Below are 113968 nucleotides of genomic sequence, written 5' to 3'. Positions count from 1 at the left end.
GCGCGGCACGTCGGGCGGAGCAAGCGGCGCCGGTTCCTTCAAAACCGCTTTCGTCGCCGGATTTATTTCGCGCTGCGAACCGAACCGGATCGCGGGCTCGCGCGTCTTCTCAATGGTAACGCGAGGCGACTGAAAACGCTCAGGTTTTGCCGGATTGTTTCATGCACTCGAAAGCCAAGAAACAAAACCCGGCGTGATGAAACCTGAATGGCCCAGCGACGAAGACGTTCTGAAACCAGCGCTGGGTAAACCGGCCTCATCGGGAAGCGACAAAGCACTCCAGGCCGAAACGGCCGGACCATCGAGACGACAGGGGACACCGTCATGATCAAGGCTCTTTCCGTGATCGCGATCGCCGCCTTTGCTGCCGCGGCAGTCACCATTCTTCCGGGCTTCGCCCCGCAGGTCGAAGCCAGCGTTCCGCAGGCGCTGGCCAAGGGTGACCGGCTCGACATCCGTCCTCTCGGCACTGCCTGCTCCGAGCAAGCCTGGCCGAACTTCGAGCCGGCTTGTCTCCGCAACGTCCGTTCCGGTCACGCCCCGATCGGTCAGGCGCGGCTGGTGACGGCGGAACGACATTAAGGTTTTGGCGTTATCCCCACGCTAGTTTCGCAAAGCGCTTCCCTCCAAGGGCGCTCTGTACCGAAGACCCCCGAGTTGCCCCCTCGGGGGTCTTTCGATTCCGGCGATCGTCAAGCTTGCTGATGCGCCCAGAGTGGCGCCGAGGCGGCGAACGGAACCGCCGCCTCTACTTGAGCGGCGGCTTTAGCCGCCGTTGCCGTTGTCGCCGTCGTCGGTCTCCGGGATGCGCTCGACCGACACCACCTTCTCGTCGTCGGCGGTGTTGAACACGATCACGCCCTGGGTGGAGCGGCCGGCGACGCGGATGCCTTCGACCGGACAGCGGATCAGCTGGCCGTTGTCGGTGACCAGCATGATCTGGTCGGAATCCTCCACCGGGAACGACGCCACCAGCTTGCCGTTGCGGCCGTTGACCGACATCGCCACGATGCCTTTGCCGCCGCGCCCGGTGGTGCGGTACTCGAACGACGAGGTCCGCTTGCCGTAGCCGTTCTCCGAGATCGTCAGCACGAACTGCTCGGACGCCGACATCTCGGCGTAGCGCTCCTGCGACAGCGCCGCGGACGTATCGCCCTCCTCGGCTTCGGCCTCCGGCATCTCGATCGGCTCGCTCTCCTCGCCGGTCGCGGCGCGGCGGATCGCGCCGGACTGCTTCAGATAGGTCGAGCGTTCCGCCGGCGTCGCCTCGAAGTGGCGCAGGATGCTGAGCGAGATCACCTTGTCGCCGGACGACAGCGCGATGCCGCGCACGCCCATCGAGGTGCGGCCGCTGAACACGCGCACATCGGGCACAGGGAAGCGGATGCACTGGCCACCGGCGGCGGTCAGCAGCACGTCGTCGCGCTCGGTGCAGATCTGGACGTCGACGATCGCCTCGCCGTCGTCGAGCTTCATCGCGATGATGCCGGAGCGGCGGACATCGACGAAGTCCGACAGCTTGTTGCGGCGGACATTGCCGCCGGTGGTGGCGAACATCACGTCGAGTTCGCTCCACGAGGCTTCGTCCTCCGGCAGCGGCATGATCGTGGTGATGCGCTCGCCCTGCTCCAGCGGCAGGATGTTGATCAGCGCCTTGCCGCGGCCGTTCGGCGGCGCCAGCGGCAGCCGCCAGACCTTCTCCTTGTAGACCTGGCCGCGCGACGAGAAGAACAGCACCGGCGTGTGGGTCGAGGCGACGAACAGCCGCGAGACGAAATCCTCCTCGCGGGTCGCCATGCCGGAGCGGCCCTTGCCTCCGCGGCGCTGCGCCCGGTAGGTCGACAGCGGCACCCGCTTGACGTAGCCGGCGTGCGACACGGTCACCACCATGTCCTCGCGCTGGATCAGGTCTTCGTCTTCGACCTCGCCTTCCTGCTCGACGATCACGGTCCGGCGCGGCGTCGCGAATTCGGCCCTGACCTCGCCGAGCTCGTCCTTGACGATCGTCTGCACCCGGGCGCGCGAGCGCAGGATCTCCAGATAGTCGGCGATTTCCACCGCGAGCTTGTCGAGTTCGTCGGAAATTTCTTCGCGTCCCAGCGCGGTCAGGCGCTGCAGTCGCAGATCGAGGATGGCTTTGGCCTGCTCGAACGACAGCCGCGCGGTGCCGTCCGGATTGAGCTTGTGGCGCGGATCGTCGATCAGCGTGATCATCGCCGCGACGTCGGCCGCCGGCCAGTCGCGCGACATCAGGGTCTCGCGCGCCGTGTTCGGATCGGGCGAATGACGGATCACGCGAATGATCTCGTCGATATTCGCCACCGCGATCGCGAGGCCGACCAGGATGTGGGCGCGGTCGCGCGCCTTGTTGAGCAGGAATTTGGTGCGGCGGGTGACGACCTGCTCGCGGAACGCGACGAAGACCTGCAGCAGATCCTTCAGGTTCATCAGCTGCGGCCGGCCGCCTTCCAGCGCCACCATGTTGGCGCCGAAATTGGTCTGCAGCGGCGTGAACTTGTAGAGCTGGTTGAGCACCACTTCCGGCACCGCGTCGCGGCGCAGCTCGATCACCACGCGGAAACCGTCGCGATCGCTCTCGTCGCGCAGATCGCTGATACCTTCGATCTTCTTCTCGCGCACCAGTTCGGCGATGCGCTCGACCATCGTCGCCTTGTTCACCTGGTACGGAATTTCACTGACGATGATCGCTTCGCGGTCCTTGCGAACGGTCTCGATCTCGACCTTGCCGCGCATCACGATCGAGCCGCGGCCGGTCTGATAGGCGGCGCGAATGCCGGCGCGGCCGAGAATGATGCCGCCGGTCGGGAAGTCCGGCCCCGGCACGATCTTGTTGAGATCGTCGATCGTCAGCGCCGGGTCGTCGATCAGCGCGACACAGGCGTCGATCACCTCGCCGAGATTGTGCGGCGGGATGTTGGTCGCCATGCCGACCGCGATGCCGCCGGCTCCGTTGACCAGAAGGTTCGGGAACTTGGCAGGAAGAACCTGCGGCTCCCGTTCCGAATTGTCGTAGTTCGGCTGGAAGTCGACGGTGTCCTTGTCGATGTCGTCGAGCAGCGTCTGCGCGATCTTGGTCAGACGGGATTCGGTGTATCGCATCGCCGCCGGCATATCGCCGTCGACCGAGCCGAAATTGCCCTGACCGTCGATCAGCGGCACCCGCATCGAGAAGTCCTGCGCCATGCGGACCAGCGCGTCGTACACCGACTGGTCGCCGTGCGGGTGATACTTACCGATGACGTCGCCGACGGTGCGGGCCGACTTGCGATACGGCTTGTTCCATTCGAAGCCGTTCTCGTACATGCCGTAGAGGATGCGGCGATGCACCGGCTTCAACCCGTCGCGCGCATCCGGCAGCGCCCGCGCCACGATCACGCTCATCGCGTAATCGAGATAGCTGCGCTTCATCTCGTCGAGAATGGATACGGGGCGAATATCCGAGGGCGCCAGCGGCTCCCCGGGCTTCTCGTCGTCTTTGTCGGACAAGGGTGAATTCCGGTCAGAATCTGATCGGATTCGTATAACGTATTGGGGTGTTGCAAACCACCCTTTCGGGCGCCGTTTCCGAAGGTTTTTCTATTCGTATTCCCAAACACTTACGGGATGTTTCCGGCGCGCTCGAAACGCCGTTCGCCGGGGCGCCGGAATCGGCGACGGCGGCGCGCTCGGAAAGAGCCGATTCGCGCCCTCAATCGGGTCGCGGCACCGCCCCGAAGCGCTCGACCACGATGTCGCGTTTGTTGTCCTCGACCCGCACCGTCATGACGTAGCGGCCGTCGACGAGATCCTTGGCCAGCACCTCGGCGTTGCGATGCAGCCAGCTCACGCCGGCGCCGTCGGCGGCGTCGACCGACAGATCGAGCACGGTACGGGTGGCCGCCAGACGCTGCTCGATCGCCAGCAGAAGGTCATCGACGCCCTCGCCGCTGACAGCCGAGACCAGCAGGCACGGATGATCCTCGGGCCGGCGCGCCGCGATGTTCTTCAGCTCGTCGCGCTGCTCCGGCTCGAACCGGTCGATCTTGTTCCAGACTTCGAGAATACGTCCACTCGCAGCATCGACGCCGAGCTGGCGCAGCACATTGTCGACATCGCTCTGCTGCGCCTCGGCGTCTTCGTGGCTGATGTCGCGGACGTGCAGGATCAGGTCGGCTTCCAGCACCTCTTCCAGCGTCGCGCGGAATGCGGCGACGAGCTGTGTCGGCAGATTGGAGATGAAGCCGACGGTGTCGGACAGCATCGCCTTGCCGCCATGCGGCAACTGGATCGCGCGCAGCGTCGGGTCGAGCGTTGCGAACAGCATGTCGGCGGCCTGGACGTCGGCGCGCGTCAACCGGTTGAACAGCGTCGACTTGCCGGCATTGGTGTAGCCGACCAGCGCCACCACGCGATACGGCACGCGCTGCCGCCCGGCGCGATGCAGCCGGCGCGTCGCCTGCACCTTCTTCAGCTCGGCTTCGAGCTTGGTGATACGCTCGCCGATCAGCCGGCGGTCGGCTTCGATCTGGGTTTCGCCCGGACCGCCCATGAATCCAAAGCCGCCGCGCTGGCGCTCGAGGTGGGTCCAGGATCGCACCAGGCGCGAGCGCTGATAATTGAGATGCGCCAGTTCGACCTGCAGCGTGCCTTCGCGAGTCTTGGCGCGGCGGCCGAAGATCTCCAGGATCAGACCGGTGCGGTCGAGCACCTTGGCGTTCCAGGCCTTCTCCAGGTTGCGCTGCTGGATCGGCGACAGCGCGCAATCCATCACCACGAGGTCTGCGCCGTGCGCAGCGATCAGGCCGACGATGTCCTCGACCTTGCCCTTGCCGAGATAAGTCGCCGGACGGATCTGGCTGATCGGGGTGAGCACCGCCTCGACCACTTCGAGGTCGATGGCGCGGGCGAGGCCCGCGGCTTCGTCGAGGCGCGCGTCATTGTCGCGGACAGCCGTCTCCGCCGCGTCGGGATCGCCCCGGCGCGCACGTAGATACGGACCTACGACGATCACCCGTCCGGTCTCTCCGCCCTGCCCCGATCGCGGACGATCGGAGCCGCTGTCAATGCCACGGGGTTCCAATCAGACCCGCCTCAAGCTGGCGAGTCCTCGCCGCTTTCGAACAACTGGATCGGCGCCCCCGGCATGATCGTCGAGATCGCGTGCTTGTAGACGAGCTGCGAATGACCGTCGCGCCGCAACAAAAGGCAAAAATTATCGAACCAGGTGACAATACCCTGCAACTTCACCCCGTTGACCAGGAAGATCGTCAGGGGAGTCTTCGTCTTGCGTACGTGGTTGAGGAAAGTGTCTTGAAGGTTTTGTGCGCGGTCTGCCGCCATTTTTTATCCCGCAATTGGTTTTGTCTTTTCTTGCCGGTGAGCGCTCTCTGTCGGAGCTTCACCCCGGTTGCCGACTCCTCCGAGATCCCCCTCCAGAAGCCGACGATCCGATTAGAGGGTAGGCATGGCTTTTAAGCAAGCAACTAAAACCCGGACGGCCTACGCCCCGATCCGCAAAGCTCAGGAAAACACCGCAAAACGGTGAAACTGCTCTCTTAGACGTTTGGCCAATGCGCCGGGGTTGCCGTCACCGATCGGCTGTCCGTCGATCGCCACCACCGGCATCACGATCTGACTGGACGCGGTGACGAACGCCTCTGCGGCTGCGGCCGCTTCGGCCGGCGTGAACGGCCGCTCTTCCAGACGCACCTGAAGCGCTTCGAGCGCGTCGATCAGCACGGCACGGGTGATGCCGGCAAGAATGCCGCTGTCTGCCGAGCGGGTCACCACCCGCCCCTCTTTGGTGACGATCCAGGCGTTGCTCGACGCGCCTTCGGTGACGAAGCCGTCGCCGTCGACGTACCAGGCTTCATAGGCGCCCGCCTCGCGCGCCGCCTGCTTGGCGAGCACGTTCGGCAACAGCGCCGTCGACTTGATATCGACCCGCGGCCAGCGGTTTTCCGGCAGCGTGATCACCTTGATGCCGCGGGCGGCGTTGGCCTGCCCTTTGGCCGGATCGATGCTGCGTGCGGTCACCACCACCGCGGGCTTCACCGAGGCGGCCGGAAAGCCGTGATCACGCCGGGCCACGCCGCGGCTGACCTGCAGATAGACGATGCCGTGGTTCACCCGGTTGCGTCGCACCACTTCATGCATCACCACCGACAGCGCGGAAAGCGGCATCGGCTCTCTGATCCGCAATTCGCCGAGCGAGCGCTGCAGCCGCGCCAAGTGTCGCGGCATGTCGATCAGTTTGCCGTCACGCACTTCGGAGACTTCATAGACGCCGTCGGCGAACTGATAGCCGCGGTCCTCGATGTTCACGCTCGCCTCGCGCATGTCGAGATAACGGCCGTTGACATAGGCGATGCGCGACATCGATTGGATCCAGGTCTGAGATGAGAATTGAAGAAAGGCTCAGCCGACGCCGAGCGCCTTGAGCTTGCGGTGCAGCGCCGAGCGCTCCATGCCGACGAACTCGGCGGTGCGCGAGATGTTGCCGGAGAACCGGCTGATCTGCGCGATCAGATAATCGCGCTCGAACGCCTCTCGGGCCTCGCGGAGCGGCAGACCCATGATGTGCTCGCCATTGTTGCCGGTCGGCATCGTCGGCACCATCGAGCCGACATCCTGCGGCAGCATGTCGGCGGTGATCACCGCATCCGGTCCGCCGCCGGCCAGAATCATCAGGCGCTCGACGTTATTGCGGAGCTGGCGGACATTGCCGGGCCAGACATGCGACTGCAGCACCGCCATCGCGTCCTGGCCGATCTGCCGGCGCGGCAGCCCGGTCGCCGCCGAGATCTGCTCCATGAAGTACTCGATCAGTTCCGGAATGTCGTCGCGCCGCTCCGACAGCGGCGGCACCCGGATCGGCACCACCGACAGCCGGTGATACAGGTCTTCGCGGAACCTTCCGGCGACGATCTCTTCTTCGAGGTTGCGCGCGGTCGACGAGATGATGCGGACGTCGACATTGACCCGGGTGGTGCCGCCGCAGCGCTGGAAGGTCTGCTCGACCAGGACGCGGAGAATCTTGTTCTGGGTCTCGCGCGGCATGTCGGCGATTTCATCGATGAACAGCGTGCCGCCGTGCGCTTCTTCCAGCGCGCCCGCCTTGCGCGAATGCTCGCCGTTGGCCTCGACGCCGAACAGCTCGATTTCCATTTTCTCCGGGGTGATCGCCGCGGCATTGATCACCACGAACGGACCCTCGGCGCGCGACGACGAATTGTGCAGCGTCCGCGCCGCGAGCTCCTTGCCGGCGCCGGACGGGCCGACGATCAGGATTCGGCTGTTGGCCTTGGCGGCACGCTCGATCGTCTGACGAAGCTGGTTGATGCAGGCAGAGCGGCCGACCAGGGTCGATGCCGACGGCGCGAGCTGTTTCAATTCACGCACTTCGCGCTTCAGCCGCGAGGTCTCCAGCGCCCGCGTCGCCACCAGAATCAGCCGGTCGGACTTGAACGGCTTCTCGATGAAGTCGTAAGCGCCGCGTTTGATCGCAGCGACCGCGGTTTCGATGTTGCCGTGGCCGGAGATCATCACCACCGGGACGTCGGTGTGATCCTTCTTGATCTGCTCCAGCAATTGCAGACCGTCGAGCTTGCTGCCCTGCAGCCAGATGTCGAGGAAAATCAGGTTCGGCCGCCGGTTGGCGATCTCGGCGAGAGCCGAATCACTGTCGCGCGCGGTGCGGGTGGAAAAGCCTTCGTCCTCGAGAATACCGGCGACGAGATCACGGATGTCCGCTTCATCGTCGACGATCAGAATGTCATTCGCCATGGTCGCGCCTGTCGCTTTAGCTGCCGCTGGCAGCCGCTATCCTTGGTTCGTTGTCGGCCTGCTGTTTTGGTTCACCCGAGCCCGGAGGCGCCGCCGGCTGACCCGACATCGCAAATCGAAGGCGCATCCACGCACCGCGCTGGCCCGGACGGACATGGGATGCGTCATTGAGTTCGATGCCCCCACCGTGGTCGACCAACACCCGTCCGACGATCGCCAGGCCGAGGCCGGTGCCCTTCTCGCGGGTGGTGACGTAGGGTTCGAGCAGCCGCGAGCGGCTTTCTTTGGGCAGACCAATGCCGTTGTCGATGATGTCGATGACGACGTCGTCGCCGTCTCGGGCCGCCACCACTTCGATCTTGCCCTTGCCGAGCTCGTCTTCCGGCACCGCTTCGATCGCCTCGGTGGCGTTCTTGATGATGTTGGTCAGGGCCTGCGAGATCAGGCGGCGGTCGAACCGCGCATGCAGCGGTTCGCCCTTGATTTCGGTATCGATGTCCACATCGGGATGACCGACCCGCATCAGGAACACCACCTGCCGCACCGTATCGCCGACGTCCTCGCCTTCGATCACCGGCTTCGGCATCCGCGCAAACCGTGAGAACTCGTCGACCATCCGCCGGATATCGTCGACCTGGCGGACGATGGTGTCGGTGCATTGCTCGAAGATACTCTTGTCCTCGACGATGACCTTGCCGAACTTTCGCTTGATACGCTCCGCAGAGAGCTGGATCGGCGTCAGCGGATTCTTGATCTCGTGGGCGATCCGGCGGGCGACGTCGCCCCAGGCCGAGGTGCGCTGCGCCGACACCAGTTCGGTGATGTCGTCGAGCGTGATGATGTAGCTGTCGCTGGTGTGGCCGGTCTGTTCGGCGGTGACGCGAACGTTGAGGATCCGTTCGCGGCCGTCGCGGGTGATGGTGATCTGGCCCTGCACCAGACGCTGCGATCCCTCGCGCGCACTCGCCATGATCTCGTCCAGCTCGGGGATGATCTCCGATAAGGGATGTCCGAGCGCCTCGGCCTCGGCGTGACCGATCAGCTTCTCGGCCGAGCGATTGAGAATGCCGATGCTCAGGGAGCCGTCGACGCCGATGATGCCGGCGCTGGCCGACGACAACACCGCCTCGATGAAACGGCGGCGGCTGTCGATCAGCTCGCTGGCGCTGACCAGATCGTCGCGCTGGGTGCGCAACTCCTGAGTCATCTTGTTGAAGGTCATGCCGAGCTGCGACAGGTCGCCCTCGGATTTCGACACCGGCACCTGGACGTGCAGATCGCCGGTCGAGACCAGATGCGCCGCGCCCATCAGGCGCCGGATCGGCGCCACCAGCCAGTTGGCGAAATTCAGCCCGATCAGCACCGCCGACATCAGCACGGTGAGTGCGATCACGGTGAACATCAGAGCGAACGCGACCTGGACGCCGAGCCGCCGCGCCTCGAGTTCGGAATATTCGGCGACGCTGGCCTGAGTCTGGCGCAACTGCGCCACCACGTGCGGATCGAGGAAGCGCGCGACGTACAGGAAGGTGTCTTCGAAACCCTTCAGCCGGATCACCGCGGCGACGTAGTTGGCTTCGATGAACACCGCGATCTGCGGCTCGGTATCGTCGACGTTCTTCAGGAATTCGGGCGCCGGCACGTCGAAGTCGCGGCGGATGCCGTTCTGCGCCGCTTCCAGGATGTTGCGATCCTTGTCGATCAGCATCGCGCCCGGCAGATTACGGGTGGCGGCGTCGTTGGTGAGGAATTCGCGGAACGACTTGCGGTCGAGGTCGAACAGCGCCCGGGCGTGCGAGATGTCGTTGGCCATGCCGAGAATGTCGCCGCGGATCAACTGGCCGTGCTCGTGCAGATAGGCATTGGCGACGATCAGCGAATTCTGGATCACCGCCCGGGTCGGGCCGGAGAACAGCCGGTCGAGGCCGCGGTCGAGCGTGACGTTGGCGACGATCGACACCAGCACCGCCGGCAGAACTGCGATCACCGAGAACAGGCTGACGATCTGAACGTGCAGCCGCGACGCCGCCCGCCCGCGCCTGCGAGCTTGGATCACCTTCCAGACTTCGCGAGCAATGATCGCGAGCAGCAGCAGGATGGTGACGGCATTGATCAGCAGGAAGCTGACTACGACCTCACGGGTCGGGGCGATCGGGGTCAGTCCGGTGAGGACGACAAAGGTCAGGAAGGCCGAGAACAACGCGACGCCGACTGCCATCGGCGCCAGCAGCTTGCGCCAGGTGCGCAGCCGAGGCTCGGCAATCGACGTGTCGTCAACAAGTGGGGCCGACGTCTCTGCGCTGGTCATTCCGGCAATAAGTCAATTGATGCGTTCGGCTGCCGCCGCGCGGGCGGAACCGTGTGATGCATTCGTACAACAATGTTGCTCAATTGCGACAATATCGCGGCGCTTCGCCCGAGCCACCTCGGGCGAGTACGCGGTCCACAGCCGAAAACCTTGTCTCGGCGTCTCAGCCGCCGGTCCGATAGACCTGAATGTCGAGATCGCGGATCTTCTTGCGCAGAGTGTTGCGGTTGAGGCCCAGCAGGTCCGCGGCGCGGATCTGGTTGCCGCGAGTCGCAGCCAGCGCGGCGGTGAGCAGCGGCACCTCGATCTCGCGCAGCACCCGGTGGTAGAGGCCGGGCGGCGGCACGCCGTTCGGGAAGCCCGAAAAGTGCGATGACAGGTACATCTCGACCGCGCCGCCCAGATTGTCGACGGTGTGGGGCGCGCTGCCGCCCGCCACCACCGGCGGCGGCGCCAATTCGCCGTCGATCACCGAGGCGGTGATCACCTCCTGGGGATACAGCGCCGCCAGACGGCGGGCGAGATTTTCCAGTTCGCGGACGTTGCCCGGCCAGCGGTGCTGCTTCATCCGCTCCAATGCGGCGGCATCGAGCTTTTTGGCCGGCAGGCCGTCCTTCTCGGCAAGCGCGAAGAAATGCCGAACCAGATCCGGCAGATCCTCGATGTGCTCGCGCAGCGGCGGCAGCCGCAGCGGCACCACGTTGAGGCGGAAGAACAGGTCTTCCCGGAACAGGCCCTGCTGAATCAGAACCCGCAGATCCTTGTTGGAGGCCGCAACGATCCGGACGTCGGTCTTGATCGGTGTGCGTCCGCCGACGGTGGTGTATTCGCCCTGCTGCAGCACCCGCAGCAACCGGGTCTGCGCTTCCATCGGCATGTCGCCGATTTCGTCGAGAAACAGCGTGCCGCCCTCGGCCTGTTCGAACCGCCCGGAGGCGCGGGTGTTGGCGCCGGTGAAGGCACCGCGCTCGTGACCGAACAATTCCGACTCGATCAGGTCGCGCGGAATCGCCGCCATGTTGACCGCGACGAACGGACCGTTGCGGCGCTTGCCGTAGTCGTGCAGCGCCCGCGAGACCAATTCCTTGCCGGTGCCGGACTCGCCGGTGATCATCACCGTCAGGTCGGTCTGCATCAGCCGCGCCAGCACCCGGTAGATTTCCTGCATCGCCGGCGAACGGCCGACCAGCGGGATCGAGTCGAACTCGCCCTCGTCGTTGGCGCTGGTGATGCGCTCCTTCGGCTCGGCCAGCGCGCGGCCGACGATCGCGATCAGTTCCTTCAGATCGAACGGCTTCGGCAGATATTCGTACGCGCCTTTTTCCGAGGCGCGGATCGCCGTCATGAAGGTGTTCTGCGCGCTCATCACGATGACCGGCAGGTTCGGCCGCAGCTTCTTGATCCGCGGCAACAGATCGAATGCGTTCTCGTCCGGCATCACCACGTCGGTGATCACCAGATCGCCCTCGCCCTGACTGACCCAGCGCCACAGCGTCGCGGCGTTGCCGGTCAGCCGCACTTCGTAGCCGGCGCGCGACAGCGCTTGATTGAGCACCGTGCGGATGGCGGTGTCGTCGTCCGCGACGAGAATACTACCTGCAGGCATTGGGAGTCCTCATCTTGCAGTCTGTGAGGCATCGGACGACGCCGGCGCGTCCTCGCCGTTCGTGGATTGTAGGGCCATGGCGGTGTTGAACATCGGCATCAACACCCGGAAGGTGGTTTTGCGCGGCTGCGATTCACACTCGATGATGCCGCCGTGATCGCCGACGATCTTCGCCACCAGCGCCAGGCCGAGGCCGGAGCCCGACGGCTTGGTGGTGACGAACGGATCGAACAGGTTCGGCAGCAGATCTTCGGGAACGCCGGGACCGTTGTCCCGCACACAGAATTCGAGCGGCAGCGACACCCGCGTCTTCTTGCCCGGCACCGACAGCCGGACGCCGGGGCGGAACGCGGTGGTGAGCTGAATCTCGCCGTCGGAGCCGAGATCGACCACGGCCTCGGCTGCGTTCTTCACCAGGTTCAAGAACACCTGAATCAGTTGATCCTGATTGGCCAGCACCGGCGGCAGCGACGGGTCGTAGTCCTCGACGAATTTGATGTTGCGGGCGAAGCCGGACTGCGCCAGCCGCTTGACGTGATCCAGTACCGAATGAATGTTGACCGGCCCGCGCGCGACCGGCCGATCGTCGCCGAACACTTCCATGCGGTCGACCAGGGTGACGATGCGGTCGGCTTCGTCGCAGATCAGCCGGGTCAGCATCCGGTCTTCGGCGGAAGCCTGCTGCTCGAGCAGTTGCGCAGCGCCGCGAATCCCGGACAGCGGGTTCTTGATCTCGTGCGCCAGCATCGCCGCCAGCGCGATCACCGAGCGCGCGGCGCTGCGGTGCGTGAGCTGGCGATCCATCTTGTCGGCGATGGTGCGCTCCTGAAGCATCACCACGATGTGGCCGGGACGCTCGTTGAGCGGAGCGACGTGAAGGTCGACCTGGCGGTCCGCGCCGATCCGGGGCGTGCCGAGATCGACCTTGTATTCGTTGACCGGCGAATGTCCGATCCGGACCTGCTCGATCAGCGCCAGCAGCGGGCTGCCGAACGGCACCAGGTCGGTCAGCGACTGCCGCCGCAGCAATTGGGCGGAAATCTCGAAGAAAGATTCCGCCGACATGTTGGCATCGACGATCTTGCCGTCGGGACCGACCAGCAGCACCGGATTCGGCAACGCATTGAGGATCGCATCGCTGTCGGTCGGCTGAGCCCGGCGCGGTTCGACGATGGCGTTCATGCGGCGGCCCTCCAGGCGAAATCATCGTAGGCGTCGGCGAGCGCGCGATGCACGCGGGCCGGATTCTCTTCGGTCAGGATCGCAGCGCGCCAATGTTTCAGAATCGCCGGCGGGGCACCGGCGCTGGCGGCGGCGACCTCGAGCGACCAGCCGAGATGCTTGCGCGCGTGACGCAGTCCGATCCTGACGCCGTACAGCGCCAGAATGTCGTCGTAGAGCGTGCGTAAGTAATCGCGCTGCGCCGCGAGCGGCGGCTCCGCCCCGGCCTGACCGGTGGTGAGCTGGCGGCCGACCTGCCCCGGCAGCCAGGGCCGCCCCTGGGCGCCGCGCCCGATCATCACCGCGTCGGCGCCCGACCGCTGCAGCGCTTCAAGCGCGGTGGCGTGACAGGTGATATCGCCGTTGACCACCAGCGGAATCGAGATCGCGTCCCGGACGGCGCGCACCGCGCCCCAATCGGCTTCGCCCTTGTAGAACTGCTGCCGGGTGCGGCCATGCACCGTGACGAGCTGCACTCCGGCGTCCTGCGCACGCCGCGCCAGCTCCGGCGCGTTGCGCGAGCGATCATCCCAGCCGAGCCGCATCTTCAGCGTCACCGGCACCCGGACCGCGCCGATCGTCGCTTCGATCAGCGTCAGCGCGTGATCGAGATCCCGCATCAGGGCCGAGCCGGACAGACCGCCGGTGACGTGCCGCGCCGGGCAGCCCATATTGATGTCGATGATGTCGGCGCCGCCGGCTTCCGCAATCCGGGCCCCCTCCGCCATCCACCGTGCCTCGCAACCGGCGAGCTGGACGACGTGCGGCCCCTGCCCGACCTTGTCGCAGCGCCGCACCGACATCCGCCGACCGGCCACCAGATCCTCGCTGGCGGTCATCTCCGAGACCACCAGTCCAGCGCCGAGTTCCGCGACTTGCCGCCGGAACGGCGCGTCGGTAATGCCTGTCATCGGCGCCAGAAGTACCGGACGGGCCACCGCAATATTGCCAATCCTCAAAGGCGGCGAACCTGATACAGTGGATCCAGTCACGGTTTGCTCATTCTATAGCCAGCGCGGTTGCACGCTCGACTTCGCTCAATGTTTGAGCATCGTAGATCATTGCCTACAGTTTAGCCAATCATATCAGACATGCAAGTGCGTTGCAGCAATTGTCCCCGGGCGGCGGCTGCGATGACGGAATCATGCTGCTTTTCAACCCCGGCATGGTAAGGGCTGTGCGCCGGCGCCACCAGCGCCGGCTGTCCCAATTCCGTATCAATTGATCAGATGTCGAACCCGCTCCGCACTGCTGCTATCATCGTCGCCGCCGGGCGCGGCCTGCGCGCAGGCGCTGGCGGCCCCAAGCAATACCGCACCCTTGCCGGCCGGCCGGTGATCGCCCGGGCGATGGAGCCGTTCTGCACCCATCCCGAGGTGATGGCGGTGCAGCCGGTGACCAATCCCGACGACACCGAGATGTTCAACGCGGCGGTGGCCGGCCTGAATTTCCGTCCTGCGGTCGGCGGCGGCGCGACCCGACAGGGCTCGGTGCGCGCCGGCCTGGAAGCTCTGGCCGAGCTGAAGCCGGACATCGTGCTGATTCACGATGCGGCGCGCTGCTTCGTCACCCCGGGGCTGATCTCCCGCGCGATTGCCGCCGCCGGCGCCACCGGCGCGGCGCTGCCGGTGGTTCCGGTGACCGACACGATCAAGCAGGTCGATGCCGCTGGGGCGGTCGACGCGACGCCGGACCGCGCGACCTTGCGGATCGCCCAGACGCCGCAGGCGTTCCGATTCGACGTCATCCTCGATGCCCACCGCCGCGCTGCCCAGGACGGCCGCGACGAATTCACCGACGACGCCGCCCTCGCCGAATGGGCGGGATTGACGGTGTCGACCTTCGAGGGCGATGCTAACAACATGAAGATGACCACCCCGGAAGATTTCGCGCGCGAGGAAAGCCGGCTGATGGCCGCCCTGGGCGATATCCGCACCGGCACCGGCTACGACGTGCATGCGTTCGGCGAAGGCGACCACGTCTGGCTGTGCGGCCTGAAGGTGCCGCACACCCGCAGTTTCCTGGCGCATTCGGACGGCGACGTCGGCCTGCATGCGCTGGTCGACGCCATCCTCGGCGCGCTGGCGGATGGTGACATCGGCTCGCACTTCCCGCCGACCGACCCGCAGTGGAAGGGCGCGGCTTCCGACAAGTTCCTCAAATACGCGATCGACCGCGTCACCGCGCGTGGCGGCCGCGTCGCCAATCTCGAAGTGACGATGATCTGCGAGAGGCCGAAGATCGGCCCGCTGCGCGACGCGATGCGTCAACGGATCGCCGAGATCACCGGCGTGCCGGTGTCGCGCGTCGCGGTGAAGGCTACCACCAGCGAGAAGCTCGGCTTCACCGGCCGTGAGGAAGGCATCGCGGCGACTGCATCCGCCACCATCCGGCTGCCCTGGGGCGCCGACGGACTGGCCGGCTGACGATGAGCAGCAGCGACGCCCGCGCCCTCGCCCGCTCGTTGCTCGACCTCTGCCGTTCGCGGAAGCTGATGATCGCAACCGCCGAGTCCTGCACCGGCGGTCTGGTCGCCGGCGCACTGACCGACATCCCCGGCTCGTCCGACGTGATCGACCGCGGCTTCGTCACCTATTCCAACGCCGCCAAGCATGATCTGCTCGGCGTGGAGAACGCCACGCTCACCACCTTCGGCGCCGTCAGCAAGGAAACCGCGATCGCGATGGCGGTCGGCGCGCTGGAGAATGCCGACGTCGATCTCGCGGTCTCGATAACGGGGATCGCCGGCCCCGGCGGCGCAACGCCCGGCAAGCCGGTCGGCCTGGTGCATTTCGCCGTCGCGGCGCGCGACGGCCGGATCTCGCACCGCGAGCAGCGTTTTGGCGCGATCGGCCGCAGCAACGTCCGCCAGCGTTCGGTGGTGGAAGCGCTGCGGATGCTGCTGGAACTCGCCCGCGGCCCGAAGCCGCCGACCAAGGCCAAACGCGAAGTGGCAACCGGCGTGCACAAACGCGTCGCCCGCTCCCCCCGCCGCGTCGCCGCCAAGCGCCCGCAGCCGAAGCGGCCGGTGAAGCCGAAGAAGACTTAGCGGCGATGCAATTCGTCAGGCCGGCATGAAGCACGGCGCGGCCCGATCATCGCCGTCACCCTCCGCGAAAGCGGAGGGCCAAGTGTGTGGATATTCAAGTATTCAGCCTCGCCGGCATCGCGAGCGAAGCGAAGCAATCCAGCTCCGTGCATCGAGCTGTATTGCTTCGTCGCTGAGCTCCTCGCAATGACGGCGGACTCCAGTTTCTGGCGATAGCGAAACTAACTACACCCGCGACAGCTTCGGGCCCGTGCCGTAGATCTGGTCGGCACGGGTTTCGAACGCTTCGGCGAAGCGGTGGAACGCGGTGTCGAACATCGCGCCCATCAGCGTGGCGAGCATCCGGCTCTTGAATTCGTAGGCGATGAAGAAGCCGACCTCGCAGGCGCGCTCGGTCTTGGCAGCGAAGGTCCAGCGATTCTCCAGATTGGAGAACGGGCCTTTCAGATATTCGACCAGGATCTTCAGATTGGCGCGGTCGAGGGTGACGCGGCTGGTGAAGGTCTCCTGCACCAGCTTGAACGACACCGTCATGTCGGCGATCACCACCTCGGTGCCGTCCGGCTGCTGATTGCGCTCGCGGATCTTCAGCGCCTTGCACAGCGGCACGAATTGCGGATAGCGCTCGACGTCGGCGACGAGGTCGAACATCTGCTGGGCACTGTGGGGCACTCTGCGCCTGTTGGAAAACTGCGGCATCGTCTCGGACTTCAGGTCTTGGACTGTTAGCGGGCTCGCGCCGCGCGCGCCGCCTTGAGCTTGGCGAAGTCGTCGCCGGCGTGATGCGACGAGCGCGTCATCGGGCTCGCCGACACCATCAGGAAGCCCTTGGCGTAGGCAGTGGTCTGATAGCCGGCGAACTCGGCCGGCGTGACGTAGCGCATCACCGCGTGGTGCTTGCGGGTCGGCTGCAGATACTGGCCGATGGTGAGGAAATCGACCTCCGCCGACCGCAAATCGTCCATCACCTGCAGCACCTCGTGGCGCTCCTCGCCGAGGCCGACCATAATGCCGGACTTGGTGAAGATGCTGGGATCGAGTTCCTTCACCCGCTGCAGCAGCCGGATCGAATGGAAGTAACGCGCGCCCGGCCGCACCGACAAATAGCGCGACGGCACGGTTTCGAGATTGTGGTTGAACACGTCCGGCTTGGCGGCGACCACGACTTCCAGCGCGCCATCCTTGCGCAGGAAATCCGGCGTCAGGATTTCGATCGTCGTGGTCGGGCAAGCTTCGCGCAACGCGCGGATCGTCGCGGCAAAGTGCGCCGCACCGCCGTCGGCCAGATCGTCGCGATCTACCGAGGTGATCACCAGATGCTGCAACCCGAGCTTCCGCGTCGCCTCGGCGACGTAGGCCGGCTCGTTCGGCTCGAGCGCACCGGGCATCCCGGTCTTGACGTTGCAGAACGCGCAGGCCCGGGTGCAGGTGTCGCCCATGATCATGAAGGTGGCGTGCTTCTTGTCCCAGCACTCGCCGATGTTCGGACAGCCGGCCTCCTCGCACACGGTGTGCAGGCCGTTCTCCTTGACGATGCCGCGGGTCTCGCCATAGCCGCGCGTGGTCGGCGCACGCACCCGGATCCAGTCCGGCTTCTTCGGCGACAGCGCGTCGGGCCGCGCCGCCTTCTCCGGATGCCGGGGGCGGACGGGGTTGGCGGACACCGTATCGACGAGAACGACCATGAGCTGCCTGGGTTTGCGCGAGAACCCTACCTAATCCGGCCGCCCCCGTCCCGCAACCCACGCCGCTTGCAGGCCGTTATCCCTTGGAATAATGCTCGAATTGAACGCATTGCGCCCCGCGCCGGCCGCGCCCGAGCGAACCTCTCCGATGACCAAGTCCCGCGTTCCGAACCGCTCTTCGGACGGAACACATCCCGCCCTCGGCCCGCTGCTGGCGCGCCGCTTCTTTGCTCGCAGCGTCCACGAGGTCGCGCCCGAGCTTATCGGCGCGACGCTGCTGTTCCGCGGCGCCGGCGGCGTCATCGTCGAGGTCGAGGCCTATCACCACACAGATCCGGCGGCGCATTCCTATGGCGGGCCGACACCGCGCAACCAGGTGATGTTCGGCCCGCCGGGCTTCGCCTACGTCTATCGCTCCTACGGCATCCATTGGTGCGTCAATGTCGTCTGCGAACCGGAAGGCTCCGCCAGTGCGGTGCTGATCCGCGCGCTCGAGCCGACCCACGGTCTGACGGAAATGCGGGTCCGCCGCGGCCTCGACGACGACCGCAGCCTGTGCTCCGGCCCTGGTAAGCTCGCGCAGGCGCTCGGCATCACCATCGTCCACAACGGTCTGCCGCTCGATGCCGCACCGTTCGCGATCCATCGCCGGATCACCACGCCGGAGATCACCACCGGCCCGCGCATCGGCATCACAAAGGCGGCCGACTATCCGTGGCGCTATGGGATGGCGGGATCTCGGTTCTTGAGCAAGCCGTTTCCGCGATCAATTTGATCGAAGCTGGCCCTCAACAAAACCGGTCATCGCCCGGCTTGTCCGGGCGACCCAGTATTGCAGAGCGCTGCGGCTAAGTAACGGGCGCTCTGGGATACTGGGCCCTCCGCTTTCGCGGAGGGTGACGTTTGTTTGCGGCGCAGCGCTACGGCCTCAGCTTGCCGCCGCCCGCGCCCGCCGCAGATGTTCGGGATACCAGACCGTGAACATCGCGGTGCCGATCAGCACCGCGTAAGAGATCAGCTCGTAGGCGAGTTCGGGCAGTGCGACCTGCTCCATCTTGCCGAATGCCAGCACCGCATTGATGGTGAAAGCCGTCGCCCAGATTCCGGTCATCAGCACGTTGATGCGGATGAATTTCGGATCGTTCCAGACCGCCGGATCGACGTGCTCCCTAGCGTAGTCCAGCGTGAACGGCTTGCCGAGCAGAATCGTCAGCCAGGCACCGGCTGCCAGCGCGCCGTTTGCCAGGACGCCGAGATGGCGCAACGTCCAGGTGTCATGGAAGCCCATTACCGCGATGGTCGCGGCCCCAAAGAATACCACGCCGACCCACAGAATAATGCCGCGATGGAGCTTCAACACCCCCATCACCACGGTCAGCGCCAGTGCGACGCCGATCTCCACCCGCAACAGCGTGTCGCGGGCGATGATCAGGAATGACAACCACGGCGCGAACGAAATCAGCAGCTTGAGAAAGGCGAGCATCGGAACGTTCCCATTGAGGTCGCCGATGCTACACAAAGCGGATCACACGCGTCCTTGGCGCGGATCAACAGCAACGCACTACGTCGCGTCGCCTGTCACCGAAGCATCATCCTTCGGGCTCGCTGCGCGAGCTCTTCAGGATGACGGCTGTGATTTAGACAAGCGCCTACGACGCGTTCTTCAGCCGCAGCAGCGCTTCGAGGATCTTGACCTTGCGGGCGAGCGCGGCCTCGCGCTTCTCGCGTTCTTCCTCGACCACTTCCTCGGCGGCATTGGCGACGAACTTCTCGTTCGCCAGCTTCGCCTCGGCGCGCTTGATGTCGGCTTCGGCCTTGCCGAGCTCCTTCTCGAGCCGCACCTGCTCAGCGGCGAAATCCACCACGCCCTTCAAGGGCAGCGCCGCGACCTCGCCGCGCACCAGGAGCTGCACGGCGCCTTGCGGGGCGGCGTCCGCGAACGAGATCTCGCCGACCCGCGCCAGCCGCTTGATCACGTCGCTCCAGCGGCTCGCCCGCGCATTGGTGTCGGCAGAGGCGCCGGCCAGCACCAGCGGCGTCAGGGTCGACGGCACGATGTTCATCTCGGCGCGCACCGAACGGATCGCGGTGACGAGATCGACCACCCAGCCGATTTCGGCTTCGGCCGCATCGTCGGTGAAATCCGGTGTCTCCGGCTCGGGAATAGACAGCATCGCCGGCCCGGCCATCGGGTCGGTCGCGGCCGAGGCGACCAGCATCGACATCTCTTCGTCAGACATCCCCGTCTTGCGCGACCACGGCGCCAGCGCCAGCAAGCCGTCGCGCGATGCCGTCACCGCCCAAAGCTCTTCGGTGATGAACGGCATGAACGGATGCAGGATCTTCAGGATTTCGTCGCGCGCCCACGCCACCATCGCACGGGTCTCGGTCTTGGCGGCGCCGTCCTCGCCCATCAGCACCGGCTTGGCGAGTTCGAGATACCAATCGCAATACACGTTCCAGACGAAGCGATACGCGGCTTCGGCGGCGTCGTTGAAGCGATAGGATTCGATCGCCTCGGTGACTTCGCGCACCGCCCGCACGGTCTCGTGCGCGATCCAGCGGTTGAGCGTGTCCTTGGCCGCGGTGAAATCGAAATCCTTCGGCGCCGCGCAGCCGTTCATCTCGGCGAAGCGGCAGGCGTTCCAGAGCTTGGTGGCGAAGTTGCGATAGCCTTCGACGCGGGAGGTCGCGAGCTTGATGTCGCGGCCCTGCGCCGCCATCGCGGCCAGCGTGAAACGCAGGGCGTCGGCGCCGTACTGGTCGATCAGGTTGAGCGGATCGATGACGTTGCCCTTCGACTTCGACATCTTGGCGCCCTTCTCGTCGCGAACGAGGGCGTGGATGTAGACGGTCGGGAACGGCACGTCGTCCATGAAGTGCAGGCCCATCATCATCATCCGGGCGACCCAGAAGAAGATGATGTCGAAGCCGGTGACCAGCACGTCGGTTGGGTAGTAGCGATCGAGCTCGGGTGTCTCGTCCGGCCAGCCGAGCGTCGAGAACGGCCACAGTGCCGAGGAGAACCAGGTGTCGAGCACGTCCTCGTCGCGGGTGATGAAGCCCTCGCGCTTGACCGGATCGACCGCCATGTCGTGGGCCTGCGCCGGCGTGATCACTTCCTGCTCGACGTAGTAGCCGAGCGCGTTGCCGACCGCCTCTTCCTCGGTCTCGGCGACGAACACCTTGCCGTCCGGGCCATACCACGCCGGGATCTGGTGACCCCACCAAAGCTGGCGTGAGATGCACCACGGCTGGATGTTCTCCATCCACTCGAAGTAGGTCTTCTCCCAGTTCTTCGGAACGAAGCTGGTCTCGCCCGAGCGCACCGCGGCAATCGCCGGCTGCGCCAGCGTCTTGGCGTCGACGTACCACTGGTCGGTGAGGAACGGCTCGATCACCACGCCGGACCGGTCGCCATGCGGCACCATGTGGACGTTGGGCTCGATCTTCTCCAGGAAGCCGAAATCATCGAGCCGCGCCACGATCATCTTGCGCGCGGCGAAACGGTCGGTACCCTCGATCTCCTCGGCGAATTCGCGGGCGCCTTCCGGCAGGCCTTCGAGATAGGCGCTGTTGTCGGCGACCGAGATCTTGCCCTCGATGTCGAGCACGTTGATCTGCGGCAGATGGTGCCGCTTGCCGACCTCGAAGTCGTTGAAGTCGTGGGCAGGCGTGATCTTCACCGCGCCCGAGCCCTTCTCGGGATCGGAGTACTCGTCGGCCACGATCGGAATCCGACGGCCGACCAGCGGCAGGACGACATGCTTGCCGATCAGATGCGTATAGCGCTCGTCTTCCGGATTCACCGCAACCGCGCTGTCGCCCAGCATGGTTTCTGGACGCGTGGTCGCGACCACGATGAAGGTCGACGGATCGGCCGGATCGAAGGTCTTGCCTTCGATCGGATAGCGCAGATGCCAGAGGCTGCCCTTCACCTCGATCTGCTGGACCTCCAGATCCGAGATCGCGGTCAGCAGCTTCGGATCCCAATTGACCAGCCGCTTGTCCTTGTAGATCAGGCCCTGGCGGTGCAGCTCGACGAACACCTTGGCGACGGCGCGGGACAGCCCCTCGTCCATCGTGAAGCGCTCGCGCGACCAATCGCACGACGCGCCGAGCCGCTTGAGCTGGTTGACGATCACGCCGCCGCTCTCGGCCTTCCATTGCCAGACCCGGTCCAGGAACTTGGCGCGGCCCATGTCGCGGCGGCTCGGCTCCTGGCGCTCCATCAGCTGGCGCTCGACCACCATCTGGGTGGCGATGCCGGCGTGGTCGGTGCCGGGCTGCCACAGCACGTCGCGACCGCGCATCCGCTCGAACCGGCACAGGATGTCCTGCAGCGTGTTGTTGAGCGCATGGCCCATGTGCAACGAGCCGGTGACGTTCGGCGGCGGAATCACGATCGAGTACGGGACGGCGTCGCAGCGATCCGGACGGCCGGCCTTGAAGGCCTCCGCGTCTTCCCAGGCGCGCGAAATGCGGGCCTCGATGTCGGCTGGCTGGTAGGTTTTCTCGATCATGGCGCTGCAATCAAAAAAGGCGCGTCGCCGGGCCGCGAACGCGCTCGTTGGACGACGCTAGAAACCTTCCGGCGCGCCGCAAGTCAACAATGGAGGCCGGTCCATTGGATCAGGCGGAGGCAGCGCCTCCGCCAAACGGGCTCAGCGCCCGCGCGAGACCCGCTCGATTTCCTGGCGGACGATCCGCTCGACCAGCGTCGGCAGATTGTCGTCGAGCCAAGCCTTCAGCATCGGGCGCAGCATCTCCTTGACCAGATCCTCGAGGGTCCGGGCGTTGTTGCTGAGCACAGTGGTGGCGAGCGAATTGAACGCAGATTCCACCGCAGCGGCGGTGGTGCGCGACAGGATCGGTTGCTGCGGCTCCTCGCTCCAGGCGGCGGCGGGCGGTGGCTCGTAGGCCGGTTCGGGCGCGCGCGGCTTAGGCGCCGCTTCGGCAAACTCGATGTCGTCCTCGATCGGTGCCCTCTGAACCGGAGACGGTGGCGGCGGTGGTGGAGTCGGTTCGGGCTCGGGTTCGGGCTCCGGCAGCGCCATTTCGTCGGTCAGTTCGAGCACGTCACCGTCTGGTTGCGAAGGCCGGACTTCTTCCTCGGTGGTGTCGGCGTCGAGGCCAGCCAGCAGCGCATCGATGTCGTCCTGGCTGTTGCTCTCCGCCTCGGCAGGCATCGGCGGAGGTGCCGGCTTCGGGGCGGCGGCGGGCTTGGGCGGCGCGGCTTGCGCCACCGGGCTCGGTGCAGACGGAGGTGGGGTCATGACCGCGGGCTTGCTCGGCGGGGGAGCCGGCTTGGGCGGCTCCGGCTTCGGGGCAACGGCCGCCGGCGCAGGTGCCGGGGTCGCGGGTTTGGCTTCGTCATCGGCAATGATGCGACGGATCGACGCCAGAATCTCCTCCATGGAAGGCTCTTGCGCCTTTGCAGGCTGCGTCATCTCCGACTCCACATCATCACGCCCTTCCCGGCGTTGTAACATCAAAGCTCTACGGGAGAGACCGGTTCCCGATCGGCGTCGCCGGGTTTCGCGTTGGAAGCAGGACTTGTCCCCAGCTTCAACTACGGGACGCTCCGAGGTCCGCCCGACGCACAACGACGTCGAGCACCGCGAAACACGAGCGTGAATCCGACTCGAATCGTCACGACGATCCAAGCAACGGTAGGCAGCCGATTAGTTGTTTGCAAGCAAACGCGCCCGGGCAAAGTCCCGTGCGCGAGCCGCGGCCGCAATCAGCGGCCGTCGGGAGTCCGAACGCCGCCCCAGCTATCGCGCACCTGATGATAGTGCACGCTGGGATCATAGACGTTGGTCTTCAGGCCGAGCACCTGCGGCGACAGCCGGCCGATCGCATTCAGTACGGCATAGGACGCGACCACACGGTCGTGCTGGGCTGTCACCAGCGCGACGCGGGCATTCACCAGCGCCTGCTGCGCGTTCAACACGTCGAGCGTGGTACGCTGGCCGGCGCGGGCTTCTTCGCGGACGCCATTGAGCGCGATCTCCGAGGCCTTCACCTGCGACTGTGCCGACGAGACCTGTGCCTTGGCCGCCTGAAGCTGGCCCCACGCCTGCACCACGCTGGCGCGGGTCTGGTCGCGCACCTGTTCGAGGTTGAGACGCTGCTGCGCCAGAGTTTCCTTCGACTGCCGGATCAGCGCGTATTCGCCGCCGCCCTGGTAGATCGGGATCGAGAGCTGCGCCACACCCGAAGCCAGGAACTGCCGCGGTGATGAGATCGACGGTTCCCACGACTGCTGCGCGCTCGCCTGCAGCGTCAGGGTCGGAAACAGCGCACCTTCGTTGATCTTCACGTTCAGGTAGCTGACGTCGATGCCGTACATCGCGGCGGTGACGTTCGGGTTCTCGACCAGCGCCAGATTGATCGCCTGCGCCAAGGTGCTCGGCAGATAGCGGTCGACCGGCGAGCCCGGCGCCAGATTGCCCGGTTCGTTGCCAATGATGCGGCGGTAGTTCGACCGGGTGGTGGTCAGGGTGGATTCGGCGGCGAGCTGCTGGGTGTTGCCGGCAGCGAGCTGCGCCTGCGACTGCGCCACGTCGGTGCGGGTCACCTCGCCGACGTTGAAGCGGTCGTTGGTCTGCCGCAGCGTCTGCTCGAGAACCCGCACGTTCGACCGCTGCACTTCCAGTGTCGCCGAGTCGCGCAGGTAATCCATGTAGATGGTGGCCGCCGACAGCAGCACCGACTGTTCCAGCACACGCAGGCCTTCGCGTGCCGAGGAAACCTGGCTCTCCGCCGCACGGGTACGGTTCCCAGTCTGATTGCCGTTGAACAGCGTCTGGGACGCGGTCACGCCGACCGAGCGCGGGATTTGCGTGCCGTTGAGATGAAACTGATTGCCGCCCACCGACGAAATCACGTCGGTATATTGATAACCGCCGCTGGCGGTAACGGACACCTTCGGCCGGTAGCCTGACAACGCTTGGGGAACCGATTCGTCCGTGGCGCGCACCGAGGCGCGTTGCGCATTGAGCTGGGGATTGGTCTGGTAGGCGCGGATCAGCGCCCCTTCGATGGTGTCCGCGCGAGCTGCTGTCTGCGACACGCAAGCCAGAACGATGCCGGCAGCCGCAAGGCCGGAAATCCGCTTAAGCCCATCCATTCTGGCAATCCAATCCTGAACTTTTCCCCACACCGGACTCTCCGGGGCCGAACGCCATGCGCATGGCCGAACATTGTCCGGTAAGTCCGTCCTCACCATAAGACACCGGATTGGCCGAAGAAACCCCCCGTCCTCGGACTGCAACGAAACTTCCGAGCTGGGGCATTCGCGCCACAGGTATGATTCCTCGATAGAATTTTCCCGACCGATCAGAATTCAAAGGCCGGTGCGCGCTCCAGTCCGGGCAACACCGGAACCAGCGCGTCGAACAGAACGCGAGCGCCGAAGTCGCCATGGGACCGCGTGACCGTCGTCACCCGCTGCGGCTTGCCCTGGGCGAACGCACCGACCAGCCGACCGCCGAGCTTGAGCTGCTCGTACAGCATGGTCGGCTCGACCTCGGTGGCGCCGCACAACAAAATCGCGTCGAATGGCGCGTTATGCAGATCACCCTTCGCCGCTTCCGCGACACGGACACTGACATGAGGGAGGCCGAGCGCCGGCAGCGTCGAGCGGATGCGCTGCGCCAGCGCCTCATCGTCGATCGTGGTGGTGACCCGGGTCGCCAGCCTGGCCGCCACCGCAGCGATATAGCCGGTCGGGCAGCCGACCACGAGCACGCGGTCGTCGCGCTCGATCTCGGCAGCCTGCAGCAGGCGTGCGGTCATGATCGGGTTGAGGAGGAAATGCTTGCGGCCATCGCTGCCCTCGATCTCCAGATCGAGATCGAGATACACCAGTTCGCGTTTCGATTCGGGAACGAACGCCTCGCGAGGCAGCGCCCGCATCGCATCGATGATTCGCCAATCCGTCACGCTGGCGGGCCGGATTTGGCCGTCGACCATGTTTTGCCGCGCGCGCTCGAATTCCAACATCCTCGATCCCCTGCGTGAAACCCGCGTCATCCATGATGCAACGCCGCCAAAAACGCAACATGCCGCCGCACTCAACAGATTTGGTGCAGAAGGGGCTTCACGCGGCGCAAATCATCCCCTACATAGCCCTCGCCGTCACAACGGCTCGCCGCTGCGTTGCGGCGGAAACGGCCGGTGTCGATCGACCGATTTCTGCTTTCCAACGTTGAACGGCTTTGTTATACGCTGCCTCGCGAAGCCCAGCTTCGCTTGTTCCCTGGTAGCTCAGTGGTAGAGCAACCGGCTGTTAACCGGTTGGTCGCTGGTTCGAATCCGGCCCGGGGAGCCATTTTCACTTCATCGGTCGCAGATCCTGAAAGCCCGCAACCTGTCGCGGGCACAATACACCGTGCCTGCATCGAATCCCCCGGGCGACAGCCCCTCTCGACGGCGAACTGTCACGCCGCTGTGACTCGGCCTCCCCCTGCTCCCGGAACGTTATCGCACCGACATTCGTTGCGTCGGCATCGGACATAATGAGGGAGACGAAAGATGCTGAAGCCGACCACCTTTGCCGCCGCGTTGTTCGCCGGTGCCATCGCCGTGACGACCGCCGCCTCCGCGCAGCAGCCGGCGCACACCCGGGGCCAGCTCTACGATCGCCACCAGGGTTATCAGGAGCGGGGCTATCAGGAGCGCAATTGGCGCGACAGCAACGCGTTCTGGCCGGGTCAAGTCGCCGCCGGCGTGGTCGGCGGTGCGATCGGCGCTGCAGGTGCGATCGCAACCGCGCCGTTCCAGGCCGGCTACCAGGGCGACTACGACATGCGCAGCTACGCCGAGCGCAACGGCTTCGTCTGCCTGCCGGGCACAACATTCCGCGGCGAGGACGGCCGGATGCATCTGTGCCAGTAACGTTGCATTCAGCAACGCGCCTGAATCGAGCCGCCTCCATTTCGGGGGCGGCTTTTTTTCATGGTGTCCGATGCATCCGGAGCGGCCGATCCGGTGCGAATCCGCCGGTCGCTAAAATTGTAGCGATCCGCTCAACCGGGCCCACAACAGTTCTTGACACACTCCGGTTCGGACAGGGGAGCCGGACCATGAGCGAAGCCGAATACGATCTGCTGCTGGACTCGATCGGCGGCGCCGTCGCGGAAAGCGCACAGGACAATGTCGTGCGCGCGAACGCGGTGGCGACGATGCGCCGTGCGGCGAACGACAATTCGGTCGAATGGCCGTTGCTGCCGTTCCCATCGGATTGGTACGCCTCCTGCTGACGCAGGCATTTGCCCGGCCTATCGCCCGTCCGACACGACGGTCTCCGCCAGCGAGTCCAGATGCCGTTCCGCAAGCTCTTCGATCACCAGATCAGGCGCCTCGCGTTCGATCAGCGGCACGATCTGGCGTGACGGCTTGAAGCCCGAACGGGCGACATAGACCACCTCGCCGAAGCTGCGCGACAGATACGCGACCAGACCTTCGCTGAACGAATCGCCGACAAACATCAGCTTGTGCTTGGCCTGCGGGCACAGCGTCCGCCGCATCATGATGTCGTCGCCGACGACCGGCTGGAAAGCCGTGACGGTGTAGGCACATCGATCGGCCGGCGCTGCGATCGGCGTCGTCTCGCGCCTGGTCAATCCCGCCATGCGGGCGAGATCGCCGGCGTGATCCGACGTGACGGAAAACTGTCGCGCCTCGAGATCGATCACCGGCAGATCCGGAAGCGGCAGCGCCGCCATGATCCGGCGATAGCCGAGATAGGCGCCCCACGCGCTCCAATGCGAGTCGTCCTTGTAGTACACTGGCAGCTCCGTCTTGCCCTGCCGCAGCGCGACCCGCAGATCGAGCACAGGCAGACCGCTGGCCTCGGCCACCGCAACGACCTGATCGAACTGCGACGGCGTATCGCGCCGCGACATGTAGGTCGGCATCATCTCCGGATAGATCGTGTGCTTGTCGGGCACGATCACGAACAGATACGGCCGGCCAGCCGCCTCCATCGCGCGCGCCCGGCGCTGCAGCGCCACGCGCGTGTCCTCGAGCTGGAGCGTGCTGAGCGGCCGCTGGTTGCGATACAGCTCGATCGAGTTGTCGCCGGCATAGAACAGCCAGTCGTCCTTGCCGAACACCACCTTGTCCGACGGAGAACGGCCCAGCAGCACGGTGCTGAAGTTGGAATTCAGCCGCAGCAGCAACTTGCGCAGCCCGAAATTGTCGTTGACGTAGGCGTCGAACCGCTGCGGGAAACTGTCCCACTCTGCGAGCGTGCGCGGCCACCCCGGAAGCTGGGTGAGCGTACGGTTCTCGCCGCCGCTGATCTCGGCCTGCTTGAATGCCATCGCGATCAGCGACGCAAACGAGAACGCCATCACCAGGCCGACCAACATTCGGCCATACAGCCGGGCGGTCAAAGGGGTTCGCTGCATCGCTAGAACCGGAAATAGATGAACGGATTGTAGGTGCCCGCCGCGACCTGACCGGCCGCCAACAGGCCGATCGTCAGCAGCACGACCAGACGTGCGCCGAGCATCAGAGCGCTGTCCCGGCCGAGCTGCAAGCTGCCGATCCCGGGATCGAGACGGCCCTCGCGCTGGTTCCGGCGCAGCCTCCAGTCTGAAGTGAGCGGGCTAAACAGCGACGCGCTCGCCAAGCCCCCGAGCACCAGGCAGATCGCCACCAGCGGGTCGATCTCGGACAGGAAGTCGACCGACCAGCCCGCGCCAAAGCCGGCCATCGCCCGCAGATAGGCGATCGCCTGGGTGAGGTCGGCGGCCCGGAAGAACACCCAGGCCAGCGACACCACGGCCAGCGTGTAGGCGTGCTGCACCGGCCGCGGCGTCCGCGCCAGCAGCGCCGCCAGCCCGAGCCGCTCCAGGATCAGGAAAAGACCGTGGATCAGCCCCCAGACCACGAAGGTCCAGTTGGCGCCGTGCCAGAGCCCGCACAACAGGAACACCGTGGCGAGATTGAAATAGATTCGCCACGGCGGCACGCGGTTGCCGCCGAGCGGGATGTACAGATAGTCGCGCAGCCAGTTCGACAGCGAGATGTGCCAGCGCCGCCAGAATTCCTGCATCGAGCGCGCCAGATACGGGTAGTTGAAATTCTCCAGGAAGGTGAACCCGAACAGCCGCGCCAGCCCGATCGCCATGTCCGAATAGGCCGAGAAATCGAGATAGATCTGCAACGTGTAGCAGATCAACCCGAGCCAGGCGGTGCCGGGGCTGAGATCGGCGGCCGGCAGCGCGAAGATCCGGTCGGCGACCTCGCCGAGCGGATTGGCCAACAGCATCTTCTTGCCGAATCCGGCCAGGAATCGCTCGACGCCGGAGGCCGCCAGTTCGAGCGTCACCGGACGGCGACGGAGCTGCTCGGAGATGTCGTGATAGCGGATGATCGGGCCGGCGATCAGTTGCGGAAAGAAAGCGATGTACAGCGCGAAATCGACCGGCCGGCGCTGCGCCCTCGCCACCCCGCGATAGACGTCGATCACATAGGACAGCGCATGGAAGGTGAAGAACGAGATTCCCAGCGGCAGATGTGGCGACACCACCGTGACGGGCGCGATTCCGATCGCCTCGAACATCGCGTTGAGATTCGAGATCAGGAATTCAGAATACTTGAACACCGCCAACAAGCCGATGTTCAGCACCACGGCGGCGGCCACCACCAGCTTGCGCTGGCGCGGCTCCGCCAATGCCTCCAGCGCCAATCCGAGCAGCCAGTTGCCGAAAATCGATCCCAGCATCACCAGCGCGAAGAACCGCTCGCCCCAGGCATAGAAAACCAGGCTGGCGACCAGCAGCACGCTGTTGCGAAGCGGCCGCGGCACGCTCCAATAGACGAGAAGCAGCAGCGGCATGAACAGGAAGAGGAACACCGGCGAACTGAACAGCATCAGGCCGTCGTCCTTGCGCCGCTCCGGCGCCTGCTGTCGCGATCCGGCATCCCCGTCCTGTCCCCTGGTGTCTCCCCTCCTTGCGCGACTGCTTATGAATGTTCAAGGCTGGGCAGGACCGACCGTTCGCGCGCTGCGGCGGTTGCCTATCGCCGTCCGGCCGTATAAGAGTTCGCCGCGTGGGGCCACGTGGCGGAGTGGTTACGCAACGGTCTGCAAAACCGTGTACACCAGTTCAATTCTGGTCGTGGCCTCCACTTTCCAATCAAGCACTTAGTGGACCTTTCTCAGACTCGACCGGAACCCGCGTCGAGGCCATGGCGGCGAGCGCTGAATCGCGACGCTTGCGCCTCACCCGCGCCGTTTGCGCCAGTCGCGCTTCTTCGGCTTCGGCGCCAGGTCGGGCCGCTCGGCCTGGACCTGCTTAAACCGCGCCAGCATCCGGTCGAACGCCCCCAGCAATACGGTCTCGATCTCCGGCCGGTGCTCCAGCCGCGACAGCAGCATCGCGGCCGCTTCGAGGGTCGACAGACCGTCGCGGCGCGGCTCCTTGCGGAGGCGGCCGTAGCGCGAAGGCGCCGAGGGATCGAGAATCACCCGCTGGCATTTCAGCATCCAGGCGTTGCGCCACCACAGCGCCTTGGCCTGGCTCCAGGTGCCGTCGAGCAGTACCACGCCCTCGATGTCGTCGAGGATCATGTCCTGATGCGGCTCGGGCTGGCCCTTGGCATCGACCGCCAGAACGTCCCGCCCCTGCGCCAGCTTGGCGGCGCGGGCGGAGCCGAGATACAGCACGGCCCAGCGCGACGGATCGTGCACGGTGCGGCCGAGCGCCTTGGACAAGCTCGGCCACGACAGCCCGATCCGGACCACGGCATTGTTGAAATGCTGCGCGGTCAGCCGCGCGGTGCCGAGCGCCCGGTCCTGCTCCTGCGGATGCTGCAGGATCAGGAGTTCGATCCGGCTGGCGATCGGCTCGACGGTGTCGCAGATGCACAGCGGCAGCGGCTTGCCACAGCGGGCACACTCGGGCTCCGGCGTGCCGGGCTCGGCGACGCGGGTGGCATGTTCGGTCGTCATCTCGTCTTCACTCCGCCGGCACTGCGGCCGGTGCGCCGCGGCGCCAGCGCCGCTGCCGCACCCGGTCGATCAACAGATAGATCACCGGCGTCGTATACAACGTCAGCACCTGGGATACGAACAGCCCGCCGATGATGGTGATGCCGAGCGGTCGCCGCAGCTCGGTGCCGGGGCCGACCGCGACCACCAGCGGAATCGCCGCAAACAGCGCCGCCAGCGTGGTCATCAGAATCGGCCGGAACCGAACGATGCAGGCCTCGAAGATCGCATCCGCGGAGGACAGCCCGCGGTCGCGCTCCGCCTCCAGCGCAAAGTCCACCATCATGATGCCGTTCTTCTTGACGATGCCGATCAACATGATGATGCCGACGAAGGCGATCACCGACAATTCGGTGCCGGTGACCAGCAGCGCCAGCAGCGCGCCGAGCCCCGCCGAAGGCAGCGTGGAAATGATCGTGAGCGGATGCGCCAGGCTCTCGTAGAGCACGCCGAGCACGATGTACATCGCGATGAATGCCGCAAGGATCAACAGCGGTTGCTTGCTGGAGGTGGCGCGGAAGTCGCCGGCGTTGCCGTCAAACGAGCCGCGAATGCCTTCCGGCATGTGCAATTCATCGACCGCGCGCTGAATGTTCCCGGTCGCCTCTTGCAGCGGGACGTCGGGCAACGTGTTGAACGACACCGTCGTCGATGGCACGCCCTGGGTATGGGCGACCGCCAGCGCCGCCAGCCCGCGCTCGGCGCGCACCACCGCCGACAGCGGCACCTGCTCGCCGCTCGAACTGGCGACGTAGATCCGTTTCAGGTCGATGGGATCGGTCTGGAATTTCGGATCGATTTCCAGCACCACCTGATACTGGTTGCGCTGGGTGTAGATCGTGGCGATCTGCCGCTGCGAGAACGCGTTGTTGAGCGCGTTGTCGATGTCCTGAATCTTGACGCCGAGCCGCGACGCCATGGTGCGGTCGATCGCCAAGGTCAGTTGCAGGCCACCGTCGTCGCGGTCGCTGGTGACGTCGGTGATACCCTCGACGGTCTGCATCCTTTTGGCGACGATCGGCGCCCATTTCTGCAACAGCTCGAGGTCGGGACTGCTCAACGTGTACTGGTAGTTGGATTCGCTGGACCGGCCGCCGCCGCGCAGATCCTGCGCGGCGAACATGAACAGCCTGATGCCGGCGACCTGGCTGAGCTGCCGCCGCAGCCGGTCGATCACCATCTGGGTGGTCACGCCCTCGCGCTCGGCGTTCGGCTTCAGATTGATGAACATCGTGCCGCGATTGGAACCGCCGGCGCCCGGCCCGCCGCCGCCCAGCACCGAGCCGACCCCCGCTACCGCCGGATCGGCCATCACGATGTCGGCGAGCTGCTCCTGCAGCTTGCGCATCGACTGAAACGAAATATCGGCGGAGGCCCGGGTCGAGCCGATCACGAAGCCGGAATCGTCGATCGGGAAATAGCCCTTCGGCACCTTGATATACAGCGTCACCGTCAGCGCGATGGTGGCGATGAAAACCACCACGGTCAGCCACGGCACCCCGAGCACCGCGCGCAGCGTCCAGGCGTAGAAGCCGACGATGCGGCTCAGTGTGCCTTCCACCAGACGATCGAACCATGTCTGCTTCGGCGACGCCTCAGGACGGATGTAGTGCGCGCAGATCATCGGCGTCAGCGTCAGTGACACCACGGTCGACACCGCAATCGCAAAGGTCAGCGTCAGAGAAAACTCGCGCAGCAGCCGGCCGATCAGACCGTCCATGAAGATCAGCGGCGCGAAAGCCGCGACCAGCGACAGGCTGATCGACAGCACCGTGAAGCCGATCTGCCGGGCGCCTTCCAGCGCCGCCGGCAGCGGCGCCATGCCGCGCTCGAGGTTGCGGTACATGTTCTCGATCATCACGATCGCGTCGTCGACGACGAAGCCGACCGCGATCGCCAGCGCCATCAGCGACAGATTATTGATCGAGAACCCGCTGAGCCACATCCCGGCGCAGGTGCCGGCGAGCGCCAGCGGCACCGACACGCCCGCCGCGATCGTCGGCGTCAGCCGGCGAAGGAACAGCAGCACCACCACCATCACCAGCACCGCAGTCGCGAGCAGCGTCCATTGCATGTCGTCGACGCTGGCACGGATCGTGCCGGTGCGGTCGGCCAGCACCGAGATGTCGACGCCCGCGGGAATCCATTGCTTCAGCTCGGGCAGCAGCGCCTTGACCCGGTCGACGGTCTCGATGACGTTGGCGTCGCCCTGCTTGGTGATCTGGATGATCACCGCCGGCTGCTTGTTGTACCAGGCGATGGTGCGGGCGTTTCGCGTCGCGTCGCTCACCGTGGCGACGTCCGACAGCCGCACCGTGCCGTTGCCGTCGCTCTTGATCACGATGCCGCGGAATTCCTCCGCCGTGCGCATCTGTGGATTGGTCGACAGTGTCTCGGTCAGCCGCGGCCCGTCGAACGAGCCGACCGGGCCGACCGGGTTGGCGGCGACGATCGCGGTGCGGACGTCGTCGGTCGAGATGCCGGCATTCGACAGAGCCACCGGGTTCAGCGCGATCCGCACCGCCGGCTGGTCGGCGCCCGACACGGTGACGTCGCCGACCCCCGGCACCTGGGAAATCCGCTGCGCCAGCACGGTGTCGGCAACATCATAGATCGCGCTCGCCGACATCGTCTTGGAGGTCAGCGCCAGGATGTAGACCGGCGCCGCCGCGGAGTTGAACTTGCGGAATTTCGGCAGTGTCGGCAGATCGGTCGGCAGGTCGCGGACCGCGGCGTTGATCGCCGCCTGAACGTCCCGCGCTGCGCTGTCGACGTTGCGGCCGATCGAGAACTGCAACTGGATCCGGGTGTTGCCGAGCGAACTGGTCGAGGTGATCTGGTCGAGCCCGGCGATCTCACCGAGCCGCCGCTCCAGCGGGGCGGCGACGGTCGAAGCCATCACTGCCGGCGCGGCGCCGGGCCGCGACGCCTGCACCATGATCATCGGGAAATCGACATTGGGCAGTGCCGCCACCGGCAGCGCCGCATAAGCGACCATGCCGACCAGAAACAACCCGATCGCCAGCAGCGTGGTGCCGACCGGCCTGCGGATGAACGGGGCGGACATCGACGCCATCAGCGCGTTTCCCCCGCCGACCCGGCCAGCGGCGGCGACGGAGCCGCGGGCGGCACCGGCGGCAGCGCCCGCTCCAGCCTGCGGTTGATGCGATCGAGCGCCAGATAGATCACCGGAGTGGTGTACAACGTCAACAATTGACTGAGCAGCAGCCCGCCGATGATCGAGATGCCGAGCGGAAACCGCAGTTCCGAGCCCGTACCGCTCTCGACCGCCAGCGGCAACGCGCCGAACAGCGCCGCCAGCGTCGTCATCATGATCGGCCGGAACCGCAGCCGGCACGCCTGCACGATCGCCTCGTAGGATGACATCCCCTGCTCCCGCTCGGCATCGAGCGCGAAGTCGATCATCAGGATCGCGTTCTTCTTGACGATACCCATCAGCAGGATGATGCCGATCAGGCCGATCACCGATAGATCCTGGCCGAACAGCATCAGCGCCAGAATGGCGCCGACGCCTGCCGAGGGCAGTGTCGACAGAATGGTGATCGGGTGGATGTAGCTCTCGTAGAGCACGCCCAGCACGATGTAGATCGCAACGATCGCGGCCAGGATCAGCCAGGGCTGGCCGTCGAGCGCTTTCGAGAACTCGGCGGCGTCGCCATAGAACACGCCGACGATGCTGCCGGGCATTCCGATCCGCTTCTCGATCGCCTTGATCTCGTTCACCGCCTCGCCGAGCGAGGCGTCGGGCGCGAGGTTGAAACTCATCGCCACCGACGGAAACTGCGCCTGATGCGAGATCGCCAGCGGCGCGATCGTGCGCTTCAGCTCGGCTACGGCCGAGATCGGCACTTGCGCGCCGGCGTTGCCCGGCACGTAAAGCTTCGACAGCACCGACGGATCCTGCTGATACACAGGCATCGCCTCCAGCACTACGCGATACTGGTTGGCCTGGCCATAGATCGTCGAGATCTGCCGCTGTGCAAAGGCGTCGTTCAGCGTGTCGTTGATCGCCTGTACGCTGACGCCGAGCTGTCCGGCGCGCTCGCGATTGATGTCGAGCGCGGCGCGCAGGCCGCCCTCCTGCGCCTCGGTCGAGACATCGCGGAACAACCGATCGCGGCGCAATTCGCCGAGCAGCCGGTCGGCCCATTGCGACAGCAGGGCGGCGTCGGTCGCGGTCAGCGTGTATTGATACTGGGAGCGGCTGGCCTGGGTCGAAATCTGCACGTCCTGCACGGCCTGGAAGTACACCGTCATGCCGGGAATGCCGGCGACGCGCTGCTTCAGCCGCTCGATCACCTCGCCGACATCGGATTTGCGGTCCCCGCGCGGCTTCAGAGTCAGCACCAAGCGGCCGACATTCGGTGTCGGATTGACCGAGCCGGCTCCGATCACCGACACCACACCGATCACGTCGGGGTCCGCCTCGATCGCCGCAGCCGTCTCGGTTTGCCGGGCTTTCATCTCGGCGAACGACACCGCCGGTCCGGCTTCCGTCACAGCCGTGATCGAAGCGGTGTCCTGCAGCGGCAGGAAGCCCTTCGGCGCTATCACGTACAGCACCAGCGTCGCCGCGATGGTCAGGAAGGTCACCACCAGCGTCGCCCGCTGATGCTTCAGCACCCACAGCAGGCTGCGGTGATAGGCTTCGGCGCCGCGATCGATCCAGCCAGTGATGGTGGCGAGGCCAGGCACCTGGCGTTCCTCGCGGGCGTGCTTGAGCAGCCGAGAGCACATCATCGGCGTCAACGTCAGCGACACGATAGCCGAGGTGACGACCGCGATCGTCAGCGTCAGTGCGAACTCGCGGAACATCCGCCCGACCAGGCCGGACATGAACAGCAGCGGAATGAACACCGCGATCAGCGACAAGGTCAGCGAGATGACCGTGAAGCCGATCTCACTGGCGCCGTTCAGCGCCGCCTGCATCGGGCTTTCGCCGTCTTCCATGTGGCGAACGATGTTCTCGATCATCACGATGGCATCGTCGACGACGAAGCCGGTGCCGATCGTCAGCGCCATCAACGACAGATTGTCGAGGCTGAATCCGGCGAAATACATCACGCCGAAGCTGGTGATCAGCGACAGCGGCAGCGCTACCCCGGCAATGATGGTTGCCCGCATCGAGCGCAGAAACAGCAGCACCACCAGCGTCACCAGGATCACGGCCAGCACCAGCGTGAACTGCACGTCGTTGACCGAGGCGCGGATCGTCTCGGTGCGGTCGCTGACCACCGTGAGCTTGACGCCGGCCGGCACCAGCCGCTGCATCCGCGGAATCTCGGCGCGGATGCCCTTGACCACGTCGATCACGTTGGCGCCCGGCTGACGCTGGATGTCGAGGATCACCGCCGGCGCACCTTGGTACCAGGCACCGGTGCGCTCGTTCTCCAGGCCATCGACGATCTGCGCGACGTCGCCGATCGTCACCGGCGCGCCGTTGCGGTAGGCGACGATGATCGGCCGATAGGCGGCGGCGACCGCGATCTGGTCGTTGGCGGCGATGGTGTAGGCTTGCTGCGCGCCGTCGAGCGAACCCTTCGGCCCCGACACGTTGGCGTTGGCAATCGCTGTGCGCAGATCCTCCATTGAGATGCCGTAGGCGGCGAGCCGGGCGAGATCGGCCTGCACCCGGACGGCCGGCTTCAAGCCGCCGAGCACCGACACCCGGCCGACGCCGCTGATCTGGGCCAACCGCTGCGCCAGCAAAGTGTCGGCGAGATCGCTCATGTTGCGCAGCGACACCGTGGTCGACGTCAGCGCCAGCGTCATCACCGGCGCATCGGCCGGGTTCACTTTGGCGTAGACCGGCGGATACGGCAGGTTCTTCGGCAGGATGCCGGCAGCGGCGTTGATCGCAGCCTGAACGTCCTGGGTGGCACCGTCGATGTCACGGTTGAGGTCGAACTGCAGCGACACCTGGCTGACGCCGAACGACGAGGTCGAGGTCATTGCGGTCAGCGACGGGATCTGGCCGAGCTGGCGCTCGAGCGGCGCGGTGATCAGCGACGCGACGACGTCCGGGCTGGCGCCGGGGAGTTGCGTCGTCACCTGCACGGTCGGGAAGTCGACCTGCGGCAACGCCGACACTGGGAGCGCAATGTAGCCGAGCAGGCCGCCGATCATCAGCGCCACGCCGAGCAGCGAGGTCGCGATCGGACGTCGGATGAACGGCTCGGATACGCCCATGGAAACTCACCTCAGCGTTGCGTACTGACGTCTCGCGCTCCGGCATCCATCGCCGTCGCGCACGGTCACGGCGTCTTGGGCGCCCCCGACGACGGCGCTGCGCCCTGTGCCGGCGCCTGCTGCTGCCCAGCCTCGCCGCGGCGACGCTTACCCTGCCCCTCACCCGCATCTCCGCCGCCGCTTTGCGCGCCGGGCGGGCGCCGGCGCTTCTGCGGGGCGAGGTCGGCGGCGGGAGTCTGGCTGGCGTCGCCGATCGTCACCTTGGCGCCTTCGGCCAGATTGGCGAAGCCGGTGGTGACGACGCGGTCGGCCGGCGTCAGCCCCTCGGCGACCACGGCCTCGCTTTCATTCTGCTGCGTCACCTTCACCGGGCGGGCATGAACGATGTTGTCGTCGCCGATGATGTAGCTGAAGGTGCCGGCCGGACCGCGCTGCACCGCCGACACCGGCACCACGATCGCCTGCTTCAGCGTATCGACCTTGAGCCGCACGTTGACGAACTGGCCCGGCCAGAGCTGCATTCTGGCGTTCGGGAATTCCGCCTTCAGCTTGACCGTGCCGGTGGTCTGGTCGACCTGGTTGTCGATACCCTTCAGCACTCCGGTGTCGATCACGGTGACGCCGTCGTTGCCGAACACGTCGACCGGCAGCGGAGCCTCGGCGGCTGCGGCGTTGACCCGCACGATCTGCTGCTGCGGCAGGCTGAACTGCACGGCGATCGGCTGCAACTGCGTGATCACCACGATGCCGGTGGTGTCGGCGGACTTGACCAGATTGCCCTTGTCGACCTGGCGCAGGCCGGCGCGGCCGGAGATCGGCGCCACCACCTTGGTGTAGCTCAGCGTCGCCGCCGCATTGTCGATCGCCGCCTGATCGGAGCGGACCTGCGCCTCGAGCTGCGCGACGGTCGCCTTCTGGGTGTCGGCTTGTTGTTTGGAGCCGGCATTCGAGGCCGCAAGCTGCTGGTAGCGCGCCAGATCGATCCGGGCGTTGGCGAGTTGCGCCTCGTCCTGCGCCTTCTTGGCGACCGCCTGGTCGTAGGCCGCCTGATAGATCGCCGGGTCGATCTCGGCCAGCACGTCGCCGGCCTTGACGTCCTGACCTTCGGTGAAATTCACCGCGATCAGCTTGCCGTCGACCTGGGCCCGCACCGTGACGGTGGCGAGCGGCTTCACCGAGCCGACGCCGTCGAGATACACCGGCACGTCCGCGACCTTCGGCGTTGCCGCCAGCACCGGCACGGCGAGATCGGGCGGCATCCGCCGCTCGGCCTGCTTGGTCTGCGTCGCCCGCCAGGCGACGACGCCGAGCCCGCCGAGGATCAGCGTGACCAGCAGCAGTGAGACGCTGCGGCGTCGCAGCCGCGCCCCCCAGCCGCTCCGTCCGGTTCCGGCGCCGGACGACTCCTTCGCATCCGGCTTAAAGAGCATCGACCGTTCTTTCCATCTTTGGCTCCCAGCCGCCCCCGAGTGCCTGAAACAGACTGACGATCGCCTGGAAGCGCGCGAGCTGCGTCTGGATCAGACCGTCCTCGGCCTGGAACAGCGTGAGCTGCGTATTCAGCACGGTGACGATGTCACTGGTACCGGCGCGGAGCTGCTGTTCGGCGAGATCGAAGGCGCGCCGCGACGACGCCACCACCTCACGCTGCAACCGCAGCCGCTCGGTGTTCTGCTTGATCGACTCCAGCGCGTTGTCGACATCGGCGAATGCCGACACCACCGTCTTCCGATAGGTCTGCAGCAGCTCTTCCTGCTGCGCCTGCGTGAGATCGAAATTGCCCTGGATGCGACCGCCGTCGAAGATCGGCTGGGTCAGCCCCGCGGCGATGTTCGAGAACGTCGCTTGCGGAGTGAACAGCGAGGCCAGCGCCGCGCTCTGGTATCCGCCTTGGGCGGTAAGCTGAATGGTTGGGAAGAACTGCGCCCGGGCGCTGCCGACATTGGCGGTGGCCGAGGCAAGTTGTGCCTCCTGGCGGCGGATGTCGGGCCGCTGGGTGAGCAGATCCGACGGCAGCCCCGGCGTCACCCGCGGCGAGGCCAGCCGGGTCAGGGAGCCGCCGGCGATCCTCACGCTCTCCGGCGGACGCGCCACCAGCGTCGCCAGCGCGTTGACGTTCTGCGCCAGCGTCAGCCGCAGCGGCGGCAGCGCGGCGCGCTGGTTCGCCAGCACGCTCTCCTGCTGCGCCACATCGAGATCGGTGCCGGTGCCGGCCCGGAGACGCTGCTTGATCGCATCGAGGATGCGGCTGGCGCTCTTGATGTTGCTTTCGGCGGTGCGGATCCGGTCCTGCGCGGCCAGCACCTGGAAGTACGCGTTGGCGACGCCGGCCATCGTCGTCAGCATCACGGTGTCGCGATCGAACCGGGTTGCGGTCGCCGTCTCCTCGGCGGCGAGCGCGGCATCGCGGTTCTTGCCCCAGAAATCGATCTCGTAGGACGCGCTGAGCGACGACGAATAGGTGCTGTAGCGGCGGCCCGCGATCGTGGTATTGGAGATGTTCGAGCCCGAGGTCTTGACCTGGCTGCCATTGCCGGTGCCGCTGAGGCTCGGCAGCAGCGCCGCGCCGGTGATCCGCGCCTGCGCGTCAGCCTGACGGATTCGCGCCACGGCGGCGGCGACGTCGAGATTGACGGTCTGAGCCTCTTCCATCAATTGCGTCAGCTCGGCCGACCGGAAGCCGCGCCACCAATCCAGTGCCGGCGGCTTCTCGACCGCCGTCCGTGACGCGGCCTTGTAGCGATTCGGCAGATCGAGCGCCGGATCAGGCAAATCCTGAGTGAGGATGCAGCCGCCCGAAGCGGCGACCAGCGCCGAAGCCACCACAAATCGGGTCGCGCGGCCAAGGTAGCGAAGTGTGGTGCTCATGCCGGGCGCGATCCATCGTTCGGCGCGGCGTAACGCCGCGCACCCCGCGCCACCAACCGTCCCGGCGCACGATGTTTTTTGCCAGCCACTTGCAACTCTATCACGGAAGATGCTGTCTCGATCCCTCTGGTCATTCTAGCTGGCGGATTTGGTCACGGACAGAGCCGTCAGGGGCACAGTCGGTGACAACTTGTTTCCGGTATGGCGGCGCTGTTGCGGCGTTCGCGGCGATTCCCTCGATTTCATCGGCGTTCCCGCAACTTGACGGCCTCCGCGATTGCGGCAAAGCTTACAAAGATTTCATCTGGTGATACGGACGTCCGAGGAAGATTCCCTGCCCGCCCTTCGAATTTTTTCGCTGCCGGACATGCTGAAACTCTCGCCCCTCGATGCCGTAGCTCGGAGGCCGGTGGGCTAGAGGGGGCTGGAATGCGGGTTGCTATTGTCGGAACGGGGATCGCGGGGAATTCGGCTGCATGGGCGCTGTCGCAGCGCTATCCGGTCACGGTCTATGAGCGCGAACCGCGCGCGGGCGGTCACAGCCATACGGTGACGGTCGATTACGACGGAACGGTGATTCCAGTCGACATCGGCTTCATCGTCTACAACCAGCTCAACTATCCCGATCTCACCGCGATGTTCGCCCATCTCGGGGTCGAGACCGTGGAAAGCTGCATGAGCTTTGCTGTCAGCGCTGACGCCGGCCGATTCGAATGGAAGGGCGGCGGCTCCAACTGGCTCGAGACCGCCGCCGGATTGTTCGCACAGCCGAGCAATCTGCTGTCGCCGTCTTACCTGCGGATGCTGCGGGACATCCTGACCTTCAACGAACAGAGCGTCACCGACTTCAAGTCGGGCGCCCTCGCCGATCTGTCGCTCGGCGACTATTTCAACAGCCGCGGCTTTGCACCGCGGCTGTTGACCGACTATCTGGCGCCAATGGGCGCCGCGATCTGGTCGGCGCCGGCATCGGAAATTCTCGACTTCCCGGCTGAGAATTTCATCGCATTCTTCAACAACCATCGTCTGCTGCATTACGAGCGCCCGATCTGGCGCACCGTGAAGGGCGGCAGCGCGCGTTATGTCGAGAAGCTGACCGGCGCCTTCAGGGACGACATGCGGCTCGGGGCCGAAGTCACTGCGATCGAGCGCTCGGCGAAGGGCGTGATCGTCCGCGACAGCCACGGCGGTCTCGGCGTGTTCGACCACGTCGTGATCGGCGCGCACAGCGATCAGGCACTGGCGATGCTGGCCGATGCCAGCGATGTCGAGCGCGAGATTCTCGGTAGCATCGGCTACGCGCCGAACATCGTGTACCTGCACCGTGATCCACGGCTGATGCCGAAGCGCAAGCGGGCCTGGGCATCGTGGAATTTCCTGCGCTGGCAGCGCCAGGGATCGCCGGTCAACGATGTCGCCGTCACCTATTGGATGAACCGGCTGCAAGGCATCGACGCCGACAAGCCGCTGTTCGTCAGCCTCAACCCGCCGTTCGAGCCGGCACCGGAACTGACCTTCGGCCGCTACGAATGCGAGCATCCGCAATACACCGCCAAGGCGTTCGCCGCGCAGCGCCGCATCGGCGAAATCCAGGGACATCGCAACACCTGGTTCTGCGGCGCCTGGACCGGCTACGGCTTCCACGAGGACGGCCTGCGCTCGGGGCTGGCGGTCGCCGAGCATCTCGGCGCCCCGGTACCGTGGCGTGGTCCACCGTCGGAATTCCGCGAAGCGGCCGAATAGCCATGGCTCGCTTGTCCGCCCCCACCTCCTCGACGATCGGCGCGCCGCCCGCAGCAGCGGCTTCGCTTTATGTCGGCGAGGTGATGCACGCGCGGCTGAAGCCGGTCGGACATCGCTTCCACTACCGCGTGATGTCGCTGCTGATCGATCTCGGACGGCTGGACGAGGCCGACCGGATGTCCCCTCTGTTCGGCGTCAACCGGCGCGCGCTCTACAGCTTCCACGAAACCGATCACGGGCCGCGCGACGGCTCGTCGCTCCGCGCCTACGCTCAGACCAGCGCGGCGGCGCAGGGCGTCGATCTCACCGGCGGCCGGGTGCTGCTGCTGACCTATCCGCGCGTGGCCGGCTACACCTTCAACCCGTTGTCGGTGTATTTCTGCTACGACGCTTCGGGCGCGCTGACGCTGGTGATCTACGAAGTCCGCAACACCTTCGGCGACATCCATCCCTACGCGCTGCCGGTGCGCGCCGGCGAACTCGGCCCCGCCGGGCTGCGGCAGCAGCAGGACAAGCTGTTCTACGTCTCGCCGTTCATCGAGATGGCGATGCGCTATCACTTCCGCATCGTGCCGCCGGGCGACGTCGTCCGCCTGCGAATTCTCGAAACCGATTCCGGCGGCCCGGTGCTCGCCGCTACCTTCGCGGGAGCGCACCGGGCACTGTCGACGAAGACACTCTTGCAGTCGTTCCTGTCGTTGCCGCTGATGACGCTGAAAGTGATCGCTGCGATCCATTGGGAGGCGCTGCGGCTGTGGATCAAGGGCGCCAGGCTCGTTCCGCGTCCCGCCTCGCCGCCGCCGCCGTCCGGCTTTGCAGCCAACCGCCACGATGCTTATAATCCCTAAAGTGTGAGCCCGGCGCTGCCGTCCGTTCCGCTGGGCGCGAACGATGGAACAGGAATGTCCGAGTTAGTTGCGCTGACCCCCGACAACGTCGCTGCCGAAGTGGCCGATCTGCCCCGCGTGGTGCGGATGGCGCTGGCATTCGGCGCGAAGCTCCGGCGCGGGACGCTCGACGTCACCCTCCCCGATGGCCGCCGCTTTCGCCTCGGCGGCGCCGAGCCCGGGCCGGCCGCCGAGATGCGGCTGCATAATTACGCTTTCGCCTCGCGCCTGATCAACGGCGGCGACATCGGCATCGCCGAAGCCTATCTCAACCGCGAATGGGACACGCCCGACCTCACCCAGTTCCTGTATCTGTTCTGCGTCAATCACGAACTGATCCAGGCGATGCTCGGCGACAATCCGCTGATGCGGTTCATGCAGATGGTCCGGCACTGGTTCAACCGCAACACCAGGCGGCAGGCCAAGAAGAACATCTACGCCCATTACGACATCGGCAACGATTTCTACTCGGCCTGGCTCGATCCGAGCATGACCTACTCGTCGGCGCTGTTCGAGGATCACACCCACGATCTGACCGCCGCGCAGATCAACAAATATCAGCGACTGGCCGAGGCGATCGATCTGCGTCCGGGTCATTCCGTTTTGGAGATCGGCTGCGGCTGGGGCGGCTTCGCCGAATACGCCGCCAAGACGTTCGACGTCCGCCTCGTCGGGCTGACGATCAGCCGCGAACAGCGCGACTTCGCGCAGAAACGTATGTTCGAAGCCGGCCTCGCCGACAAGGTCGAGATCAAGCTGCAGGACTACCGCGACGAGCGCGGCCGCTACGACCGGATTGCGTCGATCGAGATGATCGAGGCTGTCGGCGAAGAATTCTGGCCGAAATATTTCTCACAGTTGCGCGACCGCCTGATGCCGGGCGGACTGGTCGGGATCCAGGCGATCACCATCCAGGACCGGTTTTTCCAGGCCTATCGCCGCGAAGTGGATTTCATTCAGCGCTACGTGTTTCCCGGCGGAATGCTGCCATCGCCCGGCGTGCTCAAGTCGCTCGGCGAGACATTCGGTGTGCCCGTCGTGCGCGAACGCGTCTTCGGAGAAGATTATGCCAAGACGCTAGCGACTTGGAGAGACAATTTCCGCGCCGCCTGGCCGAATCTGACGTCGCAGGGATTCGACGAGCGCTTCCGGCGGCTGTGGGAATACTATCTGGCTTACTGCGAGGCGGGATTTCTGTCCGGCAACATCGACGTCCGCCAGGTGGTATTCGCGAAAGCCGGCTGATCCTGCGCCGCTCCAGCCGCAATCGATGCCCAACGACCCAGGCCGTGCTGCCTTGTCTCGCGCCGTCGGGTCTCTTAACTTGAGGGCCCGCAACGTCAGCAGCCGGACAGCATGAGCATCAAGAACGACGTCGTCGACGCCATCGGCAATACGCCCCTGATCAAATTGAAGCGCGCGTCGGAACAGACCGGCTGCACCATTCTCGGCAAGGCCGAGTTCATGAATCCGGGCCAGTCGGTGAAGGATCGCGCGGCGCTGTTCATCATCCAGGACGCGGTGAAGCGCGGTGCGCTGCGTCCCGGCGGCGTGGTGGTCGAGGGTACCGCCGGCAATACCGGCATCGGGCTGGCGCTGGTCGCCAACGCGCTCGGCTTCCGCACCGTGATCGTGATCCCGAATACCCAGAGCCAGGAAAAGAAGGACATGCTGCGGCTGTGCGGCGCCGAGCTGATCGAAGTTCCGGCGGTGCCCTACGCCAATCCCAACAACTACGTGAAGCTGTCCGGCCGCCTCGCCGCTCAGCTCGCCGAGACCGAGCCGAACGGTGCGATCTGGGCCAATCAGTTCGACAACGTCGCCAACCGCCAGGCGCACATCGAGACCACCGCGCCGGAAATCTGGAATCAGACCGACGGCAAGGTCGACGGCTTCGTCGCAGCGGTCGGCTCCGGCGGCACGCTGGCCGGCGTCTCGATCGGCTTGAAGCAGTTCAATCCGAGCGTCCGTGCCGTGCTCGCCGACCCGATGGGCTCGGCGCTGTACAATTACTACAAGCACGGCGCGCTGAAGTCGGAAGGCTCCTCGATCACCGAAGGCATCGGCCAGGGTCGCGTCACCGCCAATCTCGACGGCGCGCAGATCGACGACGCCTACCAGATCCCCGACGATGAAGCGGTACCGCTGATCTACGACCTGCTCGAGCACGAAGGCCTGTGCCTCGGCGGCTCGAGCGGCATCAACGTCGCCGGCGCGATCCGCCTCGCACACGATCTCGGCCCCGGCCACACCATCGTGACCATCCTGTGCGACTACGGCAGCCGCTACCAGTCCAAGCTGTTCAATCCGGACTTCATGCGCAGCAAGAACCTGCCGGTGCCGGCGTGGATGGAGACCAAGAGCACGATCCAGGTGCCGTTCGCGCAGGCGTAGAGCAACCTCGCACGGTCGGCGCGGCCGCGACACAATGCGCGGCTGCGTTAACCCGCCGACAACCGTGCTCTCACGGCACGCAGCGCATTAAACCGAACCTTCACGGCACCGGCCGATCCTTGCGCAAAACAAGGAGCGCGTCGACTTATGTCGGTGTTCAGATCTTTCGGCGCCACGATCGTGGCGGCCATCGCGGTGTTGTTCGTCTCGGATGCACTGTTCGGCGACGACAGTTACCGGTTCGACCGGTCGTTGTACGGCAGCGCGCTCTACGCCCCGCGCCAGGCGCCGAAAGCCGCAGCGACGAGCGACTTCGATCACGCGATGACGCCGGCCGACCGCATCCGGGAGACGTTCAGCCAGTTCACCGTCAGCGGCGCCAAGCGCTATTCGTCACGCGCGACGATCATCCGCTAGAGCGGTTCATCGTTTGATTGAAACGATCCGACCTTTCCGAAGGCACTGAGTCCTCATCCTGAGGAGCCCGGCGAAGCCGGGCGTCTCGAAGGATGGGGCAACGCATTCCCTGCGTCACATGGTTCGAGACGGCGCTACGCGCCTCCTCACCATGAGGTTGTGCGTGTGGCACGCGATGCTGATCAGCTCTGATTCTATAAAGCAGAACTGCTCGAGGGCCTCGGACTCGCTCGCCCGAACTCAGCGCAGAATCTGGCTGAGGAACAGTTTCGTCCGCGCGTGCTGGGGATGGGCGAAGAACTCTTCGGGCTGGTTCGCCTCGATGATCTGCCCTGCGTCCATGAACACGACTCGGTCGGCGACCTCGCGGGCGAAGCCCATCTCGTGCGTCACCACCAGCATGGTCATGCCCTCCTCGGCGAGGTCGACCATGGTGTCGAGCACTTCCTTGACCATCTCCGGATCGAGCGCCGAGGTCGGCTCGTCGAACAGCATCACTTTCGGGTTCATCGACAGCGCCCGCGCGATCGCCACGCGCTGCTGCTGACCTCCGGAAATCTGCCCCGGATACTTGTCGGCCTTGTCGGGAATCCGCACCCGCTCCAGGAACCTCATCGCGGTGGCTTCGGCGTCCTTCTTCGGAATGTTGCGCACCCAGATCGGCGCCAGCGTGCAGTTTTCCAGCACCGTGAGATGCGGAAACAGGTTGAAGCTCTGGAACACCATGCCGACTTCGCGGCGGATGTCGTCGACGTGCTTCAGGCTCGGACCGAGGTCGATGCCGTCGACCACGATCTGACCTTCCTGGAACTCCTCCAGCGCGTTGATGCAGCGGATCAGCGTGGACTTTCCGGAGCCGGATGGCCCGCAGATCACAATGCGCTCGCTGCGCGCGACATCGAGACTGATGTCGCGCAGCACGTGAAACTCGCCGTACCATTTGTTCAGACCAGCGATCCTGACGATCGGGGTGTCAGCCATCAATCGATCCTTTCGTCAGGTCCGCCGGTGGGCGTTGAGGCGGTGTTCGACCGACAGCGAGTAGCGCGACATGCCGAAGCAGAACACGAAGTAGATCAGCCCGGTGAAGGCGAAGCCCGTGAACAGCGTCGTCGGCGTCGACCAGGTCGGATCGGCAAACGCGGCGCGGAGCTGGCCGAGCAGATCGAACAGCGCGACGATCGACACCAGCGAAGTATCCTTGAACAGCGCGATGAAGCTGTTGACGAGGCCCGGAATGACGTGGCGAAGCGCCTGGGGCAGCACGATCAGTCCGGTGGTCTTCCAATACGACAGCCCGAGCGCGCTCGCCGCTTCCGCCTGCCCGCGCGGGATCGCATTCAGGCCGCCACGAATGACTTCGGCATTGTACGCGCCGGCGAACAGCGCGATGCCGATCAGGACGCGCACCAGATTGTCGATGGTGAAATTGCCCGGCAGGAACAGCGGTAGCATATAGGTGGCGAAGAACATCACCGTGATCAGCGGCACGCCGCGCCAGAACTCGATGAAGGCGACCGAGAAGATCCGGATCAACGGGATCGTCGAGCGGCGCCCGAGCGCCAGCGCGATGCCGACCGGCATCGAGGCGACAATGCCGGTCACCGACACTACCAGCGTCACCAGCAGACCGCCCCACATCCGGGTGTCGACGATCGGCAGCCCGCCGCGATCGAGCCGCAGCGCCGCGATCACCACTGCGATGCCGACGAAAGCTCCGACCGTGGTCGCCAGCGCCCGCCAACCATTGCGCACACCGGTCAGCACGAACACCAATGCGGTGGTGGCGATGGCCGTGAGCAGAAGATCGAGCCACACTGGCTGCGACGACGCCTGAATCCACTCGCGCAGTGCCACCAGCGGCCAGCTCAGCCACACCAGCAACGTGCCGAGGCCGAGCAGCACCGGGCCGATCACGCTTCCAATCGGCCCGCCTGTGGCCAGCTTGCGGCCGGCACGGGTGACGCTGTCGGCGAGCCCGCTCGCAAGATCAGCACTCCAGGTCACGCCGAAGCCCTGCACGCCTCCGCCATACAGCAGAAAGAACGCCAGCACCGGAAAGGCGACGAAGAACAGTCCGGCATTCAGCGTCTTGGCAGGTGCCCGCGGAATCAGGAGCGGCAGCAGCAGCAACGCACCGAGCGCGAAGGTCAGGTCGACCCGCCAGCGTTCCGGCGTCGGATAGAAGCCGTAGACGAATTGCGAGAACTTCGCCTGGACGAACGGCCAGCAGGCCCCGACCGGATGCCCCACCGTCTCGGCGAGGCAATCTGTGCGGTTCGCTCCGGTCCAGACCGCATCGATCAGCAGGAACTTCACCGTCGGCACCACGGTGAAATAGAGCAGCAACGCGCCGACGACGGTCAGCAGGATGTTGGTCGGCGAGTTGAACAGCCGCTGCCGCGCCATTCCCACCAGGCCCGACCGATACACCGGGGGCGGCCGCTGCGGCACCATCTCGCCGCGCACGAACACCGGAGTGACGGCCCCGAGCTCGCTCATGCTCCCATGCTCCGGTTGATCCGCCACGCGTACAGGCTCATCAGGGCGCTGGTGACCAGCGAGATCAGCAGATACACCCCCATCGTGATGGCGATCACCTCGATCGCCTGCCCGGTCTGGCTCAGCGTGGTGCCGGCGAACACCGAGAACAGATCTGGATAGCCGATCGCCACCGCCAGCGACGAGTTCTTGGTCAGATTGAGGTACTGATTGGTGAGCGGCGGCAGGATCACCCGCAACGCCTGCGGGATCACGATCAGCCGCAACGTCTGCCCCCGCGACAGGCCGAGCGACGCCCCCGCCTCCATCTGCCCCTTGTGCACCGACAGGATCCCGGCCCGGACGACCTCGGCAATGAACGCGGCCGTATAGGTCGACAGCGCCAGCGTCAGCGCCACGAACTCCGGCGGAAGCCGTGAGCCGCCGGCGAAATTGAAGCCGCGCAGGACCGGCACTTCGAAGGAGAACGGCCTGCCGAAGATCGCCACCGCGACGAGCGGCAGGCCGATCAGCAATCCGATTACCACAGGCCACACCCGCATCGGTTTGCCGGTCGCGAACAGTCGGCGCCGCGCATACAGCGGCAAGGCGATCGCCGCGGTCACCGCGATCAGCACCGCGACCAGGAACCCGTCGAGGCCGGCCTCACCGACCGGTCGCGGCACCACGATGCCACGATTGGACAGAAAGAAGCTGTCAAGCAGCGAGACGCTCTGGCGCGGCGCCGGCAACGTGCCGAGCACTGCCAGATACCAGAACAGGATTTGAAACAGCAGCGGCAGGTTGCGGACGATCTCGACGTAGCCGCCGGCAATCCGCGAGATCAGCCAGTTCGGCGACAGCCGGCCGAGCGCAACCATGAATCCGATCACGGTGGCGATGACAATCCCGACTGCCGACACCAAAAGGGTGTTGACGAGCCCGACCAGGAACACCCGCGTGTAGCTGTCGGACTCCTGATACGGAATCAGCGTCTGACTGACGCCGAACCCCGCGGTCTGCGACATGAACCCGAAGCCGGAGGCGATCCGCTGGTTGGCGAGGTTGTCGCGCGCATTGTCGACGATCTCGTAGCCGATCCAGCACAGCACCGCGACGAACAGCACCTGGGCGATCAGCCCCTTCCAGCCGGAGCGACCACCCAACGCACGCCGCAGTTTCGCGACGAACTGCGGCGGCGGTGGGCGTGCGTCGATCGCCATCGGCGCGGATCTTCAGCCGATCAGCGGATCGGGGGGGCGTACATGATGCCGCCCTTGTTCCACAGCTTGTTGAGGCCGCGCGCGATCTCGAGCTTGGAGCCGGAGCCGACGTTGCGCTCGAACGACTCCCCGTAATTGCCGGTGGCCTTGATGATGCGGGCGACCCAATCCTTGGTCAGGCCGAGCTGTTCGCCGAGGTTGCCGTCGGTGCCGAACACCCGCTTCAGCTCCGGCTTGTCCGACTTGGCCATCTCGTCGACGTTCTTCTGGGTGACACCGAGCTCTTCGGCGTTGATCAGCCCGAACAGCGTCCACTTGACGATATCGAACCACTGATCGTCGCCGTGGCGAACCAGCGGTCCGAGCGGTTCCTTGGAGATCACTTCCGGCAGCACGATGTGATCGGCCGGGGTCGCCAGCTTCAGGCGCTGGGCGTAGAGCTGCGACACGTCGGAGGTGAAGACGTCGCAACGGCCGGTCTCGTAGGCCTTGACCGCCTCGTCGGCATTGGCGAATGCGATCACCTCGTACTTCATGTTGTTGCCCTTGAAATAGTCGGCAACGTTCTGCTCGTTGGTGGTGCCGGTCTGGACGCAGATCGACGCCCCGTTCAATTCCAGCGCCGAATTCACCTTGAGCGCCTTCTTGGCCATGAAGCCCTGACCGTCGTAATAGCTGATGCCGGCGAAATTGACGCCGAGCGAGGTGTCGCGCGACAGCGTCCAGGTGGTATTGCGCGACAGCACGTCGATCTCGCCGGACTGCAGCGCGGTGAAGCGGTCCTTGGCGGACAGCGGGACGAACTTCACCTTGCTCGGATCGTCGAAGATCGCGGCGGCGATCGCACGGCAGACGTCGACGTCGAGGCCGGTCCAATTGCCCTTGTCGTCCGGAGATGAAAATCCAGGCAGCCCCTGGCTGACGCCGCAGGACAGCATGCCGCGATCCTTGACCGTCTTCAGGGTCTGCGCGTCCGCTGACGACACCGAGACGACGGTTGCGGCAGCAAGGGCGACGACGAGCGATACACGTTTCATGGAATGACCTTTCAAGGGATGTCCTGGCCGCTTCAATCGGCTTCGTAGGCGATGCGTTCCGATTGGATCCACCGTTCGATCGCCCGAGGGCCCGCGCGCGGCAGCCGTCATTCCGGCGCCGCGCAGATGGAAACTCTCGCCCGGCATTTGCGAGCCCCTCAGCACGGCGTCCAGACAGACCAGTATGCATCACAGAACGAGTTGCGCGCCGGGTCAAGGGGTTGACGGCCGTCTTCCAGAACCTGCTATTACACCCATTCGTCGAACCAGCCGTCGTGTGCGCCTCGCACGCTGTCACAAACGGCCCAACCACCAGCGAGCCGTCATGGACTCTTCCGATGCCAGCGGGACACCCGCGCCGCTCAGCACGCAGACCCGTCTCGTCACCGCGGGCCGCGACACAGTGGCCCAGCGCGGCTTCGTCAACCCGCCGGTGGTGCACGGTTCGACGGTGCTGTACCCGACCGCAGCCGACCTGCACGCGCATCGCGGCGAGTACTCCTACGGACGACACGGCACACCGACCACCAAGGCGCTGCAACAGGCGCTGATGGCGATCGAAGGCGAACAGTGCGCCGGCGTCGGCATTGCGCCGTCGGGCGTATCGGCGATCTCGACCGCCCTGCTCGCGGTGGTGAAAGCCGGCGACCATGTGCTGGTCTGCGACAATGCTTATCGCCCGACCCGGCTGTTCTGCGACCAGATGCTGAAACGGCTCGGCGTCGAGACCAGCTATTTCGATCCGCTGATCGGCGCAGGCATCGCCGCGCATCTCCGACCGAACACGACGGTGGTGCTGGTCGAAGCGCCCGGCTCGCAGTCGTTCGAAATGCCCGACATCCCGGCGATCGCCGCGGTCGCCAAGCAGCACGGCGCGCTGGTGATCGACGACAACACCTGGGCGACGCCGCTGTACCATCGCTCGCTGGAGCAAGGCGTGGATATCTCGATCCAGGCCGCGACCAAGTATATCGGCGGCCACTCCGACATCATGTTCGGCACCGTCTCGGCCAACGCAGCGGCGTGGCCGAAGGTCTCGGAGGCGATCCGGCTGCTCGGCGTCTGTGCCGGACCGGACGACGTGTTCCTGGCGCTGCGCGGCTTGCGCACTCTCGAGGTGCGGCTCGCCCGTCACTATCAGGCAGGCCTCGAGATGGCCCGCTGGCTCGCCGCCCGTCCGGACGTGCAGCGCGTGCTGCATCCGGCGCTCGACACCGATCCGGGCCACGCGATCTGGAAGCGCGACTTCACCGGCGCATCGGGACTGTTCTCGATCGTGCTGCAGGATGCGCCACAGGCCGCCGTCGACGCGCTGCTCGACAGCGTCAGGCTGTTCGGCATGGGCTATTCGTGGGGCGGATTCGAAAGCCTGGTGATCCCCTTCGACTGCGCGTCATACCGAACCGCGACGACCTGGAACCCGGGCGGCCCGGCGCTGCGGCTACATATCGGGCTGGAATCGACCGACGATCTGAAGGCGGATCTCGACCGCGGCTTCGCGGCGTTCAACGCGGCGCGCTGAAGGCGCTAGCTGTCAACGGCGTCATGGCGAGGAGCGGAGCGACGAAGCAATCCAGGAGCTCAGCACACGGAGCCGCTGGATAGCTTCGCCTTCGGCTCGCAATGACGTTGAGAGTCAGAATTTCGATCGTGCGCGCAGTCTGCGACTAACGCCAACTGCAGCACGCAGATCAGTTCGGCAGGCTCTCGGAGCCGCGGGCGTGCGCCTTGATGATCAGCATGATGTTGCGCACGTAGATGATGGTCGCCATCGCCTGGCCGAGGATGATCACCGGCTCGCGCTTGGCGATGCCGTAGACCAGCGTCATCAGGCCGCCACCCATCGAGAAAAACCAGAACGCCATCGGCACCACGCTCTTGCCGGCGCGCTCGCTGGAGATCCACTGCACCAGGAAGCGCGCAGTGAACAGCAATTGCGCGACCAGCCCGAAGGCGAGCCAGAAATCGAACTTGGCGACGAACACATCGTACAGATAGTCGCCGAGTGCCTGACCGTATTGAATCAGCATCAGTTCACCTCAGTGGCGACCGGTGTCGCTTTCTTGCGGCGGATCAGCCACCACACTCCGGCCAGATCCATCAGCCCGACCCAGAGCCGGTCGAAGAAGCCGTAGTTCGACTTGCCCGACAATCGTGGCCGGTCGGCGACGTCGACATAGACGATGTCGAATCCCTCGCGGCGCACCAGTGCCGGCAGGAACCGATGCAAGCCGTCGAAATACGGCAGCGACAGGAACACGTCGCGCCGGAATGCCTTGAGGCCGCAACCTGAATCCCGGGTGCCGTCGCGGAGGATGCCGTTGCGGACCTTGTTGGCGACGCGCGACTGCAGCCGCTTGAAGCCGGTATCCTTGCGCCCCACCCGCTGGCCGGCGGCCAGACCGACCCGGGCGCCACCCTGCTCCAGCGCGAAAATCATCTCGGGAATGAACGCCGGGTTGTTCTGGCCGTCGCCATCGAGCGTCGCCACGATTGCCCCGCGCGCCGCCCGTACTCCGGTACGCACCGCGGCCGACTGGCCGCACGACGACTCGTGGCGGATCTGGCGCAGATTGGACCGCTCGGCGCGCAGCGCAGCGAGCCGCTGCGGCGTCGCATCGGTCGAGCCGTCGTCGACATAGACGATCTCGTAGGCCCAGCGACCATCCAGCGCGGCAGCGATCTCGGCGATCAGCGGGCCGACGTTGTCGGCCTCGTTGCGCACCGGTACGACGATGGAGACCGCGGGCAGCGGTCCGGACGACATCAAGGTTTCAGGCATGCTTCGGAACAATCCGGGGCCGACGGGAACTCGCGGCCAGGCGCGCCATCGGTGCGCGCCCGCTTCTTATGGGGCCGTCGCCCCGCGGGCAACCCCTTTGAGCCGCTCCCAGGACGGCCCGTCGAGCGGATCGATGCTGCCGTCCGGGCGGATGGTGAAGGCCAGCCGCCGCGCGGCGAACCAGTAGCGCACCGCCATGGCGCCGACGATACCGAGCAGCGCCCCTGCGACGACGTCGCTGGGATGATGCGCCAGCAGCACCAGCCGGGTCGCCAAGATCGTCACCGCATAGACGACCATCACGCCGGTCAGCCGCGGCCACAGTGCCGAAATCGCAAACGCCAGCGCCGCGGCCGTGATGGAGTGGCCGGACGGCAGGCTGGCATAGGCTTCGTCCCAGGCGAACAGGGTGAAGTTGAACGGATCGGCGGCGCCGCCGACGAACGGCCGACCGCGGCCGATCACGCCCTTGAACACCTCGCCGGCCAGCACCGGCACCAGCACGGCCAGCAACACGAACTGCATCCGGGTGCCGACGCCGATCAGCACCGCGCGCGACGCGCCGCGCAGCCGTGGCAGCAGCAGCCACACCGCCACCGCCAACCCCGCCAAAATCCAAAGCACGTAACGCGACTTGCCGAATTCGGTCAGGATCCTGACCGGCCACAGCGACGGCGTGCCGCGCGGCAACATCGCGGAGATCACGACCGCATCGACGGCAAACATCAAGGCCACCGCCACCAGCGACAGCAGCGCCACCAGCAGCAGCGCCTGCCGCGCCGCCCGCCGGGCGGCCGCCGCGCGCCGCGAATGCGACGGCTCGCGCACCAGCCGTTTGAGCGACCAGCCGATCGCGCGCGGCAGCTCCACCAGATAGCCGGGTCTGCCGACGCTGTTCCCGCCGGCCATGCTATTGCGTGCCTTCGGAACGGAAGATCGCGATCGAAACCGGCTTGCCCTGCGAGAAGTTGTAACCGTCGATCCGCGCCGCCACGTTGTAGCGCAGCCCGATCGCCTCGGCGCGGGTAGCGAAGGCGCGCTCGCTGCGCGATTCCACGATCGCGAACCGGCAGGTGCCGCCGAGCAGGAAATCCGCGGCACCGGAGCCGTCGGTCAGCAACGTCCGGGTGTCGGTCATGAACACCAGGCTGGGCTCGTGATAGCCGGCGGCCGCAGCCTTCGGGCCGACGCAGACCACCTTGCGCAGCTCGCGCGCGATCTCCACGCTCGGAAACACCGGGCGCAGCAGCGGAACCACGACGCCAAATACCGCGACGGCGAGAAACAGCGATGCCAACGCGCCATTCAGCAGCGAAGCTTCGGCGCGGTTCTCGTCGAACAGCCGCCAGGCGAACAGACCGAAGATCAGCGAACCGGCCGCGAACGGCCACGCCAGGAACATCGGGTGATGGGTCAAATACACCGACCCGATCACCGCCAGCGGCAGAATGATGGCGGGGATCGCGAACCACCACGCCGACCCGCGCGCCAGCCAGGAGCGCGACAGCACCCGGCGCTCGATCGCCCCTGCGGTCATGATCGCGATCGCCGGATACAGCGGCAGCACGTAATGCGGCAGCTTGGTGATCACCAGCTCGAACACGATCCAGGACGGGATCAGCCAGGCGAGCAGGTATTGCGCGCCCGGCTCCCGCCGCGCCCGCCACACCGCCGGCGCGGCCATCGCCGCCAGCGGCGCGCCGGGCCAGAAAGTTGCCCAGAACAGCAGGAAGTAGAGACCGGGAGGCGCGCCGTGCGATTCCTGCGGACTGGCGATCTTGCTCAGCATGTCGCCGCCGACCGAGTCGGCAAAGAAGGTGTCACCGGCGCGCAGATAGATCGCGATGAACCACGGCAGCACCCACAGCAGCATCCAGGGAACGCCGAGCAGCGGGCGCAACCGCCACAGCCAGGCTGCCGACCGATCCAGGATCGCCAACGGGATCACCGTCAGCGCGATGAACATCAGGATCAGCGGCCCCTTCAGCAGGATGCCCGCCGCCAGCGCGGTCCAGAACACCGCCGGCACGATCCATGACCGCTCCGGCCCGATGTCGCCGCGCTGCCAGCCGAGATAGGCGCGCGCCATCGCGCCCATCGCGGCGGTGACGGTGAACAGCAGGAACGCGTCGGTTTTGGCGAGCCGCGCCTCGACGCCGAGCAGAATACAACTACACAGCATCAAGGCGGCGATCACCGCGCCGCGCCGGCCGACGAAGGCCAGCGCCGCCCAATAGGTCATCAGCACCGCACCGATGGCTCCGGCCAGCGACGGCACCCGGTACAGCCAGATCCGGACCTGCGCCCGCGGAATGCCCAGCTTGCCGGCGGTCTCGACCACTGTGGCCTGCAGCCAATAGATGCCGACCGGCTTCTTGTAGCGAACCTCGTCCTGGTAACGGATGTCGATGAAGTCGCCCGTTTCGACCATCTGTTTGGTCGCCTGGGCGAACCGCGCTTCGTCACGGTCGATCGGCGGGATGTTGAAGAACCCCGGCAGGAAGAACAGCAGCCCGACCACCACCAGAAATACGGTCGCGCGCAGGTGGCTCACGGTCACGAAATCCAGCACCGCGACCAAGCCGCGGCCGGGATCGACGGTGGCTTTGGGTTCGCGCGGCGCGCCGAAACGGGGTCTGGCAGAGGTCTCGATCATCGGCTTCGCATACGATGAAACCGATACAGCGACAACCGGTTAGCCGGGCCCTATTGAATTCTGACGACAACTGTGTCCGCGGCGCCAGCAGCGTCCATCACGGTGAGCCGAACGAACCCCGGACCGGGCGGCGCGATCAGACGTTGCCGTCGTCCGTCGAGCTCGCCGACCGACAGTCCGTTGACCATCACGGTCATCGGCAGCACGCCGCCGGCGACCTTCACCGGCAGCGCGCCGACCGACGCTTCGCTGTCCGCATCGATCCGTGAGCCGTTCAGCGGAAACTGGATCCGCAGCGCCTTGTCGTCGCCGGCCTGCATCAGGTCGCCTGCCGGCCGAAACCGGCGGAGCGGCAGCGGCAGCTTGGCATTGCTGGCGACCAGCGTTCCCCGCGGCGCCTTCGGCAAAGGTGCCCGCAGATGCCCGCTGCGGGCGAACGCGTCGAACAGCACCGGCGCCGCGGCGACGCGGCCGATCATGCCGGGCACCGGGGCACCATCGGGCCGGCCGACCCAGACCCCGATCGTCATCCGGCCATCGAACCCGACCGACCAGGCGTCGCGATAGCCGTACGAGGTGCCGGTCTTGAACGCGATCTGGCTGCGCGCGGCGTTCTCCGGCGGCGGCGTGCCGAGCAGAACGCTGCCGACTTGCCACGCCGCAACCTGATCCATCAGACGCAGACTCTCGCGCTTGTCGTTGTCGGAACTTGCGATTTCGCGCAGCGGCAAGACGCTACCGAGACGCGGCAGCCCGCTGTAGAGCTGCACCAGATCGATCAGCTTCACGCCGACGCCGCCCAGCCCCATCGCCAGCCCGGGCACTTCGTCCTTGGGCAGCACCAGCTCGGTGCCGACCTGTTTCAGCCGCGAGGTCAGGCGGGCCGCTCCGACACGGTCGAGCAATGAGATCGCCGGGACGTTGAGCGACAATTGCAACGCCTTGCGCACCGACACGGTGCCCTGGAACGTCATGTCGAAATTTTCCGGCGCATAGGCGCCGAACCGCACCGGCCGGTCGTCGATCAGGCTCTCCGGATGAACGAAGCCGTCCTCGAAGGCGAGGCCGTAGATGAACGGCTTCAAGGTCGAGCCGGGCGAGCGAACCGCCCGGGTCATGTCGACCTGGCCGGCGCGGCGATCGTCGAAATAATCGGCCGAACCGACATGGGCGAGCACCTCGCCGCTGGCATTGTCGACCGCGACGATGCCGATCGAGATGTCGGGGCCGAGCGCAGCGGCACGGTCGCGCACCAGGGTTTCGAGGGCGCGCTGCAGGCCGGCGTCGAGCGTGAGCCGGATCAGCGGCGCAGCCTTGTCGGCCGCCACCGCCTGATCGGCGGAATGCGGCGCCAGGATCGGCATCGGCTTGCGCTGCCGCAGCACCGGCACCGCCCTTGCCTGCGCCGCATCGTCAGCGCTGACCACGCCGTCCTCGACCATCCGCGCCAGCACCCGGTCACGCGCCTCGCGGGCGACGTCGGGATGGCGGTCGAGCCGGCGATGCTCGGGCGATTGCGGCAGTGCCACCAGCAGCGCCGCTTCGGCCAGCGTCAGCCGCTTCGGCTCCTTGCCGAAATAGGCGATCGACGCAGCGCGGATGCCTTCGAGATTGCCGCCATACGGCGCCAGCGCCAGATACAGATCGAGGATCTGCTGCTTCGACAGCGTCTGCTCGAGCTCGACCGCCCGCACCATCTGCCGCAGCTTGGCGCTGAGCGATCGCTGCCGCCGCGTCTCCATCAGCCGCGCGAGCTGCATGGTGATGGTGGAGCCGCCGGACACGATCCGACCATGGCTGACGAGCTGCAGCGCGGCGCGCCCGACCGCCAGCGGATCGATGCCGTGATGCGACCAGAACCGCTTGTCCTCGTAGGCGAGCAGCAGCTTCAGGTAGCGCGGATCGACTTCGGTCGCGGCATCGACCGGCAGCCGCCAGCGCCCGTCGGCCATCGCGAACGCCCGCAGCAGCTTGCCGTGGCGGTCGACCACCGTCACCGACGTCTGCCGCGCCTCGTCGAGCGGCAGCGGGCCGAGCGAGACGGCGTAGGCGATAAGCCCGCCGACCACCGCAACGACCGCAACCGCCGATACGATAGCGCCCCGCTTGAGCCACGACCATCCTCTCCGCCCGTCATGGCCGGGCTTGTCCCGGCCATCCACGTCTTTCGCCGTCGACGAGTCAGGCGTGGATGCCCGGGACGAGCCCGGGCATGACGATCGTGGTGGTGTGGGTGCCACGCTCATTTCGCCGCCCGCACCTCGATCGTGCCGGTACCGGTGCGACCGTAGCGCGAGGGGTTGTACATGTCCTCCACCACCGCCTGCGGCAGCACGTATTTGCCCGGCGATACCGCGCGCACCACGTAGGCGACGGTGAACACCGACTTGTCGTCGGCCTTACGGTCCATGGCGGCGGTGAAGCGGTCGTCGCGGAACTCGGTGCTCACCGGCTCGGCGCCGTCGGCGATCCAGCCCAACGTGCCGGAGTCGCCCGACGACACCAGATGCGGATTGTCGATCTCGAGACCCGCCGGCAGGTAGTCGGCGATCATGACGTGGCCGTATTCGGGCTTCGGCTCGGTGATCGTCAGCACCACCGCGAAGCGGTCGTTCTGCTTCGCCTTGGTGACGTCAGCCGGCTCGCCGCCGAGCGTGAAGTAATTGCGCTCGATCTTGAAGCCGTTGCTGGCGGCCGGCTCCGGCGTGATCGGCGAACCGCTCACCGTCACCACCGCCTGCACCGGATTATCGCCGGCATTGGCGATCCGGAGCGGCTGCGCCTTCACCTCGTCAGCCTTGTAGCTGCGATACAGCGCGGTCTTCATCGCGTCGCCGTTGAGGTCGAGCGCCATCGTCTCCTTGGCGAGCGCGCGCGCCGCCAGCACCAGCCAGGCGTTCTCCTGGGTCGAGGTGTAGGGCGACAGCCCGCGCGCGGCTTCGACCCGCTGCACCGCCGTGGTGAGCGTCGGTCGCGGTGCGCTGCCTTCGCTGGCGAGCGACACCAGGGCCGCGGCATCGCGCAGCGCGGAGCCGTAGTCGGTCCGGCCGAACACGAGCGACGGCTTCGGATTGAGGCTGTCGGCCGCCGCCGCATAGACCCGTTCGGCCCGGGCGCGGTCACCGACCAGCGCCAGCGCCGCGGCGAGCTGCGCCTTGGCGATCGGGGTGGCCAGCTTGTCGAGCTTGGTGTCGGCCAGATAGCGCAGGTCGCCGATCGGCGCGGCGCCGTTGCGGGCGAGCACATAGAGGCCATAAGCGAGATCGCGGCCGCCGTCTTTCTCCGGCTCATCGGCATTGACCACCGAGTTGCGGATGCGGTCGAGCGCGCTGCGGAACGCGACGTCCGGCACCACGAACCGCTTCTCGCGCGCCCGGGTCAGGAAGTCGGTGACGTAGGCGTCGAGCCAGGCATCGTCGCCACCGGTCGACCACAGGCCGAACGAGCCGTTCGAGCCCTGCCGCGACAGCAGCCGGTCGATCGCGCCCTTGATCCGCTCGTCGGCACTGCCGTCCATCGCCAGATGCGCGCCGGCGGCGAGATCGTTGACGTAGAGCAGCGGCATCGCCCGGCTGGTGATCTGCTCGGAGCAGCCGAACGGATAGCGGTCGAGCGCCTTGAGAATGGTGGCGGCGTCGAGCGCGGTCGATAGGCTGACCGACAGCGACAGCCCGCCGGTGCCCGGCACCAGGTCCGAGAACACGTCCGAGGTCAGCGTCAGGCTCTCGCCCTTGGCGAGCGTGCGGACCGAGCGCCGCGCCAGGGTCTGGTTGGCGGGACGAATGTCGAGCGCATAGTGCCGCGCCAGCGACAGGCCGTTCGGGCCCTGGATCGCGACGTTGAGCGTGGCGGTGCCCGCCCCACCCGCATCCAGCATCAGCTTGGCCGAGCCGCGCTGCTTGGCGGCGAGCTTCAGCGTGGTCGCCGCCTCGCCGCTCAGCTTCACCGGACCGCCGGCGCTGACCTTGATGGTGTAGTCGCCCGCGGCGCCTTCGACGTTGTCGAGATCGAACGCCATGGTGCCGCGGTCGCCGTTGCGTAGGAAACGCGGCAGCGTCGTGGTCAGCACCACCGGGTCACGCACGGTGACGTCGGTGTTGGCGCGGCCGACCTTGGTGGCGGTCCACGCCACCGCCATCACCCGCGCGGTGCCGGCGAATTCGGGGATGTCGAAGTCGATTGTCGCGGTGCCGTCGGCGGCGACGGTGACGATGCCGGAATACAGCGCGAGCGGCTTCTGCGTCGGCGGGCTGCCCTGCAGCTCCGCCGCCGAGGCGTCACCGCCGGAGCGGATCGCACCGACCGCGCCCTGCATGCCGTCGATCAACTGGCCGTAGAGGTCGCGGATCTCGGCGCTGAGCCGGCGCTGACCGAGATAGTAGGCGTCGGGCGCCGGCGGCTTGTAGCCGGTGAGATTGAGGATGCCGACGTCGACCGCGGCGACCACGATCTTGGCGTCTTCGCCGGGCGACAGCCCGCCGAGCTTGACGGGCAGCTTCAGCGTCGTCGACGGCCGCACCAGGGCCGGCGGCGACAGCTCGACCGACAGCGTGCGCGCCGCCTTGTCGATGCCGAACCATTTCAGCCCGATCGCGCGGCCGGGCATCCGCTGCGCGGCGGTGTCGAGCGGCCGCCGCAGCGTGGTGACGACATAGGCGCCCGAGCCCCAATCCTTACCGACCGCAACCTTGACCTGCGAGCTGCCCGGCTTGACCTGCAGCGACTGCGTGGTCAGCAGCCGGTCGCCGAGCACGTTGACGGTCAGAAGACCAGCGGTCCGCGCATTAACCGTCACCGTCATGGTGTCGCCGGAGGCGTATTCCGGCTTGTCGATCGAGGTCTCCAGCAGATCCGGTGTATCGGCCGAACCATCCGAATACCAGCCGACGTCGAACTGCACCGAGGTCAGCGGACCGGCCACATCGGCGGTCTTGACGTCGAGCCGGTAGCGGCCGGGCTCCGGATTGAACTGCAGCCGTGCCGGTTCGCCGGCCTTGATCGACAGGTCGCCATCGGCGACCCGCTTGGTCGACTTCACCGGCTCGTAATCCCAGGACGAGTTCTGCCGGTACCACTGATAATGCGACTCGATCTTGAGCAACTCGTAACGCAGGCCGCTGCGCGCCAGCGAGGCGCCGTCCGGCGCAACGAACGCGACGTCGAACTTGGCGACATCGCCCTCGGGAACGTTGCGGTCGGCGAACAGCGGCTTGACGCCGATCATCGCCGCCGCGGGCGCGACCGGCAGCACCAGCTTGCGCTCGACGGCGCGGCCGCCGGCTTCGGCCATCCGGACGAAGATCTGCGCCTCCTGCGGCCGGGTCGACGACGGCGGCTTCGGCAGGCTCACCTCGAACGTGGCGGCGCCATTGGCGTCGGTCTCGGGCAGGTTTTCCAGCGGGGTGCGCTCGTTGCTGGTGGTCTCCTCGTCGGCGACGCCGAACTGATAGCCGGCATAACCCGGCCGTGCGTCGGCCGGCGCCACCAGCAGGTCGCCTTCGAGCTGCAGCGCCGAGGCCGGCGCGCCGTACAGGAAGCGGCCGTCGACCTTAAGTTCCACAGGAGCATCAGCTTTGATCGCCTTGTCCTTGGTGGAAATGTCGAATTCGATCCGATCGGGAACGTAGTCCTCGACCATGAAGGTGGTTTCGCCGACGCTTCCCCCCTTCGGATCGGTGAACGCGCGGACCCGCCAGGTGCCGGTCGGCACCGCCGAATTCAGCGCGACATCGAGGCTGCGGCCGCCGGCGCCCTGATCGGACAACACGGCGCGGCGGTATTCGACGCCGTCCGGGCGCTCCACCACCAGCGTCATCGGACTGGCGGTCAGCGCCATGCCCTGGCCGTCGCGCAGCAGCGCGGTGAGATGCACCGTCTCGCCGGAGCGGTAGACGCCGCGCTCGGCATAGACGAAGGCGTCCGCCCCGGCCGGCACCGCACGCCCGGCGACGCCGCGGTCGGACAGGTCGAAGGCGTTGGTCTTGAGGCTGAGGAAGGCGTAATCGGCCTTGTCGCGGCTTGCCGTCAGCAGCGCCGGCGACAGCCCACCCTCGCCGCGCGCCAGCCCGGCTTCGAACAGGATGTGGCCGGAGGCGTCGGTCTTGCGGGTCGCCAGCACCTCGTTGTTGCGCGCGATCAGCCGCACCTCGGTATTGGCGAGCGGATCGGTCGAGGCCAGCGAATTGACGAAAACGTGGATGCCGTCGTTGCCGGAGAACGCGGTCAGGCCGAGGTCGGAGACGATGAACCACTGGGTGGCGATCTGACCGTCATCGTCGGAATTGGGGATCGGGCCTTTCGGCGCCGCGGTCATCACATAGACGCCGGGCTGCAGATCGCCGAGCACCTGGTCGACCGGGAACGCGGTGGTGACGTCGGCATTCAGCGCCGCGGCCGCGGTGTCGAGCTCGCCCGACCACACCTTGGCGCCGCGCTCGTTGCCGAGGTCGCCGAGCTGGTAGCGGTTCAGCGTGCGCTGGAAGTCGCTGTCGACCACGGTGTTGATCAGGTTGCGGTCGCCGATCCGGAACACCTGCACCGCCACGGTCGGGGTGTTGACGCTGACCAGCGGAATGCCGCGCTGGCCGGTGCGCGGCAGCACATAGGCGCGGCCGGTGAAGCGGACCAGCGGCTTGCGGTCGCGGACATAGACGTTGAACTCGGCGGACTTCGCCAGCGCCTCCTTCACGGTCGACGGCAGGCCTGCGCGCAGATTGATGTTGTAGCGCTCGCCATGCTTCAGCCCCTCGACGCAGAGCTGGCGGTCCTCGGCGCTGATCGCCGGCTTGTCGGTGCCGGCGAGCGCCACATAGGGCGCAAAATCGGTGCGCTTGGCGAGCTCCTCGGAGAACTGGAAACACACCCGCGGCGACGCCGAATCCGAATCCACCGTGTAGTCGAGCAGCCGGAAGCCGTGGTCGGCGCGCAGCTTCTCGTACTGGCCGCGGATGTCGGCGACCTCGCGCAGATCCAGCGACAGCCGCAAGGCGTCGAGCGCCGGCCGCCACAGGCTGCGATCGGCCATCGCGCGGCCGAGCAGCGCCAGGGCATCGGCCTCCTCGCCCGGCGTCTTGGCGCGCTGATAGGCGATATAGGCCGCCGTCGCGGCGCGTTCGCGCAGGAAGGTCTGTTCGGAACTGGTGGCGCCCTTGATCTGCAGCACGGTCTTGGCCAGCCGCAGCCAATTGTCGCTGTCGGCGGGGTCGATCGAGGCGATCTGGCCCATATATTGGAGGCCGGTGCGGTAGTCGCCGCGCCGGAACGCGGCATCGGCCTCGCCGCGCAGCGCCGCCGCCGGCTTGTTGGTGGCCGCCGCCTCACTCTTGATCTGGGCTTCGAGCTTGATCGCGGCGTCGGCGAGCTCGTCGCGCTGGAACGCCTTGTCGGCCGCCTGCGCGGATGCGAGCCCGAGCGCCAAACCGGCGCAAAGCGAAACCGCACGAACCCAACCGATCATGTCGAACTCCCCTGCCGCGAACGAACGTCGCGTTAGACCCTTGCGCTTCAGACCCACGTCATGCCGTGACGAAGATGACGCCGTGATGGCTGAGGGCGGACGCAACGCCGCATCGCTCGCCATCCATCTTCCGCCCCGCGCCGGCCGCCGGCCCGCCCGAGACTCACATCCTCGCCCGCGCGCGCCCCAATGACAACGCGCCGCATGCGTTGGACGCGACATGGTGGCAAATGGTTCGGGACAGTTGTGGCGGAAGCGGATTTTTTGTATCCGGTGGTGCTATAAAGCCCCCAACGGTCCCATAGCTCAACTGGATAGAGTAGCGGATTTCTACTCCGCGGGTTGCAGGTTCGAATCCTGCTGGGATCGCCAGCCTACATGATCGCCAAACGACAGACTCGATAGTCAAAGGATTCTACACTTCAAGGCGTCGCAGCAACCCTATGAGGCTTGATCTTGCGATAACATCAGATGCTCCGTTGCACGATCCGGTAGATTGATCGCCGCTTCACAACAGAAGCAACGAGAGTTTCTGCAAGGCCTGCTGGTTCGTCAGAGCCAACTCTTCTATCTGCCTCGTCCGTTCAGCGACCTGCTCAACGATCGCGAAGGCCGAGGCCGTAATATCTTCCGTTTCGTCGCGGATCAGCTCGGGTGCAACTGAGCCTTGCTCGTCTTTTTGACGTTCTTCCTGTCCCATTCGGATTTCCCGCTCAAGGGACTTAACGATGGCGAGGGCAGAGATGCCTGCCATGTCCAGCCACTTCTGCTTGTCTTCCAACCCGCAAAACCGCTTCGGATCGCTATCACCCACAGCGAGTACCTCGTGGATCAAGAGCTGACCAACCTCAGCGTTTTTTCGAACCAGCCGGAGCACAGCCTTGCTCAGCGCGGCCTCAGTAAAAGGAGCCGACTTCGCGAACTCAGCCAGCTTCTCAGCCTCCGTTTTCGGCTTACGCACCATCTCCCAATCCCCGCATCTCGAACGGTCGCGCATCGAGTGTGGGGAAACGCTGCACAAGTGGCAAGTGGATGGAATGGCGGACTATCTAGGCTTCTCCCCAACCAATGACCGGGAGACTAGCGTCGTTCGCTCACCTCGCGATTAGCCGGACAGCACATGTTACCTGCCAGCGGCGTTGGCGCATAAGCCGAAGTCAACTCACCGGCACCCGCGGCTTGCGATGATGCCGGACGACCGGTGGCGGTGGCGGTGCGACCGGCTGCAGCGTCACGACGACCGGGTTGGGCTTGTGATCCATCGCGGCGCCGGTGGCGGCGTCGACGCCCATGCCGACCACGCCGCCGAGCAGCAGGTTGCCGGCAAAGCCGGCGCCGCCGCTGCCGGAGACTTCGCGGGTCAGCGGGATGATCTGCGGCTCATAGCCCTCTTTGCTGAGGCTCACTGTGATGTCGGCATTGCGGTTGACCTCGACCACGCACGGCGTGACGCAGGAAAACGGTGCCTCGGTCCCGGACACATCGGCCTTGGCGCCGGCCGGCGTGGTCGCAATCGAAATGTTCTCCGTGGTGCCGCGCGTCACCGACGCGCACCCCGACAGCAGCAACGCGGCCAGCGCCGCGCCTCCCCATGACCGCATTGCAATCCCCCTGATACCGATGCTCCCAGAGCACCGTGTTTCATCGAGATTTCAAGCCGCTGCGGCGCGCCGAAGCCGCAACTGAGACGCAGAGACAAACCTATCTGCAGGATGTCCCCACCGCGGGCGATCCCGGCCGAGCTGCAGTCCGAATTTTACCGGCGATCCCGCTCGCATGACGCTACAGCGGCCCTGTGGCAGAATCGGATACCGATCTGCATTCCGGCAAGCATTCGAGATCTCGTGGACCAATCCCAAGCCCGAGCGATTCTGCATCTGAAAGCGGAGATCGTCCGCGTCCGCTCGTTCGGCCAGTCGCACAGCTATAAGTTCTGGGCCTTCAAGGTCGACGAGATCACCGATCCGGTGTGGACCGAAGGTGCGACCACCACATCGACGGTGTGGCTGACCACCGATTACGGACTGCTCGACGGCACCGGATACCGGGACCGCCGCAAATTCCGGATCGATCCCGGCGGCCGGGTGTCGCTGATCCAGGCCAGCAGCCACGACGGCAGCATCGTCGAGGGCCGTAATGCCGGACGGCTGGCGAGCGGCGTGGCGCGCTCGGTGGCCTGGCCCGGCACCGGACGCTGATCAGAACTGCCGGCTCTTGAGCAGATAGGCCGGGATCGCCAGCCCCGCCCCGATCGCGCCGACGATCGACAGCACCCGCACGAACGCCTGCGAGGCGGCGACGATCTGCGCGGTCGAGGAGCCGGTGGTGTCGGCGGCGACCGCCATATAGCCGAGCATCGCCTGACCGAAGAACGCGCCCGGCACCATCGGAATGCAGCCGGCGAGCGCCACCGCGTTGCAGGCCGGGCCGAGCCAGCGCAGCGCCAGGATCGCGGTGAACGAGGTGACGAAGGCCGCCGCGAAGGTCGCGGCCTCCAGGCTGCCGCCGGTCTGCTGCACCACGGTGCGGACCGCCAGCGCCAGGGCGCCGGCGACCGCGCACCAGGCGAGCGTGCGCCAGCCGAAATTGAACAGCACGCCGAATCCGGCCGCGGCCAGCGCGCCGAACGCCGCCTGGTGCGCCAGATGCGGCAGCATCGCGATCCAGGTCGCGGTCATGTGTGAATCCTCAGCACGAATTCGGCCAGCCACAGCCCGGTGACGGCGAACACCATGATCATGATCACGGTGACGGCGCGGGCGCTGCCCATGGTCGGATAGCCGTCCATCACGTCGGTCTGGGCGTTGGTCGACGGCACGCCCGGCACCAGCAGCAGGATCGATGCCATCATCGCCAGCTCGGTGGTGGAGCTGCCGATCAGCCGCGCGCCAAGGCCGCCGAGCGCCGCCGAGATGCAGCCGACGATGGCCGCGACCACGAACACGTTGAAGCGGCGGCCGAGCAGCAGATGGCGGACGCCCTGCCCGATGCTGGCCGCCGCCAGCACCGGACCGAACGACAGCCAGTCGGAGCCGAGCAACCGGCCGAACGCCGCGCAGGCGGCGCCGGTCGCGATCGCCACCAGCCACGGCGGATGCCGCGGCGTGTCGCTCTGCAGCCGCTTCAGCTCGGCCTCGATCGCGTCCGGCGTCATATCGCCGCGCGAGGCGCGCTTGAGCAGCTCGCGCACCGCGAAGTCGAGGCGATGGTTGACGCCGTGCGGACCGATCTGAATCATGCGCGTGAAGCTGTGATGGCCGCGGGCCAGCGTGATCTCGAACGAGGCGTAGCCGGAGCGCATCCCCAGCACCTCGACGCCGAGCCCCTCCGCCACCATCCGCGCGCCTTCATGCACCACGCGCACCGACGCCCCGCTCTGCGCCAGCACCGCGCCGGCCTGCAGCGCGACGTGCGAGATCCGCGCCAGCGAATACGGGTGAATCGGTTCGAGGTCGGCGGGATCTGGCTGAATCATCGTCATGGTAGATCGCTATACAGATCGAACGTGGGCGAAAGCGGGATTGGTACAACGTGCGCGCGGGACGGATACCACACCGCAACTAATCGCGGTCGCATATTACCATTTGCGCCTGATCAGTGACGAGTTAACGCCGTTGGCGTTGAAAGCTTCCAATTCCGCAATGCAGGTCTATGCTCACCGCGGTCTCGGCTGCCGCTTTATTTGAGAATGGGGTTGAAGATGAAGTTACCGACATTGATCGTGGCCTGCATCGCCGCAGCGGTGGTGGTGTTCGGCGTCCGCAATTTCAACTCCGAGCCCGGCCCGACCGACGCGGCCGTACAGGCGGTCGCCGACGCGACGGCCGTGCCGGTCAGTCCGATCAAGACCTTGACCTCGGCCTCCTGCCCGTCCGATGGCTGCCCGGTGTCCTGCGCCGACGAAGATACACTGCTGTCGGCGTTCTGCGTCAGCGGCACCAAGGCCCGCTTCGCCGACACGCTCAAGCTCGCGAACGGCAAGCTGACCGCGACCTGCGGCATGGGCGCCAGCAACATTGTGGCCTATTGCGGCCGTCAGTAGCCGCGGTGACGATGGCCCGGCTCATGCCGGGCCATCGCATCGCCGGTTTTACTTGAGGCCGAGCAATTCCACGTCGAAGATCAGCGTCGCGTTCGGCGGGATCACGCCGCCGGCGCCGCGCGCGCCATAGCCGAGCTCCGGCGGAATGATCAGCGTGCGCTTGCCGCCGACCTTCATGGTCGAGACGCCCTCGTCCCAGCCCTTGATCACCCGGCCCATGCCGATCGGAAACTCGAACGGCTCGTTGCGGTCGACCGAGGAGTCGAATTTGCGGGTCTTGGCGCCGTTCTCGTACAGCCAGCCGGTGTAGTGCATCACGCAGATCTGGCCGCGCGCCGGCGAGGCGCCGGTGCCGACCTGGGTGTCCAAGATCTGGAGGCCCGACGGCGTGGTGACGGTTTTGGCGGATTCGGACATGGCGGGGGTGCTCGACATCAGGGCCGCGGCGGGAGACAGCGCAGCAACGGCCAAAGCCAGCACAGCGCCGGCGGGAAAAGCGAAACGCATCGGATTGTCCTTCGGGAAGATCGACGTCGGGTCGCAGGGTGAGGCCCGGTTGTAGCCAGATGCGGCCGGCCTCACAACCATCGGCACGGAACCGGCTCGTGACGGAACGCCGCGCCGTTGCCGCTTGGATTTGCGCGAACGTTTCGTAAGACCAACCGTCGCAGCGCCGATCTGCCCCGATCAGCCGTCGCAGGTTCCGCGCTTCCGGGACGACCGGCCGGAGATCGGCATCCAATGCGGAACGGCCAGTCTTCGATCCCCATCCGAATGCTGAACGGCATCCACGACCGCTCGAACGGCGCGATCATGCTGCGCGACGGCCGCCTGCTCGGCGGCAGCCCGCAAGTCTTCGCCACCGGTCCCTGGTGACCAGACGGCCGTCGCGCGCCGTCCGGCTCCGGTCGCGGCTGAACTACTTCTTCATCTGATCCTTGGACATGCCGTCCTTGTGCATGTCGTCTTTCTTCATGCCGTCCTTCGCCATCGTGTCCTTCTTCATGCCGTCCTTGGCCATCGAGTCCTTCGCCATGCTGTCCTTGGCCATGCTGTCCTTCTTCTCCATCTTGTCCATGGCGTAGGCGGCAGGCGCCGCAGCGAGGCTGGCCGAGAAGGCGGCGAAGACGAGGGCAAAAACGAAGCGGGTGCTGAGGGTCATTGATGTCATCCCTGTCGAATTCGATCCGAACGGCGAATGCCGCCCAATCAGTTCGACGTGACGAGCACCCCGATTGTTACGTCGGTCCAAATAATTCTATGCCGATCGCGCGCCGGCGAGCGGACGGTTGCGGCCCGGCACGTCTTCTCGGCAACCGCAATGCTGTCGATGCGCGATCGCTACGCGCTTCGCTTCTTCTTCGCGTTCAGCGCATTGACCACGCGGCTCACCGGCGGACGGCCGAGCAGCGAGGCGATGCTGTTGGTCGCCGCGACGAGCTTGCCCATGTCGACGCCCGTCGACACGCCGATGCCTTCCAGCATGTACACAACGTCCTCGGTGGCGACGTTGCCGGTGGCGCCCGGCGCGTAGGGGCAGCCGCCGAGGCCGCCGGCGGCGCTGTCGATGACGCGGGCGCCCTCTTCCAGCCCGGCATAGAGATTGGCGAGCGCCTGGCCGTAGGTGTCGTGGAAGTGCATCGCCAGCGAGGCCATGGGGATCGCTTCGGCACAGGCGCGCAGCAGCTCGCGGACCTTCCTCGGCGTGCCGACGCCGATAGTGTCGCCGAGCGAGATCTCGTAACAGCCGAGGTCCCACAGCGTGGTCGCGGCATCGACCACCGCCTGCACCGGCACATTGCCATCGAACGGGCAGCCGAGCACGCAGGACACGTAACCGCGCACTCTGACATTGTCGGCCTGGGCGCGGGCGATCACCGGCTTGAAACGCTCGATCGATTCCGCGACCGAGCAATTGATGTTGGCGCGCGAAAATCCTTCCGACGCCGAGGCAAACACCGCGACGACCTGCGCACCGGCGGCGCGCGCAGCGTCGTAGCCCTTCTCGTTCGGCACCAGCACGTGGAATTCGCCGGGCAGCTTCAATGCCGCGCGCAGCACCTCGTCGGAGCCCTGCATCTGCGGCACCGCCTTCGGCGACACGAAGGCGCCGACCTCGACAGTGGTGAGGCCGGCCGCGACCAGCGCCTCGACGAAGGCGACGCGGTCGGCGACGCTGACCGGCGTCTTCTCGTTCTGCAGCCCGTCGCGCGGGCCGACTTCGACGATGCGGATGGTGTCGGTCATGGAGGAACCCCAAAAGTCGTTCGTCATGGCCGGGCTCGTCCCGGCCATCCACGCCTTAGGCATCGCGCCGCAAGAAGGCGTGGATGCCCGGCACAAGGCCGGGCATGACGGAGAATGAACTATTCTTCCTCGGCCTCGACTTCCGCGAGTTCGGCGCCTTCCTGGACGATGTCGCCGACCTTGCACTTGATCGCCCTCAGCGTGCCGGCAAACGGCGCACGCAGGGTCTGCTCCATCTTCATCACTTCGAGCGTCAGGATCGCCGCGCCCTTCTCCAGCCGGGCGCCGGCTTCCGCCAGCAGCGCCACCACGGTGCCGGGCAGCGGCGCCACGATCTTGTCCTCGCCGACCGCCTCCTCGCTCTCGCCGCCGAACGGATCGACCAGATGCAGCTCGAACCGGCCATTGCGCGTCCGCACATACAGCTCGGCACCATCGATCACGGCGTGGATGCGCGCGCGGGCATCGCCGAGCGACACGTCGATGCCGACGCCATTGGCCGCCCAAGCGAACGCAAGCTCGCGCCCTTCGATCCTCAGCGTCGACGATCCGCCGCCATAGGTCAGCTCGATCGTATGGTCGGTGTGGTCGTGGCCCTGCCCGCGCCGGAACAGGAAGCTGCGCTTGCGCCGGCCGACCGGCATCCAGCCCGAAATCCGCCACGGTGACGGGCCTTCGGCCTTCGCCGCTTCGTCCTCGCCGCGCAGGATCGCCGCAACCGCGGCGGCGAGTTCGAGATCGCCGAGCGTGCTCGGGGCCGCGGTGAGCGCTGCGAGATGGCGTTCGATGAAGCCGGTGTCGACCGCGTTGGCGCGCACCTCGGGATGCGTCACCAGCGCCGACAGGAACGGGATATTGGTGACGACGCCGCGGACGTCGGTCTCGTTGAGGCCTCGGTCGAGCCGATCCATCGCCGCCTCGCGAGTCGGCGCCCAGGCGATCACCTTGGCGAGCATCGCGTCGTAATACGGCGACACGCTGTCGCCGCCGCGATAGCCGGCATCGATGCGTAGGCCATCGACTTCGGCCGGCGTGCGCCACGTGGTGATCTTGCCGACCGACGGCATGAAGTTCTTTGCCGGGTTTTCGGCGTAAACCCGCGCCTCAATGGCGTGGCCGTTCAGCTTCAATTGGTCCTGCGATAGCGGCAGCGCTTCGCCGAACGCGACGCGGAGTTGCCATTCGACCAGGTCGACGCCGGAGATCAGCTCGGTCACCGGATGTTCGACCTGCAGGCGGGTGTTCATCTCGATGAAGAACACGTCCTTGCCGTCGGAGACGAATTCGATCGTGCCGGCACCGACATAGTTCACCGCGCCGGCCGCGCGACGAGCCGCCTCGCAGACCTTGTCGCGCTGCGCGGCGTCGAGCGTCGGCGACGGCGCCTCCTCGATCACCTTCTGGTGGCGGCGCTGCAGCGTGCATTCGCGCTCGAACAGCGAGACGAGATTGCCGTGGCTGTCGCCGACGATCTGCACCTCGATGTGGCGCGGATTGTCGACGTAGCGCTCGATCAGCAGCGTATCGTCGCCGAATGCCGCCTTGGCCTCGCGCTTGGCGCTGACGATCGCGGCGGAGAGTTCGTCGGCCTTGCGCACGACCCGCATGCCGCGTCCGCCGCCGCCGGCCGAAGCTTTCACCAGCACCGGAAAGCCGATCCTGTCGGCAGCCTCCGCCAACGTCGCCTCGTCCTGCGCCGCGCCGTGATAGCCCGGCACCAGCGGCACGCCGGCCTTTTCCATCAGCGCCTTGGAGCCCGATTTCGAGCCCATCGCGGTGATCATCTCCGGCGTCGGCCCGACGAACACCAGCCCGGCATCGGCGCAGGCCTGCGCGAATTCAGCACTCTCCGACAGAAAGCCGTAGCCGGGATGCACCGCCTCGGCGCCGGTTTGTCTCGCCGCCTCGATGATGCGTGCGATGTTGAGATAGCTGTCGCGCGCCCGCGCCGGGCCGAGCAGCACGGCCTCGTCGGCTTCGCTCACGTGGAGCGCGCCGGCGTCGGCTTCGGAATACACCGCGACGGTGCGCAGTCCCATCGCGCGGGCGGTGCGGATGACGCGGCAGGCGATCTCGCCGCGGTTGGCGATCAGCAGCGTGCGGAAGCGACGATACAGGGCAAGGTTGGCCATCATCAGATCCTGATCATCACATCCGGAACAGGCCGAACTTGGTCGGCTCGATCGGCGCGTTGCTGGACGCCGACAGCCCGAGCCCGAGCACCAAGCGAGTGTCGGCGGGGTCGATCACGCCGTCGTCCCACAGCCGCGCGGTCGCGTAGTACGGGCTGCCCTGGGTCTCGTATTGCGCACGGATCGGCGAGCGGAATTCCTCCTCCTCCTCCGTGCTCCACGCGCCGCCCTTGGCCTCGATATTGTCGCGGCGGAGCTGGCTCAGCACCATCGCCGCCTGCTCACCGCCCATCACCGAGATCCGCGCGTTCGGCCACATCCACAAAAACCGCGGCGAATACGCCCGGCCACACATGCCGTAATTGCCGGCGCCGTAGGAGCCGCCGATCACCACGGTGAACTTCGGCACATTGGCGGTCGCGACCGCAGTCACCAGCTTGGCGCCATCGCGCGCGATCCCGCCCGCTTCATACTTCTTGCCGACCATGAAGCCGGTGATGTTCTGCAGGAACACCAGCGGAATGCCGCGCTGGCAGCACAGCTCGATGAAGTGCGCTCCCTTCAGCGAAGACTCGCTGAACAGGATGCCGTTGTTGGCGATGATTCCGACCGGAAAGCCCCAGATATGCGCGAAGCCGCACACCAGAGTCTGGCCGTACAGCTTCTTGAACTCGTCGAACTCGGAGCCGTCGACGATCCGGGCGATGATGTCGCGCACGTCGAACGGCTTGCGGCTTTCCGCCGGCACGATGCCGTAGAGCTGCTCGGCCGGATACAGCGGCTCGCGCGGCTCCCGCATGTTGAGCGGCGGCCGCTGCGGCGGCTTCAAGGTGCTGACGATCTTGCGGGCGATGCCGATCGCATGGGCATCGTTCTGCGCGTAGTGATCGGTGACGCCGGACTGCCGTGAATGCACGTCGGCGCCGCCGAGTTCTTCGGCCGAAACCACTTCGCCGGTCGCGGCCTTCACCAGCGGCGGGCCGCCGAGAAAGATGGTGCCCTGGTTGCGGACGATGATGCTCTCGTCCGACATCGCCGGCACATAGGCGCCGCCGGCGGTGCACGAGCCCATCACCACCGCGATCTGCGGAATGCCGGCAGCCGACATGTTGGCCTGGTTGAAGAAGATCCTGCCGAAGTGCCGCTCGTCGGGAAACACCTCGTCCTGCTGCGGCAGGAAGGCGCCGCCGGAATCCACCATGTAGATGCACGGCAGATTGTTCTGCCGCGCGATATCCTGGGCGCGCAGATGCTTCTTCACCGTCAGCGGATAATAGGTGCCGCCCTTCACCGTCGCATCGTTGGCGACGATCATGCATTCGCGGCCCATCACGCGGCCGATGCCGGTGACGATCGAGGCCGAATGCACATCGCCGCCGTACAGGCCGTTGGCGGCGAGCGGCGACAATTCGAGAAACGCGGTACCGGGATCGAGCAGCAGGTCGACACGGTCGCGCGGCAGCAGTTTGCCGCGCGCGGTGTGCTTGGCGCGGGCCGCCTCGCCGCCGCCAGCAGCGACCGCCGCCAGCTTGTCGTTCAATTCGGCGACCAGCGCCCGCATCGCATCGACATTGCGCGCGAAATCGGCCGAACCGGGATCGATCTTGGAGTGCAGCGACATGGCGTTTCCGGCAGGTTCTGACTCGCTTCGGGACCGAAGCGTTGAATGGCATCGTGTCATCGCCGGGCCGCAGGGCGCAACCCTAACCTGGCCCCGGCGCAACGTGCACGCGGATAGCCGGTCGCAGCAGCCTCGGGCTTGCGCCGAGCGGTCGTGCGGCGCCCAAGCGGAGCCGCAGGCAGTCCGTGGCCGGATCAGTGGGTCCAGGGCTCGGGGCGGCGGAAGGCGAAATTGTCGGCGTAGGCCGCGCGGCGGCGCGCCGGCTCCTTCGGCTCGATCACCTGATACGGGATGCCTTCCCGCTCACAATAGGCGACCGCCTCGTCGCGGGTGTGGAAGCGCAGGCTGACCTGCTGGTGCATGTCCGAGGACGAGGTCCAGCCCATCAGCGGCTCGATCGTGCGCGGCTTCTCCGGCTCGTAATCGAGCTGCCACTCGCGGGTCTTGGCGGTCCCGGATTGCATCGCGTTCTTGGCGGGCTTGTAGATCCGTGCGGTCATGGAGGGTTCGGCCTGTCGGGTGCGGCGCTGCGCCGGTTTGGTGGAAGCGGCGATCCTGGTGTAGTGTTCCGTCGCGTAACGGAGCACACCGGGTTTGCGTAGAGGTGTACGGTCGATCCCGGCCACTTTATGATTCCGTCGCTTGGCGGTTCGGTTTCCTGATTTCCTATATTCCGTCCCCGGCATCGTGACAATCGCAGGCCGGATGACGACCTCGCAACCACACGGACAGTCCACCCGATGGAAATCCAGGCCATACTGCCCAGCAAGGGGCGCGATCTCCGGCTCGACCTGTTCCGCGGTGTCGCCAACTGGGCAATCTACCTGGATCACATCCCAAACAACGTGGTGAACTGGATCACCACACGGAACTACGGGTTCAGTGACGCCGCCGATCTGTTCGTGTTCATCTCCGGCTACACCGCTTCCTTCGTCTACGCCAAGATGATGCTCGAGCGCGGCTTCATCGTCGGCGGCACCCGGCTGACCAAGCGGGTCTGGCAGCTCTACGTCGCCCACATCGTGCTGTTCGTGATCTATATCGTGGCGATCGGCTATGTTGCGCAGCGCTTTTCCGATCCGGAGATCATCAACGAGTTCAACGTCGCCGGCCTGATCGCCAATCCGATCGAGACGCTGCGGCAGGGCCTGCTGTTGAAATTCAAGCCGGTCAATCTCGACGTGCTGCCTCTGTACATCGTGCTGATGGGGCTGTTCCCGCCGGTGCTGTGGCTGATGCTGCGCAAGCCGGATGCGGTGATGATCGGCTCGTTCCTACTGTATTTCGCCGCGCGCTATTTCGAATGGAATCTGCAGGCGTTTCCGGAAGGCACCTGGTACTTCAACCCGTTCTGCTGGCAACTCCTGTTCGTATTCGGCGCATGGTGCGCACTCGGCGGAACGGTTCGGTCGCGCTCGATCATCGACTCGCGCGGCATGCTGTGGTTCTGCCTGGCGTATCTTGTGTTCGCGCTGGTGATGACGATGGCCGGCCGTTTCCAGGACTTCGGCGAGCTGTTTCCGGCGTGGCTGTACGACGCGTTCAATCCCAACGACAAGACCAACCTCGCGCCGTACCGCTTCCTGCATTTCGCGGTGATCGTGGTGCTTGTGATCCGGTTCGTGCCCAAGGACTGGAGCGGATTGGAATGGCGGGTGTTCGATCCGCTGATCAAATGCGGCCAGCAGTCGCTCGCGGTGTTCTGCGTCGGCGTGTTCCTGTCCTTCGTGGCACATTTCGAGTTGACCATGAGTTCGGGCTCGCTGCTGGCGCAGATCCTGGTCAGCGTCGTCGGCATCGCGCTGATGACAGTGGTGGCCTACTACATCTCCTGGTCGAAGCAGCAGGACAAACCCGCAAAATCCGTAGCCAAGGCGGTTGCCGCCCAACCGGCCGGCATGGCTGCGCCGGCCACCACGGTTGCCGCATCCGGCGTCGTCAGCGAACCGGCACGGCCCGCCAATCAGGGCTCCGGCGTGCCCGCCGTGGCTCCGACCATGATGTCGGCGGCACGATCCAGCCCCGAATAAAGATCATGGCCGGCGCCGTAGCCGGCACCGTTGCGGCTCCACTCCGCCCGGCATGCCGGCGCGGACGCCTGACGAAGGGCCTCGTTCAGATTGCCGGGCCCGAAGGGCTCTGGCAGCACCACGCCGGCCCGGGCCGCCGCGACATGCACCGAATATCCGCACACCGCAGTCGCGATGACCGGCAGCCCGTTGACCACCGCTTCCAGAATGACCGTGCCTGTGGTGTCGACCCGCGCCGGATGGATCAGCAGATCCGCCCCCGCCATCAATTCCGGAATGTCGCGGCGCATCCCGAGCAGTATGATCCGGTCCGATACATTGGCGGCCCCGGCAAGCCGGCGCATCAGCCGGCCCTGCTTGCTGCCCTCGGCGACACCGGCCACCACCAGCCTGGCCTCCGGGAATCCGGCGAGCGCCGCCACCGCGCGGTCGAGCCCTTTGGTCAAAGGATGCGCCGCCACCGCCAGCCAGACCGTGGCGTCGCCAGCGACGCCGAGCTCGTCGCGCATCCGCTCGCGGGTGCCGTCGGCGCGAAACTCCGGGTGCCGCCGGGCGCGATCGATGGTCGGCGGCATCAGCGTCAGCCGCTCCGGCTCGGTGCCCCAGGCGCGCGCGAAATCGTCGAGCTGGTCCCGGCTCAGCAGCAGGCATTGCGTCGGCCGTCCGGGCGCGAAACTCGCCGCTTCCAGATCGAGCTTGACGCGGCGCCGGGCCGTGAACCTATCCGACCATCGCGCCGGCCTCGCCCTGTCGCAGCCGTCGGCGCAGTACAGCACATCCAGATCAATCAGCTTGCCGAAGCCGACCAGACGATCGAAGTCGCGCTTGCGTTGCGCCGCCGCTTCGGCGAAGCGAAGATCTCGACCGTGGTTACTCCAGGCGCTGACCGGGAGAAGGTCGATGTTCAGGTCCGACGGCAGCTCGCCCTGCCGGCGCGACGCCAGAATGGTGACGTCGTGACCGCGCGCGGCGAGCCGTCGGGCGATCGCCATGCAATCCCGCTGCAAGCCGCCACTCGGGAACAGCGACACGATCGCGAGCGCGATCTTCATCGGCGGCACTCCGCTGCGACGTTGGAGGCGACGATCGGACCGGGGCCGGCGGGGCGCCGATCGCACGGGCTTTGATGTAGTCGGACGGTCGAAAAATGCGGGTGGTCGGGGCAGCTGGATTCGAACCAACGACCTGCAGTACCCAAAACTGCCGCGCTACCAGGCTGCGCTATACCCCGTTCCATGCCCAGATCCATGACCCGGATCGATGGGCCGACGGCCGTCGATACACGGTTCAAGCCCCCCCAGCAAGCGGCCCTCAGCGCGGCTTGAACAGCGGATGCGCCACTCGGTCGCCGGCGGCGATCCCGAGCTTCTTGGCGGTGCCGCCCGCCACTTCAAGCACGCCGGCAACCGGGCCGCCGGACGCGATGATCCGTGTCGACATCGGCTCTGTATTCTCCGCGATCCGGTGGATGGTGCCATCGCCACGAATGAAAATCATATCGAGCGGAATGTAGGTGTTCTTCATCCACATCGACACCTGCTGCTCCGGCCTGAAATCGAACAGCATGCCCTGCCCCTCCGGCAGGTTCTTGCGGTACATCAGGCCGACTTCCCGCTCCTTGTCGGTGGTGGCGATCTCGACGCTGAAGACATGAACGCCGGTCTTGCCGACGATCTCCAACGCCTGAATCTGCGCGGCGAGGGCTCCGCGCGCCGCGATGCCGCACAGCATTATCGCCACCGCAAGCAAACCGAACCACCGCAGCCGGCGGAACTTCAACGTCTGAGAGACTTGCATCGACCCGAACCTGTTCCTGCGCCCGATCGGCCGCGGGCTGCGGCCGGAATCATCCGAGAGCGCCCCGCCGCGCAAACAGCATGCACGGATGGTCCCGGACGATTCACAAATTGGCGATCGAGGATGGCACGATCAAGAACAGCGCGCGTCGTCCACTGCCCGACCCGAGCGACGCGATTCAGTGCGAGGACAACCCCGGGACGCCGTTTTCCGGCTGAATTTCCGCAGCCATCATGCCCTTGGAGCCCGGCCCGAATCGCACCAGCACGTATTGCCCCGGCCGCAGTTCGGTCATGCCGTAACGACGCAACGTTTCCATATGCACAAAGATATCCGGCGTGCCCTCGCCACAGGTGAGGAATCCGAACCCGCGCAACCGATTGAACCACTTCACCTGCGCCCGCTCCAGCCCGCTGGTCGGGGTGACGCTCACGTGGGTGCGCGCCGGCAGCATCTGCGCCGGATGAATTGCGGTGGATTCGTCCATCGAGACGACGCGGAAGGCTTGGTAGCCCTTGGCGCGCTGGACGCACTCGACGACGATGCGGGCGCCTTCATAGGCAGTCTGGTAGCCATCGCGGCGCAGCACGGTCACGTGCAGCAGCACGTCCGGCCAACCGTTGTCGGGAACCACGAAACCGTACCCCTTCGACGCGTCGAACCATTTGATGAAGCCGCTGATTTCGACGAGATTTGCGGCGGCTTCTCCGATGCCCGCGAAGGCGTCGCGCGAATTCAAATGATCGCGATGAACACCGGGTCCGAACTCCCGCGGCGAGAAATCGCCCGCAGGAAACTCCGCTGCTCGCGGCTTCGCAGCGCTGGCTGCGGGCAAAACGCCCGGCCTCTTGGACTCAAATCCGTCCGACCCCATGACCCCGGACCCCGCACGTCACCAACCGATTCGCCACGATTGCAGCGTCGATGATTCGCGAGCATTCCCCCAACTACTCAGGATTGCGCCGCCGCGAATCTGTTGATTTGAAGATAACACCGCGGCCCGAACGGCAAAGACAAAAAAAACGTTAAGCGACAACTATAAACAGCCTTGAAAGCCTGCGAATCTTACGAGGATTTAGTTGCCGACGAACGGTCCGAGCGTTTCACCGATGTCGTGACGGATCACCAGATCGGCGATTTCATCCTGCTCGGTCGGCTCGTTGTTGATGATGACCAGCTTGGCGCCGCATTCTTTGGCGAGCATCGGAAAGCCTGCGGCAGGCCACACCACGAGCGACGAACCGATCGCGATGAACAGATCACAATGCTGCGCGAGTTCAGTGGCGCGACGCATCGCATCCGAAGGCATCGCCTGACCGAACGATACCGTCGCGGTCTTCACCGGCTCGTCGCACGCCGTGCAATGCGGCGCATGGCCGGTGCGTTGAAACCACTCACGGACCCAGTCGAGCTCGTGGCGTTTGCCGCAACCGATGCAGCGTGCGTAGGTGGTGTTGCCGTGCAGTTCGACGACGTCGTGCTCGTCGAAGCCGGAGAGTTGATGCAGATTGTCGATGTTCTGCGTGATGATCGCCGGCACCTTGCCGAGTCTGTACAGCGAAGCCAGCGCACGATGACCGCGGCTCGGCCGGGCCTTGGCAAAGCTATGCTCCATCGCGAACCGTCGCCGCCACGCCTCGTCACGCGCGTCCTGCCGCGCGACGAACTCGTCGAACGGAATCGGCTGATTGCGACTCCACAGCCCTCCGGGAGAACGGAAATCTGGAATGCCGGATTCGGTCGAAATGCCGGCTCCGGTGAATGGCACGACCGAAGTGGCGCGCGCGATCATGTCGCCGAGCTGTTCGACTCCGCTGGAAAGACTGGGAGCGATCATGGTTGGGTCATTTTCACAACTGTTCTTTCGTCGCGACGAGTGCAGGCGCGGCGAGCTGAACCGCGGCGACGATGCGGCACCAAGGCCAAGGCCTCGCTCGCCGACAGACGCCGGTTCCCGCGCACAGATTCGAAGCCACATTTTTTTGAATTGCAAGAGGGACGTCCCGGTCGGATAGTCGAAGCCGTGTCATTGGATGACCTCCTCCGAAAGAGCCCCGCGCGACCTCCAAGGCGGGGCTCTTTTTCGTCGCTGATTCCAGTGCATCGGGACGCCGGCCGCACGCCGCACCGTGCCTCCTGTTCGTCACACCTCCTCCCCGAGCGATAAGGTCCGGAGCCCCGGCTCCGGACCTTATCGCTCTTGGCTGTGCCGAGGCGGCGATGCCGCTCGTCCACCGCTTTCCATCCCGGCGGTTTCATCGCAAGATCCACCCGTTTTCTCTGGAGACGACCACGTCATGCGTTACCTGCACACCATGCTGCGCGTCCGCAATCTCGACGCCGCCCTCGAATTCTTCAGCGGCGCGCTGGGCCTGAAGGAGGTCCACCGCATCGACAACGACAAGGGCAAGTTCACCTTGCTGTTCCTGTGTGCGCCCGAAGACGAGGACCTGGTGAAGCAATCGAAGGGACGCCCCGCTCCGACGATCGAGCTGACCTGCAATTGGGACGAGGAGTCCTATGGCGAGGATCGCTTCTTCGGCCATCTCGCCTTCGAGGTCGACGACATCTATGCAACCTGCGAGCGACTGATGAAGCTCGGCATCACCATCAATCGCCCGCCCCGCGACGGCCAGATGGCGTTCGTGCGGTCGCCGGACCTGCATTCCGTCGAGCTGCTGCAAAAGGGCCAAGCCTTGCCGCCGCAGGAGCCGTGGGCCTCAATGCCGAACACCGGCCACTGGTAAACCGGTGGAGATCCGCGCCCGGCGGAGCGACAATGGCTCGCGCGGCGATGTCGAGTGTTGGCGGAACGACACGCACGACCTCGCGTTGGTCGAACAACCAACGGAGGACATCAATGGCACGAGGACTATTGCTCTGGCTGATCGGCATTCCGATCCCCGTCATCATCCTGCTCTGGCTGTTTTTCAGCTAACGCGCCGCGCCGCAGCTACGCCAGAAACCGAACAGAAAGGGCTCTGCGATCCGCGGAGCCTTTTTTACGCAGAATGGCTGACACGGAGCTCAATTGACGAACTTGACCCCGAGTGTCGTCCCGCGGCGCCAAACCACTTCGCATTGCCGCCCCTGACGCGCGTCCCGTGAAAAGCCAAGCCGCAGCCGGGCCCCGAGCGACTCCGCCTCGTTCAACACCAGCTTGGCGCCAGAACTCGACAGATCCAGCACCTCACAGGGGCGTGCTGCAAAGCCGCCGTCCAGCGTGATCCAGCCGCTCTGGCGCACCGATTTGCGTGGTTCGCGCTTGGTGTTGTTCTTAACCATGGCTGTTCTCCTCGGCCTGACGTTACGCATCACGCCAATGCCGACACCGGCGCGCGAACGCGCTCGACAACAAGCGAAAGCTCAGGCTCCGATCGCTCGGAACACTCTTGCTGTAGGTCCGCGGCTGTTGAAAAAACGTTGCAAGCTTTAGCGAAAAGTCGGGGTATCGGCAGATCGATGCAGCACGACGCTTGCCCCTCCGGAAAAACGCCACTATACGTTCGCCGCTGCTTCGCGGCGGGTCGGTTGCCGGTCCTGCTGAAGCAGTCGTTCGGGTAAGACCGTGCGTGTCCGCCTGCTTGCGATGTCCGTATCGCGCGCATCCGGCGGCTACGCTCCCTTCGTCTATCGGTTAGGACGCCACCCTTTCACGGTGGAGAGAGCGGTTCGATTCCGCTAGGGAGCGCCATCTTTCTTCAGCGCAGCGATGATCACCGCCAGCCGCTCACCGGCGAGCAAGGTCCATACTGTGTCGGGCGCCGGGCTGACTTCGTAGCAATCGGTCTGGCTGCAGCTCGGGCATTCGTAGATTCGCAGTTCGATCGATCGCACCGGCGAGACCCGAGCCAGAGCTGTGCGCGATCCGCATTGGCTGCAGTGTGGCCGCCTGTCTTTGCACATGACGCCTCCTAGCGGAGACTGATTGGCCGTACTCCGAACAGGACGCGACCGACCACAATCTCTGATTGTAATTCCTCTTATACATCCACCCTGAGATGAAGCCAATCCAATGTTCAAAACCGGACACGGCTTGGCGGTCGCCATCGCTGTGGTTCCCATCTCAGTTACGAAAAGCCAGCAGGAGCGAACCAAAGGGGCAGCGCAAAGACGGGCGGCAGGCACCACCCGCCGCCATGGTTCACTGGACGCCGGTCAAGCTCAGGCGAACATGAACAGGGTGATGGCAAACACCAGAGCGGCCACATGCAGAATGGCTGTGATCATCGCACACCTCCCGCCAAAGTCGTCGCAATCGAACGTCAGGATTAACCGATTCCCCACGCCGTTTCGATTCGGCGGAGGTCACGCGGCTGACGACCACGAATAGCTCTGAACTATTTACCGGAGATGGGCGTTGCGCGGGGTAAGTTCCTGCCTGGGAACCAATGAAGGAGAACCCTGATGTCTCTGCCAGACGACAGTCTTCGCCCTGAGGGCGTAGAGCGGCTGCAAGCCCGCGTCGAGGCTACCATCCGCGATCACTGGAAGGCCTTTCTGTTCGAAGGTGTTCTATTATTGGTGATCGGCCTTGCTGCGATCCTGCTGCCGCTGCTCGCCAGCATTACCTTCACCATCATGCTCGGCTCGCTCTTTCTGGTCGCAGGCGGTGCCGGGATCTTGTTCTCGATCTGGGCGCGCCAAGCCCCGGGGTTCTGGTGGTCGCTGCTGTCTGCGGTGCTGGCGTTGGTGGCGGGCGTCGTTCTGATCGCGATGCCGCTGCAAGGCACGCTGACTCTCACCTTCATCGTCGGCGTGTATTTTCTGGCCGAAGGCGTCGCTAGCATCATGTACGCCTTCCAGCATCGCGGCCGGATGTCGGAAAGCTGGGGCTGGATGCTCGCCGCCGGTATTGCCGACATCCTGGTGGCGTTCATCATCATCTCGGGCTGGCCCGGCACTGTCTGGGCGATCGGCTTGCTGATCGGCATCAATCTGGTGTTCGGCGGCACCTCGCTGATCGCGATGGCGCTCGCCGCCCGCAAGAGCACCTGAGCCGGCATCTGAGCCGGCCAAGTCTGCCGCGGTTCGCCCTCAGCAGCCGCGGCAAATGCTCTTGATCTTGCGGTCGAGCGCCGCATCGGCCGGGTCGATCTGATCAATCCTCTGTTCCGGCGGGGTGTCGTCCCGTCGCGGCTGCCGATGCCCGATCGGCGCCTGCCGGACGTCGGCCCCACTAATTGAAGATCCCGGAGAGGTCGTCGAACCGCCGGCACCGGCACTGGTGCCGGATTGCGCCAACGCCGCTCCGCCACTCAGCGCCAGGATTACGGCCGCGATCATTACAGGTTTCATCGGAGCTCTCCTTCCATCCAAGCTGCCATCGCGAGGCTTTCAGCGCACGCTCCGGCATCGCAGCGGTCTACGTCGGCCAATGGTCCCGCCCGACACGACACCAACTCATCACCCCCGGCCCGGTTGCCGGACTTGCCTTGCGACAGCGAACCGCCGCTTATCCCGACCGCGGCGGATACAGATGGACCTCGCCGCAATAGTCGGCGACACGATAGCGCGAATTCGGATCGGTTCCATCGGCGTCCAACAAATAATTGGGGCCAACCGGCGCCTTGCCATAGCCGCCGGGAATGTCGAGCACGTATTCGGGCTGGCAAAGTCCGGACACATTCCCGCGCAGCGCGCGCATCAGCGCCTGACCTTCCGCCAGCGTGGTACGCAGATGCGCGGTGCCCGGCGCCAGATCGCCGTGATGCAGGTAGTAAGGCTTGATCCGGCATTCCACGAAGGCGCGCATCAGAGCCTCCAGCGTGTCCGGGTCGTCGTTCACCCCACGCAGCAAGACGGACTGGCTCACCATCGGAATCCCGGCGTCGATGATCCGGGCGCACGCCACGCGGGCAGCAGCGGTGAACTCGCGCGGGTGATTGGCGTGCAGCGCCAGCCAAGTAGTCTTGCTGGGCGTGCGCAGCGCCTGCACCAGATCGGGCGTGATCCGCGTCGGATCGGCGACCGGCAGTCGGGTGTGGAAGCGGACGATCTTGACGTGCTCGATCGCGGCAAGCTCCGCCATGATCTCGCTGAGCCTGCGCGGCGACAGCATCAAGGGATCACCGCCCGTAAAGATCACTTCCCAGATCTCATCATGCGCGCGGATGTAGTCCAGCGCCGCCGCGGTCGCCTCGCGCGACAGCGCGTTGTCCTTGCCGGGCCCGACCATCTCGCGGCGGAAGCAGAACCGGCAATACACCGCGCAGACATGCACCGGCTTGAACAGCACGCGATCACGGTGACGATGGACGATGCCTTCGACTGGCGCGTGCGCGGCATCGCCGATCGGATCGTCGCGTTCGAATGCCAGCGACGACAGCTCTTCGGCGCGCGGGATGTACTGCCTCGCGATCGGATCGTCGGGATCATCGCGATCGATCAGCGCCGCGACCGCCGGCGTCACCGCGATCGCGTAGCGCGCCGCGACCTCGGTCAGCGTCGCGCGACCGTCCGCTGCAGCGAAGCCCTCGGCGATCAGTTCTTCCGGATGACGCAACGTCGCCGACGCCGGAGTGTTCAATTGGGTGACCTTGGTCATGCGCCCTCGCCTGCCGGCGGCGTCCACACCACCTGATCGATCGTGGTTGCGCCGGCCGCCAGCATCACCAGCCGGTCGAAGCCGAGCGCAACGCCGCTGGCCTCCGGCATCTCGGCGACCGCCGCCAGAAAAGCCTCGTCGAGCGGATAGCGCTCGCCGTAACGCCGCTCCTTCTCGTCCATCGCGACGACGAACCGCGCGCGCTGCTCGCCCGCATCGGTGAGTTCGCCGAAGCCGTTGGCGAGTTCGACACCACAGGCATACAGCTCGAAGCGTTCGGCGACCCGCGGATCGTCCGGTTTGGTCCGCGCCAGCGCCGCTTCGGGCGCCGGGTATTCGCTCAGCACCGTCAACCGACCATCGCCGAGCCGCGGCTCGACATGCTCGACCAGCACCTTGCTGAAGATGTCGGACCAAGTGTCGTCATCGACGATCCGCACGCGTGCGGCGGCCGCGTTTGCCAGCGCCGCCCGATCCCCCTCGCCGTCAATGATCGTGGCCAGCAGATCGATGCCGGCGAAACGCGCGAACGCCCCAGCCACGGTCAAACACTCGGGCTCGGCCTGCGGATCGGCGCGCCGCCCCCTGAACGAGAACCTATCGATGCCAGTGGCCCCGGCCGCGACGCGGACCAGCGCCACGCAGTCGTCGATCACCTGCTGGTACGGCGCCTCGGCGCGATACCACTCCAGCATGGTGAACTCCGGCAGATGCACCCGGCCGCGCTCGCGGTCGCGAAATACCCGGGCGAGCTCGAAGATTCGCGTCTCGCCGGCCGCCAGCAGCTTCTTGCAGGCGAATTCCGGCGAGGTCCGCAGGTATCGGGAGCGCCGCTCGCCGTCCGGTCCCAACAGTTCAGTGCGCGGGGCGTGCAGATGGGTCTCGTTACCGGGCGAAATCTGCAGGATCGCGGTCTCGACCTCGGTAAAGCCCGCCGTCTCGAACCAGGCCCGCACGGACCGGGTCACCGCCCCCCGCGCGCGCAAAAATGGCTGTCGGTCCAGATACCTATCCCTGTTCCACCAGGGCGACGGGCCGGATTGCTCCTTCACCTCAAGTCGCCCCCGCGCGGCCGCGCAAAACACTGGCATCAACGCCACAAATCAGTATGTTGCGCCCCGAAACCGTTTCGGCCTCGGGATACCAACGCCCGGATCGGGCCCGGACCTGAACGACAGGAAACATTCCTTTGAGAGTCATCGCCAGTTCTATTCGCAAGGGCAACGTCCTCGAGCAAGATGGGAAGCTTTACGTCGTCCTGTCTGCCGAAAACATCCATCCCGGCAAGGGCACGCCCGTCAGTCAGATCGAAATGCGCCGAATCAGCGACGGCGTGAAGATCTCGGAGCGCTACAAGACCACCGACCAGGTCGAAAAGGTCACCATCGAAGAGCGCAATTACACCTTCCTGTACGAGGATGGCGAAGGCTTCCACTTCATGGAGCCGGAGTCCTATGATCAGGTGCAGGTCGCAAAAGACGTCGTCGGCTCTTCGGCGCCGTACTTGCAGGAAGGCATGGTGGTGAAGCTGTCGATGCACGACACCACTGCCGTCGCCATCACCCTGCCCCAGCGCGCCACGCTCGAAGTGGTGGAGACCGAGCCTGTGACCAAGGGCCAGACCGCGTCGTCCTCCTACAAGCCGGCGGTGCTGTCGAACGGCGTCCGCACCCAGGTCCCGCCGCACATCGGCACCGGCACCCGCATCGTCGTGCTGACCGAAGACGGCTCCTACGTCGAGCGCGCCAAGGACTGATCGAGCTCGGTCTCGCAGATTGCTGCCAAAGCCCGCCGCATACCGGCGGGCTTTTTCGTGGCTTCGCTCTTTGCAGGCTCAACGGCGCGGCGGGACGTCTTTCGGGACGAACACGCTGACGGCCTTCTGCAGCAGCTCGAACTTCGCCGGCGTGAAGGTCACCAGCTCACCGTCCGCGTTGACCGGCCGTGGCTTGCGGGTGCGGATTTCGAACGAGGTGCCGCGGGCGGCGCGTACTTCGCTCCACAGTCCATGCTGCCCCTTTCGGAAGTCATAGGCGACCGCGAGTAGCTTCCACACTTGCGCGAATTCCAGCGAGTACAGATCGAATTGGCCGTCGTCGATCTCGGCGGTTTGCTCGACCGCCATGCCGCCGCCGTAGTAGCGGCCGTTGCCGACCGCAATCTGCATCGTCTTCACCCGCACATCCTCGTCGGCCGCTACGATCGTCGCGCGGAACGGCCGTGCCTTGCTCAGCACTTTCGCGGCAGTCAGCGCATAGCTGAAGCGGCCGAACCGACGCTTACTTTCGCCGCTGAGCTCCCGCGCCAGATCGGCGCTGAGCCCGACGCTGGCGACATTGAAAAACTTGTGACCGTTGACCTCGCCCAGATCGATGGTCTTGCGGTAGCCGGCGACGATGACGTCCGCAGCGGCTTCCATGTCGAGCGGCAGACCCAACGTTCGCGCCAGATCGTTGGCAGTGCCGGCCGGAATGATGCCGAGTGGCAGCCCGGTTTTCACCAGTGCCGATGCCGCCGCGTTCAAAGTGCCGTCACCGCCCGCGATCACAACCGCTGCCGCGCCATCCGCATTGGCCTCGATCCACGGCGCAACCTCATGCGGACTGCTCGGCGCGGACACGACCAGATCGAATCCGGCCGCACTGAGACGGGAACCCGCTACACCGACCGCCTGACCGCCGGAGCGACTGCCGCGATTGATCACCATCAGCAGCCGCTGCAGAGCGGTCGGTTGCGGGATACATGGCTCCGGATCGGCCGCCCCGCGGGCCGTAAGGTCGTCGGTGTCCGGCGGTGCCTCGAGCTGTTGGTCCACCTGCTATCCTCGTTCGAGCGGTCCGCGAGATCGCGCGGCGTGCGAACCTTGCGGATCTCGATGGTCACAGGTGTGTGTCGATCACGGCGGTACAAGAGCACAGGCAGAGACATCGTGTCGCTGGCGTCCTGTCGGAACCATTTCCCCTCTGCCCGGCGCTCGATCAGCGGCCATCGGCTTTGGCGGTCGGCGGCAATCCCGCTAGACTGTCGCGCATGCCCGATCGCGATTCCTTTCATTCGCCGACCCGCCGTCGCCTGCTGCAAACTGCGCTCGGCGCAGCCGTGATGCTGCCGGCCGCGGCTCACGCGGCTGCGTCGCCCGATTTCGACCGGTGGCGCGATGGGTTTCGCGCCAAGGCGCTGGCCAAGGGCATATCGACCCGGACCTGGGACCGGGTGATGGGCTCGATCGAGCCCGACATGTCGGTGTTCGCCAAGCTGAAGAAGCAGCCCGAGTTCCACGAGCAGCTCTGGCAGTACATCAACCGCCGGGTGTCGGACTGGCGCATCACCGCCGGCCGCGAAGCGCTGCGCAGGAATGAAGCGCTGTTCGGGCGGATCGAGCGCGATTTCGGCGTCGAACGCGGCACGCTGCTGGCGCTGTGGGGGGTCGAGAGCGCCTATGGCGATCCTCTGGTGCAGCAGAACCACATGCGTCCGGTGTTTCCGTCCCTCGCCGCGCTCGCGTGGCGCGAGCCGCGGCGGCGAGCGTATTGGGAAACCGAACTGATCAACGCGCTGCGGATTGTCGACAAGGGCTGGTCGACGCCGGAGGAAATGCGCGGCTCCTGGGCAGGCGCCATGGGCCACAGCCAGTGGATGCCGGAAGTGTGGCTGAACGTCGGCATCGACTATGACGGTGACGGCCGGGTGTCGCCGTTCGGCCGGCCCGACGACGCTCTGGGCTCGACCGCGAAGTATCTGGTCCGCCGCGGCAAGTATCAGCGCGGCGAGCATTGGGGCTACGAGGTTGAAGCACCCGGCGGCGCAGCCAGCGGCCGCCGCACTTACTCGGAGTGGTCGCGTTCCGGCGTCACCCGCGCCGACGGCCAGCCATTTCCCAATTCCGCGGCCAGCGCGACGATGTGGGTGCCGGTCGACGGCGGCCCGAAATTCCTGATCGGGCCCAACTTCTACGCGGTGAAGAGCTACAACCCGTCGATGAACTACGCACTCGCGATCTGCCACCTCGGCGATCGCATTCTCGGCGGTGGCCCGTTCGTGCATCCGTTCCCCGGCTCGGAGCGCGCGCTGACGCTCGCCGAGGTGCAGGAGATGCAGACGCGGCTGACCCGGGCAGGCTTCGACACCGGGGGCACCGACGGCCGGGTCGGCAACGACACCATGAAGGCGATCCGCGACTTCCAGCTCAAGACCGGCCTGCGGCCCGCCGACGGCTACGGCGGGCTTAAGGTGCTGGCACGACTGCGGCAGGGTGGATAGAGACCGCAGGCTCTTCGATGCTTCAACATCACTGGACGTGGCACCGGATCAAGGCGCTGGCGCAGGAGGAGTGGCGCGCGCTCGTCACCTTCAATCCGAGCGACCGGCCGTGGCAGATGCCGTTCTCGGCGGCGCTGGCGGCCGGCGTGCCGATGCTGATCGGCGCCTACTTCGATCATCTCGACTACGGCCTGATCTCGTCGCTCGGCGGCATGGCGTTTCTGTACCTGCCGCGCACGCCGCTGCACCATCGCATGGTGTCGATGATGGCGGCCGGCTTCGGCTATGCCGCCTGCTACACGCTCGGACTGATCGTGCATCTGCTACCCTGGCTCTTGGTGCCGGCGCTCACCTTCACGGCGATCCTGGTGACGATGCTGTGCCGGTTCTATCGGATCGGCCCACCCGGCAGCATGTTCTTCGTGATGGCCGCCGCGATCGCCGCCTATACGCCGGGCGATCTGATGCAGCTACCGCTGAAGGCGGGGCTGTTCGTGCTCGGCAGCCTGCTCGCCACCCTGATCGCGATGATCTACTCGGTGGTGGTGCTGCGGATCCGTGATCCGCTGCCGGTGCCGCCGCTGGCGACCGACGATTTCGAGCACGTCGTGCTCGACGCGGTGGTGATCGGCGTATTCGTCGGCGGCGCACTGGCGCTGGCCCAGGCGCTGCAGCTCGAACGGCCGTATTGGGTGCCGGTGAGCTGTCTCGCGGTGATCCAGGGCCTGTCGGTCCGAGCGGTCTGGAACCGGCACCTGCACCGTCTGCTCGGCACGGTGATCGGACTCGGCCTCGCCGCCGTGCTGCTGGCGCTGCCACTGGAGAAATGGAGCATCGCCTTCGCGGTGATCGCGCTCAGCTTCATCATCGAGACCGCGGTGATCCGGCACTACGGATTTGCGGTGATCTTCATCACCCCGCTCACCATCTTCCTCGCCGATGCCGCCACGCTCGGCCAGGAGCCGGTGCACCAAATCATCGAGGCACGGTTCATAGATACCGCGATCGGCTGCGTGGTCGGCCTGATCGGCGGCGTCTGCCTGCACAATCCTGCGTTTCGCAAGGCATCGGCCGGCTTGATCCGCCGGCTGATCCCGGCCTATCTGATCCCCGCCAAGCACGACCGGGGCGATTGACCGAAAGTCAGGGTTTTGCCGTGGCCGAGCCGTGGAATAATACCCTTCCGCCCTTTCTTCAGGATGTATCGCCGGATTGAGCCATGACCGACGTGCGCCCGCAGGCCGAAACCTTCCAAGCTCCGCTGGACGAAATCGTCTGGAACACCACCTTCCGACGCGGCTTCGCCGAGGCCCGTTCAGGCCGTACCCCTCGCTATGACGACGAGGTGATGTTCCAGGACGGTCTGGCGTGGGTTTACGAATGGGGCCGCCAGTTCGCCATCCTCGCCCCGCCCGACCTGCCACTGGTGCTGCCGGAAGAAGGCGCACTCAATCCGAAAGCGGTCGAGCTGTTTCGGGAATTGGTGATGCAGGGCGAGATCTGCACTTAGCTTCGAGCATCCCGCTCATCTGAATGCAACTCACGTCATGGCCGGGCTCGACCCGGCCATCCATCACTCTTGAAAGATGGATCGCCGGATCAAGTCCGGCGATGACGGCCATGACTAATTCGGCTTTCTGATCCCGAGGCCGTCTCAAGCGTACTCATCACCTGATCATCGTCGGTCCGGCGTCGGGCACCGCGACGTCGATGACACGGAGCTGCACGCGCTCGGCGCCCTGCCAGCGGTCGACGCTGAGGCAACCGGCGACGTGCAGGGTCTGGCCGCGGTTCTCAGTCAGCGCATTGCCGAGCTTCTGGCCGACGCTGCGGAACGCGATGCCATTGACGATCGCGCCGTCCCCCGCCTTGAAGCGAAGCCGCAGATGCGCCTGCCCGACTTCATCGGCATAGATCAGTTGGTGCGCGGGCAGCGCCACGATCGGCTCCGGATTGCCGGCACCGAACGGCCCTGCCCGGTTCAGCGTCGCCGCCAGTCCTGTCGTGACGCCGCGAGCCGACACCGCGCCGTCGATGTACAGCTCGTTGACGTGGCGCGACTTGGCGACGTCGCCGGCGAGCGTCGTCTCCAGCCAGGCGCGGAATTCGGCGAGCCGCTCCTTCCGCAGCGTCACGCCGGCCGCCATGGCGTGGCCGCCGCCCTTCAGCAGCAGCCCATCGTGCACCGCCTGGCGCACCGCCTTGCCGAGATCGACGCCGGAAATCGAACGGCCCGAGCCGGTGCCGATGCCGCCGGGCTCCAGCGCGATCGCGAATGAGGGGCGGCCAAATTTCTCCTTCAGCCGCGACGCGACCAGCCCGACCACGCCGGGGTGCCAGCCTTCGGACGCGGTGACGATCACCGCGCCCTTGTCCTCGAGGCCGAGCGACGCCAGCGCTTCGGCTTCCGCCTGGGCCTCGGCCTTCTGTTCGATCTCGCGGCGCTCGCTGTTGAGGCGGTCGAGCTCGGCGGCGATCCGGGCGGCTTCGGAAACGTCGGATTCCAGAAGCAGCCGGACGCCGAGATCGGCGCGACCAATGCGGCCGCCGGCATTGATCCGCGGCCCGAGCATGAAGCCGAGATGCCACGCCTCCGGCGGACCATTCAGCCGCGCCACATCCATCAGCGCGGTATGGCCGACGTGATCGCGGCGGCGCATCGCGATCAGACCCTTGGCGACGAAGGCGCGGTTCAGCCCGATCAGCGGCGCGACGTCCGCCACGGTGCCGAGCGCGACGTGGTGCAGCATGTCCAAAAGATTCGGCTCGGGCCGCTCGGTGCTCCAGAACCCGCGATGCCGCAGCTCGCGATTGACCGCGACCAGCGTCATCAGCACCAGGCCGACCGCGGCGAGATGGCCAAGCCCGGACAGATCGTCGGGCCGGTTCGGGTTGATCAGCGCCTCGACCTCGGGCAGATCGTCGCCGCATTGATGATGATCGATCACCACCACGCTCATCCCGAGCCGGCGCGCTTCGGCCAGCGGTTCGAAGCTGGTGGTGCCGCAGTCGACGGTGATCAGCAGCGTCGCGCCCTTGCCGGCCAGCATGCGGATGGCGTCGATGTTCGGGCCGTAGCCTTCGAAGATCCGGTCGGGAATGTGGATCAACGGATCGAGCCCGCAATGGCGCAAATGCCAGGCGAGCAAAGCCGACGAGGTCGCGCCGTCGACGTCGTAATCGCCGAAGATCGCCACCTTCTCGCTGCGTAAAGCGGCATCGGCGATCCGCTTGGCACCGGCCTCCATCTGGGTCAACGACGCCGGGTCGGGCATCAGCTTGCGGATGGTCGGGTCGAGAAAGTCCTCGACCTGATCGATCTCGACGCCGCGCCCGGCCAACACCCGCGCCAGCATCTCGGGCAATTGATAGCGCTGCACCATCGCCTGCGCCTTCGCAGTGGCGCGCGCGTCGAGCCGGTCGCGCCACGCCTTGCCGGTGGCCGAGCGGGTCACGCCGAGAAACGCCGGCACGATTTCGGGTGGTAAGACGGATACGGGAGGCGTCATGGTCAGCGCAGATAAGCACGAAGCGCGGACGGCGCAAACCGAGGCGGCGCGTCCAAGGGCGTTCCCCGCACACAACCGGCACGGTGTCGTCATCCTGAGGCGCGAGCGAAGCGAGCCTCGAAGGATGCGTCGACGACCAACAACTGTGGCCCATCCTTCGAGGCCGCGCGACGCGCGGCGCCTCAGGATGACGGCGTGCTCTGTGGCGGATTTGCCTTTAACACCCCAGCGCGTCGGCCACCCCGTTGAGATCCTTCGCCACCACGGTCCAGTCGCCGGTGGCGTCGAAGTCGAGCGTCTGCAGCGGGCCGTATTCGGTCGGGCGCGGAATGAAGGCGGTTTTCAGGCCGAGCGCCTGCGCAGCGGCCAGATCGTTGTTGTGCGCGGCGACCATCATCACCTGCTCCGGCGGCAGATTGAGTAGACGCGCGGCGCCGAGATAGGTTTCAGAATCCGGTTTGTAATGTCCGAACACGTCACCGCCGAGGATGAGATCCCATGGCAGGCCGGCATTCTTCGCCATCCGCGTCAGCAAGCCGACATTGCCGTTCGACAGCGGCGAAAGGATGTACTTGGTTTTCAGCCGGGTCAGCGCGGACACGACGTCCGGCCACGGCTTCAACCGATGCCAGCCGGTGACCATGTAGCTGAGATCGTCCTCGGTCAGCCCCTTGATGCCGAATTCATCGACCAGCCGCTCCAGCGACCGGCGATGCAGGTCGTCGAGAATGATGAAGGCGGCCTGCGGGTTGCGTCGCACCTCATCCATCGACGGCACGTATGCCTGCCGCCACGCATCGACCAGCCCGGTCCAATCGCCATTGAGGCCACGCCGCACCGCATAGGCCGTCAAGTCATCGATCAGGCTGGTGCGCCAGTCGACCACGGTGCCGAACACGTCGAAGATCAGGGCTTGCACGTCTGTCGGTTCGGCTCTTCCGGCCATCGTTGTCCTCCCTTGCGACGCATTCAGTCGTCGCTTCCTGCCTGCTTGTTCTTCTCTCGCCCTCTCGTGTCATTCCGGGCGCGCGAAGCGGCAAGCCGGAATCCCGATAGGCAAGTAACAGGCTTCAGATTCCGGGGCGCCCACAGCTACGCCGTGGGCGCCCCGGAATGACGCGTTAAAACACCTTGCGATACTGCATGAAGCCGGAATCCTCGGCAATGCGGTCGTAGAGCAGACGTGCGGTGGCGTTGCCGGTCTGGGTCAGCCAATGCACGCGGCTGCAGCCGTCGGCCTTGGCGCGTGCGTACACCGCTTCGATCAGCTTGCGGCCGAGGCCGAGCCCGCGGGCGGTGTCGGCGACGAACAGGTCCTGCAGGTAGCAGTAGTCACCGGCCGTCCAGCACGACCGGTGATAGATGAACTGCACGATGCCGGTGAGCGTTCCATCGACATAGGCGCCGAGCAGATGCATCGGCTCGGCGGGATCGTGAAACCGCGCCCAGGTGACGTCGGAGGTGCCGCGCGCGAGGGTCGCTTTGTAGAACTCCAGGTAGCCGGCCCACAGCGGCTCCCACGCGGCCCGTTCGTCGGGGCCGACGGGACGAATCTCGACGGCCATCCGACGATCTCCTTAATCGAGATGGAATTTTTCGAACTGGCGGTGATCGGCCTTGATGTAGCGCACCGTGCCGGTGACCGAACGCATCACCACGGTCTCGGTCTGGATCACGTCCTTGCGGAACTTGACGCCCGAGAGCAGCGAACCGTCGGTGACGCCGGTGGCGGCAAACAGGCAGTCGCCCTTCACCATGTCCTCGATCTGGTACACGAAGTTCGGATCTTCGATGCCCATCGACTCGGCGCGGTTGCGCTTGGAGTGGGTATCGAGCAGCAGCCGGCATTGCATCTGGCCGCCGATGCAGCGCAGCGCCGCCGCGGCCAGCACGCCCTCCGGCGCACCGCCGGTGCCCATGTAGATGTCAACGCCGGTATTGTCCGGATCGGCGCAGTGAATCACGCCGGCGACGTCGCCGTCGGTGATGAGCTGGACGCCGGCACCGGTGGCGCGGATCTTGGCGATCAGCTCGGCGTGGCGGGGCCGGTCGAGCACCAGCACGGTGATATCGTGCACCGACACGTCCTTGGCATTTGCCAGGCGGCGGATGTTGTCTTCCGGCGGCGCATCGATGTCGATCAGGTTCTTGTCGTAGCCCGGGCCGATCGCGATCTTCTGCATGTAGACGTCGGGCGCGTGCAGCAGCGTGCCGCCTTCGGCCATCGCCATGGTGGCGATCGAGCCCGGCATGTTCTTGGCGCACAGCGTGGTGCCTTCGAGCGGGTCGACCGCGATGTCGACCTTCGGACCGGCGTCGATACCGGCGCCGACCTTCTCACCGATGAACAGCATCGGGGCTTCGTCGCGCTCGCCCTCGCCGATCACGATGGTGCCTTCGATCGGCATCTTGTTGAGTTCGCGGCGCATCGCGTCCACCGCGGCCTGGTCGGCGCCCTTCTCGTTGCCGTGGCCGCGCAGCCGCGCAGCCGACACCGCAGCGCGCTCGGTCACGCGCACGATCTCCAGCGTCAGGATGCGCTCCAGCAGCAATTGCGGCGGAACGGAAATGGTGGTCGACATCGGCCCAGCTCCTCAAAACAGCGCCCCCGCGCTTATGGCGGGGGCTGTACAAATGGTCGAACTCAGTTCTTCTCGATCCGGATCACCTGTGGCCGGCCGCTGATCACCTTGTCGCGCTGCACCGCCTGCAGGGCGCGGCGCACCGCGTCTTCGGCGGTGGCGTAAGTAATCAGGATCACCGGCACCGGAACCGACGATTTGGCGGCCTTGCCGTTGGCATCGACGCTGCGGTGCGGATGCCGCTGCACGATCGACTCGATCGAGATGTCCTGCTCGGCCAGCCGCTTGGCGATGGTCGCGGCGGTGCCGGCGTGATCGCGCGCCAGCAGCCGCAAGTAATAGCCACCCTCGTGGCGCTGCATCGGCGCCTTCGCGGTCGCCTTCAGCCCGGCCACCGGCCGGCCGAACGGCACCGCGCGGATGCCGCGGGCGACATCGGCGATATCCGCCACCACGGCGGACGCGGTCGCAGCGGCACCGGCGCCGGCGCCGACCAGGGTGATCGGCGGAATGCCGTCGCCGTCGATCGACACCGCGTTGGTGACGCCCATCACCTGCGCGATCGACGATGTCTTCGGCACCATGGTGGGATGCACGCGCTGCTCGATGCCCTTGGCGGTTCGCACCGCGACGCCGAGCAGCTTGACGCGGTAGCCGAGATCGTCGGCTGCGCGCAGATCTTCCGGCGTGATCGAGCGGATGCCTTCGACGTAGACCGAGCTCTCCGATACCTTGGTGCCGAACGCCAGGCTCGCCAGGATCGCCAGCTTCTGCGCGGTGTCGTGGCCGTCGATATCGAAGGTCGGATCGGCTTCGGCGTAACCGAGCCGCTGGGCATCGGCGAGACAGTCGTCGAACGACAGCCCCTCCTGCTCCATCCGGGTCAGGATGTAGTTACAGGTGCCGTTGAGAATGCCGTAGATGCGGTCGATGTCGGTGCCGGCGAGGCCCTCGCGCAGCGTCTTGATCACCGGGATCGCGGCGCCGACGGCGGCCTCGTAGTTCAGCGCCGCATTGTGCTTCTCGGCGAGCGACGCGAGCTTGAGGCCGTGCTTGGCGATCAGCGCCTTGTTGGCGGTAACCACCGCCTTGCCGGCAGCCAGCGCCGCCTCGATCGCAGGACCGGCGGGATCGCCGGCGCCGCCGATCAGCTCGACGAAGCAGTCGACCTCGGGATCGGTGGCGATCGCCAGCGGGCTCTTGGCCCATTTGATGCCGGCAAGATCGAGCCCGCGCTTCTTCGCCTTGGAGCGCGCGGTCACCGCGACCACGCGCACGGGACGGCCGCAGCGAGCGGACAAGGTCCGCTCCTGCCGTTCGATGACACGGACGACTTCGGCACCCACGGTGCCGAGACCCGCAATACCCACTCTGAGTGGCGCGACCATGACGCGCTGACCTGCTGCCCGGAACGGCTTTTCTTGGGGAAAGACCCGGAGGCCGGCGGGCGGCCTCCAATGAGGGCCTATCGCTGAACGGCGAGAGGCACCACGTTGTGCAACGTTTCGACGCCGCTTTCAAGGAAGCGTCGGACGCCGCGCGCGGCCTGGCGGATGCGCTGCTCGTTTTCCACCATCGCGATGCGGACAAAGCCCTCGCCGTGCTCGCCGAAGCCGACGCCGGGCGACACCACAACACCACACTTCTCCACCATCAGGGTGGCGAACTGCATGCTGCCGATCTCGCGGAACGCCGGCGGCAGCGGCGCCCAGGCGAACATCGAGGCGGACGGCGGCGGAATGTCCCAGCCGGCGCGACCGAAGCTCTCCACCAGGGTGTCGCGGCGCTTACGATAGGTCTCGCGCATTTCCTTGATGCAGTCGTCGGGCCCGTTGAGGGCCGCAGTGGCGGCGACCTGGACCGGGGTGAACGCACCGTAATCGAGATACGACTTCACCCGCGCCAGCGCGGCGATGATGCGCTCGTTGCCGACAGCGAAGCCCATGCGCCAGCCGGCCATCGAAAACGTCTTGGACATCGAGGTGAACTCGACGGTGACGTCCATCGCGCCCGGCACCTGCAGCACCGACGGCGGCGGATTGTTGTCGTCGAAATACACCTCTGCATAGGCCAGATCCGACAGGATCATGATCTCGTGCTTCTTCGCGAACGCCACCAGATCCTTGTAGAAGTCGAGGCTAGCCACATAGGCGGTGGGGTTAGACGGATAGCAGGCGATCAGCGCGATCGGCTTGGGGATCGAATGGATGATCGAGCGCTCGGCCGCGGCGAAGAAGTCGGGGCTCGGCTCGGCCGGCACCGAGCGGATCACGCCGCCCGCCATCAGGAAGCCGAAGGCGTGGATCGGATAGCTCGGGTTGGGGCACAGCACGACGTCGCCGGGAGCGGTGATCGCCTGGGCGACGTTGGCGAAGCCTTCCTTGGAGCCGAGGGTCGCCACCACCTGGGTGTCGGGATTCAGCTTCACGCCGAACCGGCGGTCGTAATAGGCGGCCTGGGCTTTGCGCAGACCGGTGATGCCGCGGGAGGCGGAGTAGCGGTCGGTGCGCGGCTTGCCGAGGGTGTCCTTCAGCTTGTCCAGGACGTGCTGCGGCGCCGGCAGATCCGGATTGCCCATCCCGAGATCGATGATGTCGGCTCCGGCGTTGCGCGCGGCGGCCTTGGCCCGGTTGACCTGCTCGAACACGTAAGGCGGCAAGCGGCGGATGCGGTAGAATTCTTCCATGGTCCTCGACTCCGGGTAACGGTGGGATCGTTACCGCGTTCTTGATCGGAGGGGAATCCGATAAACGCGCAGCAACTCCCTGATTCGATCGAATTTGCGGCTGTTGGCGACAAGGCTGACATGCAGCCTGCTCGCGATCTTCACCTGCCCCGGCGGCGAGTCGTCGATGGCGGCGTCGGTCCGGCTATCTCGACGCCGCCGTTCTGGCGGCCGCGGTACCCGCGGCCGGCGCCGGAGCGCCCGCGCTGGCATTCGCGTTCGCCTGGCGTTCGCGGGCCGCAATCAATTCCTGCTCGATCTTGTTGCGCTCGGCCGGCGCCAGCACCGCTTCCTCGCGATCAGCCGGCAGGTCGTTCACGGCCGGAAATGCGGCTTCCTTGGGTTTGGCGGGAGTATCGCTGCCGCCGAGCAGCGGCATATCGGACAGCGAAACCGAGCATCCGCCGAGCGCGCAACCGGCTACCAGCAACGCGGCAATCAAAGTGCCCCGCATGCCGCCCCCTGTTCGCCCCCCCGTGCCAGCTCCTCGCATTCCCCAACTCGCCTTCACGCGGCCCCGCCTTCTCGATCGTCGCGGCTCGCAACGATCGCCGCACTTGCGAATTTACACTCTAGCTCAATTGGGTCCGAACCGGCCAGCACCGACCGACGACAATAACCGACCCGACCGTCTCAGTGGGATGCCAATGTGGCCAAATCAAGCGCAATTTGTCGCAGTGCAGCACATCGAAATCAGCGACGTTTACCGAACTATGCCATCATCCAGGGGCGCGACGACAAATCTCAGCGGATTTTTTGCACCGGACTGTAGTGTTGCCCCATGACCGACATGCTCCCTGAATCCAAGGCGCCCCCGAAGTTCGATCCGGATGCATTCGCCCGCAATCTGGCGCAGGCGATGGAGTCTGGCAGCCAGGCCCTGGCGACGATGATGAAGTCGCAGAACGGCGCGGTGCCGCCGGAAGGTCACCCGCCACCGGGTCTGACCGAAATGGTCCGGAGCTTCTCCACGGTCGCCAATTATTGGCTGTCCGATCAGACCCGGTCCAACGAGCTACAGCAGAAGCTCGGCAAGTCGTATCTCGAATTGTGGGGCGCAGCTTCGAAGCGCCTCGCCGGCGAACAGGCCGAGCCGGCGATCGCCCCCTCGCCGCGCGACAAGCGGTTCGCAGCGGCGGAATGGAAGACCAACGCGTTCTACGACTTCCTGATGCAGGCCTATCTGCTGACCACGCAGTGGGCGGACGAACTGGTGAAGAACGCCGAGATTGATCCCCACACCAAGCGCAAGGCGGCGTTCTACGTCCAGCAGCTCACCACTGCGCTGGCGCCGTCCAATTTCGTGATGACCAATCCGGAGCTGACGCGCCAGACGCTGGAAGCAAGCGGCGACAATCTGGTGCGCGGCATGAAGATGCTGGCCGACGACATCCAATCCGGTCGCGGCCACCTGAAGATCCGACAATCCGACCCGGCCGGGCTCGAGGTCGGCGTCAACATGGCGGTGACCCCGGGCAAAGTGATCTTCCAGAACGAGATCATGCAGCTCATCCAGTATGAGCCCGCCACCGAGACGGTGCAGCGCACCCCGCTGCTGATCGTGCCGCCGTGGATCAACAAATACTACATTCTCGACCTGAAACCCGAAAAATCGTTCATCAAATGGTGCGTCGACCAGGGCCTCACGGTGTTCGTGATCTCCTGGGTCAACCCGGACAAGAGCCTCGCCGACAAGGATTTCGCGGACTACATGAAGCTCGGCCCGCTGACCGCGATGGACGTGATCGAGCACGTCACCGGCGAGATGAAGGTGCACACGCTGGGTTACTGCGTCGGCGGCACCCTGCTCGCCTCGACGCTGGCGTGGCTCGCCGAACGCCGCCGGGTCCGCGTGACCTCAGCGACCTTCCTGACCACGCAGGTCGATTTTACCCACGCCGGCGACCTGATGGTGTTCGTCGACGAGGAGCAGATCTCGGCGGTCGAACGTGAAATGAAGATCACCGGGGTGCTCGAAGGCGCCAAGATGGCGATGGCCTTCAACATGCTGCGGCCGAACGACCTGATCTGGTCCTACGTCGTCAATAACTACCTGAAGGGCCAGCCGCCGCAGGCGTTCGACCTGCTGCACTGGAATTCCGACGCCACAAGGATGCCGGCGGCGAACCACTCGTACTACCTACGCAACTGCTATCTCGACAACAAGCTGTCGGCCGGCACCATGGTGCTGGACAACACCACGCTCGATCTCACCAAGGTCAAGGTGCCGATCTACAACCTCGCCACCCGCGAAGACCACATCGCGCCGGCGGAGTCGGTGCTGTACGGCTCGCAGTTCTTCGGTGGTCCGGTGAAGTTCGTGCTGTCCGGCTCCGGCCATATCGCCGGCGTGATCAATCCGCCGGCGGCCAACAAGTACCAGTACTGGACCAACCCGGACATCCTTGCCGGTTCGGTCGCCAACTGGCTGAACGGCGCCGAGGAACACAAAGGCTCGTGGTGGCCGGACTGGCGCCGCTGGATCGGCCAGTTCGACGACGAGCAGGTCCCGGCCCGCGCCATCGGCAACGAAGCCTACCCGCCGCTGGAAGACGCGCCGGGCAGCTACGTCAAGGTGCGATCCTAACCGTCGCGCGGCGGCAAAGCAGCAGCCGCGCGTCGATCGAGTCAGTTCGCCAGTTGCGCTTCGACCACCCGCGCGGTGCGCAGCAGCCTGGCGTCCTCGCCAAAGCCGCCGATCACCTGCAGGCCGAGCGGCAGGCCGCGGGCCGACCGGGCGATCGGCATCGTCAGCGCCGGCACGCCCAGCATGGTCCACAGCGCACAGAAGCTGGCGTCTCCGGTGTAGGCCAATCCTTCCGGCGCCTCTCCCGGCGCGGGGGCCGTCAGGATGCCGTCGAGGCCGCTCAGATGGCGGGGGAGCTCCTGTTGCAGCGATGCCTGCAACTGATGGGCCCAGATGTAGCGCGGCGCGCTGATCGCGTTGCCGGCCGCCACCAGTTCCTTCAGTTGCGGACTGGTCAGGTCGGGATGCTGCGTCACCAGCTCATTGAAGATCGCAGCCGCCTCCGCCGCCAGGATGATTTCCGCGGCTTCGAAGCCCTGCCAATAACGTTCGGGAAGCGCCAGCGGCTCAACGCTGGCGCCCGCGCGTCGGAGCGTGTCCAGCGCCGCCTCGAACGCCTGGTTCTGTTCGGCACTGACCCGATCCCAGATCGGCGGACGAACCACACCGAGGCGGAGCGACGAGGCGGCCGGAAGGACGTCTCCCTCGACGGCTTGGGCTGCCGCCCCGGCGTCGGCGCCGTCGGCCAGCAAGCCAAATGCGAACGCCGCGTCCTCGACCGATCGGGTCAAGAATCCGACGTGATCGAGCGATTGCGCCAATGGGTGAACGCCGTCGCGAACAATCGCGCCGAAGCTCGGCTTGAAGCCCACGATGCCGCAATAGGCGGCGGGCCGCACCACAGAGCCGACCGTCTGGGTGCCGAGCGCCATCGGCACGATGCCGGCCGCCACCGCGGCAGCCGAGCCGCTCGACGAGCCGCCGGGCGTGTGCTGCGGGTTGTGGGGATTCACCGTCGGCCCGGGGCTGCGCCAGGCGAACTCGGTGCTCACCGTCTTGCCGAACACGATACCGCCAAGCTGTTTGATCCGCGCGACGATCGGCGCGTCCTGATCCGGAACGTGATCGGCGTAGACCCGCGATCCGTTGGTGGTCGGGATGCCGGCGGTGGCGATGATGTCCTTGATGCCGATCGGGATGCCGGCCAGCGGCCCCTCGCCGCCCGCGAGCTGATCGGCCGGCAGACGATGACAGAACGCCTTCAGCCACGGCTCGACCTCGTCGGCGCGCTGGGTGCAGGTTGCAAGATACTCGGCGGGGCTCAGCGTTCCTTCACGGAACGCGCGGTGGACTGCGAGCAGTCCCAACGGAGACGACATGATGGAAATGGTCCTCGGCACGGCACGGGAAGACAACGCCGGCGATCACCTCGGACCGCCGGCGTTTCGTCTTGATTACTTCAACGCGAGCGCCGGCTTGACGTAGTCCTGGATGACGAAATCCTCGTACTTCGGAGCCTGCTTCAGATTGCCGAGCGCGATCTGGGTCTGCATCGCGGTCTCGAACGCCTGCTGCGTGGTCTGCACGCTGCTCGGATAGACGTTCTCCGCCATCATCCGCCGCACCGCCGCTTCGACGATCTTAGGATCGAGCGTCGGGAATTCCTTCTGGGCGATTGCGACCGTCTCATCCGGATTGTTCTTCATGAAGCGCAGCGCCAGCTCCATCGCATTGACGACCGCCTGCGCGTCCTTGGGATCGACACCCTTGCGCGCGGTGATCGACGAGAACGCATACGGACCGTAGGCTTTCGGGAAGCCGATCACCACCTTCATGCCCTTGGCCACCACTTGGTCGAGGCCCGGCTCGTACAGCACCGCGAGCTTGGCCTGACCGCCGAGGAACGGGCCCGGTTCGGAGCCGATCTGCACCTGCAGTAGATCGACGTCGGAATCCGGCTTCATGCCGTTGTCCTTCAGCAGCTTCATGAACAGCGAAGTGCTGGTGGTCGGCATCAGACCGGCGACGACCTTCTGGCCTTTCAGATCCTGCAGCGTGTCGTACTTGAAGTCGGGCGTGGCAGCGACCCACACCGCGGCGCCATTCACGACGTTGCAGATGATGGCGACGTCGGCACCCTTCGAGTTGGCGATCGCGGTCCATTCCGGGCCGTGGATCGAGAACGACGCACTCCCCGACAGAACCGCGGACAGCGCCGTCGTCGGCGAGCCTGCGGTTTCCTTGTCGACGTCGAGGCCCTGCTGCTTGAAGAAGCCCTTGTCCAGCGCGACGTAGAACGGCAGGTAGAGCATGGATTGAAAGGCCTGCGAGATCTTGACCTGCTTGGCCATCGCCGCGGTTGGCACCGCTGTCGAGATCACAAGCGACGCCACGACAGTGGCTGCACCGACGAGTCTTCCGATCGAACGCATGAGGTTTCGGCTCCGAGGTTGAGTGAACAGGATGGTGGTAGTTGGTGCGGCCGGGTCTAGGCCTGAATCCGGACGTGTCCGGCGTCCTGCTTCCAAGGCAGCAGGTAGCGCTCCAGCGCATCGATCCCGTGGTAGAGCACGAAGCCCATGAACATCAGGACGAACAGGCCGACCCAGACCGAGTTGAGGTCGTAGAGGCTCGATGCGTTGTAGACGAGATGGCCGAGGCCACGCTTGGAGGAGATAAACTCTCCGACCACCGCGCCGACCAGCGCGAAGCCGATGTTGATCCGGAAGGTCGCGATGATCGCCGGCAACGAAGACGGGATGATCACGCTGTAAAAGATCTGGTGCTTGGAGCCGCCCATCGAGATCATCAGCGATTGCAGATCCTTGTCGCTGTCCTTGGCCGCTTGATAGGCCGCGATCAGCGCCACCAGCGCCGTCATCGACACCACCAGAACCACCTTCGACAACAGACCCGTGCCGAACCACAACAGAATGACCGGTGCCAGAGCGATCTTCGGCACGCTGTTCAACGCCACGATGAACGGTTCGGTCATCCGCGCAACGAAGACCGAGTACCACATCGCGAGGCCGAGGATCGATCCGATGATAGTGCCGACGACGAAACCGAGGATCGCCTCGTACAAGGTGTATCCGCTGTCGACGATCAGCGAGCCGTCGAGCATCTGAGTCTCGAAACGCAGCCAGATTCCGGACGGCTTGCCGACCAGGAATTCGGAAATCCACCCCATATGGACGCCGAACTCCCACACCAGGAAAAACGCCACAACGGCCAGCGTCTGCAGCACGGTACGGCCGATGTGAGTATCGAACGCCACGATCAGGCGCTGGGCCGCGCTGATCTTTTCGCGATTGGCAATCGCGGCATTGCCGCCCGACGGCGATCCGACGTCTGTTGCGCTGCTCATCAGTGGGACTTCACTTTTCGGGTTTGAATGTCGAGCTCGCCGCAGAGCATGTGGAAATACTCGGAGAAGCGGTGATCGCTGCGCGCCTCGACCGGTCCGGCACGCTCGATATCGATGTGGTGGACGTTCTTGACCCGGGTCGGCCGCCCGCTCAGCGCCACCACGCGCTTGGACAGGGCCACGGCCTCGTCGACGTCGTGGGTGATCAGGATGACGGTCTTGTGGAAGGTCTCGACCGCCTCCATCAGCACGCCTTCGAGATACAGCCGCGTCTGGTAGTCGAGCGCGGAGAACGGCTCGTCGAGCAGCAGAATGTCGGGGTCCATGATCAGCGTCCGGATCAGCGCCACGCGCTGGCGCATGCCGCCCGACAGTGTTTTCGGATAGGCCTTCTCGAAGCCGGACAGGCCGAAGGTCGACAGATACTCGCGGGCGGTGTCGAGCGCTTCGGCGTCGGCGACGCCGCGCACGCGCAGGCCGAGCAGCACGTTTTCCAGCACTGTCCGCCAGGGAAACAGCAGGTCCTTCTGCATCATGTAGCCGATGCGGCCGCGCAGGCTGCTGACCGGCTCACCGCGATAGATCAGGCTGCCGCTGTCGGCGTTGAGCAATCCGGCGATCACATTGAAGATCGTCGTCTTGCCGCACCCGCTCGGCCCGATGATGCTGACGAAGTCGCGCTCGTAGATATCGAAGGACAGACCGTCGAGAACCGGCACGGCGCCGCCCTTTCCGGGAAACACCTTGCGGACGTCTCGAACGCTGAGTTGGATCTGCGGCTCTGCCATGGATTTGCTCCTTTGCGAATGCTTTGCAAAGGCCATGCCAGCACCCCAACCAAAGTCGCAGAAGCATCAGTTTCCGTTGCGCCACAACGATTAGCGCGACGTCACCCGCTCTCGCCTCGAACGCCGCCGCTGCGTGCCGGCGTCTGCCGGCGACTGTAATGCATTGTGCATAATGCACAGCGATGCGGCAGCGATCCCGAGCCGAACTGTGATATTGCGGGATCGAACGGCGGCTGCGCGACAACCTGGACGAGCCGCCGGGCGGTCGCGACGAGCCGAAGGCAATCAGGGGAGTGAACGATGCGGAGACGCGGACAGCCAACGACGGTCCGCCAGCATGTCCTGCTCGATCTGCGGACCAAGATTCTGCAAGGGCGCTACCCGGCCGGAACTCGGCTGCGCCAGGAGGAGATCGCGCGCCAGCTCGAGGTCAGCACCACGCCGGTGCGGGAAGCGTTTCGGGACTTGCTGTCCGAAGGGCTGATCTCGCTCGACGCAAGGCGCGGCGCCGTGGTGCGCGGGCTGACACTGGACGACGTCCAGGAAATCTACCAGATGCGGATCCGGCTGGAGCCACTGTTGGCCGCCCGCACCTTCGATCGCATCACCGAAGACGATCTGGCCCGCGCCGAGGTCTGCTATCGCAAGATGTGCGGCAAGGTGTCGGCGCAGAGCTGGGCCGGCCTCAACGAGGAGTTTCATGCCGCCCTGACCGGCAACACCACCAGCGGCCGGCTCGGCGGCGTGGTCTACAATCTGGCCCACGCCGCCTCGCCTTACGTGGTGCTGTCGCTGTTCGCCGATCCCGACATCCGCGACATGAACAATCGCGACCACGCCGAACTGCTGGCGCTGTATCGAGGTCGCGATCGCGACGGCGTGGTTGCGACCACCGAGCGCCATCTGGCGCAGACGCTGCGGCTGATCGAACAGGAGGCGCAATTGAAGTCCGCACCTGTGCCGACGGACGACGACGAAGTTCTCTCCGCCGCCCGCTGAGGCCGACACCGGCGGCCAATGCGTGTGCGCTACGTCCCCGACACCCAGGCCAGCAGCAGCGCGAAGCCGGCGAGCCCGACCGTGATGTGGGTGCCGAGGAGCACATTGGCGGCAACCGGCGACCGCCGCGCCAACGCCGCGATGAAGCCTGAAAATGCCGAGACCGCGAACAAACCCACTGCGACTTTTCCGAAGCTGATACTGCCGGCCGCCGGGGTTCCGTCGGGGGTGCCATGCAGCAGCATCACCAAAGTTTCCAGTCCCGCGAAGCCGAGCAACAGATGCAGCGCCACCAGCCCCTGCTTCCGCTCGCCGCGCAGATAGAGCAGCCCGAGATACAACCCCAACGCCGTCGCCGCGCTGAGGATCACCAGCACAGGAGCCACCGTCATTCCGCCTCCAAAGCCGTTTGAATGGAACGGAGCGATTTAAGCATGACGGCGGAAACTTGAGAACAGATCCGAAAGGTGCTCGGAATCATTCCGGGGCGCGAGCGCAGCGCGTGAACCCGGAATCTCGACGTGCTTGTGCACGGCGCCGCCGCGCACCTTGCGGCATCTTCCTTGGCGATCACCGCGAGATTCCGGGTTCGCGCTGGCGCGCGCCCCGGAATGACGAGAACAAGCAGCGGCCGACTACGCCACCGACTTGGCGTGGGTGAGCTGGTTGATCTTGCGGATGTGCTCCACCGCGTCCTGGGCGGCCTGGGTGTGGGTGAACAGCTCCAGCTCTTCGACCTCGTGGTCGCCGACCGGGGTGATCGCGGTGTCGGTGTAGCTCAGCCGGTTCGGGTCGTTGCGAATCTTGCGGCGCAGCCCGTCGATCCAGAACCAGTGCCGGACGTTCTGCACCAGCTTGCGCGCGCCCTCGGCGATCAGCTTCGGATAGAACACCAGCGCCGGCTCGACCGGCAGCGACGGGCGGCGGTCCAGCCGATATTTCAGCCGGATGATGCCACCCTGCAGCGGGTGCACCTTCTCGATCCGCACCATCGACGAGAACAGGAAGATCATCGACGCCAACCGCGACACGCCGACACCGGTCGCCGCGGCGCGGCGCATCATCCGTTCGATGTGCTCGGCCGAATAGTACAACTCCCAAGCCTTGAGATACGCGCGCTGCCACTCCTGCCGGCTCATTTTCGGGTGCGGCGTGACCACGTGCTCGATATCGAACCGGTTGAGATCGCTGTCCATCGCCACGCCCTGCTTGAACAGGCGCTGGTGATCCTCGGAGCCCGGCAACGGCGTCAGGCAGAAGAACTCCAGGATGTCGAGCGGCAGCTCCTTCTGGATGATCGCGATGTCCTCGGCGATGCTCTCCGGGGTGTCGTGCGGGAAACCGAGAATGTAGCCCGCATAAGTGATCACCCCGGCCTTTTTCCAGGCCAGCAGCATCTGGCGATATTCGGTGATCTTGTTCTGGCGTTTCTTGGCCGAGGCGAGATTCTGCGGGTTGATACTTTCGAGACCAAGGAACGTCCGGACAACGCCGGCCGCCCGCGCCTTTTCGATGAAGCCGTCGATCTTGTGGCACAACGTGTCGACCTGGATCACCAGCTTGATGTCCTTCTGCTCGGTCGCGCCAAATTCGCGGCGCAGCGCGGCGAGCCGGTCGAGGATCACCTCCCAGTCCTTGTTGCGGGCGAAGTTGTCGTCGGTCATGAAGAACCAGTTGACGCCCTGCGCCATGTTGGCGCGCACCAAGCGCTCGATATCGTCGGCGCTGCGGCCGCGCGATTTGCGGCCCTGGACGTTGATGATGGTGCAGAACGAGCACTGATACGGACAGCCGCGGCCGGCATCGAACGAGGTCTGCAGGCTGAACGTGCCCTTGAGGAATTTGCGCGGCAGCACCGGCGTCGGCGCGCCTTCCAGGCACGGCAGGTCGTTCAGGTAGTTGTACAGCGGCTTCAGCGCGCCGCCGGCAGCGTCGCGCAGCAGCTCGTCGCAGCGGCCTTCGAGCTCGCCGGCGTACAACGTGACGCCGAGATCGAGCGCCTGCTGCAGATCGGGCTGGATCCCGGGGAGCATAGCGATGCAGCCGGAGACGTGGAAGCCGCCGATCGCCACCGGCACGCCGGCAGCCCGCAGCGGACGGGCGATGTCCATCGCGCGCGGGAACTGATTGGACTGCACCCCGACGATGAACACCAGCCCGAAGAAGTCTTGGGCCCGGAACCGCTCGATGATCTGCGGAATGCGCGTCCGGGTATTGATCTCGTCGGCAGCGGTAATGTCGATCTCAACGTCGCCCAACGCTCGGCGCTGCCGGGCGTCCTCCACCAGGCTGTAAACCACCGCCAGTGAGTTTGAGGGTATGAAGGACCTGAACCACTGAATGACGTAGCCGTCGTCATCGTAATGCGACGGTTTGATCAGTTCGATCTGGAACCGCTTCGACGGCCGCGCCGCCGGTTGCACACTCGCCATTGCCGCCCTCGCCTGCTCTCGCAACCGAAGGCGATCCTGCCTTCGGCCTCCCGCTTAAGAGCTTGGCTCAGGTCGCCGGGCGCTGGCAAGGACGCCCGGCACAACTCACTCAATTATCACTGCAAACTAATCGCATATGTTGCGGCCCGGGTACTAACCGTACGCTAACTGAACAGCAGCCGACTTGGTGAGACGCAACAGCAACACGGTGTCTCACTTTGCACAGTCGCCTGGGAACTCAGTGACGGTAAGCAGTCACTCCGGCTTCCGTACCGTTACATGAAGGAACCGAGCAAGTTCCTGGTCGAACCCCTTGCCTTCGCTGGTCTCGACCGCGACCGATGCCCAAGTGCCAGCTTCCGCATAACGCCCACGAAGCCACTCCTCGGACGGGTAATTGTAGTAGCGCGCGAGCTTGTCCCGCCCCTCGCTGTCGCCGGACTTGTAGCTGGCATAGAACAGTCCGCCAGGCTTCAGCGCCCGCCAGATCAGCTTCAGGACGTCGGCCAGCTCGTCCCGCGGCACGTGCAACAGGCAGGCGTGAGCCCAAACGGCGTCGTAAGCGTCGATCGCGTCGAGCTGATGGAACAGCATCGTGCGGACCGGTCGCCCGAGCCGGCGCGAAGCCTCAGCGGCGAGTTCCGGGGAGCCGTCGGTGGCGTCGACGTCGAAGCCGGCCGCGAGCATCGCTTCGGCCTGGTAGCCGGCCCCGCAGCCGAGTTCGAGGATCCTGGCGCCCGCCGGCAGTTCGCCCAGAAACTTGGTCAGCGTCACGCTGCGTGGCTGGCGCTCGGCGTAAGCGGTGGCGTTGCCGCGGTAGAACCGCAGCGTGTCGTCGTCGAAAGCTTGGGTCATGTCGATTTCCGAGTGACGCGGCTCCCGGTCGCGAAACCGCGAGCCGCAATGCTGAGAGCGATCCGCTAGTCGACCCCACCGGTGTCGGGCAAGCCCAGCATCAGTCGCATGTTCTGCACCGCGGCACCGGAGGCGCCCTTGCCGAGATTGTCGAGCCGCGCCACCAGCACCGCCTGGCGGTGCGTGTCGCTGCCGAAGACGTAGAGTTCGAGCCGATTGGTGTCGTTGAGCGCTTCCGGCTCGATCCGGCCGCCGGCGTACGGCGCAGCATCGAGCGGCGGCACCGACACATAGGTGCTGCCGGCATAGCGCTGCGCCAGCGCGGCATGGAGGTCGGCGACCGCGGGCTTGCCGGGCAGCGTGTCGAGATGCAGCGGCACCGACACCAGCATGCCCTGGCGGAAATTGCCGACCGAGGGGATGAAGATCGGCCGCCGCGACAGGGCCGAGTACTTCTCGGTTTCGGGTAGATGCTTGTGCGCGAAGCCGAGGCCATACAGCTCGAACGCCGGCGCGGTACCGGCCTCGTAGGCCGCGATCATCGACTTGCCGCCACCGGAATAACCGCTGACGGCGTTGATCGTCACCGGATAGTCGGCCGGCAGCAGACCGGCGTCGACCAGCGGCCGCAGCAGCGCGATGCCGCCGGTCGGGTAGCAGCCGGGATTGGCCACCTTCTTGGCGGCGCGGATGTTGTCGGCCTGGTCCGGCGCCAGTTCGGCGAAGCCATAGACCCAGTCCGGCGCGACCCGGAAGGCGGTCGAGGCGTCGAGCACCTTCGGGCCGGCCGCACCGAGCTCGTCGATCAGCGCCACGGTCTCCTTGGCGGCATCGTCAGGCAGGCACAGGATGACGAGGTCGACCTCGGCCATCAGCGCCCGCTTGGCGGCGGCGTCCTTACGCTTGTCCTCGGCGATGTCCTTAACGGTGACCTGGCCGTGGCGGGCCAGCCGCTCGCGGATGCCGAGCCCGGTGGTGCCGGCAGCGCCGTCGATGAACACCACCGGCTTGCCGCTCGCAGCCCGCGTCTGGCCTGGATTGGTGCTGTCGGTCAGGGTCATTTATCGCTCCTTGATCAAGCGGGTTCGCCGGCGAGTGCCGGCACGGTGTAATCCAGATGCGGCCGCAGCGCGACCATCTCGGCCGCTATTTCCTGCGAGCCGGGGTCGGGCTGACGCGCCAGCGCGGTGGCGACCGCGACGTGATCGGCGTCGGACTTGTGCTGGTTGAGCTTGAAACTGCCCGCCACCGAATCCACCCGCATCATCACCCCGACGATCGCCTGCTTCATCGCATTGCGCCGGCCGGCCGCCATCTTGGCCATGGTCCACGGCCGCTTCGGCGCCAGCGCGGTCTCGAACACGGCGCTGACGTCGTCGAGCTGCGCCTCCAGTTCGCTGGCCGACATCACAGCCGCCGGGCCGGTCAGTTGCACGTTGCGATACAGCCAGGTCGGCACCTGGTCCGGCGATGCGTACCAGTCGGCCGACACATAGGCATGACCGGCGGTCACCGCCATCAGCCACGGGGTGCGGGCGTCGGCGCAGCGCGCCAGCGGGTTGTTGCGCGCGATGTGGAACGACAACAGCGGTGTGCCGTCGCTGGCATATTGGATCGCGAACGGCAGCGGCGAAGCGATCGGCCCGGCGGCGTCATGGGCGCAAGCGAGGCCGAAACCGCGCGCCGCCGCAAACGCAAGGCAGGCGGACCGGTCGGGCTTGAACTGGGGTGGCGCATACATCGAAAGGCTCCTGGTTTGAACGGGAGCCGCCGGATCGATGCGCGTAAGGGGGATGTGAGGCTCACCTGCCGCGGACCGTAACCGGCGGCAGGGACGACGCTGTCAGACGCGCGCGTCAGCCCATGCCGCGGGACTGCGGCGGCGGGCTTTGGCGGTGGTGAGCGCGTTGAGCATGGCGCGTTGATAGGAGCGGTTACGTACCAGGTCAACCCATGGCGCGCGCAGATCTCGGTCTCGCTCATGACGACGCTGCCGCACGCACGGCTTGCCAAGCGCACTATTGGGCTGTATTTCCCCGCGCACTGGTCGGCAGTTCACCAAGGCGTCGCTGTCCCCTCGGGGAAGCTAAACCTGCCTGTTTCCTTGATCGGCAGACACTTGTCCCGTGCCGCCGTCGTAAGTCAGCGACCAACGACATTCATCGTTCGGCACGATCGAGGATGAGGTCATGACCAGAACTGCTTTCCCCTTCGCCACCCAGGATGTCTCCGCGCTGGCGCGTGCGCTCAACCGCGAGCTTGACGCCCAGGGTCACAAGCTCGGCCATGTCGAGATGCTGAACCTGCTGGCGCGCTCGGCCGGCTACCGCAACTTCCAGCATTTTCGCGCGCAGTTCGACGCCGAGCAGCGGCTGCAACGCCAGCCCGAACCTGAATCGGTGGCCGATCTGCAGAAGGTCGCGCAGGCGACCCGTTACTTCGATACAGGCGGTGGTCTCGCCCGGTGGCCGAAGAAGGCCAGCCATCGCCTGCTCTGCCTGTGGGTGATGTGGTCGCGGGTGCCGGCGGGACGCGAGATGAGCGAGAAGCAGCTCAACGAGCTGCTGCTCGGCCATCACGGCTTCGGCGATCACGCCCTGCTGCGCCGCATGATGTGCGACACCGGCCTGATGACCCGCACCCGCGACGGCCGGGTGTATCGCCGGGTCGAGCAGAAGCCGCCGCCGGAAGCGGTGGCGCTGATCCGCCACCTCGCCCCGCGGCTCGCGGCCTGATCGCGGGCTAAGCCCGACAAACGAGGCCTGTCATGACGACTCCCCAGACCTGGGGCGGCGGCGCGCTGCCGCTCGCCCTGCCCGCGGCCACGCTCGTTCAGACCGCGCGCGGGCCGATCGAACTCGCTCATTGGGGCGACGGTCCGGCCGTGCTTGCTTTGCACGGCGGCATGGGCGGCTACGACCAGAGCCTGCTGCTCGGCCGCGCGGTGCTCGGCGACGCTCCGGCGCATCGCGTGCTGGCTCTGTCGCGGCCCGGCTATCTCGGCACGCCGCAATCGAGCGGCACGTCCCCGAGCGCGCAGGCCGATCTCTACGCGGCACTGCTCGACACGCTGGCGATCGAGCGCGCCGCAGTGATCGCCGTCTCGGCGGGCGGCCCGTCGGCACTGCACTTCGCCCTCCGCCATCCCGACCGCTGTGCAGCCGTAGTTCTTGTATCGTGCTGCACCGGCACTCTGGCTATCCCCACGGAGGTCCGGTCACGGCTGCCAATGATGCGCTGGATGGCACGGCTGCCGTGGCTGACCGCCTGGCTGGCGCGGCGAGCCGCGCGCCATCCGGAAAGGTCTGCCGAGCGGGCTATTCCGGATCCGGTCGTGCGAGCGCGAACGCTGGCCGATCCGTCGGCAAGCGCGATGCTTGCGGCGCTGCAGACCAGTGTGTTCGTGCGGATGGCGGAGCGTCTGCCCGGAACGCTCAGCGACACCGCCACGTTCGCCACGATGCCGCCGATCGACGCCGCGCGCCTTGTGCCGCCACTACTCGCGATCCATGGCACTGCGGATCGTATCGTACCGTTCGCGCACGGCGAACGCGTCGCGCGGGAGTCCCCGCGCGGCGAGCTGATGACGATCGAAGGCGGCGAACACGTCAGCCTGTTCACCCACCTCGACGAGGTCCGCGCGCGTGCAAGCGCCTTTCTCAGGCAAGCCTGATCGTCAGATTACTGGACTCCATGGCGCCGGCACCAGCCGGTAGCCGTCGCCGTCCTTGGCGACGTGGCCCATCGCCGGGAACGGGAAATGGAAGCCCTGCACCCGCATCTTCTCGGCGGCGAGCATGTCGTAGGTCTTGCGGCGGGTGGTCTCGGCCATCGCCGGATCCTGATCGAACATCAGGTGCCAGCCCGGATGCGCGACGAACAGCGCCGGCAGATTGGTGACGTCGGACTGGATGAACACCTTGTCCGATCCGGACGACAGCACGAACGAGGTGTGCCCCGGGGTGTGGCCACGGGTCTCGACAGCCAAAAGGCCCGGCGCGACGTCCTTGCCCCACTCGTAGGGCGTGACCTTCTTGTTGAGCCCGGTGTCGAACACTTTTCGCGCGGTCTGAAACACGCTCTGCATCCGCCCCGAAGGCGCGCGGCTCATCTCGCCGTCGTCCATGAAATATTTCCACTCCGCCGCCGGCACCAGCACCTCGGCGTTCGGAAACGCCGGCTTGCCGGAGGCGTCGAGCAGGCCGTTGATGTGGTCGGCGTGGAAATGCGAGATCACCACCAGATCGACCGCCTTCGGATCGAACCCTGCAGCCGTCACGTTGCTGGCGAACTGGCCGACATTGCCCTTGCTGGACGCGAACGCGCCGGGACCGTTGCCGGTGTCGACCACCACCAGCTTGCCGCCCGTGTTGATCACCAGCGGCGCGAACTGGATCGAAACCTTGTCCTTCGGCAGGAATGAGGCTTCCAGCGCTTCGCTGACCTCGTCTTTCATGACGTTGATGACGAAGCCGTCGGACAGCGGGAAGGTGTTGATGCCGTCGGAGATCACGTTCACCTGGGCGTCGCCGACCCGGTAGCGATAAAAGCTCGGGGCCTGCTTGTCGGCGACCGGCGCCGCCGCATGGGCGGGCATGCTGCGCAGCAACGGTGTGGCTGCAAGCGCGGCGCTCGCAGTGAGGGCGTGACGTCGGGTCAGGTCCATGGCGTGTCCTCGCTGATGATTGGCCGCTCAGTCTAGGCGGCAAGCGATGGCAGGATCACGTCATGACGCGCATTTGATCGAGCCGTCGGCTAGGTCCGCAGCAACCAGCCGACCCCGATCGACAGCCCGTCCCCGAACAGCAGCAGCACCGCCGACCACACCAGCGCCGACAATACGTTGGCGATCTGGAACTGCCAGTACGGCATTTCGAAGATACCGGCCGCGAGCGGCACCGAGGCGCGCAGCGGCCCGAAGAAGCGGCCGATGAAGATGCTCGGCACCCCCCATTTCTGCACGAAATCCTCGCCCCGCGTCAGCAGCCCCGGGAACTTCGACAGCGGCCAGATCTGGGCGACGCTATTCTTGTACCGATAGCCGAACCAATAGGACACCCAGTCGCCCAGCGCAGCCCCGGCGGCGCCGGCGATCCAGACCGGCCAGAAGCTGATACCGGAGGCACCGACCAGCGCCCCGATCGCCACCAGCGCCCCCCAGGCGGGAACCACGAGGGAAATGAAAGCGAGCGACTCCCCGAACGCCAGCGCCAGAACCACCGGCGCAGCCCACACCTGATGCTCGCGCACGAATTCGATGAGGCCGCGAAATGCTTCGTCCATTGTCCTACTGATCTGCAGGCGCCCCTGCCGTGGGGTCACGAGGCTGTCGCATCGCACGACCAACGCACGCCCGACAAGCTCAACCAGCCGTGACGGATTGCCCGGGGCGGTCGGCAGACCAGACCCAAATGGCCTGAATGCGGCGGTCTGCCCCGGAAGCCGCTCGATCCTGCGTTTCGGACGCCGCTCTGCACGTCATACCGCCGCGCCCTGTCCGCAGACGGTGTCATGGGATGGCGTCCGGCCCCTGGCTGGCCTTCCCAACGCCCGCCCGCCGGCCTATATGCGCCATCCGGCGATCCGCCGCACCGGCGGCACGATCGGAAGGCCGTCGCCGCCGGGCGTCGCCGGCCGTCACCACCGGCGGCCTTCCATGGCATAGTTGCTTCCAGCGATTCGCGCGGAGCGGTGAGCTGGCGCGCCCCCTAAAGATCTCAGGACCTCTTTCAAGACTCATGGCCAAGGCATTGAAGGCAAGCTCGAAATCGAAATCCGCCAGCGACCTGTTCGGGGCCGCGCCGAAGTCCGCCGCGCCTAAACCGGCGGCGAAGCCGAGCGGCGCTGAGGACGGCTATACCGCCGCGGACATCGAGGTGCTGGAGGGGCTGGAGCCAGTCCGGCGCCGCCCCGGCATGTATATCGGCGGCACCGACGAGAAGGCGCTGCACCATCTGTTCGCCGAGGTGATCGACAACTCGATGGACGAAGCGCTGGCCGGCCACGCCACCTTCATCGAGGTCGAGCTCGCTGCCGACGGCTTCCTCACCGTGTCCGACAATGGGCGCGGAATTCCGGTTGATCCGCATCCGAAATTTCCGAAGAAGTCGGCGCTCGAAGTGATCATGTGCACGCTGCACGCCGGCGGCAAGTTCGACAGCAAGGTGTACGAGACCTCGGGTGGTCTGCACGGCGTCGGTGTCAGCGTCGTCAATGCATTGTCGTCGCGTCTTGAAGTCGAAGTGGCGCGCAACCAGCAGCTCAGCCGCATGGTGTTCGAGCGCGGCCATCCCAAGGGCAAGCTGGAGAGTCTCGGCAAGGTCAACAACCGCCGCGGCACGCGCGTCCGCTTCAAGCCTGACACCGAGATCTTCGGCGCCAAAGCCGCGTTCAAGCCACAGCGGCTGTTCAAGATGGCGCGGTCGAAGGCGTATCTGTTCGGCGGCGTGAAGATCCGCTGGAAGTGCGATCCCGAACTCCTCAAGGGCATCGAGGACGTTCCGGCCGAGGATGAATTTCATTTTCCCGGTGGCCTGAAGGACTTCCTCGGCGCGGCGATCCACAACGACACCCTGGTGCACCCCGACATCTTCGCCGGCAAAGCCGGTCGCAACGGCGCCCATGGCGCCTGCGAATGGGCGGTCGCCTGGACCGCCGATGCCGACGGCTTCCTGTCGTCGTACTGCAA

At 65.9% G+C, this 113968-nt stretch carries 97 protein-coding genes and 5 tRNA genes (1 of these 102 only partly in view); 30 read left to right on the top strand and 72 right to left on the bottom strand.

Going from position 1 to position 113968, the window contains the following annotated elements; genetic code table 11:
- Window positions 1–324 precede the first annotated feature (324 nt).
- Window positions 325–582, top strand: coding sequence for a hypothetical protein (locus FLL57_RS08525; protein WP_013502572.1), 258 nt, complete (start codon window positions 325–327; stop codon window positions 580–582).
- Window positions 583–765: 183 nt separating this feature from the next.
- On the opposite strand, the gene gyrA is transcribed toward FLL57_RS08525, so the two are convergent.
- From gyrA to dusB, 9 genes are all read right to left on the bottom strand, one after another.
- Window positions 766–3507: a DNA gyrase subunit A gene (gene gyrA, locus FLL57_RS08520; RefSeq protein ID WP_142882665.1), complete on the bottom strand. Its 2742-nt coding sequence runs from the start codon at window positions 3505–3507 to the stop codon at window positions 766–768.
- 202 nt (window positions 3508–3709) lie between these two features.
- Entirely contained in the window at window positions 3710–5080 is a 1371-nt protein-coding gene (hflX, locus tag FLL57_RS08515) for a GTPase HflX (protein ID WP_142882664.1), read from the bottom strand.
- An 11-nt stretch (window positions 5081–5091) separates the two neighbouring features.
- Window positions 5092–5340: an RNA chaperone Hfq gene (hfq, locus tag FLL57_RS08510; RefSeq protein WP_011158147.1), complete on the bottom strand. Its 249-nt coding sequence runs from the start codon at window positions 5338–5340 to the stop codon at window positions 5092–5094.
- 180 nt (window positions 5341–5520) lie between these two features.
- A complete protein-coding gene (locus FLL57_RS08505; RefSeq protein ID WP_142882663.1) occupies window positions 5521–6378 on the bottom strand; it encodes a D-amino-acid transaminase in 858 nt (285 codons plus the stop codon).
- A 39-nt stretch (window positions 6379–6417) separates the two neighbouring features.
- Window positions 6418–7785: a sigma-54-dependent transcriptional regulator gene (locus FLL57_RS08500; RefSeq protein WP_047308556.1), complete on the bottom strand. Its 1368-nt coding sequence runs from the start codon at window positions 7783–7785 to the stop codon at window positions 6418–6420.
- Window positions 7786–7801: 16 nt separating this feature from the next.
- Complete coding sequence (locus tag FLL57_RS08495; RefSeq protein WP_142882662.1) at window positions 7802–10093, bottom strand: sensor histidine kinase NtrY-like; 2292 nt, start codon at window positions 10091–10093, stop codon at window positions 7802–7804.
- A gap of 163 nt (window positions 10094–10256) precedes the next feature.
- Window positions 10257–11699: a nitrogen regulation protein NR(I) gene (ntrC, locus tag FLL57_RS08490; protein ID WP_013502578.1), complete on the bottom strand. Its 1443-nt coding sequence runs from the start codon at window positions 11697–11699 to the stop codon at window positions 10257–10259.
- Between the two features lie 9 nt (window positions 11700–11708).
- Window positions 11709–12881, bottom strand: coding sequence for a two-component system sensor histidine kinase NtrB (locus tag FLL57_RS08485; protein ID WP_013502579.1), 1173 nt, complete (start codon window positions 12879–12881; stop codon window positions 11709–11711).
- On the bottom strand, window positions 12878–13879 hold the full coding sequence (gene dusB, locus FLL57_RS08480; protein ID WP_142882661.1) for a tRNA dihydrouridine synthase DusB: 1002 nt from the start codon (window positions 13877–13879) through the stop codon (window positions 12878–12880). Before dusB ends, FLL57_RS08485 begins: the two co-directional genes overlap by 4 nt.
- Before the next feature lie 270 nt (window positions 13880–14149).
- On the opposite strand from dusB, the gene FLL57_RS08475 reads away from it, so the two are divergent.
- Entirely contained in the window at window positions 14150–15346 is a 1197-nt protein-coding gene (locus tag FLL57_RS08475) for a bifunctional 2-C-methyl-D-erythritol 4-phosphate cytidylyltransferase/2-C-methyl-D-erythritol 2,4-cyclodiphosphate synthase (RefSeq protein ID WP_142882660.1), read from the top strand.
- 2 nt (window positions 15347–15348) lie between these two features.
- Window positions 15349–15969: a CinA family protein gene (locus FLL57_RS08470; protein WP_013502582.1), complete on the top strand. Its 621-nt coding sequence runs from the start codon at window positions 15349–15351 to the stop codon at window positions 15967–15969.
- A gap of 225 nt (window positions 15970–16194) precedes the next feature.
- Here the strand turns inward: FLL57_RS08470 and FLL57_RS08465 are convergent, their stop codons facing one another.
- Together FLL57_RS08465 and lipA are read right to left on the bottom strand one after the other, a co-directional pair.
- On the bottom strand, window positions 16195–16668 hold the full coding sequence (locus FLL57_RS08465) for a type II toxin-antitoxin system RatA family toxin (protein ID WP_013502583.1): 474 nt from the start codon (window positions 16666–16668) through the stop codon (window positions 16195–16197).
- A 26-nt stretch (window positions 16669–16694) separates the two neighbouring features.
- A complete protein-coding gene (gene lipA / locus FLL57_RS08460) occupies window positions 16695–17654 on the bottom strand; it encodes a lipoyl synthase (RefSeq protein ID WP_142882659.1) in 960 nt (319 codons plus the stop codon).
- Window positions 17655–17802: 148 nt separating this feature from the next.
- On the opposite strand from lipA, the gene FLL57_RS08455 reads away from it, so the two are divergent.
- Window positions 17803–18429 (top strand): DNA-3-methyladenine glycosylase, encoded by a 627-nt coding sequence (locus FLL57_RS08455; RefSeq protein ID WP_185966202.1) that lies wholly within the window; start codon window positions 17803–17805, stop codon window positions 18427–18429.
- Window positions 18430–18582: 153 nt separating this feature from the next.
- Here FLL57_RS08455 and FLL57_RS08450 read toward each other — a convergent pair whose 3' ends face one another.
- From FLL57_RS08450 to FLL57_RS08430, 5 genes are all read right to left on the bottom strand, one after another.
- Window positions 18583–19137, bottom strand: coding sequence for a hypothetical protein (locus FLL57_RS08450; protein ID WP_142882658.1), 555 nt, complete (start codon window positions 19135–19137; stop codon window positions 18583–18585).
- A gap of 166 nt (window positions 19138–19303) precedes the next feature.
- On the bottom strand, window positions 19304–22177 hold the full coding sequence (locus FLL57_RS08445) for a valine--tRNA ligase (protein WP_142882657.1): 2874 nt from the start codon (window positions 22175–22177) through the stop codon (window positions 19304–19306).
- 141 nt (window positions 22178–22318) lie between these two features.
- A complete protein-coding gene (locus FLL57_RS08440; protein ID WP_041807865.1) occupies window positions 22319–23104 on the bottom strand; it encodes a PopZ family protein in 786 nt (261 codons plus the stop codon).
- Between the two features lie 293 nt (window positions 23105–23397).
- A complete protein-coding gene (locus FLL57_RS08435) occupies window positions 23398–24789 on the bottom strand; it encodes a TolC family outer membrane protein (RefSeq protein WP_013502589.1) in 1392 nt (463 codons plus the stop codon).
- 209 nt (window positions 24790–24998) lie between these two features.
- On the bottom strand, window positions 24999–25664 hold the full coding sequence (locus tag FLL57_RS08430; protein WP_013502590.1) for a protein-L-isoaspartate O-methyltransferase family protein: 666 nt from the start codon (window positions 25662–25664) through the stop codon (window positions 24999–25001).
- 253 nt (window positions 25665–25917) lie between these two features.
- Here FLL57_RS08430 and FLL57_RS08425 point away from each other — a divergent pair.
- The 3 genes from FLL57_RS08425 to FLL57_RS23295 all read left to right on the top strand — a co-directional run bounded on the left by FLL57_RS08425 (window position 25918) and on the right by FLL57_RS23295 (window position 26923).
- Window positions 25918–25992: transfer RNA gene (locus FLL57_RS08425), tRNA-Asn, on the top strand.
- A 203-nt stretch (window positions 25993–26195) separates the two neighbouring features.
- Window positions 26196–26558, top strand: a complete 363-nt coding sequence (locus tag FLL57_RS08420; protein WP_013502591.1) for a hypothetical protein — start codon at window positions 26196–26198, stop codon at window positions 26556–26558.
- 188 nt (window positions 26559–26746) lie between these two features.
- Complete coding sequence (locus tag FLL57_RS23295; RefSeq protein ID WP_013502592.1) at window positions 26747–26923, top strand: hypothetical protein; 177 nt, start codon at window positions 26747–26749, stop codon at window positions 26921–26923.
- 18 nt (window positions 26924–26941) lie between these two features.
- On the opposite strand, the gene FLL57_RS08415 is transcribed toward FLL57_RS23295, so the two are convergent.
- Window positions 26942–28075 (bottom strand): alginate O-acetyltransferase AlgX-related protein, encoded by a 1134-nt coding sequence (locus FLL57_RS08415; RefSeq protein WP_142882656.1) that lies wholly within the window; start codon window positions 28073–28075, stop codon window positions 26942–26944.
- 2 nt (window positions 28076–28077) lie between these two features.
- The gene (locus FLL57_RS08410) at window positions 28078–29547 is read right to left on the bottom strand and encodes an MBOAT family O-acyltransferase (RefSeq protein WP_142882655.1); all 1470 of its coding nucleotides are present in this window, start codon (window positions 29545–29547) and stop codon (window positions 28078–28080) included.
- 183 nt (window positions 29548–29730) lie between these two features.
- Between FLL57_RS08410 and FLL57_RS08405 the strand changes: the two genes are divergently transcribed.
- Window positions 29731–29804, top strand: a tRNA-Cys gene (locus tag FLL57_RS08405).
- 94 nt (window positions 29805–29898) lie between these two features.
- Here the strand turns inward: FLL57_RS08405 and FLL57_RS08400 are convergent.
- From FLL57_RS08400 to FLL57_RS08380, 5 genes are all read right to left on the bottom strand, one after another.
- Window positions 29899–30627 carry a tRNA-uridine aminocarboxypropyltransferase gene (locus tag FLL57_RS08400; RefSeq protein WP_047307775.1) on the bottom strand — a complete coding sequence of 243 codons (729 nt, stop codon included), beginning with the start codon at window positions 30625–30627 and terminating at the stop codon, window positions 29899–29901.
- Between the two features lie 7 nt (window positions 30628–30634).
- A complete protein-coding gene (locus FLL57_RS08395; RefSeq protein WP_013502596.1) occupies window positions 30635–33742 on the bottom strand; it encodes an efflux RND transporter permease subunit in 3108 nt (1035 codons plus the stop codon).
- Window positions 33742–36876 carry an efflux RND transporter permease subunit gene (locus FLL57_RS08390; RefSeq protein WP_047307938.1) on the bottom strand — a complete coding sequence of 1045 codons (3135 nt, stop codon included), beginning with the start codon at window positions 36874–36876 and terminating at the stop codon, window positions 33742–33744. The genes FLL57_RS08395 and FLL57_RS08390 overlap by 1 nt, the downstream gene beginning before the upstream one ends.
- Before the next feature lie 65 nt (window positions 36877–36941).
- The gene (locus FLL57_RS08385; RefSeq protein ID WP_013502598.1) at window positions 36942–38306 is read right to left on the bottom strand and encodes an efflux RND transporter periplasmic adaptor subunit; all 1365 of its coding nucleotides are present in this window, start codon (window positions 38304–38306) and stop codon (window positions 36942–36944) included.
- Window positions 38296–39744 (bottom strand): efflux transporter outer membrane subunit, encoded by a 1449-nt coding sequence (locus tag FLL57_RS08380; protein WP_013502599.1) that lies wholly within the window; start codon window positions 39742–39744, stop codon window positions 38296–38298. Before FLL57_RS08380 ends, FLL57_RS08385 begins: the two co-directional genes overlap by 11 nt.
- A 429-nt stretch (window positions 39745–40173) precedes the next feature.
- Here FLL57_RS08380 and FLL57_RS08375 point away from each other — a divergent pair, with 429 nt between their 5' ends.
- The 5 genes from FLL57_RS08375 to FLL57_RS08355 all read left to right on the top strand — a co-directional run bounded on the left by FLL57_RS08375 (window position 40174) and on the right by FLL57_RS08355 (window position 45185).
- Window positions 40174–41487, top strand: coding sequence for an NAD(P)/FAD-dependent oxidoreductase (locus tag FLL57_RS08375; protein ID WP_142882654.1), 1314 nt, complete (start codon window positions 40174–40176; stop codon window positions 41485–41487).
- A gap of 2 nt (window positions 41488–41489) precedes the next feature.
- Complete coding sequence (locus FLL57_RS08370; RefSeq protein WP_142882653.1) at window positions 41490–42335, top strand: DUF1365 domain-containing protein; 846 nt, start codon at window positions 41490–41492, stop codon at window positions 42333–42335.
- Window positions 42336–42389: 54 nt separating this feature from the next.
- Window positions 42390–43619 (top strand): SAM-dependent methyltransferase, encoded by a 1230-nt coding sequence (locus FLL57_RS08365; RefSeq protein WP_142882652.1) that lies wholly within the window; start codon window positions 42390–42392, stop codon window positions 43617–43619.
- Between the two features lie 111 nt (window positions 43620–43730).
- A complete protein-coding gene (locus FLL57_RS08360) occupies window positions 43731–44768 on the top strand; it encodes a cysteine synthase A (protein ID WP_142882651.1) in 1038 nt (345 codons plus the stop codon).
- A 147-nt stretch (window positions 44769–44915) separates the two neighbouring features.
- On the top strand, window positions 44916–45185 hold the full coding sequence (locus tag FLL57_RS08355; protein WP_142882650.1) for a hypothetical protein: 270 nt from the start codon (window positions 44916–44918) through the stop codon (window positions 45183–45185).
- A 240-nt stretch (window positions 45186–45425) separates the two neighbouring features.
- Here the strand turns inward: FLL57_RS08355 and FLL57_RS08345 are convergent, their stop codons facing one another.
- The 4 genes from FLL57_RS08345 to FLL57_RS08330 are packed head-to-tail and all read right to left on the bottom strand — an operon-like array spanning window position 45426 to window position 49926.
- Window positions 45426–46166 carry an amino acid ABC transporter ATP-binding protein gene (locus FLL57_RS08345; RefSeq protein WP_142882649.1) on the bottom strand — a complete coding sequence of 247 codons (741 nt, stop codon included), beginning with the start codon at window positions 46164–46166 and terminating at the stop codon, window positions 45426–45428.
- A 15-nt stretch (window positions 46167–46181) separates the two neighbouring features.
- Window positions 46182–47687 (bottom strand): amino acid ABC transporter permease, encoded by a 1506-nt coding sequence (locus tag FLL57_RS08340; protein WP_013502606.1) that lies wholly within the window; start codon window positions 47685–47687, stop codon window positions 46182–46184.
- Window positions 47684–48889, bottom strand: coding sequence for an amino acid ABC transporter permease (locus tag FLL57_RS08335; protein ID WP_013502607.1), 1206 nt, complete (start codon window positions 48887–48889; stop codon window positions 47684–47686). Before FLL57_RS08335 ends, FLL57_RS08340 begins: the two co-directional genes overlap by 4 nt.
- A 20-nt stretch (window positions 48890–48909) precedes the next feature.
- Window positions 48910–49926, bottom strand: coding sequence for an amino acid ABC transporter substrate-binding protein (locus FLL57_RS08330; RefSeq protein ID WP_013502608.1), 1017 nt, complete (start codon window positions 49924–49926; stop codon window positions 48910–48912).
- 325 nt (window positions 49927–50251) lie between these two features.
- Here FLL57_RS08330 and metC point away from each other — a divergent pair, with 325 nt between their 5' ends.
- Window positions 50252–51448, top strand: a complete 1197-nt coding sequence (metC, locus tag FLL57_RS08325; protein WP_142882648.1) for a cystathionine beta-lyase — start codon at window positions 50252–50254, stop codon at window positions 51446–51448.
- 169 nt (window positions 51449–51617) lie between these two features.
- Here the strand turns inward: metC and FLL57_RS08320 are convergent, their stop codons facing one another.
- The 6 genes from FLL57_RS08320 to FLL57_RS08295 all read right to left on the bottom strand — a co-directional run bounded on the left by FLL57_RS08320 (window position 51618) and on the right by FLL57_RS08295 (window position 62820).
- A complete protein-coding gene (locus FLL57_RS08320; RefSeq protein WP_013502610.1) occupies window positions 51618–51956 on the bottom strand; it encodes a lipid-A-disaccharide synthase N-terminal domain-containing protein in 339 nt (112 codons plus the stop codon).
- Window positions 51956–52708: a glycosyltransferase family 2 protein gene (locus FLL57_RS08315; RefSeq protein ID WP_013502611.1), complete on the bottom strand. Its 753-nt coding sequence runs from the start codon at window positions 52706–52708 to the stop codon at window positions 51956–51958. The genes FLL57_RS08320 and FLL57_RS08315 overlap by 1 nt, the downstream gene beginning before the upstream one ends.
- A gap of 66 nt (window positions 52709–52774) precedes the next feature.
- Window positions 52775–53617, bottom strand: a complete 843-nt coding sequence (locus tag FLL57_RS08310) for a phosphatase PAP2 family protein (protein ID WP_142882647.1) — start codon at window positions 53615–53617, stop codon at window positions 52775–52777.
- Between the two features lies 1 nt (window position 53618).
- The gene (locus FLL57_RS08305) at window positions 53619–55364 is read right to left on the bottom strand and encodes an ArnT family glycosyltransferase (RefSeq protein WP_142882646.1); all 1746 of its coding nucleotides are present in this window, start codon (window positions 55362–55364) and stop codon (window positions 53619–53621) included.
- Between the two features lie 50 nt (window positions 55365–55414).
- Window positions 55415–57610, bottom strand: coding sequence for a penicillin-binding protein 1C (gene pbpC, locus FLL57_RS08300; protein WP_142882645.1), 2196 nt, complete (start codon window positions 57608–57610; stop codon window positions 55415–55417).
- Complete coding sequence (locus tag FLL57_RS08295; RefSeq protein ID WP_142882644.1) at window positions 57607–62820, bottom strand: alpha-2-macroglobulin family protein; 5214 nt, start codon at window positions 62818–62820, stop codon at window positions 57607–57609. The genes pbpC and FLL57_RS08295 overlap by 4 nt, the downstream gene beginning before the upstream one ends.
- Window positions 62821–63115: 295 nt before the next feature.
- Here FLL57_RS08295 and FLL57_RS08290 point away from each other — a divergent pair.
- Window positions 63116–63192: transfer RNA gene (locus FLL57_RS08290), tRNA-Arg, on the top strand.
- Between the two features lie 136 nt (window positions 63193–63328).
- On the opposite strand, the gene FLL57_RS08285 is transcribed toward FLL57_RS08290, so the two are convergent.
- Window positions 63329–63784: a hypothetical protein gene (locus tag FLL57_RS08285; protein WP_142882643.1), complete on the bottom strand. Its 456-nt coding sequence runs from the start codon at window positions 63782–63784 to the stop codon at window positions 63329–63331.
- A 193-nt stretch (window positions 63785–63977) separates the two neighbouring features.
- Window positions 63978–64421 carry a translation initiation factor 2 gene (locus FLL57_RS08280; protein ID WP_142882642.1) on the bottom strand — a complete coding sequence of 148 codons (444 nt, stop codon included), beginning with the start codon at window positions 64419–64421 and terminating at the stop codon, window positions 63978–63980.
- Between the two features lie 243 nt (window positions 64422–64664).
- Between FLL57_RS08280 and FLL57_RS08275 the strand changes: the two genes are divergently transcribed.
- Entirely contained in the window at window positions 64665–65018 is a 354-nt protein-coding gene (locus FLL57_RS08275) for a hypothetical protein (protein WP_142882641.1), read from the top strand.
- On the opposite strand, the gene FLL57_RS08270 is transcribed toward FLL57_RS08275, so the two are convergent.
- Window positions 65019–65498, bottom strand: coding sequence for a threonine/serine exporter family protein (locus tag FLL57_RS08270; RefSeq protein WP_142882640.1), 480 nt, complete (start codon window positions 65496–65498; stop codon window positions 65019–65021).
- Window positions 65495–66301 carry a threonine/serine exporter family protein gene (locus FLL57_RS08265; RefSeq protein WP_142882639.1) on the bottom strand — a complete coding sequence of 269 codons (807 nt, stop codon included), beginning with the start codon at window positions 66299–66301 and terminating at the stop codon, window positions 65495–65497. The genes FLL57_RS08270 and FLL57_RS08265 overlap by 4 nt, the downstream gene beginning before the upstream one ends.
- A gap of 219 nt (window positions 66302–66520) precedes the next feature.
- On the opposite strand from FLL57_RS08265, the gene FLL57_RS08260 reads away from it, so the two are divergent.
- On the top strand, window positions 66521–66862 hold the full coding sequence (locus FLL57_RS08260) for a hypothetical protein (protein WP_047308737.1): 342 nt from the start codon (window positions 66521–66523) through the stop codon (window positions 66860–66862).
- A gap of 48 nt (window positions 66863–66910) precedes the next feature.
- Here FLL57_RS08260 and FLL57_RS08255 read toward each other — a convergent pair whose 3' ends face one another.
- The 6 genes from FLL57_RS08255 to FLL57_RS08230 all read right to left on the bottom strand — a co-directional run bounded on the left by FLL57_RS08255 (window position 66911) and on the right by FLL57_RS08230 (window position 73362).
- The gene (locus FLL57_RS08255) at window positions 66911–67369 is read right to left on the bottom strand and encodes an FKBP-type peptidyl-prolyl cis-trans isomerase (RefSeq protein ID WP_013502622.1); all 459 of its coding nucleotides are present in this window, start codon (window positions 67367–67369) and stop codon (window positions 66911–66913) included.
- Window positions 67370–67781: 412 nt separating this feature from the next.
- Window positions 67782–68024 (bottom strand): pentapeptide MXKDX repeat protein, encoded by a 243-nt coding sequence (locus FLL57_RS08250; RefSeq protein WP_013502624.1) that lies wholly within the window; start codon window positions 68022–68024, stop codon window positions 67782–67784.
- Between the two features lie 179 nt (window positions 68025–68203).
- Window positions 68204–69109 (bottom strand): hydroxymethylglutaryl-CoA lyase, encoded by a 906-nt coding sequence (locus FLL57_RS08245; protein ID WP_142882638.1) that lies wholly within the window; start codon window positions 69107–69109, stop codon window positions 68204–68206.
- Between the two features lie 119 nt (window positions 69110–69228).
- Entirely contained in the window at window positions 69229–71244 is a 2016-nt protein-coding gene (locus FLL57_RS08240) for an acetyl/propionyl/methylcrotonyl-CoA carboxylase subunit alpha (protein ID WP_142882637.1), read from the bottom strand.
- Between the two features lie 13 nt (window positions 71245–71257).
- Window positions 71258–72862 (bottom strand): carboxyl transferase domain-containing protein, encoded by a 1605-nt coding sequence (locus tag FLL57_RS08235; protein ID WP_142882636.1) that lies wholly within the window; start codon window positions 72860–72862, stop codon window positions 71258–71260.
- Window positions 72863–73056: 194 nt separating this feature from the next.
- Entirely contained in the window at window positions 73057–73362 is a 306-nt protein-coding gene (locus FLL57_RS08230) for an ETC complex I subunit (protein WP_013502628.1), read from the bottom strand.
- A 240-nt stretch (window positions 73363–73602) separates the two neighbouring features.
- On the opposite strand from FLL57_RS08230, the gene FLL57_RS08225 reads away from it, so the two are divergent.
- Window positions 73603–74892, top strand: a complete 1290-nt coding sequence (locus FLL57_RS08225) for an OpgC domain-containing protein (protein WP_142882635.1) — start codon at window positions 73603–73605, stop codon at window positions 74890–74892.
- Here FLL57_RS08225 and FLL57_RS08220 read toward each other — a convergent pair.
- The 5 genes from FLL57_RS08220 to FLL57_RS08200 form a co-directional block, all read right to left on the bottom strand.
- Window positions 74826–75944: a glycosyltransferase family 4 protein gene (locus FLL57_RS08220; protein ID WP_047308719.1), complete on the bottom strand. Its 1119-nt coding sequence runs from the start codon at window positions 75942–75944 to the stop codon at window positions 74826–74828. The genes FLL57_RS08225 and FLL57_RS08220 overlap by 67 nt on opposite strands.
- 102 nt (window positions 75945–76046) lie before the next feature.
- A tRNA-Pro gene (locus FLL57_RS08215) sits at window positions 76047–76123 on the bottom strand.
- 80 nt (window positions 76124–76203) lie between these two features.
- Window positions 76204–76689 (bottom strand): DUF192 domain-containing protein, encoded by a 486-nt coding sequence (locus FLL57_RS08210; RefSeq protein WP_047308736.1) that lies wholly within the window; start codon window positions 76687–76689, stop codon window positions 76204–76206.
- A 178-nt stretch (window positions 76690–76867) separates the two neighbouring features.
- Window positions 76868–77563, bottom strand: coding sequence for a cold-shock protein (locus FLL57_RS08205; protein ID WP_013502692.1), 696 nt, complete (start codon window positions 77561–77563; stop codon window positions 76868–76870).
- A 201-nt stretch (window positions 77564–77764) separates the two neighbouring features.
- A complete protein-coding gene (locus FLL57_RS08200; RefSeq protein WP_047308718.1) occupies window positions 77765–78526 on the bottom strand; it encodes an SIR2 family NAD-dependent protein deacylase in 762 nt (253 codons plus the stop codon).
- Window positions 78527–78986: 460 nt separating this feature from the next.
- Here FLL57_RS08200 and FLL57_RS08195 point away from each other — a divergent pair, with 460 nt between their 5' ends.
- A complete protein-coding gene (locus tag FLL57_RS08195) occupies window positions 78987–79436 on the top strand; it encodes a VOC family protein (RefSeq protein ID WP_142882634.1) in 450 nt (149 codons plus the stop codon).
- 280 nt (window positions 79437–79716) lie between these two features.
- Here the strand turns inward: FLL57_RS08195 and FLL57_RS08190 are convergent, their stop codons facing one another.
- A complete protein-coding gene (locus FLL57_RS08190) occupies window positions 79717–79974 on the bottom strand; it encodes a PilZ domain-containing protein (RefSeq protein ID WP_013502695.1) in 258 nt (85 codons plus the stop codon).
- Window positions 79975–80308: 334 nt separating this feature from the next.
- Between FLL57_RS08190 and FLL57_RS08185 the strand changes: the two genes are divergently transcribed.
- Window positions 80309–80383, top strand: a tRNA-Glu gene (locus tag FLL57_RS08185).
- Here FLL57_RS08185 and FLL57_RS08180 read toward each other — a convergent pair.
- A complete protein-coding gene (locus FLL57_RS08180) occupies window positions 80371–80526 on the bottom strand; it encodes a hypothetical protein (protein WP_235677241.1) in 156 nt (51 codons plus the stop codon). The two genes, FLL57_RS08185 and FLL57_RS08180, sit on opposite strands and share 13 nt — an antisense overlap.
- 570 nt (window positions 80527–81096) lie before the next feature.
- Here FLL57_RS08180 and FLL57_RS08175 point away from each other — a divergent pair.
- Entirely contained in the window at window positions 81097–81687 is a 591-nt protein-coding gene (locus tag FLL57_RS08175) for an HdeD family acid-resistance protein (protein ID WP_142882632.1), read from the top strand.
- Between the two features lie 39 nt (window positions 81688–81726).
- Here the strand turns inward: FLL57_RS08175 and FLL57_RS08170 are convergent, their stop codons facing one another.
- From FLL57_RS08170 to epmA, 3 genes are all read right to left on the bottom strand, one after another.
- Entirely contained in the window at window positions 81727–81987 is a 261-nt protein-coding gene (locus FLL57_RS08170) for a hypothetical protein (RefSeq protein WP_013502698.1), read from the bottom strand.
- Between the two features lie 157 nt (window positions 81988–82144).
- Window positions 82145–83236: a lysine-2,3-aminomutase-like protein gene (locus tag FLL57_RS08165; protein ID WP_013502699.1), complete on the bottom strand. Its 1092-nt coding sequence runs from the start codon at window positions 83234–83236 to the stop codon at window positions 82145–82147.
- Window positions 83233–84327, bottom strand: coding sequence for an EF-P lysine aminoacylase EpmA (gene epmA / locus FLL57_RS08160; protein WP_013502700.1), 1095 nt, complete (start codon window positions 84325–84327; stop codon window positions 83233–83235). The genes FLL57_RS08165 and epmA overlap by 4 nt, the downstream gene beginning before the upstream one ends.
- A 98-nt stretch (window positions 84328–84425) precedes the next feature.
- Between epmA and efp the strand changes: the two genes are divergently transcribed.
- Window positions 84426–84992, top strand: coding sequence for an elongation factor P (gene efp / locus FLL57_RS08155; RefSeq protein ID WP_013502701.1), 567 nt, complete (start codon window positions 84426–84428; stop codon window positions 84990–84992).
- A 78-nt stretch (window positions 84993–85070) separates the two neighbouring features.
- Here efp and FLL57_RS08150 read toward each other — a convergent pair whose 3' ends face one another.
- Window positions 85071–85976, bottom strand: coding sequence for a lipid kinase (locus FLL57_RS08150; protein WP_283811144.1), 906 nt, complete (start codon window positions 85974–85976; stop codon window positions 85071–85073).
- A gap of 290 nt (window positions 85977–86266) precedes the next feature.
- Between FLL57_RS08150 and FLL57_RS08145 the strand changes: the two genes are divergently transcribed.
- From FLL57_RS08145 to FLL57_RS08135, 3 genes are all read left to right on the top strand, one after another.
- On the top strand, window positions 86267–87496 hold the full coding sequence (locus tag FLL57_RS08145; RefSeq protein WP_013502703.1) for a lytic murein transglycosylase: 1230 nt from the start codon (window positions 86267–86269) through the stop codon (window positions 87494–87496).
- A gap of 17 nt (window positions 87497–87513) precedes the next feature.
- The gene (locus tag FLL57_RS08140) at window positions 87514–88632 is read left to right on the top strand and encodes an FUSC family protein (RefSeq protein ID WP_142882630.1); all 1119 of its coding nucleotides are present in this window, start codon (window positions 87514–87516) and stop codon (window positions 88630–88632) included.
- Between the two features lie 83 nt (window positions 88633–88715).
- Complete coding sequence (locus tag FLL57_RS08135; protein WP_013502705.1) at window positions 88716–89006, top strand: hypothetical protein; 291 nt, start codon at window positions 88716–88718, stop codon at window positions 89004–89006.
- A 157-nt stretch (window positions 89007–89163) separates the two neighbouring features.
- On the opposite strand, the gene recJ is transcribed toward FLL57_RS08135, so the two are convergent.
- The 7 genes from recJ to FLL57_RS08095 form a co-directional block, all read right to left on the bottom strand.
- Complete coding sequence (gene recJ, locus FLL57_RS08125; protein ID WP_142882629.1) at window positions 89164–91005, bottom strand: single-stranded-DNA-specific exonuclease RecJ; 1842 nt, start codon at window positions 91003–91005, stop codon at window positions 89164–89166.
- 217 nt (window positions 91006–91222) lie between these two features.
- Complete coding sequence (locus FLL57_RS08120; RefSeq protein WP_142882628.1) at window positions 91223–91951, bottom strand: haloacid dehalogenase type II; 729 nt, start codon at window positions 91949–91951, stop codon at window positions 91223–91225.
- A 175-nt stretch (window positions 91952–92126) separates the two neighbouring features.
- Window positions 92127–92570: a GNAT family N-acetyltransferase gene (locus FLL57_RS08115; RefSeq protein ID WP_142882627.1), complete on the bottom strand. Its 444-nt coding sequence runs from the start codon at window positions 92568–92570 to the stop codon at window positions 92127–92129.
- Window positions 92571–92582: 12 nt separating this feature from the next.
- A complete protein-coding gene (gene glpX, locus FLL57_RS08110) occupies window positions 92583–93587 on the bottom strand; it encodes a class II fructose-bisphosphatase (protein ID WP_013502709.1) in 1005 nt (334 codons plus the stop codon).
- A 62-nt stretch (window positions 93588–93649) separates the two neighbouring features.
- The gene (locus FLL57_RS08105) at window positions 93650–94975 is read right to left on the bottom strand and encodes a homoserine dehydrogenase (RefSeq protein WP_142882626.1); all 1326 of its coding nucleotides are present in this window, start codon (window positions 94973–94975) and stop codon (window positions 93650–93652) included.
- Window positions 94976–95052: 77 nt separating this feature from the next.
- On the bottom strand, window positions 95053–96273 hold the full coding sequence (locus FLL57_RS08100) for an LL-diaminopimelate aminotransferase (protein WP_013502711.1): 1221 nt from the start codon (window positions 96271–96273) through the stop codon (window positions 95053–95055).
- Window positions 96274–96457: 184 nt separating this feature from the next.
- The gene (locus FLL57_RS08095; protein WP_234713347.1) at window positions 96458–96754 is read right to left on the bottom strand and encodes a hypothetical protein; all 297 of its coding nucleotides are present in this window, start codon (window positions 96752–96754) and stop codon (window positions 96458–96460) included.
- A gap of 339 nt (window positions 96755–97093) precedes the next feature.
- On the opposite strand from FLL57_RS08095, the gene FLL57_RS08090 reads away from it, so the two are divergent.
- A complete protein-coding gene (locus tag FLL57_RS08090) occupies window positions 97094–98899 on the top strand; it encodes a PHA/PHB synthase family protein (protein WP_142882625.1) in 1806 nt (601 codons plus the stop codon).
- Window positions 98900–98940: 41 nt separating this feature from the next.
- Here the strand turns inward: FLL57_RS08090 and FLL57_RS08085 are convergent, their stop codons facing one another.
- The 4 genes from FLL57_RS08085 to FLL57_RS08070 form a co-directional block, all read right to left on the bottom strand.
- Complete coding sequence (locus tag FLL57_RS08085; RefSeq protein ID WP_142882624.1) at window positions 98941–100218, bottom strand: amidase; 1278 nt, start codon at window positions 100216–100218, stop codon at window positions 98941–98943.
- A gap of 75 nt (window positions 100219–100293) precedes the next feature.
- A complete protein-coding gene (locus tag FLL57_RS08080) occupies window positions 100294–101271 on the bottom strand; it encodes an ABC transporter substrate-binding protein (RefSeq protein ID WP_142882623.1) in 978 nt (325 codons plus the stop codon).
- Between the two features lie 56 nt (window positions 101272–101327).
- Window positions 101328–102206: an ABC transporter permease gene (locus FLL57_RS08075; protein WP_142882622.1), complete on the bottom strand. Its 879-nt coding sequence runs from the start codon at window positions 102204–102206 to the stop codon at window positions 101328–101330.
- Entirely contained in the window at window positions 102206–102994 is a 789-nt protein-coding gene (locus tag FLL57_RS08070; protein WP_013502717.1) for an ABC transporter ATP-binding protein, read from the bottom strand. Before FLL57_RS08070 ends, FLL57_RS08075 begins: the two co-directional genes overlap by 1 nt.
- A gap of 300 nt (window positions 102995–103294) precedes the next feature.
- On the opposite strand from FLL57_RS08070, the gene FLL57_RS08065 reads away from it, so the two are divergent.
- A complete protein-coding gene (locus FLL57_RS08065) occupies window positions 103295–103993 on the top strand; it encodes a GntR family transcriptional regulator (RefSeq protein ID WP_047308707.1) in 699 nt (232 codons plus the stop codon).
- A gap of 29 nt (window positions 103994–104022) precedes the next feature.
- Here the strand turns inward: FLL57_RS08065 and FLL57_RS08060 are convergent, their stop codons facing one another.
- The 5 genes from FLL57_RS08060 to FLL57_RS08040 all read right to left on the bottom strand — a co-directional run bounded on the left by FLL57_RS08060 (window position 104023) and on the right by FLL57_RS08040 (window position 109021).
- Window positions 104023–104385 (bottom strand): hypothetical protein, encoded by a 363-nt coding sequence (locus tag FLL57_RS08060; RefSeq protein ID WP_047308706.1) that lies wholly within the window; start codon window positions 104383–104385, stop codon window positions 104023–104025.
- A 243-nt stretch (window positions 104386–104628) separates the two neighbouring features.
- On the bottom strand, window positions 104629–106425 hold the full coding sequence (locus tag FLL57_RS08055; RefSeq protein ID WP_142882621.1) for a B12-binding domain-containing radical SAM protein: 1797 nt from the start codon (window positions 106423–106425) through the stop codon (window positions 104629–104631).
- Between the two features lie 255 nt (window positions 106426–106680).
- Window positions 106681–107280 carry a class I SAM-dependent methyltransferase gene (locus FLL57_RS08050; protein ID WP_142882620.1) on the bottom strand — a complete coding sequence of 200 codons (600 nt, stop codon included), beginning with the start codon at window positions 107278–107280 and terminating at the stop codon, window positions 106681–106683.
- 65 nt (window positions 107281–107345) lie between these two features.
- A complete protein-coding gene (gene argC, locus FLL57_RS08045) occupies window positions 107346–108341 on the bottom strand; it encodes an N-acetyl-gamma-glutamyl-phosphate reductase (protein ID WP_142882619.1) in 996 nt (331 codons plus the stop codon).
- Window positions 108342–108355: 14 nt separating this feature from the next.
- Complete coding sequence (locus tag FLL57_RS08040; protein ID WP_013502723.1) at window positions 108356–109021, bottom strand: FMN-binding negative transcriptional regulator; 666 nt, start codon at window positions 109019–109021, stop codon at window positions 108356–108358.
- 448 nt (window positions 109022–109469) lie between these two features.
- Here FLL57_RS08040 and FLL57_RS08035 point away from each other — a divergent pair, with 448 nt between their 5' ends.
- Together FLL57_RS08035 and FLL57_RS08030 are read left to right on the top strand one after the other, a co-directional pair.
- The gene (locus tag FLL57_RS08035) at window positions 109470–110015 is read left to right on the top strand and encodes a DUF2087 domain-containing protein (RefSeq protein WP_142882618.1); all 546 of its coding nucleotides are present in this window, start codon (window positions 109470–109472) and stop codon (window positions 110013–110015) included.
- Window positions 110016–110047: 32 nt separating this feature from the next.
- Window positions 110048–110953, top strand: a complete 906-nt coding sequence (locus tag FLL57_RS08030) for an alpha/beta fold hydrolase (RefSeq protein WP_142882617.1) — start codon at window positions 110048–110050, stop codon at window positions 110951–110953.
- Window positions 110954–110956: 3 nt separating this feature from the next.
- Here the strand turns inward: FLL57_RS08030 and FLL57_RS08025 are convergent, their stop codons facing one another.
- Together FLL57_RS08025 and FLL57_RS08020 are read right to left on the bottom strand one after the other, a co-directional pair.
- Entirely contained in the window at window positions 110957–111946 is a 990-nt protein-coding gene (locus tag FLL57_RS08025; RefSeq protein ID WP_142882616.1) for an MBL fold metallo-hydrolase, read from the bottom strand.
- Window positions 111947–112035: 89 nt separating this feature from the next.
- Window positions 112036–112563, bottom strand: a complete 528-nt coding sequence (locus FLL57_RS08020; protein ID WP_013502727.1) for a DedA family protein — start codon at window positions 112561–112563, stop codon at window positions 112036–112038.
- A gap of 455 nt (window positions 112564–113018) precedes the next feature.
- Between FLL57_RS08020 and parE the strand changes: the two genes are divergently transcribed.
- Window positions 113019–113968: the 5' portion of a DNA topoisomerase IV subunit B gene (gene parE / locus FLL57_RS08015; protein ID WP_047309453.1), read on the top strand. It continues 1102 nt past the right edge of the window; only the first 950 of its 2052 coding nucleotides appear in the window; it begins with the start codon at window positions 113019–113021; its stop codon lies beyond the right edge, outside the window.

The organism is Rhodopseudomonas palustris (genome assembly GCF_007005445.1).
Taxonomy (GTDB): Bacteria; Pseudomonadota; Alphaproteobacteria; order Rhizobiales; family Xanthobacteraceae; genus Rhodopseudomonas; species Rhodopseudomonas palustris_G.
Note: the sequence above shows the minus strand (reverse complement) of the source record. Positions and strands in the feature narration are given on the sequence as shown.

Bases quoted from the DNA above. Each gene is read 5' to 3' on its own strand.
- FLL57_RS08525 (WP_013502572.1), top strand. From the start codon at position 325: ATGATCAAGGCTCTTTCCGTGATCGCGATCGCCGCCTTTGCTGCCGCG.
- hfq (WP_011158147.1), bottom strand. From the start codon at position 5,340: ATGGCGGCAGACCGCGCACAAAACCTTCAAGACACTTTCCTCAACCAC.
- FLL57_RS08505 (WP_142882663.1), bottom strand. From the start codon at position 6,378: ATGTCGCGCATCGCCTATGTCAACGGCCGTTATCTCGACATGCGCGAG.
- FLL57_RS08500 (WP_047308556.1), bottom strand. From the start codon at position 7,785: ATGGCGAATGACATTCTGATCGTCGACGATGAAGCGGACATCCGTGAT.
- FLL57_RS08495 (WP_142882662.1), bottom strand. From the start codon at position 10,093: ATGACCAGCGCAGAGACGTCGGCCCCACTTGTTGACGACACGTCGATT.
- ntrC (WP_013502578.1), bottom strand. From the start codon at position 11,699: ATGCCTGCAGGTAGTATTCTCGTCGCGGACGACGACACCGCCATCCGC.
- FLL57_RS08485 (WP_013502579.1), bottom strand. From the start codon at position 12,881: ATGAACGCCATCGTCGAACCGCGCCGGGCTCAGCCGACCGACAGCGAT.
- FLL57_RS08475 (WP_142882660.1), top strand. From the start codon at position 14,150: ATGTCGAACCCGCTCCGCACTGCTGCTATCATCGTCGCCGCCGGGCGC.
- FLL57_RS08470 (WP_013502582.1), top strand. From the start codon at position 15,349: ATGAGCAGCAGCGACGCCCGCGCCCTCGCCCGCTCGTTGCTCGACCTC.
- FLL57_RS08465 (WP_013502583.1), bottom strand. From the start codon at position 16,668: ATGCCGCAGTTTTCCAACAGGCGCAGAGTGCCCCACAGTGCCCAGCAG.
- lipA (WP_142882659.1), bottom strand. From the start codon at position 17,654: ATGGTCGTTCTCGTCGATACGGTGTCCGCCAACCCCGTCCGCCCCCGG.
- FLL57_RS08455 (WP_185966202.1), top strand. From the start codon at position 17,803: ATGACCAAGTCCCGCGTTCCGAACCGCTCTTCGGACGGAACACATCCC.
- FLL57_RS08450 (WP_142882658.1), bottom strand. From the start codon at position 19,137: ATGCTCGCCTTTCTCAAGCTGCTGATTTCGTTCGCGCCGTGGTTGTCA.
- FLL57_RS08445 (WP_142882657.1), bottom strand. From the start codon at position 22,177: ATGATCGAGAAAACCTACCAGCCAGCCGACATCGAGGCCCGCATTTCG.
- FLL57_RS08440 (WP_041807865.1), bottom strand. From the start codon at position 23,104: ATGACGCAGCCTGCAAAGGCGCAAGAGCCTTCCATGGAGGAGATTCTG.
- FLL57_RS08435 (WP_013502589.1), bottom strand. From the start codon at position 24,789: ATGGATGGGCTTAAGCGGATTTCCGGCCTTGCGGCTGCCGGCATCGTT.
- FLL57_RS08430 (WP_013502590.1), bottom strand. From the start codon at position 25,664: ATGTTGGAATTCGAGCGCGCGCGGCAAAACATGGTCGACGGCCAAATC.
- FLL57_RS08420 (WP_013502591.1), top strand. From the start codon at position 26,196: ATGCTGAAGCCGACCACCTTTGCCGCCGCGTTGTTCGCCGGTGCCATC.
- FLL57_RS23295 (WP_013502592.1), top strand. From the start codon at position 26,747: ATGAGCGAAGCCGAATACGATCTGCTGCTGGACTCGATCGGCGGCGCC.
- FLL57_RS08415 (WP_142882656.1), bottom strand. From the start codon at position 28,075: ATGCAGCGAACCCCTTTGACCGCCCGGCTGTATGGCCGAATGTTGGTC.
- FLL57_RS08410 (WP_142882655.1), bottom strand. From the start codon at position 29,547: ATGCTGTTCAGTTCGCCGGTGTTCCTCTTCCTGTTCATGCCGCTGCTG.
- FLL57_RS08400 (WP_047307775.1), bottom strand. From the start codon at position 30,627: ATGACGACCGAACATGCCACCCGCGTCGCCGAGCCCGGCACGCCGGAG.
- FLL57_RS08395 (WP_013502596.1), bottom strand. From the start codon at position 33,742: ATGGCGTCGATGTCCGCCCCGTTCATCCGCAGGCCGGTCGGCACCACG.
- FLL57_RS08390 (WP_047307938.1), bottom strand. From the start codon at position 36,876: ATGGGCGTATCCGAGCCGTTCATCCGACGTCCGATCGCGACCTCGCTG.
- FLL57_RS08385 (WP_013502598.1), bottom strand. From the start codon at position 38,306: ATGCTCTTTAAGCCGGATGCGAAGGAGTCGTCCGGCGCCGGAACCGGA.
- FLL57_RS08380 (WP_013502599.1), bottom strand. From the start codon at position 39,744: ATGAGCACCACACTTCGCTACCTTGGCCGCGCGACCCGATTTGTGGTG.
- FLL57_RS08375 (WP_142882654.1), top strand. From the start codon at position 40,174: ATGCGGGTTGCTATTGTCGGAACGGGGATCGCGGGGAATTCGGCTGCA.
- FLL57_RS08370 (WP_142882653.1), top strand. From the start codon at position 41,490: ATGGCTCGCTTGTCCGCCCCCACCTCCTCGACGATCGGCGCGCCGCCC.
- FLL57_RS08365 (WP_142882652.1), top strand. From the start codon at position 42,390: ATGTCCGAGTTAGTTGCGCTGACCCCCGACAACGTCGCTGCCGAAGTG.
- FLL57_RS08360 (WP_142882651.1), top strand. From the start codon at position 43,731: ATGAGCATCAAGAACGACGTCGTCGACGCCATCGGCAATACGCCCCTG.
- FLL57_RS08355 (WP_142882650.1), top strand. From the start codon at position 44,916: ATGTCGGTGTTCAGATCTTTCGGCGCCACGATCGTGGCGGCCATCGCG.
- FLL57_RS08345 (WP_142882649.1), bottom strand. From the start codon at position 46,166: ATGGCTGACACCCCGATCGTCAGGATCGCTGGTCTGAACAAATGGTAC.
- FLL57_RS08340 (WP_013502606.1), bottom strand. From the start codon at position 47,687: ATGAGCGAGCTCGGGGCCGTCACTCCGGTGTTCGTGCGCGGCGAGATG.
- FLL57_RS08335 (WP_013502607.1), bottom strand. From the start codon at position 48,889: ATGGCGATCGACGCACGCCCACCGCCGCCGCAGTTCGTCGCGAAACTG.
- FLL57_RS08330 (WP_013502608.1), bottom strand. From the start codon at position 49,926: ATGAAACGTGTATCGCTCGTCGTCGCCCTTGCTGCCGCAACCGTCGTC.
- metC (WP_142882648.1), top strand. From the start codon at position 50,252: ATGGACTCTTCCGATGCCAGCGGGACACCCGCGCCGCTCAGCACGCAG.
- FLL57_RS08320 (WP_013502610.1), bottom strand. From the start codon at position 51,956: ATGCTGATTCAATACGGTCAGGCACTCGGCGACTATCTGTACGATGTG.
- FLL57_RS08315 (WP_013502611.1), bottom strand. From the start codon at position 52,708: ATGCCTGAAACCTTGATGTCGTCCGGACCGCTGCCCGCGGTCTCCATC.
- FLL57_RS08310 (WP_142882647.1), bottom strand. From the start codon at position 53,617: ATGGCCGGCGGGAACAGCGTCGGCAGACCCGGCTATCTGGTGGAGCTG.
- FLL57_RS08305 (WP_142882646.1), bottom strand. From the start codon at position 55,364: ATGATCGAGACCTCTGCCAGACCCCGTTTCGGCGCGCCGCGCGAACCC.
- pbpC (WP_142882645.1), bottom strand. From the start codon at position 57,610: ATGAGCGTGGCACCCACACCACCACGATCGTCATGCCCGGGCTCGTCC.
- FLL57_RS08295 (WP_142882644.1), bottom strand. From the start codon at position 62,820: ATGATCGGTTGGGTTCGTGCGGTTTCGCTTTGCGCCGGTTTGGCGCTC.
- FLL57_RS08285 (WP_142882643.1), bottom strand. From the start codon at position 63,784: ATGGTGCGTAAGCCGAAAACGGAGGCTGAGAAGCTGGCTGAGTTCGCG.
- FLL57_RS08280 (WP_142882642.1), bottom strand. From the start codon at position 64,421: ATGCGGTCATGGGGAGGCGCGGCGCTGGCCGCGTTGCTGCTGTCGGGG.
- FLL57_RS08270 (WP_142882640.1), bottom strand. From the start codon at position 65,498: ATGACCGCGACCTGGATCGCGATGCTGCCGCATCTGGCGCACCAGGCG.
- FLL57_RS08265 (WP_142882639.1), bottom strand. From the start codon at position 66,301: ATGACGATGATTCAGCCAGATCCCGCCGACCTCGAACCGATTCACCCG.
- FLL57_RS08260 (WP_047308737.1), top strand. From the start codon at position 66,521: ATGAAGTTACCGACATTGATCGTGGCCTGCATCGCCGCAGCGGTGGTG.
- FLL57_RS08255 (WP_013502622.1), bottom strand. From the start codon at position 67,369: ATGCGTTTCGCTTTTCCCGCCGGCGCTGTGCTGGCTTTGGCCGTTGCT.
- FLL57_RS08250 (WP_013502624.1), bottom strand. From the start codon at position 68,024: ATGACCCTCAGCACCCGCTTCGTTTTTGCCCTCGTCTTCGCCGCCTTC.
- FLL57_RS08245 (WP_142882638.1), bottom strand. From the start codon at position 69,109: ATGACCGACACCATCCGCATCGTCGAAGTCGGCCCGCGCGACGGGCTG.
- FLL57_RS08240 (WP_142882637.1), bottom strand. From the start codon at position 71,244: ATGATGGCCAACCTTGCCCTGTATCGTCGCTTCCGCACGCTGCTGATC.
- FLL57_RS08235 (WP_142882636.1), bottom strand. From the start codon at position 72,862: ATGTCGCTGCACTCCAAGATCGATCCCGGTTCGGCCGATTTCGCGCGC.
- FLL57_RS08230 (WP_013502628.1), bottom strand. From the start codon at position 73,362: ATGACCGCACGGATCTACAAGCCCGCCAAGAACGCGATGCAATCCGGG.
- FLL57_RS08225 (WP_142882635.1), top strand. From the start codon at position 73,603: ATGGAAATCCAGGCCATACTGCCCAGCAAGGGGCGCGATCTCCGGCTC.
- FLL57_RS08220 (WP_047308719.1), bottom strand. From the start codon at position 75,944: ATGAAGATCGCGCTCGCGATCGTGTCGCTGTTCCCGAGTGGCGGCTTG.
- FLL57_RS08210 (WP_047308736.1), bottom strand. From the start codon at position 76,689: ATGCAAGTCTCTCAGACGTTGAAGTTCCGCCGGCTGCGGTGGTTCGGT.
- FLL57_RS08205 (WP_013502692.1), bottom strand. From the start codon at position 77,563: ATGGGGTCGGACGGATTTGAGTCCAAGAGGCCGGGCGTTTTGCCCGCA.
- FLL57_RS08200 (WP_047308718.1), bottom strand. From the start codon at position 78,526: ATGATCGCTCCCAGTCTTTCCAGCGGAGTCGAACAGCTCGGCGACATG.
- FLL57_RS08195 (WP_142882634.1), top strand. From the start codon at position 78,987: ATGCGTTACCTGCACACCATGCTGCGCGTCCGCAATCTCGACGCCGCC.
- FLL57_RS08190 (WP_013502695.1), bottom strand. From the start codon at position 79,974: ATGGTTAAGAACAACACCAAGCGCGAACCACGCAAATCGGTGCGCCAG.
- FLL57_RS08175 (WP_142882632.1), top strand. From the start codon at position 81,097: ATGTCTCTGCCAGACGACAGTCTTCGCCCTGAGGGCGTAGAGCGGCTG.
- FLL57_RS08170 (WP_013502698.1), bottom strand. From the start codon at position 81,987: ATGAAACCTGTAATGATCGCGGCCGTAATCCTGGCGCTGAGTGGCGGA.
- FLL57_RS08165 (WP_013502699.1), bottom strand. From the start codon at position 83,236: ATGACCAAGGTCACCCAATTGAACACTCCGGCGTCGGCGACGTTGCGT.
- epmA (WP_013502700.1), bottom strand. From the start codon at position 84,327: ATGCCAGTGTTTTGCGCGGCCGCGCGGGGGCGACTTGAGGTGAAGGAG.
- FLL57_RS08145 (WP_013502703.1), top strand. From the start codon at position 86,267: ATGCCCGATCGCGATTCCTTTCATTCGCCGACCCGCCGTCGCCTGCTG.
- FLL57_RS08140 (WP_142882630.1), top strand. From the start codon at position 87,514: ATGCTTCAACATCACTGGACGTGGCACCGGATCAAGGCGCTGGCGCAG.
- FLL57_RS08135 (WP_013502705.1), top strand. From the start codon at position 88,716: ATGACCGACGTGCGCCCGCAGGCCGAAACCTTCCAAGCTCCGCTGGAC.
- recJ (WP_142882629.1), bottom strand. From the start codon at position 91,005: ATGACGCCTCCCGTATCCGTCTTACCACCCGAAATCGTGCCGGCGTTT.
- FLL57_RS08120 (WP_142882628.1), bottom strand. From the start codon at position 91,951: ATGGCCGGAAGAGCCGAACCGACAGACGTGCAAGCCCTGATCTTCGAC.
- FLL57_RS08115 (WP_142882627.1), bottom strand. From the start codon at position 92,570: ATGGCCGTCGAGATTCGTCCCGTCGGCCCCGACGAACGGGCCGCGTGG.
- glpX (WP_013502709.1), bottom strand. From the start codon at position 93,587: ATGTCGACCACCATTTCCGTTCCGCCGCAATTGCTGCTGGAGCGCATC.
- FLL57_RS08105 (WP_142882626.1), bottom strand. From the start codon at position 94,975: ATGGTCGCGCCACTCAGAGTGGGTATTGCGGGTCTCGGCACCGTGGGT.
- FLL57_RS08100 (WP_013502711.1), bottom strand. From the start codon at position 96,273: ATGGAAGAATTCTACCGCATCCGCCGCTTGCCGCCTTACGTGTTCGAG.
- FLL57_RS08090 (WP_142882625.1), top strand. From the start codon at position 97,094: ATGACCGACATGCTCCCTGAATCCAAGGCGCCCCCGAAGTTCGATCCG.
- FLL57_RS08085 (WP_142882624.1), bottom strand. From the start codon at position 100,218: ATGTCGTCTCCGTTGGGACTGCTCGCAGTCCACCGCGCGTTCCGTGAA.
- FLL57_RS08080 (WP_142882623.1), bottom strand. From the start codon at position 101,271: ATGCGTTCGATCGGAAGACTCGTCGGTGCAGCCACTGTCGTGGCGTCG.
- FLL57_RS08075 (WP_142882622.1), bottom strand. From the start codon at position 102,206: ATGAGCAGCGCAACAGACGTCGGATCGCCGTCGGGCGGCAATGCCGCG.
- FLL57_RS08070 (WP_013502717.1), bottom strand. From the start codon at position 102,994: ATGGCAGAGCCGCAGATCCAACTCAGCGTTCGAGACGTCCGCAAGGTG.
- FLL57_RS08065 (WP_047308707.1), top strand. From the start codon at position 103,295: ATGCGGAGACGCGGACAGCCAACGACGGTCCGCCAGCATGTCCTGCTC.
- FLL57_RS08060 (WP_047308706.1), bottom strand. From the start codon at position 104,385: ATGACGGTGGCTCCTGTGCTGGTGATCCTCAGCGCGGCGACGGCGTTG.
- FLL57_RS08055 (WP_142882621.1), bottom strand. From the start codon at position 106,425: ATGGCGAGTGTGCAACCGGCGGCGCGGCCGTCGAAGCGGTTCCAGATC.
- FLL57_RS08050 (WP_142882620.1), bottom strand. From the start codon at position 107,280: ATGACCCAAGCTTTCGACGACGACACGCTGCGGTTCTACCGCGGCAAC.
- argC (WP_142882619.1), bottom strand. From the start codon at position 108,341: ATGACCCTGACCGACAGCACCAATCCAGGCCAGACGCGGGCTGCGAGC.
- FLL57_RS08040 (WP_013502723.1), bottom strand. From the start codon at position 109,021: ATGTATGCGCCACCCCAGTTCAAGCCCGACCGGTCCGCCTGCCTTGCG.
- FLL57_RS08035 (WP_142882618.1), top strand. From the start codon at position 109,470: ATGACCAGAACTGCTTTCCCCTTCGCCACCCAGGATGTCTCCGCGCTG.
- FLL57_RS08030 (WP_142882617.1), top strand. From the start codon at position 110,048: ATGACGACTCCCCAGACCTGGGGCGGCGGCGCGCTGCCGCTCGCCCTG.
- FLL57_RS08025 (WP_142882616.1), bottom strand. From the start codon at position 111,946: ATGGACCTGACCCGACGTCACGCCCTCACTGCGAGCGCCGCGCTTGCA.
- FLL57_RS08020 (WP_013502727.1), bottom strand. From the start codon at position 112,563: ATGGACGAAGCATTTCGCGGCCTCATCGAATTCGTGCGCGAGCATCAG.